Raw genomic sequence first — 115343 nt, 5'->3', positions numbered from 1 at the left:
GGGCGGCACAGGACGCAGCCAGGTGGGGTCGTCGGGGTCGGGATGGAGCAGCGCGAACTCCATCAGGCAGGGGGTGTTCTCGACGTCCTCGCGGGCGATGCGGCCCGTTCTCAGTGCGTCCGCGTAGAGTCGGCCACCTTCGTCACACAGTTCGGTCACAGCATGGGGATGTGTGGCCTTAGTCCGATTCATGCTGAAATCTCCACCCCCCAGGCTCCTGAACATGCAGGAACATGATGCACCGATTGTGTGGCCATGACGTGCCTGAATGAGCCATCGTCTTATCCGACGGGGGAAGAGGGGACCTTCAAGTGAGGACGAAGCCGACTATGCGTAAGAGAATGCTTCGCTCGGTGCTTGTCGCCGCCTTCTCCGCCGTTGTGGCCTTCGGAACGCTGGGGGCCCTCACGGGGGCGGAGAGCGACGTTCGGGCGGACAGCGTCTGGGCCAATGTGCGAGCGTCCGCCGATCCTGTTTCTGCCGGCGATGCCACCGCTTCGCCTCAAGACAGCGTGTGGGCGTGACATGACGACACCACCAGACGACCGCTCGTTCCGCCGGGAGATGGCCACCGCCTACCGCTCCGGCTGGCACTTCATCGATCTGGTCACCGCCCTCCCCCACAGCGGGGACTCGTTGATGGTGACCGTGTTCGGAGAGCCTGTCGTGGTCACCCGCGACGAGGACGACGACGTACGGGCGTACCGGTGCCTGCGCCGGCCACGCGGGGCGCCGCAGCCGGTGCGGTGCGCCATCCGGTACGGAATGATCTTTGTGAACCTCGACCAGCGGGACCACCGGCAGACGGACCCCCAGTCCGCTCCGGTCCCGCGAACCATCTCGGCCACCCCCCGCAGTGCCTGACGCGATTCCCCCGTCGTAACAGATCGCCTCAGGTGCTTCCCCCCGCAGCGGCGTCACCGTGACCTGAACACGGTGACGCCGCTGCAGTTTCCGGGGATTTCTCCCGCCATCATCCGACATGCGCCCGCGGCGCGGTGTGGCTCGATTCAGCCTCTGCCGAGCGCCCGGGTCAGGTCGATCTCGATCACGACCCGAGCGGGGTTCGGCGCGGGGGTCCGCCGGTAGCGCTCGGCGTAGCGCCGCACGGCCTCGGCCACCCGCTCCGGGTCGTCGGAAACCCGCGCACGGCCCTCCAGGGTCGCCCAGCGGCGCCCGTCCACCTGGCACACCGCCACCGGCGCGCCCTGCGCCCCCGCCGCCCGGACGTGCTGCACCTTGTTGCTGGCGCCGCTCGTGATCACCCGGGCGAGCCGCTCCCCCGGGTCGTACGTCACGCCGACCGGCACCACGTGCGGGGTGCCGTCCGGGCGCAGGGTCGTCAAGGTGCACAGGTGCCGTTCCCGCCAGAAGGCGAGGTAGTCCGGGTCGGGGGCGCCCGGATCCCGGGCGTACCGCCCGCCCGCCCGCTCGGCGGGCCCGCCCGCGCTCATGTTCCTGAACCTGTCGTCATGTTCCTGCTCTTCCCGGTCTTCCTGCTCTGCCCGGTCTTCCCGGTCGCCGGGGACCCCTGGTCTCCGGGGCCTTCAGGCCCTCGGGGTCCTCGGGGTCCTCGGGGTCCTCGGGGTCCTCGGGGCCCTCGGGGTCTCCGGGAGCGCCGCCCCTTCTGCGCCTGCCGCGTCTCCCGGATCCCGCGTCCTCCGCGTCCCCGCGTCCTCCGCGTCCTCCGCGTCCTCCAGGCTTCCACGGCTTCCGTGTCTTCCCGGACGGGCGGTTTTCCTGGGCGGACGGCCTTCCCGGATGCGGCGGCCTTCCTGGGTGGACGGCCCTCCCCGATGCGGCGGCCCTCCTGGACGGACGGTCCCGAACCGGTGGTCCTCCTGGACGGACGGTCCTGAACGGGCGGTCGCGGTCCCGAACCTACGGGGCCGGCGGACGGGTGCGGGACGGCCGTGGCGTCCCGCACCCGGACACCGGGTGCCCGTCTGCCCGGAAAGGCTCCCCGCACTGCCTTGAGTGGAATAGACTCAACTTTGTGTACGTTAGCTGAGTCAGCACTGGGAGACGTGGCACTGACGGCTGACGCAAGGAGGAGAACGCGAACGTGGACGCCGAGCTGACCAACCGGAGCCGGGACGCGATCAACGCGGCCGGAAACCGCGCCGTGACCGAGGGGAACCCGGACCTCACCCCTGTCCACCTGCTTCTGGCACTGCTCCAGGGGCAGGGGACGCGGCAGACCAACGAGAACATCACCGACCTGCTCGCGGCCGTCGACGCCGACCAGGCCGCCGTACGCGCGGGAGCCGAGCAGGCCCTCGCCCAGCTGCCCAGCGTGACCGGGTCCACGGTCGCGCCGCCGCAGCCCAACCGCGAGATGCTGGCCGTGATCGCCGACGCGCAGGCGCGCGCCGCCGACCTCGGCGACGAGTACCTGTCCACCGAGCACCTCCTGATCGGCATCGCCGCCAAGGGCGGTGCCGCCGGCGACGTGCTGACCCGGCAGGGCGCCACCGCGAAGAAGCTGCTGGAGGCGTTCCGGAAGGCGCGCGGCGGGCGGCGCGTCACCACCCCCGACCCCGAGGGCTCGTACAAGGCGCTGGAGAAGTTCGGCACCGACTTCACCGCCGCCGCCCGCGAGGGCAAGCTCGACCCCGTCATCGGCCGGGACCAGGAGATCCGCCGGGTCGTGCAGGTGCTGTCCCGCCGCACCAAGAACAACCCCGTGCTCATCGGGGAGCCGGGCGTCGGCAAGACCGCCGTCGTCGAGGGGCTCGCCCAGCGCATCGTCAAGGGCGACGTGCCCGAGTCGCTCAAGGACAAGCGGCTCGTCGCACTCGACCTGGGCGCGATGGTGGCGGGCGCGAAGTACCGCGGCGAGTTCGAGGAACGGCTGAAGACGGTCCTCGCCGAGATCAAGGACTCCGACGGGCAGATCATCACGTTCATCGACGAGCTGCACACCGTGGTCGGCGCGGGCGCCGGCGGCGACTCCGCGATGGACGCCGGCAACATGCTCAAGCCGATGCTCGCCCGCGGCGAACTGCGCATGGTCGGCGCGACCACCCTCGACGAGTACCGCGAGCGCATCGAGAAGGACCCGGCGCTGGAGCGGCGCTTCCAGCAGGTGCTCGTCGCCGAGCCCAGCGTGGAGGACACCATCGCGATCCTGCGCGGGCTCAAGGGCCGCTACGAGGCCCACCACAAGGTGCAGATCGCGGACGCCGCCCTGGTCGCCGCCGCCGGCCTCTCCGACCGGTACATCACCTCCCGGTTCCTGCCCGACAAGGCCATCGACCTCGTCGACGAGGCGGCCTCCCGGCTCCGTATGGAGATCGACTCCTCGCCCGTGGAGATCGACGAACTCCAGCGGGCCGTCGACCGGCTGCGGATGGAGGAACTCGCCCTCGGCAAGGAGACCGACCCCGCCTCCCGCGAGCGCCTGGAGAAGCTGCGCCGCGACCTCGCCGACAAGGAGGAGGAACTGCGCGGCCTCAACGCCCGATGGGAGAAGGAGAAGCAGTCCCTCAACCGGGTGGGCGAGCTGAAGGAGAGGCTCGACGACCTGCGCGGCCAGGCGGAACGCGCCCAGCGCGACGGCGACTTCGACACCGCCTCCAAGCTGCTGTACGGCGAGATCCCCACGCTGGAGCGGGACCTGGAGGCCGCCTCCGAGGCAGAGGAGGAGGCCGTCTCGCTCCGGGGGAAGCCCACCATGGTCAAGGAGGAGGTCGGCTCCGACGACATCGCCGACGTGGTCGCCTCCTGGACCGGCATCCCGGCAGGCCGCCTGCTGGAGGGCGAGACGCAGAAGCTGCTGCGCATGGAGGACGAGCTGGGCCGCCGCCTGATCGGCCAGGGCGAGGCGGTGCGCGCGGTCTCCGACGCCGTACGACGCTCCCGTGCGGGCATCGCCGACCCGGACCGGCCCACCGGCTCCTTCCTCTTCCTCGGCCCGACCGGCGTGGGCAAGACGGAGCTGGCCAAGGCCCTCGCGGACTTCCTCTTCGACGACGAGCGGGCCATGGTCCGCATCGACATGTCGGAGTACGGCGAGAAGCACAGCGTCGCCCGTCTCGTCGGCGCGCCCCCCGGCTACGTCGGCTACGAGGAGGGCGGCCAGCTCACCGAGTCCGTGCGCCGCCGCCCCTACAGCGTCGTCCTGCTGGACGAGGTGGAGAAGGCCCACCCCGAGGTCTTCGACGTGCTGCTGCAGGTCCTCGACGACGGCCGGCTCACCGACGGGCAGGGCCGCACCGTCGACTTCCGCAACACCATCCTGATCCTCACCTCGAACCTGGGCAGCCAGTTCCTGGTCGAGCCGGACACCCCCGAGGAGCAGAAGAAGCAGCAGGTCCTGGACGTGGTGCGGGTGTCCTTCAAGCCCGAGTTCCTCAACCGGCTGGACGACCTGGTGGTGTTCTCCGCGCTGTCGAAGGACGAGCTGGGCCGCATCGCCCGGCTCCAGATCGACCGCCTGGCCCGCCGCCTCGCCGAGCGCCGCCTCACCCTCGACGTCACGCCCGAGGCCCTGGCCTGGCTCGCCGAGGAGGGCAACGACCCGGCCTACGGTGCCCGCCCGCTGCGCCGCCTGGTGCAGACCGCGATCGGCGACCGCCTCGCCAAGGAGATCCTCGCGGGCGAGATCAAGGACGGCGACACGGTCCGGGTCGACACCTCCGGCGAGGGCCTCCGGGTGGGACCCGCCACGGGGAAGACCCTCTAGAGGGCCCCGGGGGAACCGGCGCGGACCCGGCGCGCCCCGCCCCCCTTCCCCCGGGGGCGGGGCGCTCTGTGCTGCGATCGGCCTGATCGTGTCCGCCGAGGGCTGACAGGGGTAGTCGGGGGTTGCCACGCCCCTCCCCGCATGGGGGAGGATGACGGAATCCGTACGAAGGGAAATTCACGGTGAGCATCGACCCGTCCTCGATTCCGAACTTCGGGGGCAAGCCCCAGCCCCAGTCCCAAGGACCGGCGGGCCCCGTCGTCCCGGATCAGGACCTTGTGAAGCAGCTCCTGGACCAGATGGAGCTGAAGTACGTCGTCGACGAAGAGGGTGACCTCGCGGCGCCGTGGGAGCAGTTCCGCACGTATTTCATGTTCCGCGGTGAGGGGGAGCAGCAGGTCTTCTCGGTGCGGACCTTCTACGACCGGCCGCACCCCATCGAGGAGAAGCCGCAGCTTCTGGAGGCGATCGACGACTGGAACCGGCGCACCCTGTGGCCGAAGCTCTACACGCACACGCACGACGACGGCACGGTCCGCCTGATCGGTGAGGCGCAGATGCTGGTCGGCACGGGCGTGAGCCTGGAGCACTTCGTGTCGTCGACGGTGAGCTGGGTGCGCGCGGCCATCGAGTTCGAGCGCTGGCTGGTCGAGCAGCTCGGGCTGGAGAAGGACGTCGAGGACATCGGCGGCGTCGACGGCACCGAGCGGCCGCAGGACGGCGACTCGGACGAGCCGGGCGCCTGACCCGTCCCACCCCGGCGGCAGCGGTCCGCCCGGGCGTCCCGCAGGGGACGTCCGCCACGGAAGAGCCCGGCCCGGAATCCCACCCGGCCGGGCTCTCGCCGTACGACGGCCCGACGACCGGGAGGCGCGCGCGTCGGCCGGCCCGACGGGCTCGGCGACGCGGCACCGTCCGTCGTGTCCTCACCCCTCGGGAAGGAGCCGTTGATGAGCGTCGACGCGATCGTGCACACCGAGTTCCCCAAGGGATACACGGTCCTGTTCGGGGCCGACGGAAAGGTGATCATGACCCCGCGGAGTGCCGAGCACTCCAGCACGATCAAGTCGATGCAGTTCGACACCATCGTGTCCCTCGGGCGCCGTGCGAAGACCGTCTCCGCCGCGTCCGCCAGGACCTCGACGCGTTTGCAGAACGCGAACCGGACGTACGGTGCGCCGGCCTCTTTGTGGTCGTAGAAGACGGCGTTGGGGATGGCGACGACCCCCGCCCGTTCGGGGAGGGAACGGCAGAAGGCGAAGCCGTCGCTCTCGCCGAGGTGCCGGATGTCGGTGGTGATGAAGTACGTGCCGGCCGGGCGGAAGACCGTGAAGCCCGCCCGTTCCAGGCCGCCCGCGAGCAGGTCCCGTTGGGCCAGCATGTCCGCGCGGAAGTCCGCGAAGTACGAGTCGGGCAGGCGCAGGGCCTCGGCCACGGCGTACTGGAAGGGCCCGGAGGCGACATACGTCAGGAACTGCTTGGCCGAGCGCACCGCGGCCACCAGGTCCGGTGCGGCCGTGACCCAGGCGACACCTCGTTCGTGCACCTGTGCGCAGGATGCGCGGCACGCCCTCGGGGAGGCCGGCGAGGTCGGTCGGCCCGGTGCCATGAGTCCGTGTGACGGAGAACCCGGTTCGTCGCACGGAGACTCAATGCCGCAGTCGCTGGGGGTGACACCCCCATGTACGGCCCTTGCGGTAGCCGACCGCTCGCCCTCAGCCGAGTTGTCTTGTCGGCCCCGGACGGGCGATAGCGTGAGGCGGCAAGGACTGTTCCTGACAGGGTGGACGATTGTCATGCGGATGCGGTTCGAACCCGGGGCCGAGGAAGAGTTCGAGGCGGCGTGCGGGCTGCTGGTCGACCGCCTCGTCCGGTGGGCCGGGGAGCAGGCGCTGCCGGTGGACGGGTTCACGGCCGAGAGGGCACTGGACTACCGGCACCGGGCGACCGCCGACGGCCGACTGGGACTGTGGGAGTCGCGCCATGTGGAGGAACTACTCCTCTCCTGGCTTCCCGAGCAGGTCACCGAGCTGCCCGGGGAGGAACACGCCGACGCTCCGGGCACACTGCGCACGTTGCTGCGCTATCTGCACGCCACGCGGTTGGCGGACCCGCGCGGCCCCACCCTTGAGGACTCCCTCGCGGCGGTCGACGCCACGGCGGGGCGGTATCCGGCGGCGATGGCGGACCGCACCCGCTGGGGGATGGCGAAGTTCTGGGCCATGACAGCGGCCGAGCAGGGCGTGGACGTCCTGGACGGGGCGGCGTTGCGGCGCTTCACGGAGCGGGCGCAGCGTGGGGAGGTCGTCTACGACCAGCAGGCCCTCGACGCGATCATGGAACGGCGGGTGACCGGCCACACACTGTCCGGTGTGCCGCGGGCCGAGCCGCAGCTGCCCGTGGTGCTGCCACCGGACGGCGAACTGCGTCGACGGGCCGAGGCATCGGCGGTTCCTGCGCAGTTGCGCGGACTCGCCGAGTGGGCGGGGCGCGACGGCCGCGCGGTGACGGCGGCGGGGCGGCTGCGGATGGCAGATGCCCGCGAGCTGGTGGACGTACTGGACACCGGGGACAAGGTCGACGGGGTGCGCTCTTCGGCCGACCTGCCGCGGCTGGGACTGCTCTTGGAGTGGGCGAAGAAGGCGCGGCTGGTCCGGGTGGTCAAGGGGCGTCTGCACGCGGTGGCCAAGGCCCGGCCGGTGCTGGCCGACCCGCTCCGGCTGTGGCTGCGCGCCTTTGACACGTGCTTCGAGTTGCGGCAGGCCCTGATCGGCGCGCGGAGCGGCTGGCACGTCGAGTCGATGCTCTTCGACGTCTATGAGGACATCCTGGAAGATGTGCTGAACACGCTCTACAGCCTGCCGTACCCGATGCCCTGGCCGCGGCTGCGTGACTCCGTACACCTGGCCTATCGGACCCGCTTCCAGCTGGACGGCGGGTCGGATCTCCGGCACCGGATGTGGTTCGAGCACGCCGACCGGGACCTGCGCACGGTACTCGCCCTGCTGGACGACCTGGGCGCGATCGAGCGTGACCGTGGGATGGCCGACCGGGTGTTCCTGGACGTCGACCTCTCCGACACCGGACCCGAGCTGCCCACGGGCATGCCGCCGGAGCTCGCGGAGCTGCTGGGCGTCGCGGGGGCGGCAACGGACCCGGCGGCGCGGGAGCGTGCCGATGCCCGGCGAGAGGAGCTGACCGCTGGGCCGGTCGAGCTCATCCGTCTCACCGAGCTCGGTACCTGGGCCGTACGACAGCGGTTGCTGGCGGCCGGCCGGGACGCACCACTGGTCGGTGAACTGACCCAGGCCCCGGCGGCCGGCCTGCTGGGGGTGCTGGCCGAGGACTACGACCCGGACACGGCTCGCACGGAGCTGGCCGGCTGGATCACGGCCCGCGGCGAGCGGGACGGCGCCCTGCGGCAACTGACCGACGCCGTAAGAGCCATGACCTTCCGCACGCGTGCGCAGGCGATGCTCGACGTGCTGGCGGCGTCGTTGCCGGAGGGTGAGGGCGAGCGGCTGCTGCGCACACTGCGGCAAGACGCACAGCTGGCGCCGCTGGCGCTGAACGCGCTGGCACACCGTGAGCTGCTGTCCCCACAGGACATGACCGATGCCGAGCATCTGCTGGTGCTCGCCGAGAGCCTGCTGCAGCTCGTGGAGTTGGCGGGCGGCGGGGACGGCGTCGAGGAGATGCTGCGCGCTCAGGGCCCCCAGGCCAGGGACGCGGTGGCCGCCGCGTTGGACTCCGCGCACCCGGACCGGGCAGGACTCGACGAGCTCAGGCAGCCGGCGGCCCGGGCACTGGGTACCCACGGCGCCCGCATCGGCCGCGCCCGCAAGGCCCGGCGCTCCTCAGGCGGGAGCGGCCGCAAGCGGCGCCGCTGACCGGGCGACTCCGCCTGGCCCCCAGACGCCGGGTGCGCCGGCACTGGCATGGAGCCGGGCGGAGCGAAACCGATGGTCCTGGCGTCGTACGCTCTCGGTGGCGCGCTACCGTCGGGGTCGTGGCTGTGGGATGGGGCGAGGACGGACTGCGGGCCGTGCGTGGCGCGCTCCACGCGCAGGACGGCGTGGCACTGCTGGCGGCGTTGCGTAGTGGAGCAGTGGGAGTACGAAATCACCAGCGGCGGCAGGGTCCGCTATCTGGTCAGCCCGGACACCACGACTGTGATCCTTGTGTACGCCTCCCCGCGACACCCTGAGGACACCGGATAGCCTCCGGTGTTCTCGCCCGTGCGGAAGGCAAGGCGAACCGGGGCGCGGGCTGCGACGGGCTCCTGCGGTGCAGGCGTCGGGCCGACCGGAGTCGGAGGACGGCCGCGCCAAGGACGACCGGCCCCATGGAGCGGCGGTCAGTGCGCGAACGCCTTGCGGAGTCGTTCCGCCGCGTCCGCCAGGACTTCGACGCGTTTGCAGAACGCGAACCGGACGTACGGTGCGCCGGCCTCTTTGTGGTCGTAGAAGACGGCGTTGGGGATGGCGACGACCCCCGCCCGTTCGGGGAGGGAGCGGCAGAAGGCGAAGCCGTCGCTCTCGCCGAGGGGCCGGATGTCGGTGGTGATGAAGTACGTGCCGGCCGGGCGGAAGACCGTGAAGCCCGCCCGTTCCAGGCCGCCCGCGAGCAGGTCCCGTTTGGCCAGCATGTCCGCGCGGAAGTCCGCGAAGTACGAGTCGGGCAGGCGCAGGGCCTCGGCCACGGCGTACTGGAAGGGCCCGGAGGCGACATACGTCAGGAACTGCTTGGCCGAGCGCACCGCGGCCACCAGGTCCGGTGCGGCCGTGACCCAGCCGACTCCGCGTTCACGCACTCATTCTCATGCGGGTCCGAAGGCTACACCCCCGAGCGACAGTGAGCCGTTGTGTACACATGGGACACTCGGTACTCTTGGGTGCATGACACAGCCCATGCCGATAGAGTCCATCCGCGATGTCCGGGCACATCTGGCCGAGGTCGTGGAGCGGGCCGACCGGGACGACGTACCTACCGTCATCACCCGGCGCGGCAAGCAGGTCGCCGCCGTGGTGTCCATCGAGGTGCTGCGCAAGTACCAGGAGTGGGAAGAGCGCGAGATCAACCGGATCATCGACGAGCGCATGACCAACCCGGCACCCGGCATCCCGATCGAGGACATCATGAGGGAGACGCTGGCGCGCAGTGAGTGAGTACCGCACCGTCTTCCGAGCCGAGGCTCAGGCCGAACTCCGCAAGGTCCCGCGAGACATGGCCCTCCGCATTCTGGCCAAGCTGACTGAGCTGGAGAGCGACCCGACGGGGTTCAACACCACGGCCCTCGTCTCCCAGCCCGACCGTCGCCGCCTCCGGGTGGGCGACTACCGCGTGATCTACACGATCGACAACGGCGAACTGGTGGTGTGGGTCGTACACGTCGGGCATCGCTCCACCGTCTATGACACCTGAGCGCTCCTGACATCGGTCAGCAGGCGAACGCCTTGCGGAGCCGTTCCGTCGCGTCTGCCAGCATCTCGGTGCGTTTGCAGAAGGCGAACCGTACGAACGGGGCGCCGGCCTCGCGGTGGTCGTAGAAGACGGCGTTCGGGATGGCGACCACGCCCGCGCGTTCGGGCAGGGCGCGGCAGAAGGCGAAGCCGTCGGTCTCGCCGAGGGGGCGGATGTCGGTGGTGATGAAGTACGTGCCCGCCGTCCGGAACACGTCGAACCCGGCGTCCGCCAGGCCCGTGGCCAGGACGTTCCGCTTGGCGAGCATGTCCGCGCGGAAGCCCTCGAAGTAACTGTCCGGCAGCGCGAGGGCCTCGGCGACGGCGTACTGGAACGGTCCGGACGCTACATAGGTGAGGTACTGCTTCGCCGAGCGCACGGCCGAGACGAGCGCGGGCGCGCCGGTAGCCCAGGCGACTCCTTGTTCGTACACTCATTCATATGCCGCGCAACAGGCCCACCAGGGGCAACACCAGCACCAACGCCGCCGCCGGTGAGCCCGCGGCCATTTACTGCCGCATATCCCAGGCGGACGACGACGACCAGACCGGCGTCGACCGTCAGGAGCGCATCTGCCGCGAGATCGCCGACCGGCGCGGCTTCGTCATCGACCCCGCCCACGTCTTCGTGGACAACAGCCGCTCGGCCTGGAGCCGCAAGCGGAAGCGGCCCGGCTGGGACCGTCTGCTAGAGGACGCCCGGAATCGTGGGTTCCGGCACATCATCGCCTATCACCCCGACCGGCTTATGCGGCAGCCTCGTGACCTGGAGGAACTGCTCCAAGTCTCCGACGATCACGCCATCACGCTTCACGGTGAGGCGAACCGGCGCGACCTCTCCGACCCCGACGACCGTTTCATCCTCCGTATCGAGGTCGCGCACGCCTGCCGGTCGTCGGATGACACCTCACGGCGGTTGAAGTCCGCGATGCAGGACCGGGCGCGGGAGGGGAAGCCGCAGGGCGGGGTGAGGCGGTTCGGCTACACCAAGGACGGGATGACGGTCGTCGAGGAGGAGGCCGAGATCGTCCGGGAGGTGTTCGACCGCTACCTGAAGGGGGAGGGGGCGGCACCCATCGCGAAGGACCTGCACGGCCGGGGCATCCGTACGGCCGGCGGCAAGGCGTGGACCAGCGGCACTGTCCGTGCGCTGCTCGACTCTCGACACGTCGCCGGAATTCGGATGCATCAGGGCGAGGAGGTCGGCCCTGGATCCTGGCCCGCGATCATCGACGCGGGTGTGTGGGCGGAGGCGCGGACGCGGCGTGAGTACCGGTCGGCGGTGTATCGGGAGGCGCTCAGCAAGCCGGCGCAGCGTTACTACCTGCTGCGGGGGCTGGTGATGTGCGGGCGGTGCGGGACGTTGATGTCCGGGACGGCCAAGGGCACCGGACCGGTCTACCAGTGCAACCGCAGGGGCCGGAACGACGACAAGAAGTGCACCCGGTCGATCACGGCCCTGACGCTGGAGGACTTCGTCGTAGACGCCGCGGTCGAACTGCTTGGCAAGCTGCGCGTGGACGGTCGCCTCGCCAGCAGCAATCTCTCCGAGAGCGTGACCGAGGAGCTGGAGGACGACCAACGGCTACTCGGCGAGCTGAACCAGATGTGGACCGCGAAGGAGATCTCCACGGCGGAGTACCGCAAGATGCGCAAGGAGATCACCGACCGGATCGCCAAGGCGCAGCGCAAGGTCGTCGTCCGGCCGATGGTGCTCCTCGACGGTCTGACGGGCGCGGGCGCGCGGGCGGCTTGGAACGCTGAGGACATGACGGACGAGCGGCGCAACGCAGTGCTGCGGTTCCTGTTCTCCGGGGTGGTCATCGATGAGACGAAGAAGTTCGGCCGATACATGGACTGGGACCGGATCGGCATCGAGCAGAACCCGCTGTAACGGGTCGGCAGCCCGGTCCTCGCGAAGTCCCGCCGGGGGTGCGGGGAGGTAGGGGCGTGGGTCGTACGACGTCCTCAGGCGCAGCGTCGCCGCCTTGGGTCCGTGTCCGCCCGCTTCTCTGTCCTGCCCAAGTGCGAGTGGGCGAGCCGTAGTTGGTGCCAGGGATCGAGGCCGGCTCAGGGTGTCGAGCGTGCGCGCGGCCAGGCAACATAGTCGATGATCGCCGGTTAGCAAAACCGGGGATTCTCCGGATCATTGACGTCGCTCACCGCTTGCCCGCTCGCTCCGCGTCGTGGCAGGTGGATCGCCGACCGATATGCCCCAAGGACGTCTATGCCCCAACGACAGCCACAGCTCACCGAGATCCAGCCTGACCGCGACATCGCCCCCGAGTACGAATCCGACCGCCGCCAGAAGCCGAATGAGGCCAGGGATGCCGCTCTCCGGCGCGTGTGCGACGGGTTCACCGCGACGATCAGCCCGCGGAGCGCGGCTCGGCTCGCGGACCTGCTCTCCGCCGAGAGCTATGCCCAGGCGGCATGACCACGCCCGCTTCGGCAGCTTGGGATTCGGTTCTTCCGCTTCGGAAATGCGGCACAGGACGCGTGCGCCCTGAGCTGTTCGCTTTCTCGGCGTAGTGCTGGACTTGTGCCTGGTGGGTGTGGCTGTGTTGGTCGTGCGCCCCGGACACTGGTTCCGGAGTCGCGAATCCCCGACACGCCATCGCGGGGGCCAAGGTGCCCCTTGTGTACGCCTGCGCGCAGCGGTGCCGACCGCCGCAGACGCGCCAGGAAACTCCAAGCCGCGCCCCCTTCCTGCACGCCGCCTGAAGCGGACCCGCGCGCAGCCTTCAGCCTCGACGTAGGAGCCGCCTCCAGATGAGCCTTGACGCCCGCGAATGGGTGTGGGACTACAGCCGCAGCAAGGGCACTGCCCGCATGATCCTCGCCTTGATCGCCGACCGGTGCCCCGACCGGCGCTGCATCGCGTACGCGTCCGTGCCCACCCTCATGAAACGCGCCAACGCCTCCCGTACGGCAGTGCGTGACGCCCTGGCCAAGCTGATCGCCGACGGGGAGCTGGTCCCGCTCGCCGGCCGCAAAGGGCCGCGCGGAGAGACGTACTACCACCTGCCGGACGCGGCCCGGTTCCTCGCCGAACAGGCCGCCGAGGGGGATCAGGATCTGACCCTCCTGGGGGATCGGGTTCCGACCCCGGGGGGACCGGAATTCGACCCTGTCGACGCCTTCGAAGGGGGTTCGGAATCTGATCCCCCGGTTCGGATTCCGACCCCTGGGGGGTTCGGATTCAGACCCTCTGCGGGTGCGGATTCCGACCCCCAGAACAGAAGAGAACCGAAGGTGAACGGTAGTAACAGCAGCAGCTCTGCCCCGCTCATCTCCGCCGCCGACTGGCAGATCGACGACGACGCCGGGGCCTGGCTGCAACACCACGGCCACCTCGACCGACTCGGCGAGCACGCCTTCCACGCCGCCGACGAGAAGTGGCGCACCTACCGGGCTGCATCGGCGCCCCGCACCGCCTCCGCATGGGCTGCCGACTGGCGTGCATGGATTACCCGCGAGCACACCCCGACCCCCGAACGCCCGCATCTGCGCGCCCTGCCCGGTGGCAACGCCCCTGCCCCAGCCACCGGCATGAGCCGCTCCGAGGCACACATGGCCGCCCTGCTCGCCGCCCTCGACGAACCGAACGAAACGGAGTAACCACCCTGCAACGACGCGAAGTCGCCGCCGTCCTCGCCTATATCGGCCGCCTCGACCCCCGAGCCATCCGAACCGGCACGAACGAGGTTCGTGACCAACTCGTCCAATGGCACGAGCTGCTCGGCGACGTGCCGCTCGTGACGGAACACGGCTGGGATGTCCGCGAGGCGATACGAGCACACGTCCTGGACTCCCCGTACCCGATCCTGCCCGTGGACGTCGCCCGCAAGTGGCGCGCGTACCGGCGCGACCGCCTCGACCGACACACCGACCCCACCCCGTCCGCCGATCCGGACGACTCGGCCTCCTGGCGTGCCGAGTTGCTCCGCACGCGGCACGCTGTCGCCGCCGGAAGGGCCGAGCCCTCGACGCACCGGCAGATCACCAGCGGTGCCCCGCACCCGGACATCGAGTCCCGCCTCGCCGCCATCGGAACGTGCATCCCGCCGACAGTCCGTGCCGAGCTGGCCCCCTACCGGCCGGCCCGCGCCGCACGCGAGGCGGCCGTCGCCGCGGGACAGCCCGACGCCCTCAGCGTTCCGTGCCAGTGGTGCCACGCCCCCCAAGGCGAACCCTGCCGTAACCGGCGCGTCGGTCTCGACGGCCGTGCCCGGGGTAACGCGCCCCGGGCGACGCCCCACCCGACCCGCGTGGACTTCGCCGTGGCGGAGCGCGCTCGGCAAGAAGCAGCGTGACCCGCACTGACTCCCTGCCGTGGACGCGCTGATCACACGCGGCAGCTATCACGCGTGGGGCTCCTCACAGGAGGGGTCCGCGTGTACGCCCCTTCGTGTACGTCCTCACTCCCCTCGCCTTCCTCCCCGTGGAGACCGTCTGCATGACCCTCGGCAACACCGCACAGACAAGCGCCGACGGTGGCTTCGCGCCGCTCCTGCCTCACTGGGCCACTCCGTCGGTGGTCGGCGCCGTCCTGGTTCTCGTCGGCATTCTGCTCATTGGATGGCTCCTGCGTCGACGCGCCCAGAAGCCCGGTGCCGCGCAGCGACGTGGCAGCGCCGCCATCCCGGTCGCGGCTGTCGCAGCGATCGGCTGTACCGCCTACAGCGCGGACACCAGCTGGCGCTTCGCCGCCGACTACCTCGACATGGGCGGCACCGCCGAGCGCGCCGCGATGTTCGCCGTCGCCGAGCTCGCCCTGTTCGCCGCCGCGCTGATGGCCCGGATGAACCTCAACGGCCCGAAGCAGGCGCCCGGGGTGCCCGGCACGCTCACCTGGGTGATCACCGGCGTGCAGATCGTGCCCGCCTTCGCCGAGTCCGGGCTGGTCGGCGGAACCGTGCGGGCCTTCGTCGGCCCGGTCCTGGCGGCGGTGCTGTGGCACCTGGCCATGGGCATCGAACTACGCAACCGCAGCCCGCACGCCGACTCCCGCAGCCTGACCGCCGTCCTCACCCGGCAGGCGCGCGAACGGCTGCTGGCCCGCCTGGGAGTCGCCGACCGGGACGCGGACGCCGCCCGGATCATCCGCGAGCGCGCCCTCGACCGGGCCGTCACCCTGATCCTCCGTGCAGAGGCCATGACGCCGGAGAAGCGCGCCAACCGGCGCGGCCGGCGCCTCACCCGCCGCCTGCACCAGGCCCTGGAGCAGGCCGACGTCGACCGCGACGAGCGCCAGGACCAGCTGCTGTTGCGCAAGCTCGCCGCCCGCCAACAGGCGCTCGCCCTGGCCTCCGTTCCGCTGCCCCGGCGTTGGCCCGCCCTCACCACGGACACGACGGGCACCTCCACGACCACCCGCCCGCGGGCCACAGCGACAAAGCGGGCAGAGTATCCGGGCTGCCCGCCCGAGACCGGTACGGGCGATGACGCCGCCCACCGGGCTGCCCGCCCGGAGCCCGTAGCCCGCCCGTACCGGCCCGCCCGCACATCCACGAGCCCGGACCCGAAACCGAGCGAGGAACCGCCGGACGCCAATCCGGGCGAGGCCGCGCGGGCGAAGCCGAATCGCCCGGGCCGCAAGCCGCGGGCGACACCCGGTCTCCTCACCGAGTACGCCCATCGCATCTTCCGTGAAACCGGACGCCTCTCCCGCGACCTGCTGGAGGAAGCCGTGCGCGAGGACGGCTACAGGGTCGCCAGCGACACCGCCGGAGAAGTCGTCCGCACCGTCAAGGCCGAGCTGAAGCCTGCTCGCGCCAGCCAGCCCCACTGACCTGCTCCACCCAGCACCGGAGGAGAACCGCTCAATGCACGACCCGCACCACGAACTCCCCACTCCCCAGGAGGAGATGGTCACCACTCCCGTCACACGCGCAGCAAGTTGTCGGATAAGGAGTCCTTATCCGGCCCCCGCCCTGGAGGGGGTGGAGGCGTCCGGCGCCGGGGCGGCACCGGAGTCGGCCGGCCCGGGGGGACCAACCGGGACAGGGGGAGCCGAGTCGTCGTCGAGCATGCCGCAGCAACAGTCTGCGCCGCGTCGCCGTCTGCGTGACAAGCAGCTGCGCGAGCGCCGCGTCCACCCTCGCTACAACGACGACGAGTTCGCCCTGATCGTGAATGCCGCTGCCCTGAGCGGCATGGCCCTTGGCGGCTACGTGGCTGAGTGCTCGCTCGCCGCCGCCCGCACCGACGACCCCACCGCGGCGGTCGCCGACTACCGCGCCATGGTCAAGGCGCTGATGGCCGCCAACGGACGGCTCGGCATGATCGGCAACAACCTCAACCAGCTCACATGGCACCTCAACAAGGACGGTGCCTGGCCCCACCCCGACGTCGTCCAGCGGCTCCTGGCGCACGTCGAGGCATCTATCGCCGAGCTGGACACCGCCGTAGCCCAGGTCACTGAGGGGCGGTGAGCGGGTGATCCCCAAGATCATCCTAGGCGTCGGCCCGCATGCAACGCGCCGCACGATCGGCTACCTCTTCGGCAAGGGACGGGCCAACGAACACACCGACCCCCACCTGGTGGCCTCCTGGAACGGCTTCGCCCCCGACCCCGGCCGCAGCCCCCACCGCGATCCGAAGGACGCGATGGCCCAGCTCGTCGCACAACTCGACCAGCCCGTGAAGATGCTGGGGGACAAGGCGCCCAAGGACACCGTGTGGCACTGCCCCGTCCGCGCCGCCCCCGAGGACCCGATCCTCACCGACGCCCAGTGGGCCGACATCGCCCGTCGGATCGTGGCTGCCGCCGGTATCGCCCCCGACGGGGACGAGCACGCCTGCCGCTGGGTGGCCGTCCGCCACGCCGACGACCACATCCACATCGCCGCCACCCTCGTACGCCAGGACGGACGGCGCCCCGAGCGCGGCTACGACCAGCGCGCCGTCCAGAGCGAGGCCCGCAAGATCGAAATCGACTACGGGCTCCGGCAGTTGAAGCAGGGAGACGGCACCGGAGCCAAGCGCCCCACCAGCAAGGAACACTTCAAGGCCAAGCGCCTGGGCCAGGACGCCGCCACCCGCGACGTGCTGCGTCTGCGGGTCCGCCGCGCGGTTGCCGCCGCAGCCGACGAGGCCGAGTTCTTCGCCCTGCTGCAGGCGACGGACGTGATCGTGCGCCTCAAGCTCGGCCCCTCCGGCGACGCGCTGGGCTGCAACTTCGCCCTGCCCGCAGACACCAACGACAAAGGCGAGCCGGTGTTCTACGCGGGCTCCACCCTCTCCCCCGACCTGTCCCTGCCCAAGATCCGCAAGAGCCTCGCCACCACCGGCTCCGCACCGGCCACCGCCCGGCCGGGCAACCCGTGGCACCAGGCCACCGCCGCCGCCGAACGCATCCCCCACCACCTGGCCCACGACGACGCCTCCGCCGCCCAGGGCCAGCTCGTCGCGCTCGGTGCGACGCTGGACCTGCTCCCGGTCACCGCCCCGGCCGCGCTGAGGGCCGAACTCGAACGGGCCGCAGCCGCCTTCGAGCGCGCCACCCGTTCCCGTATCACCGCCGATCTCGCCAGCACCCGCGCCCTGCGCCGCAGCATCCAGGCGATCTGGCGCGACCGCCCACAGGAGCGTGACGGCACGGGGCTGGCGATGCTCCTCGACGCCGCCCTCACCGCCGTGGCGTTCGCCGTGCACTGGCACCGCACCCACCAGCACGCCCAGCAGGAAGCCGCCGCCGCACAGGCACTCGTCCATCTGCAGATCGCGTACGGGCAGGTTGCCGAGCCGGTCCTGGCGGGCCTCGCACAACGCACCCCCAGTGACCAGATCAAGCGCCGCTTCGCCCATCACCTCCAGGAGGCGGTGCCGGAGCACGCCGAGCGCATCCTCAACGACGCCTCCTGGGACGCGCTCGCCACCGTGCTCGCCGAGGCGGAAGCCGCCGGGCACAACGCGGTCACCGTCCTGGACCAGGCCCTCGGACAGCGCACGCTCGACGACGCCCACAGCCCGGCCCGCGCGCTGACCTGGCGCATACGGCGCCTCGGCGAGCGTCATGCCCCCGGCCCCCGCGCCCAGGCAGCAGCCCGCCCCACAGTCGGCGTGCCGCTTCAGCAGCGGCCTCCTGCGCGGCGGCGCTGACCCTCAGGCGCGCGGACTGTAGCCGACGATCCCCGGTTACCGAAACCGGGGATCGTCCGGAGCATTTGTGCCCCACCCCCGACCTCCGGAAGGAACCCCCTGCATGTCCCAGACCGACATCCGCCCCCGCGTCGTCATCCTCCTCGCCGACGTAGACCCCTCCCGCCGCGACGAACCCGGTCGCCTGTACCGCCGCGACGGCCGCCCCCTCACCGGCGCCGAGCACGATCTGTTCGCCACCAGCACCTCGGACGAGATAGCTATGGCCGTTGCGCACGGGCTGCCTGACGAGGCCGACTGGATGAGCGAAGCCGACCTGGTGGCGAAGGCCCTCGTCAGCCTGTACATGAAGTACGCGTACCAGCTGCCCGACGACTGCCTGGACAGCGTCTACGACCTCATGACCGACGAGGACTACGCGGAGTTCGAGCGTCTGACCGACCTCCAAAGCGCCCTGTATGCACGCGAAGAACACGCCGAACTCGAAGAAGACTGACCGACCACACACCAACGGGCGGCAATTCAGGACTCCTCCCACCGGCCTGCGGCGTCAGCACCACGCACCCAGGCCCCACACACGCTGCAGGCCCGACCGGAAACACCGGCCGGGCCTGCGCCATCCACGCGAACTCACGAGGTCACACGGGCTTTCGCCACCGCCTCCGCCACATGGGCATCAACCAGCGCGGGCGAACCCGAGACCACCGCAACCACCATCCCCACACGAACAGCCGTCTGCTTAACAACCTGGCTACGTCCTCCTGCCGTGAAGGTAAGCAGTTGGCCCCACTGCTCGTCACCCAACCTCGGGGCGGGCACCTCCTGGACGGTGACCGTGACGGCCGTGCCGCCGGCGAGGACCCGGTAGCTGGAGCAGGAGGTCATCGCCTCAAAGATCCGGCCCACGCCACTGGAGAGCTCGGCTGCGGTGCCGCTGTACAAATCCTCGGAGACCTCCGAGCCGGTGCCGCTTGCGTAGGTGAAGGAGACCTTCGCCCGGTGCGGGAAGTCGAGGCTGCCGCCGGCCGCAGCGTCGCCGCCGAGTTCACCCAGCGCGGGACAGCCGGTCACGGTGACGTCATCGTGCCGGCTGGGCTGCTCCGCCTTGCGGGCGTAGCCCTCGCCCAGGTCACCCTCGTCCAGAAGCCTCTTTGCCAGCGCGGCCGAGGACAACGGCCCCGCAGCCGGGGCGTTCCTGCCCTCCTGGCGTCCGGAAACGGAGGCGGAGGCGGAAGACGTCGGGTCTGTGGCCCGGGTGCTGCTGTTGGAGCAGGCCGTCAGGACCAGGACGGACACGGTACCGAGGCAGAGCGCGGTCGTGGTGGGAAAACGCATGTGGAACCCCCATGTTGGTGCGGAGCGAACGGTCTGACCAAGCCGGCTCTCCGGGGCCGGCGATGTGGAGGGGAAGGGGACAGGGGGTTTCGTGGGAGTCAGTGGCCGAGGTGGCGCAGCCCGTCCTCAAGGGTGGGGTGCCAATGGTCGGCCGGACCGGAGTGGCGGTTGTACCAGGCCGCGTCCAGCCCCGGCTCCCTCGCCGTATGACCGGCACGGCAGCGCAGCCACACCGAGTCGTCGCGCAGGCAGAGGACAACCCAGTTCCGGTACGCGCCGCATGCGGGACACTCGCGTACCTCGCCGTCGAGGACGAGCGGCTGGTCCCAGCGCATCATGAACCCGGCGACGTCCTGTCGGGACGGCGCCCGAAACTCCGGCGGCAGGAAGTCGGAGTCCGGCCCAGCCTCCCCGGTGTCCTGGACGGCAGCGGCGACAGGGCCGGGCGCATCGGGCCAGGGCATTTCGGTGTGCATCTGCAGCAGCACCTGGCCCGCAAGCTGAGCATCACGGAACTCACGGTCGGCGCGAACACGGCGCCGGAATATTCGGAACATCCGGGTCTCCTTCATTGTCATCCGGCGAGTCCGGGGAACAGCCCTCTCAAGGACATCGGCGCTCGGCGAGGAGCCGCACGCCAGCCACCCGCGGGGCGTGGGTCTTCAGCTGCGGCGGACGACCATGAGCCGGCCCTCGGCGTCCTTGGGCAAGGTGCGGCGGGACACCACGGCCGGCGAGGCCAGCGAGGAGGCGAAGGCGGCGACCAGGTCATGGGGGACGCCGGCGCTGAAACTGGCGCACCACAGATACGGGGCGCCGAGGACGGGTTCCGTCCACGCCTGCCAGCCCATCAAGCCGGGGCGCGGATCGGCGTCCTGGACGAGCGGCGGCTGCAGCTCCAGGGAGACGGTGGCGGAGAACCCGGGGTCCATGGCGGTGGTGTGGGGACTGTCCAGGTCACGGACCCAGCCCTGGGCGCCAAGCGCGTTCAGGACCGTCTCGGGCCCCTCGTAGCCGATGTCGGGCGCCTCGCGCGTGTCGACCGCAACGAGGAGGTCGGCGAGTGCCTCATACGGGATACCGGCGGTGAAGTACGCGTTCCACGATGTCATCACGGAGTCGGCGTCCGGGCGGGCACTCAGTTGCCAGGCCACGGGCAGCCCGCCCAGTTCGAACGGGTAGGCCGCGAGGACCCACTCGGCACCGCACAGCCCGTCCGGGCTCACGTACAACAGGGTGTCGCGGGAGGTGGGCCACATGCGCCAGCCGAGACCGGTCAGGGCGGACCCGATCTGCTCGGCGAGTACGCCGTCGTCACCAGCCAGGTGCCGAGGGGTGACCCAGTACAACGGCTCCTGCGAGTCAGGGCGGAGGGGGTCGTTGGGGTGGTGCGGATACAGGGGCGCCTCCGTGGGTTCGGGGGTGGGTGTTCTGGCGGGGTGTGTACGTTGACATGGCTTGCGGCCGGGCACCAGTCACTTCCGGGGATTTCCTGTCTGCCGATGGCGAACTGGAAAGAAGGCGGACAAATTTGCCCTCGCACGTAGGGGCCAGCCCCCTCGTCCGGCCTGAGTACGGAAGGGGCAGACGGCATGACGACGAGCGAGTAAACCGCGTTCCTTCATGCGTCTCTGGCTGCGCGCCCGTCTTTTTGATTGCTGCTGTCACTGCCCGCTCCGTATCCTGCTGGGCAACGCGTTGACGGAGGCGAGTACCCACAGATCACGCGAGCAGAGAGAGCCGCCGGAAGCTGGGAAGGCGGTCTCGCGTCCTGTGGTGAAGACCCTCCTGAGCGCGGGGAGGAACGACCCCGTTTGGTGGTTCAATGCCCCGCCGGCCGGCCCCCGTCACTGGGCCTGAACGAGGCCGCCACCTGGTGGCGGCGAAAGTGCGGTGGTACCGCGAGTTGCCCTTCTCGCCCGCACTCCCAAGGGATCATGACGACGTCCTTCGGAGGACCGAATGATCCACAGCCGCGTACCCGTCTCCGACCTGCGAGAACGCGTTGGCCGTACCGTTTCCGTCTGCGGATGGGTGAAGACGCTCCGCCTGCAGCGCCAAATGCAGTTCGTCATCGTGCGCGACCACACCGGCATGGTGCAGGTGACCCACAAGCGCGACAACGGGCCGTTGGAGGCCCAACTCGAAGCTCTCACCCCCGAGTCAGCAGTCAAGATCACAGGACGCGTCGTCGACGCAGCCCAGGTCAAGCTCGGTGGCCTCGAAATCGTCCCCGAGGCTGTCGAGGTTCTGAACCCAGCCGTGACACCGCTGCCCGTCGACGAGCACACAGGGCTGGAGCAGAGGATGGACTGGCGCTTCCTGGACGTGCGCCGCCGTCCTGCCACTCAGCTGCTGTTCGCCGTGCAGACCACCCTGGAACAGGGCATGCGCGAGTACGCCTACGCGCAGGGCGCCACCGAGATGCACACCCCCAAGCTCATGGGCACCGCCTCGGAGTCCGGCGCTGAGGTCTTCGAGGTGGGCTACTTCGGCCGCAGCGCCTACCTGGCGCAGTCGCCGCAGTTCTACAAACAGATGGCGATCGCGGCCGGCATCGACAAGGTCTTCGAGATCGGGCCGGTCTTCCGCGCGGAGCCGTCGTTCACCTCCCGGCACGCCACCGAGTTCACCGGCGTCGACGTGGAGTTGGCGTGGATCGACGGCGTCGAGGACGTGATGGCGTTCGAGGAGCAGATGCTCGCCCATGCGATTGCCAAGGTCGCCGACGCGCACGGCGAGGCGATCGCCGAGCACTTCGGGGTCGAGGTCACTGTGCCCACGACGCCCTTCCCCCGCATCGCCATGGCCGACGCACAGGAGATCCTGCGTAAGGGTGGCTGGGACCCGGCAGGGGAGAAGGAAGACCTGGACCCGGAAGGCGAGCGGAGCATCTCGGCCTACATCAAGGAGGCCACCGGGCACGAGTTCGTGTTCATTACGCACTACCCGGTCGGCATCCGGCCCTTCTACCACATGCGGGCTGCCGACGACCCGAGTGTGACCCTGAGCTTCGACCTGCTGTGGAAGGGCCTTGAGGTCACCACCGGCGCGCAGCGCGAACACCGGTACGACGTGCTGCTGAAGCAAGCCGCCGAGAAGGGCATGAGCCCCGAGCCGATGCAGGACTATTTGAACGCGTTCCGGTACGGATGCCCACCCCACGGCGGCCTCGGCATGGGACTCGGGCGAGTGCTGATGGTGATGCTCGGGCTGGACTCCATCCGCCAAGCCAGCTTCCTCTTTCGCGGGCCGAACCGGCTCACCCCATAGCTGGCCGCACGGACAATCTGGGCTTGAGCAGTTTCCAGCGCCTCCTCTCAGCAGGGCCAGTCCGCCCCGCCCCCGGCCTTCGGGCGGTGGGGCTCGGACGAACCGATCAGGACGCCCATCTCGTGCAGCCGCTCCAAACTCAGGCCGTAACGGGGTAGGCAGCCTGATCAGAGTTCAGAAACGGCAGGACGGCGGTGGGGACCCTGCAGTCGGATTATGAAGTGGCTGGTGGCTACCGCCCGTACTTCGGCAAACGGGCGCCTCTCACCGCGCCACTGCTACGGTCGCGTCCATGACGCTCTCGGTCTCCACGGGTCAGGCTGTCGACCTACGTGTACAGCCGGTTGACGAGGTTCTTGATCGCGTCGAGCGGTCTCTCCAAGTGGGGCTGCTCCCGGAGACGATGGTGCGTAAGCGCCGATCCGTGGGGGCCAGAACAGACCGCGACACCTGGGTTCGGATCGAGCGGCGCCTGCTCGACAAGATCTCCGACCAGGGGTGGAACGGGACTGAGAGTGCCGCCCGTCTGAAGGGCATCGCCCAGCCCGAATGGCACGGATGTGTGGTCTGGCGGGCCCCGGACGGGCCGGTGATGTGGCGAGCCGACGAAACCGATCTCCTGCCAGGGGCTCCTGTCGGAAACGCCATCCTGAGTGAAGGCCCGGAGCTGCCGGACGACTGGTGGGGCGCACTGAACGCGTCGCTCGACGCGCTGGCGGCCCAGAGCACGAGGCGGGTCGCCACGCCGGACACCGAGACTGTCACCCAGGCCCTCGTCACCGAGTCTGTCCGCGGTGTTTTCTCCGGCGATTTCGATACGACCATCGAGCAGTGGGTGCCAGCCCACGCGGACTTGAACTGGGCCAACATGACGGCTCCGGCGTTCAGTCTCTTCGACTGGGAGGACTGGGGTAACGCGCCGCTGGGGCTGGACTCGGCCTCGCTGTGGGTGAGTTCGCTTGCTGTCCCGGCTCTGGCCGATCGCGTATGGCACGAGCGCCGGTCGGACTTTGAGAGCCGGGACGGCAAGCTGATGGCGCTGTTCGCCTGCTCGAAGATCCTCGGGCCGTACGCGCACCCGGAAGACCCTCGGCTGGAACCCGCCCGGCGCATCGCCGAGCAGGTCATCAAGGAGCTTCAGGCCGGCTGATCGCGTCAACGGTCTCGCAGGAGACTCCGGTACTCCTGGACCGTTCGTTCCTCAACCTTGCCGACCAGGGCGCCGACGAGTTCGCCCAGATGGGCAGGCTCATCAGTGCCCACAGCCACAGCGCCGACCCTCGGCAGGTGATAGGCGGCCATGAACGCCGCCTGCACACGCGAGAGTTGATGGATGCCACCGAGGAAGACACGGGGGTCAACCTTGGCCCACACCGAGTCGCTGGTGCTGCCGCCGAAGGGGCTCATGCCCCATACCTCGCTGGGGTCCAGGTCCCACGCCTTGATGAAGGCATCCGCGGCGTCCAGCGTTCTGACTCCGACGAGTAGGCCGGCGCGGACCATGAGGGTCGCCGGCCTCGGTACGGTCGGGCCGATCAGTCCTACCAGGGGTGATGGATCCCAGGAGGCGATGCCCCAGGCGGCGCACAGGCCCTTGCTCGTGGCGTCATCGAGGGCAGCGCACGCTTCTGTCAGCATCTCCTGGCCATGCGGGCCGGCCTCGCGGAGCGAGTGTTCCGGGTTGTGCAGGAACACTAGATCCGGCTCCTGCCCCAGGTCCCCAGCCGCCTGTTCCACGGCCGCGTGCAGGCGTACGGGGTTCAAGGAGTGCTCCGCCCCGCCCGGTCCTGGAAAGTAGCCCACCTTCGTGGAGACGGTGAACTTCGGCAGCAGGTCTCCGGCCGTCTGCGCCAGGATCTGATGCGAACGGAAGCCGAGGTAGTTGGTGCTGGTGTCGAGTGCTGTGACGCCGAGGTCGAGCGCCCCGGTCAGGAGCCGGCGTTCGTGACGAGACCGGTGTAGCCCGAGAACAACTCGGGGGTCAGCACCGCGCACAGCTCCTCCTCCACCAGGATCTCAGCGACCTCCGCCACCTCGGCTCCGACGACGGCCGCGGCTTGTTCCAGCGCGACCGGCTTGCCGCTGAGCAGCAGACGTAGGGCGGGCAGGGCCTTGGCTGCGAGGGTGAGCTTCTTCCCCGAGGCCACGACGTCGACGGTCTCTCCGCGCTCGTGAATCTGGGGCGGGAAATGGGTGGTGCACACCACGGCGTCGAGCGGCCCGAGTACGTCGAGGAACGGCACGTGCCGAGGCAGGGTCGTCGCCTGCTCGTACGCGTCGAAGAAGTCGGCCGGCGGACGCTCGCTGACCAGTTGGGCGGCGGCCTCGGTCAGCGCGGTGGTGCTGGTTCCGTGCCAGCGGTCGAGGTCGTGGCGGAAGATCTCGTGTTCGCGGCACCAGTCGGCCAGCCACGCGAGCCAGCTCGCCCCGGTGCGCTTGGTGATGCCGAACGTGACGTGAAGGCTCTTGCCGGAGCCGCTGCCGGTCCGTGTCGCTTGGTGCCAGTGGCCCCGCGGGATGTGCATGACGTCGCCGGTCCGCATCAGGCCGGACCAGATGATCTCGTCGCTCGGAGTGCTGTTGGGGTCGGCGTCCCGGTACATCGGGACCGCGCGGGAGGTCGCGCGCACCTCCCACTCCTTCTCACCCGCCAGCTGGACGATGACGACATCGTGGTCATCCCAGTGCAGAGGGAAGCCGGAGGCGTCGTTCGTCGTCAGGTACGCGTTGACCTGGACCCGCTCATGGGACCACCACTGCAGGGCCCGGCAGGCGACCTCCATGGTCGGATCGAAGACGTTGGCCTGGTCCATGATCACCGTCGCGCCTTCGCCCAGGAGCCTGCCCAGGCTGCGCATGTTGACCATGGAGATGCTCTGGCCGCGGGGGCTGACGCTGTCGGTGTAGTAGATGGCCGGATGGACCTCTTCACCCTTCTGGAAGCACCGGAACTGCGGGCGGTTCAGGCTCCTGCGCATCGCGACGTCGAGCAGGCGGTTCGGGGTCATGATGCGGGAGACGAGTGCGGGGTCGTCCATGCTCCCGCGTACGAAGTCCTTGCCCAGCTCCTCGGCTCCACGCCAGCCGAGCGCTGCCTCGATGGCGCTGATCAACCGGTGTTCCATCGTGTGTCCTCCATGGGTTCGACCACTGATGCGGACACGGTGAGGGCCGGCGCGGCCGACCACGTCGGCCCTCACCGCTTGGTGCCTACTCGCTGTCGTGCAGGTTGCCGTCGCCACCCGGCCACGGCGCGTCGCCGGAACTACCCTGGTTGTCCGACCGGAGGCTGTCGTACCGGTCGTGGACGGCGGTCAGCTCTTGCACCGCCACCAGGAGGCCGCTCCGGGCCGGAGGCGGTGTCGTGGGCTCTGCCACCTCGTACTCCTTCCTCTTCGGTTCTCCCTCAGGGCTCCGACGGGAGGTCTATGGCCGCCCCACGGCCGTGGGAGATGTGGGTTGCGGTGGGGCGGCGGTCATTGGCAGCTCGATGAGTGGCAGTCCGGCGCCAGGGACAGGGCGCAGGTCAGCGGTGGTTCGGCAGGCCGCCGACGTCCTCGCGCATGTTGATCTCTAGAACTCGCTGGTCCAGCTCGTACAGACAGGCACGGCAGGCGTAGAGGGCCGCGTGCATGCCGCTCGACCGGACGGGCCCGATCCACGTCACCTCGACGTCGTCGCGTCCGCACCACAGCCAGCACTCGCCGCTTGCCTGCCACTCGTGGCGATCCCATAGCGCGTAGTCAGTGGGCTCTCTTGTGACGGGGTCGATGTCTCGGCGGGTGGGCCGGAAGACCACGTTGGGATCAGGTAGCGGATTCGCTCGTAAGGTGTGTCGTCCCATCACGCGACCGCCAGGGTGAGTGACTCGGGCTCAGCTACTGCGCCGCGCTTCGGCCGTAGCGCGAATAGCCTGCGCAGAACGGCAGCTCGGATGGCGGGCGCCGCTTTGGGAAGCGCGATCTCCGCCCATACGCGTTTGCCCTGGCCGACGGGTTCCCAGGCACACCGCGAAGCGAGAAGCTCGACCAGCGCCAGGCCGCGCCCGCTCTCGTCGTCGGCCTGTGCACAACTCGTCTGCGGAGCAGCAGGATTGTCGTCGAGTACGTCGATCACCAGGCGGCCGGGCCGGTGGTACAGCGTGACGGTGACGGGCCCTTCCCCATGGACCACGGCGTTGCTGATGAGCTCGGAGGCGACGAGACGGATGGCGTCAGCCGCGTCATCGTTCAACGGCACACCCCACGCATGCACCTTGTCGACGACCGTGCGCCGGGCGAGGGAAACTTCCCTCTCCTCACCCGCGAGGACGAACCGATGGGCAAGCGTGGGCATGGCTGACGCCTCCGAGGAGTTGGGAAGCGGCTCCGTCCCCGACGGGGAAACAGGGGCGGAGCCGCCGATCTGAGAACCGTTCCGGAAGCTGCACCCTGCGCGGGCTCCGTGGACGGCTGATATTCAGTCAACGGCCCCTGACAGCAAGGCGGAACGTTTCTAGGGGGTTCCTCATGGGGACGCCCTCCCCGTATGCGGCCACGCGAAGTAGCCTCCCCACTACTCCTTGAGGGGATGACGGGAGTGATGACATGCCTGGTGAGCCGTTGGCAGTCCACCCGCTGAGCTTCCTCCGCCAGACGCGTGGATGGGGGAAGGCCGAGTTCGCCCGGCTCATGCAGGCGCACGGGCGGTCGCTCGGAATCCCGCTCGCGACCAACCGGACGACCGTGTGGAAGTGGGAGCAGGGGCAGGAGCCGGATGCGGACGCTCAGTGCGTCCTCGCCGACTTGCTGCGCGTCCCGTACGAGCAGGCGCGGAAGGAAGGTTGGCCCCGGTGGCTGCCGGTCTGGGAGGTCACGGGGCTCACCGCCCCGTGGACCGAGGCCGGTACCGTTGAGGCGTTGTCCGAACTCGTGGGGAGTGGCCGCATGGACCGCCGGGGCTTTCTCACCATCACCGGCGCCGCCCTGACGGGTCTCGCGGCGAGCTGGGTGGACGCGCCGTCCGCCTTCGCCTCGGCCCTGGGCGGGGATCAAGTCACGGACACGATGGTCTCGACGATCGAGCAGCGCATCAGCACGCTGCGCACCCTCGACGACCAACTCGGCGGCGCCACGCTCCTGGAGCAGGCGCGCGGCGATCTCGCCCTCGTCACTGGTCTCCTGAGTACCGGCAGGTACACGGAGGGCATCCGAATCCGTCTCTACGCCCTGGCAGCCCGGGTGTCGCACCTGACCGGCTGGATGGCCTACGACGCGGGGCTGCGCTCCGTCGGCCAGCGCTACTACGTCGGGGCCCTGCGCAGCGCCCGTACCGCTGGCGACGACGCGTTCGGTGCCTTCATCCTCGCGGAGATGGGCGTTCACGTCTCCGAGGCCGGACGGACCGCCGAGCGCGTCGACCTCATCTCGACCGCCATCGACAACGCCCCTCGCACGCTGTCGCCGTACACCCAGTCCTTCCTCTACCTGCACAAGGCCGAGGCGCTTTCCCGCGACGGCGACCACGCGAAGGCCGGAGCAGCGCTCAACCGCGCCGTGTCCCACTGGGAGCACCACGCGACAGAGGAAAACCCGGACTGGCTCAACTGGTTCGGCGAGGCACAGCTGAAGTCCACAGAAGGCAAGGTCCTGCTGCGGTCCGGACAGGTGGAGCGCGCGACCGGCTCCCTGGAGACCTCCGTGAAGAGCGCGGCTCCTCGGGACAAGGCCGTACGCTCCAGCCGCCTGGCCGAGGCCCGGCTCGCCGGCGGTGACCTGGACGGGGCGCTCGACGCCGCGAACTACGGCACGGAACTCCTGGAGAGCAGTGTCAGTTCCGTACGGGCGCTGGACCGCTTGAAGGAGTTCTCCGCACACCTCGAACCGCGCAAGTCCGTCCCCGCTGTCCGTGAGTTCCGTGAGCGCCTTCAGGCCGTGCCCGTCGCGGCGTGACCGCCGCCGTCCCGGACTCCGAAGGTGATCCCGCCCCCGCGGAGCGGGCGGTCGCAATGCCAGGATGGACGGTATGACGACGATCGACGGTGAGGTCGCGGCTGGGTTCGAACTGGTACGTGAGGCATTCGCGGCGAACTTCTCCGAGTACGGGGACATCGGCGCAGCAGTGTGCGTGTACCAGCATGGCCGACCGGTGGTGGACCTGTGGGGAGGCGTCGCCGACCCCGAAACCGGTCGGCCGTGGACACCGGACACCCTGCAACTCGTCTACTCGGCGACCAAGGGGGCGACCGCGACCGCGGCACACATGCTGGCCGAGCGCGGGGCGCTGGACCTGGACGCGCCGGTGGCGAAGTACTGGCCGGAGTTCGCCGCGAACGGCAAGGCGGACATCCCGGTGTGCTGGCTGCTGTCCCACCAGGCCGGTTTGATCACGCTGGACCAACCGGTGCCGCTGAACGAGGCGTTGGCCTGGCACCCGATGGCGGCCGCACTGGCCGCTCAGCGTCCCCAGTGGACTCCAGGCACGGCTCACGGATACCACGGTCGGACCTGGGGCTGGCTCGTCGGCGAGGTGATCCGCCGGGTATCCGGCCGGACACCGGGCCGCTTCTTCGCCGACGAGATTGCCGCCCCCCTCGGACTGGACTTCTTCATCGGACTGCCGGCGGATCAACGCGACCGGGTCAGCCGCATGGTGTATCAGCGACCGGCCGTCGACCTCACCACTGTGCCCGCCGAGTCGGTTCCCGAGGAACTCCGCGAGCAGGTTGCCGCGTGGCGGGACCCAAACTCGTTCAGCAACAGGGCGTACGCGGTCACCGACCCCGCCGCAATCGACTTCGACTCGCCCGGGGTGCAGGCTGCGGAACTCCCGGCCTCCAACGGCATCGGCACCGCACACGGGCTGGCGCGCATGTACGCCGCGCTGATCGGCAAGGTGGATGGCGTGCGCCTGCTGACCTCGGAGACCCTTGCTTCGGCGACCAAGGAGCAGGCTAGCGGGAAGGACCAGGTGATGCTGATCACGAGCCGGTTCAGCTCCGGGTACATGCTGCCTACCGAGACCAACCCCATGATCGGGCCGAACTCCTTCGGTCACACAGGCAGAGGCGGCTCACTCGGTTTCGCCGACCCCGAGCACGGCATCGCCTTCGGCTATGCGATGAACAACATCATTGGAGGACCCACCGACCTGCGTGCGACGTCACTGGTCGATGCAGTGCGAAAGTCGCTGGTGTAACAGCTGGCGCTGCTGTGGCCCTTGTCCAGTATCACAGTCACCCCGAGATCCGGAACGGCACGCCAGCAACCTCGGTGTACGTCGTTACGGTGCGAGGCGGCTACGCCGCCAACCGCCGGATCCCGGTCGAGGTGACGGTCGACGGAGTGGAGGCGATGCCGACGACCTCGACCTGAACACCCCACGCTTCGAGCGTCCTAGCCGTCTGTACCAGGGTGACCTGCGAGAACGGGAACAGGGTGTCGGCCGTGAGGTCGGTGCCGTCCTTCAGCAGGATCGCGAAGACGACCTTCGAGGGCCGGAAGCCTTCCGGCAGGCCGCGCCCCTTGCGGGCCTCGGCCACCTTCTCGGCGAACCGCTCCCTCCCCTCCGGGGAGTTCCGCAGCGTCTGTACGGCGACGAGCGCCTGGCTGAAGAGATGGCTCAGCGTGTCGGAGCCCTTGGCGCGCTTCACCATGACCAGGGCGTTGTCGGGGCTCAGCAGGTCGCAGATCTCCACGCCGTTCCCGCGGTGCAGCGCGGTCTGGACGTTGTCGCGGTCGAAGCAGACGTACCCGGGCCGCTGGTCCGGCACGGACTCGTTGTAGGTGCGCTCCTTCTCTCCGAGGACCCACGGGGGCAGGTCGACGGACGGGGAGTCGGTGATCAGCCGTTCGGCGTGTGAGCGGATCGTCTTCAGATACTCCTGGTCGATCTCGTACCAGTGCTCGTCCATCAGGAAGAACCGGTGGGAGTCGAGGGATGCTTCCGCCTCGATCCACCGGAGCGCGCTAGACGTCCAGATCTCGTCGACTCGGTCGGCGCGGCTGTGCCGGTAGAGGGTGACGATTCCTTCCCGGAGTGCAGCCACGCGTCTGCCGGCACGCTGGATGCGGGCCCGGCAGAGGACGTAGTCGAGGTCGAAGTCGTCGGTCGACCGACCGGCCGCGTCGCTGTTGATCCTGGCCCTGAACGCCAAGGCCGCCGTGTAGTCGTCCCAGTGATCGGCGGGGACGGCGGCGCTGATGCTCCCGTCGGGCTCCCGCCCCAGGAGGTCGTCGAGGACGGCCTCCAGGCGGGTAAGAAGACCGGGATCATCGACGGGCACGACGTGCTCGACGAACTCCAGCTCCGGGCTCGGCTTCTCCTCGCGCAGCACACGGGCGATCGCACGGATGTCGGCAATCAGGTCGGCGCCCTCCACACCGAGCCGCAAGCGCAGACCGGCACCGCCCTCGGCGCTGGAGATCTTCGCCGGGTTGTCCCGGGAGATGGTGAGTGGGATGTCGTCCAGGTGGCCGCCGAGGCGGCGCACGATCTGGGCGTGCTCGACGATGCCCAGGCTCCACACCGAGGCCCCGCTCGGGATCAGGGTGATGTCGGTGCGCCCTCCGCCCGGGGTGTGCGACACCAGGTCCCGGATCTTCCCGGGGTCCACCCGGCGGGACGCGAAGCTCAGCCCGAAGCGGTGGTCTTTCAGCTTGTCGGGCACCAGGCGGAAGCCCTGGTCGTAGCCGATGGCGTACACCTCGCCGTCGACGGCGAGCATCAGCAGTCCGGCCGAGCGGTTGACCGGCCGCGACACCTCGATGCCCGTCGTACGGAAGATCTCGTCGCACCAGCTCGCGACGGGCTGCTCGAAGCTGCCGGTGACCAGGACCGTCGGCACACCGAGGTTCTCGGGGAAGTCGAAATCCGCGTGGACCCTCTCCAACTGGTTGAGGTCCAGGGCGTCGAACATCGCGTCAACGGTCGGAGCGACACTCCTGAGCCTGTAGAGGGTCCGCTTGGAAGTACTGGATGTGCTGGCTGCCATGGCGCCACTCCCTGGGTGGGCGGTGATGAAGACGTATGGGTATGGAGAGCCCTGCCGGTCCGGGGCGGCGCCTTGCGCAGTGCAACGCGATTGCTGCGATGGCTCAAGGCAGGGTCGAGCTCTTCGGGAATGCGAGGGCGGAGCGCTGGATCAGTGACTGCGAGTGACCTTCGGCGCTGCGGAGTGATCACGGCGCGGCGGGGCGGAGGTCAGGTGCCAGCCATGGCAGCGCGAGCAGTGGTACGACCGCACCGGCTCCTTGGCGCGGGCCTCGCCACGCGACCGGATGACGGCGAGAACCAGATCCGCCGCGATCCGGTCGGCGAACCAGACCTTGCCGCAGGAAATCTGCCGCTGAGGGCGAGGCGGATGGGCTCGGTGCATGACGCGGGCTATGCGCTGGTGGTGCACGAGGGCCTCCTGTGTCTTCGAGTGGTCCCTGCGGGTCCGCACTCTCAGGATGTGTACACAGGTGCCAGTTGTCAACAGTGTTCACACATGCTTGCCGTCGCGAAGGTGTGCCGCTATGGTTGCCCCATGAGCCCGGACGAGCGCGATGAGATGACAGCGGCCGCGATCGCACGCCTGGCCGGCGTCAGCCGTGCCGCCGTGTCGAACTGGCGGCGCCGTTATCCGGAATTTCCGAAGCCTGTCGGCGGTAGCCCGGGCAGCCCGAAATTCTCTCGGGCCGCGATCGAGGCATGGCTGAAGTCGACAGGTAAGGCAGACCAGTTGACTACGGCGGGCCAAACCGAGACCGGCACCCAACGCATCGACGGTGCCGCGCAGTCGCCGGAAGGTGAGGGCGACGAACTGGCGGGACATGTTCAGCAAGTGCCCCAGGAGCGAGCCATCGCCGACCTAACCTCGGGACAGTTGCTGGCCAGGGTGATGGTGTCGCTCCTACCGCGTTCGACGGCCAGCGAAGAACCCGTGGACGTCAACAACGCCGACGCGCACATCGTGCTCGATCCCGCGTGCTCCGACGCGACAGCGCTAACAGCCGTTGCCGACCGCTTCGGAGACCACGTCAAGCTTGTCGGTCAGGAGATTGAGGAATCGGCGGCCTCAGCTGCGGCATTGAGCTTGCGTCACAGCGCTCGGGGTGTGCCATACGAGATCCAAACCGGAGACTCCCTGCTGGACAACCGCCTCGGTGCCTATCTGGGCGTAGCCAGAGCCGTTATCTGCGAGCCCCCTTTCGACATCCCGCAGTGGCCGTCGGAGGAGCTCGCTACGGATCCACGCTGGAAGTTCGGTACCCCAGCACCACGCGACGGCGAACTGGCCTGGTTGCAGCACTGCTACGCGCACCTGCGCCCGCTCGGTGTGGCCGTCGTTGCTGTCTCGCCACGTACCTGCATCCAGCCGTCCGGACGTGACATCCGGGCAGGACTGGTGCGCTCCGGCGTCCTGCGGGACGTGATCGCACTGCCCAAGGCAATGGGGTCGTTGCCCAGCACCGACGTATACCTCTGGGTTCTGCAACGCCCCTACGACTCAGCGGCCCCTGCGGTTGTGCGCATGATCGACCTATCTAGGTTGGGCGATGCAGCCGATGTTCCCTACGAACACGCAGCCTGGGAGGAGCTCTTCACCGATGCTGACCCGAGCGTCTCCCGTGCCGTTCCCCGGCTGGAGCTACTCGACGGTGACGTCGATCTGCGGCCTTCCCGCTACGTTGCCGCGCGGGTTGAAGCTGGGGCCGACGACCTCGTTCGTATGACCGATCGGTTGCGGACTCTCTACTCCGAGGTAGGCCGACGTGGCATGCCATCCTTTGCCGCCACCGCGTCGCCACCCGTCCACGCCCATGTCACCATTGGCGAACTGGAACGTGTGGGAGCACTGACGATTCACTCTCGTGACACCTCTCCCCGAACCGGAGACCTGCTCGTGAGGACCCTTGGTCGGCCACCAGTTGTCGCGACTGGTACGGAGCAAGACGGACTCGGTATCGCACAGGTTGTGGAATTGGATGCGGACCGCCTGGACGCACACTTCGTCGCTACCTTCCTGCAGACCGACGCCAACTCAGTGCCGTTGACCAACACACTCGGCGTACTCAGCCGCGACGACCTGCGTCGGTGCCGCATCCCCCGTATACCTCTGGCTGAACAGCGACGCTACGGCGACGCGTTCCGCCGCTTGCAGGAGCTACAGGAGGCGCTGTCGGCGCTGTCAAGGGTCAGCGCGAACGTGATCGACCAAACCATTCATGGTCTGACTGTCGGCGTTCTGGCCCCGGACCGGTCCTCGCTGAAGAACACTGATGCCCTCCACACAACCGAAGGTGAGACGAGCAAGCTGTGACATCCGGACCCACGCACTCCAAGATGGCAAGCGACATCTGGTCGGTCGCCGATCTCCTGCGCGGCGACTACAAGCGCCATGAGTACGGACAGGTGATCCTGCCGTTCACACTTCTGCGCCGCCTCGACGCCGTGATGGCACCAACGCGGGAAGTCGTCCGCAAGCGAGACGCCTCGCTCGACGTCCAGAACAAGGAGCGCTTGCTGGAGATCGCAGCCAAGCTGCCGTTCTACAACACCTCCGACCAGGACTTCACAACAATCGCCGCAGACGCACCGAGCACCGCTAAGAACCTGCGCGACTACATCAACGGCTTCTCGCCGAACGTGCGCAGGATCCTGGCCCGCTTCGATCTGGACAACGAGATCACCAGACTGGCAAGCGCGAAGATCCTTTATAAGGTCGTCGGCAGGTTCGCCGAGATGCGCGACCTCGACAAGCTGTCCAACCACGACATGGGCTACGTCTTCGAGCATCTGATCCGCAGGTTCGCCGAAGACTCCAACGAGACCGCCGGTGAGCACTTCACCCCGCGCGAAGTCATCAAGCTGATGGTGAACCTGTTGATCGCCCCGGACGCCGACACAGTCGCCGGCGAGGGCCAGGTCATCAACATCCTGGACCCGGCCTGCGGAACCGGCGGCATGCTGACCGCGGCCGAGGACCACATCAAGTCGATCAACCCCAAGGCCGAGGTGTACCTGTTCGGCCAGGAGGTCAACGCCGAGTCATGGGCGGTCTGCCAGTCAGACATGCTCATGCGCAACCAGCGCGGTCGCATCCACTACGGCAACTCTTTCAGCGACGACGGCCACCCGGACCAGAAGTTCGACTACATGTTGGCCAACCCGCCCTTCGGCGTGGAGTGGAAGAAGGTCAAGGATGAGGTAGAGGCTGAGGCGGAACTCGGTCACGCTGGCCGTTTCGGCGTCGGCACACCTCGCATCAACGACGGCTCTTTCCTGTTCCTCCAGCACATGATCTCGAAGATGGAGCCGATCGAGGGCAAGGGCGCCCGGCTGGCGATTGTCTTCAATGGTTCTCCGCTGTTCACGGGTGGTGCCGAGTCCGGCGAGTCACGCATTCGCCAGTGGATCCTGGAGAACGACTGGCTTGAGGGCATTGTCGCCCTGCCGGACCAACTGTTCTACAACACCGGTATCTCGACGTACTTCTGGATCCTGTCCAACCGGAAACCCAAGGAGCTTGCCGGCAAGGTGATTCTGCTCGATGCCCGCGACCAGTGGGAGAAGATGCGCAGGTCCCTCGGAGACAAGCGCAAGCAGATCACCGACGCGCAAATCAACCACATCACCGAGCTGTACGTGGATGCGGTCAAGGTGGCCGCTGACGCCCAGCACCCGGATCACGGCAAGGTGAAGATCTTCGGCACTCGCGACTTCGGCTACCGCCGCATCACCGTCGAGCGCCCACTCAAGCTGCGCTTCGAGATCACCGAGGACACCCTGGACACGCTGGAGAACTCGAAGGCGCTCGCCAAGTGGGAGGGACGCGATGCACTGGTGGAAGCCCTGCGCCCGTCCGTTGGCTCGGTGTGGTGGACGAAGCAGGACGCGACGGATGCCCTGTATGCGGCCGTTGCGGAGACCGGCGCGGCCTGGCCGAGCAAGGCACCTCTATTGAAGGGCCTTTGGAGTGCGGTCTCGGTGTCCGACCCCGAAGGCGAAGTACAAAAGGCGAAGGATGGGTCCGTGCTGCCAGATCCGGACCTGCGTGACTACGAGAACGTCCCGCTCGATGAGGACATCGACGCCTACTTGGCCCGCGAGGTCACCCCGCACGTCCCGGATGCGTGGATCGACTACGACAAGACGAAGGTCGGCTACGAGATTCCGTTCACGCGTCACTTCTACGTATACGCGCCGCCGCGGCCGTTGGCGGGCATTGATGCCGAACTGCGTGACCTTGAGGTCCAGATTCAGAAGCTGCTTGGTGAGGTGACAGGGTGAGTACAGGGCTTGATATGACGTTGCCGGAATCGTGGTCCTGGTCACCGCTCAAGTTCGCAACGACGTTCCTTAATCGAGGCACGGCACCTGACTATGTCGATGACGGTCCGGTTCGAGCCGTTAGCCAGGCCGCCAATCAGGCAACCGGTATCGACTGGGAACGAACACGCTTCCACAACCATGAGGGAAACCCCCAGAAACTGAGGGGGTATCTCGTTCCAGACGACGTGCTGATCAATTCAACAGGAACCGGCACGTTGGGACGTGTGGGCTATTTTTTCGATGAGCCGAACAACCTTGCATGCGTCGCTGATGGGCACGTGACTGTTGCGCGCGCCGATCGGAATATCATCGATCCCCGGTACCTGTATTACTGGCTTAGTTCAACAGCCTTCCAAGGCTACATGTACTCGGCCTTGATTGTCGGCGCTACCAACCAGATTGAGTTGAATCGCGAACGTCTTGCAGGGGCGCCAATCGCGGTTCCACCTCTAGACGAACAGCGCCGCATCGCTCATTTTCTCGACGTCGAGACGGCCCGGATCGATCGATTGTCGTGCGATCAACTTCGGATGATCGAAGTTATCGGAGAGCGGCGAGTCGCCGTGACCTCGCACCTTGTTTATGGCCGAGATCGCGAAGGAGATAAGCGCGATTCTTCCATCGGCCCGATCGGTCTGATCCCGTCGGCCTGGCGCCTGGCGCGCAACAAGACATTCATGCGCGAGGTTATGGACCTGTCGGATACGGGAGGGGAGGAGCTTCTCTCCGTCTCCCATCTGACCGGTGTTACACCTCGGTCCGAGAAGGACGTCAACATGTTCTTGGCGGAAAGCATGGTTGGATACAAGCGCTGTCAGCCCGGGGACCTCGTCATCAACACACTTTGGGCATGGATGGGCGCTCTTGGCGTATCCCGATATCCGGGAATCCTCAGCCCCGCTTATGGCATCTACCGAATTACCTCGGACGTAATGGATGCCCAGTACCTTGATTTCTTGGTCCGAACCCCGGAGTACGTGACCGAGATGACGAGGTTCTCCAAGGGGGTCTGGACTTCCAGGTTGCGCCTATACCCAGAGTCCTTTTTGGCGTTGAGCGCTCCCGTACCGCCTCGAGACGAACAGGCCCAGATCGTCAAACAGATCGTCAGCGAAACAGCTGGCCAAGAAAGACTCAAGTCGAAGTTGGAGTCGTTCGCCGCAACCCTGACTGAACGTCGCCAAGCCCTGATCACCGCCGCCGTAACCGGCCAATTCGACATCACGACCGCGAGCGGACGGTCTCTGCATGGGAGTGCCGTATGACGCCTGGGGCCCATACCGAGTCCATCTTCGAGTCCCGTGTCGAGGCCGAGCTACTCACGCGCGGCTGGTCGTCGGCGCAGGGTACATTCAACGCCGAGCTTGGCATCGACACCGGCGAGTTGTACCGATTCATCGGCGCCACACAGCAGAAGAGCTGGGACCGACTCATCGAGCTGTACGGTGGTGACCAGTCCACTACGCAGCGGCAGTTCGCACAGCGCCTCGCCACCGAGATTGACGCGCGCGGCGTTCTCGACGTGTTGCGCCAAGGCGTACGCGACCGAGGGGTACAGATTGACCTGGCCTACTTCCGGCCCGGCCACACCCTGGCTGCCGACGCACTCGCCGAGTACAACGCGAACGTGCTGACAGTCGCGCGGCAGTTGCACTACAGCGCGCGAGACCCCCTTCTATCGCTCGACATGGCTTTCTTCGTCAACGGCCTTCCCGTAGCCACCGTTGAGCTGAAGAACCCGAACACTCGCCAGAACACCGACCACGCCATCGCTCAGTACCGCCGCCGCGACCCGAATGAGGTGTTCTTCGCCAAGCGGGCTCTCGTCCACTTCGCAGTGGATCCGGATCGCGCCTTCATCGCCACCCGTCTGCGCGGCCGTGATACGGAGTTTCTGCCGTTCAACATCGGCTCCAATGGTCCAGGGGTGTCCGGGGGCGCCGGAAACCCCCCAGCCGCCCCAGGCTCCTACAGCGTCGCCTATCTCTGGGAACAGATCTGGCAGCGCGACAACTGGCTGGAGATCCTGCATCGTTTCGTCCACGTCAAGGCGCCAGACAAGAAAGGTGCGAAGGCGAACCCGCACACCTCTTCCCGTATTTTTCCGCGCTACCACCAGTGGGACGCGGTGCAGAAGATGGTGGCGCACGCACAGGCGAACGGCGCAGGGCACAACTATCTGGTCCAGCACTCAGCCGGCTCGGGTAAGTCGAACACCATCGCCTGGCTGTCGCACCGCCTCTCCAACCTCTTCGACGCCAGCAACCAGCCGGTCTTCCACAAGACGATCGTGATCACGGACCGCATTGTTCTCGACAGGCAGCTACAGAAGACAATCTTCCAGTTCGATCACACGCCCGGCGTCGTCAAGAAGATCGACGAGGACTCGACCCAGCTGGCCAAGGCGCTCGATGACTCCACGTCGAAGATTGTCATCAGTACGCTACAGATGTACCCGTTCGTGCTGAAGAAGATCGCCGAAATGGGACTGGCTGGCAAGCGCTACGCGGTCATCATCGACGAGGCTCACTCGTCGCAGGGCGGAGAGTCGGCGATCCTGCTCAAGCAGGCGCTCGGAGCCAATGCACAACCGCGGGAGGCAGACGAGGACGACGCGGAGTACATGACGCGCGTTCGTGGCAAGCAGCCGAACCTGTCGTACTTCGCCTTCACCGCCACCCCCAAGTCGCCGACACTGAAGCTGTTCGGCACCTTCGACTCGGAGCGGGTGAACCCGCGCACCGGTGAGCAGGGCATGCACGTGCCCTTTCACATCTACTCCATGCGGCAAGCTATCGACGAGGGCTACATCCTCGACGTGCTGGCCAACTACATCACGTACGACACCAAATGGCGGCTGCGTAACGCGGCCGTTGAACAGGTGGAATCGCGCATCTCCAACCCTGACGTCGACGAAGCAAAGGCAAAGGCGAAGCTGGTCCGCTTCGCCGAGCAGCACCCGAAATCGCTGGAGCAGAAAGCGAAGCTGATCGTCGACGACTTCCGCGAGAACATCGCCGGACGGCTTGGGGGCCGCGCCAAGGCGATGGTCGTCACCGGCAGCCGGCAGCATGCACTCGACCTGTACCAGGCGATCCGCAACTACGTCGCCCTGTGCGGCTTCACCGACTGCGGGACGCTTGTCGCCTTCTCGGGTCAGCTCAAGGACGAGGTGGCAGGTCTGGAGTTCACCGAAGCGCAGCTCAACGGCTTCCCGGAGAGCCAGCTGCCGGACCGGTTCGGCTACACCAAGGCGGATGACCCACAGGTAGTCGCACGTGACCAGGATGAGTACCAACTGCTAGTCGTCGCGGAGAAGTACCAGACCGGCTTCGACCAACCGTTGCTGTGCGGGATGTACGTAGACAAGCCGCTGACCGGGGTTGCCGCCGTGCAGACGCTCTCCCGGCTCAACCGGATCCATGCGATGAAGTCGCAGGACGACGTACACATCCTGGACTTCGTCAATGAGGCTGCCGACATCCAGGCTGCATTCGAGGACTGGTTCGAGACGACGATCACAGAACCGAGCGATCCGAACCTGCTCTACACTAAGCAGCGGGAAGTGATGGAATACGCGCTGCTGGTCGCCTCCGAAATGGAGGCATTCATCAGGGTCCTGGCCCAGGCCGGGCCCGGTCGGATGCCGGAGGCCGCTGAGCGCAAGCTGCATGCCGAACTGCACGAGTACCTCAAGCCAGCGATTGACCGCTTCGTCGCCCTCGACTCCGAGGACGAAAGGGAAGGGTTCCGGTCCGCTCTGCAGAACTACGTCCGTGCCTACAGCCTCATCGCCCAGATCGTCGACTGGGGCGATAAGGACCTGGAGCGGCTCTACCAGTACGGGAGGGTCCTGCTCATCCGGCTGCCTGGGAGGCCATCGACGTCGGTCGACATAGGCGATGCGGACCTGAGTCACTTCCGGCTGGAGTTCACAGGGCGGCACAACGTCTCGCTGACGGCCGTAGGCGACCGAGACGTGCGCGGGCATGCCGCTGATGGCGGCGGCTTCCGGGAGCCGGAGACGAAGCCCTTGTCGGAAATCATTGAAGAGCTGAACGACCGGTTCGGGCTGGACCTCGGCACTTCCGACCAGATCCTCGTCTACCAACAGGTCGTCGGCCTGGTCGAGGACACGGGCATGCAACAGATCGCCCTCATGAACGACGAAGCCCGTTTCGGGCAGGTGGCCGATGACCGACTCGACGACATCGTCGCCGAGAACGCCGAACGCAATACCGATTTCGTGAAGCTGTACTTCGACAACAACGAGTTTCGCAAGGCGATCAAGGAAGCAGCTCGGAAGCGCGCCTACCGCATCATCACGGAACCCGTTCGCGACGAGGCCCTAGCACGACTGCGCGCCGAGATGAACCGGGAGACCGGCGGACAGGCGCGCGACCAATGATCACCCCAGCAAGTAGACCCCCAGGCGAATTAACGGGGCAAATCCCACTCCTTGGGAGGGGCGGAGCGTGACGGAAGAGACGGCGCGACCGGCCGCAAGACGGCTGTTTGCCGGGCGATACCGAGTGGACGGGTCGCTTGGCCGTGGCGGTATGAGCGAGGTCTTTCACGGCTACGACGAACGTCTGGACCGGCGGGTGGCGATCAAGCTCTTGCGTCCCCCCTCTCCAGGCTCCGTTCCCGCCGCGCCGGACAGTCCGGAGGCAGTCGAAATCCTCGATGCGCTGGAGCGAGATCGCAAACGGTTCCTGCGCGAGATTCGTACCACCGCCCAGTTGGAGCATCCCGGTACCCCAGCTGTTTATGACACAGGCGTCGAAGCAGCGTCGGACGGCACCACGCAACTGTGGCTTGTCATGCAGCTGCTACGTGGCTCCACATTGGAGGCAACACTCGATCACACGGACTACGGGGAGTCGCCTCCGAGCCTGAATTGGGCCGCTGCGATCGCGGCACAGATCGCAGCTGTGCTGGCCGACGTCCATCGGGTCGACATCGTCCACCGTGACATCAAGCCGGCCAACGTGATGCTCGTCGACGGCGGCTTGGTGAAGGTACTCGACTTCGGTATCGCCATCCTCCGCGGAGCAGGAGCGCTGCCGCGGCTGACGCAGGTTGACAGGACCGTTGGGACACCGGCGTACATGTCACCGGAGCAGTGTCTCGGCCAAGCGGTGACGTCCGCATCCGACATTTATTCGCTCGGTTGCCTCTTGTGTGAGCTACTCACAGGCGATGTGCCTTTCCACGCCTCGAGCGATGTTCCGCTCCGTGCTCACCACCTACAGTCGATTCCGCCGTCGGTGAGGGCACGCCGCTCCGAGATCTCGGAATCCGTGGACGCTCTGGTGGCGTCGATGCTGGCCAAAGACCCGAGCATACGACCGTCCGCCGAGGTGGTTTACGAAGCGCTTGTTCCCCTTACCTCGACGGCGAGCGGGCTCGCCGGAAGCGATGAGAGCCGCGACCCGACCCGACCGTTTCGTCGACCGTTGCTGGCGCCGGCGAAGCGCCGCGTCCAAGAGTCTTCCCGCACCAGACTCACCGAAGCCGAGTTCGAACGGCTCAGGGACAACGTTCGTGTGCTGCTGGACGATGACCGGCCGTCCGAGGCGATCAACCTCCTCGAGGACGGCCTTGAACGCGCCGGGCACGATCAGTTTCTGGCGCTGCAACTGCGTCACTTCTTGGCTGCCGCGCTGTTCTACGCTGGGGAATACACGCGGGCCGCCTCCCTCTTCGACACAGTTGGACGCGACTACCGCAGACATCTGCCACCAAATGACGCATATGTCCTCGACTGCGCCTACCACGCAGGACATGCCTACGCTGAGATCGGCAAGCCCGATAAAGCCCTTCCCCAGCTGAGGTTCTACGTTCTGAACGCCCTGAGCTCAGTGCCACAAAAAGAGCCAGAGGAAGTGCTCGAAACCCGCTTCGTCATCGCCCAGATGCTGGCAGCCGCTGCTCGTACTGACGAGGCATTGACCGAACTCGAGGCCATCCGCCCCCTCCTGGCTGATGCCTTCGGTCCCGAGTCGACCCAGGTCCGCAACCTCAATAGGCAGATCGAAAGGATGAGGAGCAATTGTCAAGAGTTGTGGTTCGGGTGACGCGTGATCAGGCAGCGGCGGTCTCTGCGCGCTCGACCAGGACGCCGTTTTCGAACGTGGCGCCCGCGCGGACCAGGGCGACGAGGTGGGCTCCGGTGACCGCGCGCCAGCGGGCCTGGGCGGACTCGACGAGCTTGAACACCATCGCGAGGGCCGCGGCCGGGCTGCCTGCCCCGCGGGTGACCTTGGTGCGGAGCTTGACGGTGGAGAAGGTCGACTCGATCGGGTTGGTGGTCCGCAGGTGGATCCAGTGCTCGGCCGGGAAGTCGTAGAACGCCAGCAGTTCCTCCCGGTCGTCGGTGATCTTCGCGACGGCCTTGGGGAACTTGGCGCCGTAGGTGCGCGCGAACGCCTCGATCGCCTTCTCGGCGTGCGTTCGGTCCTCGGCGTTGTAGATCTCCTGCATCGCCTTCGTCGCGCCCGGCTGTGCGGACTTCGGCAGGGCGTTAGTGACATTGCGGGCCTTGTGGACCCAGCACCTCTGGTGGCGGGCAGCCGGGAACACCTCGGCCAGCGCCTTCCACAGACCCATCGCGCCGTCGCCGACGACCAGTTCGGGATCGCGCATGCCCCGGCGGCGGCAGTCGCGCAGCAGGTCGGCCCACGACTCGGTGGACTCGCGCAGCCCCTCGGCCAGCGCGATCAGTTCCTTGGTGCCGTCCAGGCGCACACCCATCAGCACCAGGACGCAGGAGTGCGCCTGCCCGAGCCGGACCTTGGGGTGCACCCCGTCCGCCCACACGTACACGTAGTCGGACTCGGCGAGGTCGCGCTGCTGGAAGGCGGCGTGGTCGTCGCTCCACTGCTTCGTCAGCCGGGTCACGGTCGCCGGCGACAGCCCGGCCGAGCTGCCGAGGAACTGCTCCAGCGCGGGCACGAAGTCCCCCGAGGACAGTCCATGCAGGTAGAGCAGCGGCAGCACCTCGCTGACCTTGGGCGACTTGCGGCACCACGGCGGCAGGATCTTCGAGGAGAACCGCATCCGCTCGCCGGTGGCCGCATCCACCCGCTTGTCGTTCACGCGCGGGGCCGTGACCTCGACGGGACCGGCCGCGGTGGTGACAGTGCGGGGCCGGTGGCGGCCGTTGCGCACCACCAGGCGACGCCCGGCCTCATCCGTCTCGGCGGCCAACTCGGCTATGTACTGGTTGACTTCGGCTTCCAGCGCGGCGGCGAGCATCCGCCGGGCGCCCTCACGGACGATCTCGTCGATCAGGGAGCCGGACTCGGTCGAACCATCGGCATTGACTACGCTGAGCACGGGCGTGCCTTCCCGACCCGCGCTGCGAACGCGGGCCTACTCGGTGACCATCAAAGGATCATTCGGGAAGGTACGCCCTCCGCGTTCCTCCCGGGGTCGATCCACAGGTCTTGAGCATTGCTCAAGGATGAGGGAGGGCGGGTAGCACGGCAGACAAGCATGCCGGAAAGAGAGAACGGCGGTATCTGCTGAGCGGAGGCTGACTGCGCATACGAAGCCTGCTCTCTCCCCCGTGTACTGCCGCACACGCTACGGCGCGGCACTTGCGGCATCGAGCGACAGTCCGGCTGCTTGATTCGTAGCGGATGTCCACCAGCCCACCCAACGGCGGCTGAGGATGCGTCAGACTTACTGATCAGTCGCCCGCTGGGGCGGCACTGGGGATGGGCAGCAGGGCATGAAGAAGCGCGATACGGGTGTGCCAGATGCGAAGGAATGGCGCACGACGATGGTGGTGCCGCCCGCACCGGCTGGAAGTCGGCTCGCGTGCGCAGTAAGAGTCACCAACCGGTTCCCGGTTGGCTCCTTCCGGTCCGATGGCTGAGCAGGTAGGCACCCCAGGAGGGCGCGGGACCGCCTTGGGGCGTGTAGAGGGGCCAGGGTGGAGTCGTCCGGGGCTTGACGTCGCCGCGGGCCGTTATCCGCTCTCGGTGGAGCGGCATGTGGGGCGCATGGTCGATCACCTGGTGCCAGGGGTGACCACGTTGACCCCGCATGCGCGTTACTACGCTCTGCACGGGCTGGTCGCGGCGCAAGCCGATGCGGAAAACCTGACGGCCTCGGCCGCCCAGACTCTGCTGCGCCGCGCGGAAGTGGCGTTGGCTGCCGTGTCGTTCGCGCATCATCCGCAGGCTCTGGAGTGGCTGCCGCGTGCTCATGGGGTCGATGCCCTTGCCCGGCGGCTGCACTCCGGGACGGTCACCATGTCCGAGGCCGAGGTCCCCGGCAAGGACGGGTACGTACGCAACTCGTGGGGGTTCTGGGGACCGTACGCCGGATCCGAGGTCGCGCTCGGCATCCTCGGTGCGGGGCCTATGCCGGTTCCCGGACTGCGGCTGGAGGCGGCGGCACTACGAGCCGGACTGGACGGGCTGCTGGAACTCGCCGCCGAGGACACGCTGAACGTGGATGATCTCACCTCTTTCGGCGACCGGCTGTGCGTGTGCATGGGCGGCGAGCATCCTGACGGGGCGTGGCTGGCGAATCTGATGTGCGCCCCCGGTGCGCCAGCCGAAGCAGGCTCCCGCTCGGCGACACGGCGCCAGACGATTCAACTTCTCGCTCGTGTGGTCGCCACACATCCCGTCCGATACTTCACTCGCGACATCGGCCATGTGCTCGCTTTCGGCGGCTTCCTGACCACCGATCCCGTGACCAGGGGCATCGACGCGGCCGGCGCCTGGCGCGGAGTGGTGCTGCGGAACTACTCCGTCGGAGCCTGGCGCCGCCTGTGGTCCTGGCTCGTGGAACAGGTCGACGGGCTGGTGCCGATCGAGGAAGTGGCCGACTGCTTCGCCGCGGAGTTGCCCGACGTGACGGTGGACGCGTTCCTGTCCTCCCTTCCCGCGACGCAGAGCACGGCCGGAACGCCGATGCCCGCAGAGCACGACCTGCGGTGGGCGGGTGAGCCCTTGCCTGTCGCCGAGTTGCGAGTGCTCGCCGCTAGATGAATGAGTCCGATGTCCGTGCTGGTCGCGACCATGGCGAAGGGCGCCCGTTGGTCAGTGTGTGAAGACAAACCTGGACGCCCTTCTTGCGGCACTGTACGTGTTCATCGACGACCACGTGGCGCCTTGTCGCCGGATCGGGCGACCTCCGAAACTGACGGACGCCGAACTGCTGTGCCTGGCCGTCGCCCAGGTCCTGCTCGGTTTCCCCTCGGCCCGGCACTGGATCCGCTTCGCCCACGCCCGGCTGGGGCACCTGTTCCGCTATCTGCCCCAGCAGTCCGCCTACAACAAGCGCCTGAACGCCGCAGGTCCGCTGATCAGCCAGGTGATCGAGGCACTGGCCCGGCAGGTCCCGACCTGGCACGACGACCTGCGGCTGATCGACTCCACCCCGCTGCCCTGCGCGGCCTCCCGCGAGACCGTCAAACGCTCCGCCCTGGCCGGGCACGGCAGCTACGGATACTGCCGCAGCCACTCCCGTTTCTTCTGGGGCCTGCGCCTCTACCTGGTCACCACCGCCGAGGGCATGCCCGTCACCTGGTGCCTGGCCAACCCGAAGATCGGCGAACGCGAGGTGATGGCGGCGCTGCTGGAACGCGACCACCACCTCGTCCGCCAGGGCCAGGTGATCCTCGCCGACAAGGGCTTCGCCGGGAAGGAGTTCGAAACCTTCGTCAGCGAGCGCCTCGGAGCCCACCTCGTGCGGCCCGACCGGAAGGACGAGCCGGTCCGGCACGGCAAGATCGCCCGGGTCCGGCAGTGGATCGAAGCCGTCATCGACACCCTCAAGGGCCAGCTCAGCCTCGAACACCACGGTGGCAGAACCCCGGCCGGAGTCTTCGCCCGCACCGGACAACGACTCCTCGCCCTCGCCGCCGGCATCTGGCACAACTGGACCACCGGCGCCCCAGTCAAACGATCACTGATCGCCTACGACCACTGAAGACATCGGACTCATTCATCTAGTGCCCGTCGGGTGGACGAACTCACCGGCCGGGTCAAGGACGCGTTCCTCGGCCAACGCGGTGTCGAGCTCGGCCCGGAATGGGTCCAACGGCGGCTTGACGAGGCGCGGCCCATGAAACTGCGCGATGTCGCCCGCCGACTCACCTACGACCTGGTGGCGCGGTCGCAGCGGATCGCGCTGGCCAAGGCCCGCCGACGTCCTGACGGCACGTTGTGGTTACCGACCCGGCTGCACGAGCGGGGTGGGCTGCTGTACCGGACGAGCCAGGAGGGGCGCGGTGACGTCGGGCTACGGCTGGACCAGCTCGGGACCGTCCTGGCCACCTGCGGCGTGCTGCACTACGACGACCAGCACTGGTCGGTGACCAGGAGCGGGAGGGCTCTCGTTGACTGAGACCGCGCCGGCACCGGGAGTGGTGGAGCCACCAACCGTGTTCGCCTCGCCTCTGACTCTCATCCTCGACGAGGAGCGCACGGGCGGGCGGAACCTGGAAGAAGCGCTCTTCCTCAGCTTCACCGCCGATCTCGGCTTCTTCGAGGAGGTCGCCCTCGGCGTCACCCAGGCCACCGGCGCACGCGTCACCGTGGCGGGAGACGTCTCCATGGCCCGGAACGACCCCCGCTCCGTCCGGCGGGCCGGTCGGAGCTACCTCGCCGGTCTGGCATACGCCCACGGTGCCGCGTTCCATCCCAAGCTGATCGTCCTCGCCGGACCCGAACACGCCATCGTCGCCCTCGGCTCCGGCAACACCACGCTGGCCGGGTGGCAGGCCAACGCCGAACTGCGGACGGTTCTGCGGGTGGACGGCGAGCAGAGTCCCACCGCGGTTCCGGAGCTCTCGGCATGGCTGCGCGACCTCCCGGAAAAGGTGAGGTTCTCCGCCGGAGTTCCACAGGCGCTGGGTCGGGTCGCAGCGCTACTGGACCGGCTCCACCGCGACAGGACACCTGCGGCGTCACGGGTCCGCGTCGTCAGCAGTCTGCGTTCGCCAATCATCGATCAGCTGCCGCAGGGGCCCGTCGACGAACTGGCCGTGTTCGCGCCCTTCTACGACCGGCGCTCCATGGCACTGCGGCGACTGCTCGAACGCTTCCGGCCGAGCCGGTTCACCCTCGCCTACCAGCCCGGACTCAGTGACCTCGACGGTCCGTCGGTCGCCGCCCTGGTGAAGGAGTACGACGGACGCGTCATCAGCGACAACGACTAGCGGTACCGCCATGGGAAACTCGTCGAGTGGGTCTCCGAGGGGCAGCGGTGGGCCCTGACCGGCAGCCCGAACCTCTCCGCCGCGGCGCTGCTGCTTTCCCAGGGCGACGGCGGCAACTGCGAACTCGGCATCATCACCCCCATCACCGCCACCCTCCTTCCGGACGGCACCGACGAGCCCGCTGCCCGGCTGAACACGGCCCCGCCCCTTCCCCGCCCCATCGCCAGCAGTGGGCCGCTGCTGCTCGGTGCCCTACGCGTACCGGACGGCCTGGAGATCAGCGTGGCCCGGCCCCTCTCCGACACCGCTCACCTGGAGTTGTCTCAGGCGGCAGCACCGCCGGAGGCATGGGAGCGCATCGCAGACATCCCGCCCGGACAGGCCACGCTGACGGTGACGGCTCCGGCGGATGCGGGCAGCCGTGTGCGCCTGGTCGTAGTCGACGGCGACGGCGTACCAAGCTTCGGCAACATCGTGTTCGTCGTCGACCCTGACCGCGCCCTGCGCCGAATGACCCCGACCCAGTCCCAGGCCCCCACGACACGGCCACCCGACCTGTTCGCGGATCCCCGGCTCGCCGAACGATTCCTGGGCGACCTGGAAACCCTCCGTACGGGACTGACCCCCACCCCAGCGGGCGTATCCGCGAGCAACAGCACTGGCGGTGCGGTCGCGACGGCCCCGCTGGACGGCGACGAGGACGGCTGGGAGCGCTATCTGGACGAATGCGCCGGACGCGTCGGACATCCGCTCACGCGCTTCGCGCTGGGGCTCCCCCTGCCCACCGACATCAGCACGCCCTTTCAGGACCTGCTGCCCGTCTCCTGGGACGAGCGATTCACCGACGACATCGAAGCCGCCCTCGACGATGATGACGCGGAGGCCGTGGCAGCAGAGCCCGACCGCGAGGCAGCCGGTGCCGAAGCGAGCAGCACCGCCACCCTGCCCGACCTTCGGCAGGCCGACCAAGAAGTCCGCCGTAGATACCGGCGCTGGGTGGAGCGCCTTGTCGCCCTCGCTCCCCACCTGGGCCCTCCCGAGCGCATGCTCGTCGTCCGGCTGACCCTGTGGACCGTTGCGGCCGGCGCCTGGCCTCCGGCACAAACCGACTGGCTGCCGCTGCTTTCCCGGGCCGTCCGCGCACTGAACCGAAATGATCTCCCCGAGCGGATCGAGCCCCAGGTCGGCAGCCTCGCAGCAGTCGCCCTCGCCGTACTCCGAAGCCACGCCCCACGCTACGAGATCACGCCCGAGACCATCGCTTTCAACGAAGCCTCCCAAGCGGTCGGCCACCTGCTTCCAGCAGTCGATTCCGAGTACGTCATGGAATACACGACGCTTCTCGATACAGCCTTCGGCCCGGCCGTCGACCAGGCCGCCGTGCTCGATGTCGCGTCGGACGTAGTCCAAGACGATCCTCTCGCCGACGCCGTGTGGTCCCTCACTGAAAAGGGGCGCGACGTACACCGCCACGGACAGCTCCTGCTCCACGTCACCGGCCGCTTCAGCAACCCCGCGCTGGTGGCGCTCGAAGCAGTCGGCGCCGCCGAGGATGCGCCCCTGGTCGGAGCCTGGGCCGACTCGGGCTCGGACTCTGGCGGGGGAGCCTGGGCGCTGGTCGTCTGGCGTCGCCCCGACCTCATCGTGGTCGATGCCCGCCCGTCGATTCCTCTCTGGCGGCATTACCGGCTCACCGGACTGGTAGGCCCCAGAGCCCTCGCCGCACAGCGTGGCTTCGAATCCGCCACCTCCGTACCCCACGGCCCCCGCAACCAGCCCTTCGAACTGGCTCACCAAGTCCTGTCAGACCTGCGTCTGGCCGGGCCACGGCCACCACGGTGCGAGCCATAGTCCGTGGACTACCCCGGGTGCTCGCCCTGGACGACACCGTGCCACCGGCCACGGGGGACCACGGTCCTCAGGATCTGTCTACGGCAAGGTGCGAGCGGAGAGTGCTGTACGCCTACGCGGCCATGGACCGTCAATCCGCTGCTTCCTCGTCCGGGTCGGTAACGGCCAACCACCCGAACATCCCTTCCTCGGCCTGGTGTTCGTCAGCAGCGCTTTGTTCCTTGTCCTCTTCCCAGGCCACGCTCTTAAAGATCTCCTCCGATTCCCACTCATCAAGCAGCTCGTGAGGTCTGTGGTCCCAGTCGCCGAGTTCCCCGTAGTACTCCTCGGCGCTGTACAGCAGTCGGAGATCCGCTTCGATGAGCCGATAGCGGGGGCTTACCCCGTAGAAACGCTGGTGCGTCGGGCGCCGAAGATCCACCTCGACCGCCCCGAGGTAGCTCTCCGACCCGGCCAGGAGCGCCTGGTGCAGGTCATCGAGTTGGCCTCTACGCACGCCACGGACGAGGGCGAAGGCTACTTCCACGTCCGCCAGCAGAGTGCCCAGGCCGTTGATGGAGTGCGTCGACCACACCTTGGGCTCTCCTGCCAAGTGGTCCGCTGCGATGTCAAGTGGCTTTGGCAGACCGGTCAGCCCCGAGTGGGTGAAGAGAGTGCCCACGGCGACCGTTAGATCGCGCCGGAACTCCGGCACCACCCGCATCAGCTGCCGGAACGTCTCACGCTGGATCTGTCCGGGGTCGACCTCAAGTTCGTTGAAGTGCAGTGCCACAGTGACGTCATCGTTGCTCGGGTCACGAGTAGCGCCCATCAGCCGCGATCCCGACCCGCGCGACGACGACCTTGTCTCGAAGTCATCGACAGAAACTGTCCTTGCGATCTTGCCCTCGCCCTGAATGACGTACTTCATGAACGCCCCTTCTGCGGTTTGCGGCTTTCCGAAGAACAGCGCGGAGATCCGAATCGCATCGGCGGATTCACCCACGACAAGGCCGATCCCCGCGTAGGTGGCCTGCTCTGCTGCTGCGCTGACCAAGTCCGTGCCGGCGGTAGCGGTGGTGAGCCATTGCGGGTCAAACCGGATCATGACCGTACGTCCGTCCAGTCGAAAGGACAGGTAGGGGTCGTCTTGCCATGTTCCGGTGAGCGGCCGAGGAAACGGCCGGTTGGACACGTTGCGGCTACGCATCGGCGCGTTGAACGCCACGTACATCCCCTGCCGGATCGTGTCCATACGAGCTTCGCCGAGAGGAACAGCCTGCCCTCGCCACGACTCGAAGACGGGACGCACGGTCCCGACGAACATTCCTGGGGCGAAGCCCTGCCCAGAGAACGGCCGCGTCGGGTCTAGGCCGGCACGTTGAGCCGCCTGTTGCACGACATCTCCGCCCGGAAGCATCGCAACTCTCGGCACGTTGAGGTAGTCGATGCTGCTGTAGTTCATCCTCCACGCCTGTCCGGCTTTCCTCAGGGCGGCGGTCCAGGTCTCGTGCTCGGCCTTGAGTCTGGACAACTCCTCAACGGTGTACGCCGCCCCGTTGTTCTTGTCGACGATGTCGTGGCAGGTCGAGCACAACAACAGGAGGTTCGATGCAGCGTTCCTGGCCTCGATCGGCAGGGTGGGGTCTGCTCGGGGCCCATGATCGCTGAGTGCCACATTGTGTGCCGTCTGAGCCGTTGGGGTGCGTCCGGCAGTCCCCGGGTCCAGCTCCCGCCGACAAAGCTGGCACATGCCATTTGCCAGCCTCCAGAGCTCCCGGCGAACGCGCTCACTGACCTCGGGCCCTCTGGCCATACCGCCCCCACCCCCATTGCCACTTCGATTCGCACACGTGTGCACGCTACTCAGAGGCACCGATCCTTCCAGCGATCAAGCCTCCAAGTGGCAACTCCACGCCATCTCTTCAGGCACCTCACGAGACATTGGCCGATACCGTGTGGTTTCAGCCGTCGTAAGAGGGCCCTCGTGTCCGTTCCGGGTTGAGCAGCTTCCGATCCGGATGACCGCGAGCTCCAGAGGAGTCTCGAGAAGACGGTGAAGGGAGTGTTGGCGAGTGACCGGTCGCCGAAGAAGCAACGGATCCTGAGGGGCTCGGCTGGCTGCGCCTGCGAAGCACGGACCGCAAGCTGCCGCGTGAGACCGGGACGATACCCACCACCGGGATCGTCGATCGGACCAGCCAGGAATTGGCGCAGCCGCCACCTCAGCTGAGCCATCCGGCAATGGCGTGAGCGAGTGCGTCACCCCCCTGCTGCACCACTGTCCCTGCCACCAAGGCCGGCAACGCTTGCACAGCCCCGCGCAGTGCCCCAATCGCCGGTGTATCGGCGGCTGTCAGCGAGGTGTCGATGGAGTCCGCCATGGCACGGAGCACCTGCGCGTTAGGCAGGACCGATCCGTTCTGATCCACCTCGGTGCGGAATGCGGCAAGGAGATCGCGCACGGTTTCCATGCTGACGATCGGGCTCTCGACCGACGCGGACTGGTGGACGTTCGAGATGTTCTGCCCGACCACGTTCTGGAGCGGGGCGATGTTGTTGCCGCCGATGCTGATACCCGAGCCGTGTCCCTGTTCCGGTTCGGGGCGGCGACGTCCTACAGCCATCAACTTCCTCCTCCTTGAGCCTTGTTGTCCTGGCCGACATTGCTGATGCCGCTGCCGGCGACGTTCTGGATGGGCGCGTTGTTGTCGCCGTAGACCTGGATGTTGGTGATGACCGCGGCCACCTGGCGCTCGTACGCAACGGTGTCGACGCCCAGCTCTTCGAGGTACGCGGAGACAGCGCGGAAGACGCAGGTCTGCATGAGGACGACGTGCCGCTTCGCGTCGTCGGCCTGGTGCATGTCGGTAACTTCTTCGGTGGAGTGCCGATCACGGAGGCTGACCGGATCCTTTTCCTCGGCCCGGCCGCCGTCCGACTGGACACCGAGGGCGAGTCGGGTCAGCAACCGCCATAGTGCGAGCGGCCCGTGAACGGAGTCGAGCAGGGCCTGCATCACCACCCAGCCGTACAGTCTCGCTCCGCGTTTGCCTACGGGGGAGTCCGTCACCCTCAGCTCGTTGTAGAGGGGCGTCATCACGTGGGGGCGCAGGGTAAGCCGTAGTTCGCCTGCCTCCAGTGCGGCATGCGCGAACAGGGTGACCACGACCTGGCCGTCCCAACTGACGCACTGCGCCCGCAAATACAGCCGGTCCGGCACGCTGGACGGTGACCGGCGGCCCCGGCCGCGCAGGTCCGGCAGCTCCAATTTCGCGGCACGGGTCCGTCGCAGCCACAGCTCGGACGGCAGCCCGAGAATCTCCGTGACGGAGAAACCGGGCAGGGGGTCGGTGATCTCCCGTGCGCCGCGGCCCAGTTCTCTGAGTGCGTCGCCCATGCGCCGCAGCAGTTCCCGCTCGCCGAAGTGCTTGATCGATACCTCTGGGTCCTTGGGTTTGAGCGGGATACCGATGTCGGCCACGCCCCATACATAGCGTCCGGCTCCGACGAAAGTTTCCGGATGGTCGTAGGGCAATTCGAGCCGCGTCTGCTCGTTGCTGATGATTGCCATCCGGCGCCTGGCCTTCGCCGATGCCCAGGGCAGGCGGTCAGACGCGATGCCGTCCCGGACGATCCTGGACAACCCCGCCCGCGCCGTGAGGCGATCTCCCGCACAGACGAGCACGGCTCCGGTCAGCAGGACGAACGGCAGCAGGAGCAACCCGGTTCGCAGGGTGACCGCCTCGCCGCGTATCGGCTCGTAGGGCACTACGGCAAGTATCCAGGGCACACACAGAACGAGGTATGCCATACGGGGCGAGGGCGCCAGCCTCGACTTCTTGCCCTTGCGGGCCGCCCGAAGCCCGGCCCACCACATGAGGCAAGCCAGCAAAACGGCGCCGCCCCAGACGACGGCGGCACGGGGAGCCTCGTACGCGACGGCTATGGCGAGGAGTACTCAGGTTGAACTCGTGGAGTCCGTGGGTCGTGACGGTTCTTGATCGTTGCGGTACGACGTCGTCATGCGGTACGCGCATGGGGGCGGGCTGACGCCCAAGGAGCAGGAAAAGCGGGAGCGGGTGCGCCTTGAGGCGGCCCAGCGGTTTGCTCGTGGTGAGAAGACCGAGGTCGTCGCGAGGGAGCTTCGGGTGACGTCGCGGTCGGTACGACGCTGGAAGCGGGAGTGGGAGCAGGGCGGTGCGGACGCCCTGCGCTCGAAGGGGCCGGCCTCGGTGGAACGGCTCAGTTCCCGGCAATGGGAGCGGCTGGAGCGGGAGTTGAAGCGGGGCCCGCTCGCGCACGGCTGGGACGACGAGTTCCAGGGGTGGACGCTGAAGCGGGTCAAGCTGCTGATCGGGCGGATGTTCCGCGTCGGGTACACGGTTCAGGGTGTGTGGAAGCTGCTGCGGCGGCACGGCTGGTCCGCGCAGGTGCCCTTGCGGAGGGCGATCGAACGCGACGACGAGGCGATCGAGGTGTGGAAGGCCGAGGTGTGGCCGCAGGTAAAAGGACCGCGGCGGACCTGGGCGCCCACATCTGCTTCGAGGACGAGGCAGGCCAGGGGCTGAGGCCGCCGAAGGGACGCACCTGGGCACCGCGCGGAGCCCGGCCGGTGGTGCGGGTGCGTGGCCGCAACCGGGGACGGGTCAACATCGCCGGAGTGGTCTGCTACCACGCCGGACACCGCTCCCGGTTCTTCTTCAGGCTGCACATCTGGCACGGGCGACGGGGCGAGCCGAAGGCGTTCTCCTGGCGCCAGTACCGCGATCTGATCGTCATGACCCACATCCAGCTCGGCACCCCGGTGGTGTGGTGCTGGGACAACCTGAACGTGCACCTGGTCAAGGAGCTGGCCGACTTTGCCGAGGAGCACCAGGACTGGTTACGCATCTTCCAGCTGCCCTCCTACGCACCGGAGCTGAACCCGGCAGAGGGGATCTGGTCGCTCCTCAAGCGGCACCTGGCCGACTTCGCCGCCGCCGACCTTGCGCACCTCACCCGCGTGATCAAGCGGAAGCTGAAGAAGATCCAGTACCGGCCCCACCTGGTCGACGGCTGTCTGCCACCCACTGGTCTGACCATGGACGACGGCGCAATCAGACCACCGGACTCCACGAGTTCAACCTGAGTAAGACGAGTGTTCGCCGCAGCCATCGGCGTCTCCGCGCGCGCAGACTGTGCGCGACGACGGGCACAAGGTCGAATCCGTACGACGGAACAGGCAGCGGCGGCCCGTGCAGGACGTGATCTCGTACCCACTGGGCCATGGGCTCACCCAGGGGCGGGCAGTCATCGCTGCCCTCCAAGTAGATGCGTCTGCGAGTGCTGCGCCGCAGCTTGTTCGGTTTCTGATCTTTGCCCCGGATCTTGCTCCACCACGCCTTAACGGCCTTCACCCGGTCGGGACGGGTGTAGACGGCTTGGCACAGCAGCCTTGTGACCTCCGACGTGGTCGGGTCAACCTCGCCGTGGCCGCCGCCGGCAGAGGCGGCAAGGTCGACTTGAACCGGCACTGCGGGCCCGTCGACCATTCCTGCCGGGGCACGCCCCTGTCGTACACGCAGTCCCCGACCGAACCCCATTCCCGCCCCCCGTTCACTGACACGGCGGGCATCATCATGGTGAAGTCCCGGAACCACCAGACCGCAAACGCGACAATGCACTCAACCGGCCTGGATCGGTGAAGGTTTGACTGAATACCGCTCTAAACCGAGAGTGCGTTGCGCGGAGCATCAACGAGCGGTCGCACTCCGCTACTCAGAGAGCGGGTCAGTGATCAACCGTCGTCGGCATGTGGTTCGAATGCCACGATCACCGAAGGCTCGAGGACGCACTCGGTACAGCGTGCGTGGTCAGTGGCTCCTCCGTCGGGCCGTTCCTGCTTCTGCAAGCGCGAGACCTCGCGGATGTGACCGCAGTACAGGCGCACGCGCCAGCGCACGAACTCCGAGGGGTGAGGAGGCGGACCCAGCAGTTCCTTAATCGCCTCGAACTTTTCGTCGGACCATGGCGGTGCCTTGGCCAGCTGGCACTGCACCCAGTCCGCCATGGCTACCGCCTCTGCCTGCCGACGGCGATCCGCACGCGTCAGCTGGTACTCCTCAAGCGGCACGCCTTGGGCTACGTGTCTGGACTCCACTCCGGTGACGCTACGGGGTTCTGGATACTGCCGAGTTCGATCGGCCGGTCTGCACTCGAACGAGTGCAGACCGGCCTGGAAGCCGGGACCTGCTCACACCGGTGACGGTCTTGCTCCAGTCTCACTCCCGGCGAAGGGGCATGACCTCAGGACGCCAAGCGTTGCAGGCGGTCGGCGGCCTCCTGGAGAACGTCGTCCTTCTTGCAGAAGGTGAAGCGCACCTGGCTGCGGCCGGCGTCGGGGTCGTCGTAGAAGACGGAGTTGGGGATGGCGACGACGCCGCAGCGTTCGGGGAGCGCGCGGCAGAAGGCGTAGGCGCCCTTCTCGCCGAAGGGGGTGATGTCGGTGGTGATGAAGTACGTGCCCTGGGGCTGGTAGACCTCGAACCCGGCCGCGCGCAGGCCGTCGCCGAGCAGGTCGCGCTTGCGGCGGAGGTCGGCGCGGAAGCCGTCGAAGTACGCGTTCGGCAGGCGCAGTGCTTCGGCGATCGCGTACTGGAAGGGGCCCGCACTGACGTAGGTCAGGTACTGCTTGGCCGTCCGGACGGCGGAGACGAGCGGGCCGTCAGCCATGACCCAGCCAACCTTCCAACCGGTGAAGGAGAAGGTCTTGCCAGCGGAGGAGATGGAGACGGTGCGCTCACGCATGCCCGGCAGGGTCGCGATGGGGCGGTGCGTGCCTTCGTAGACCAAGTGCTCGTACACCTCGTCGGTGACCACGAGCAGGTCGTGTTCGACGGCGAGTGCGGCGATGGCGCTCTGCTCTTCGGCGGTCAGGACCATTCCGGTCGGGTTGTGAGGCGTGTTGAGGAGAAGGAGGCGGGTCTGCGGGGTGATCTTGGAACGCAGTTCGTCCAGGTCGGGGCGGAAGGACGGGGCACGCAGGGTGAGCGGTACGCGCTTCGCGCCGGCCATGGCGATGCAGGCCGCGTAGGAGTCGTAGAAGGGCTCGAAGGCGACCACCTCGTCTCCGGGTTCGAGGAGGGCAAGCATGGCTGCGGCGATTGCCTCGGTTGCCCCTGCGGTGACCAGGACTTCCGTGTCGGGGTCGAAGCGCAGGTCGTAGAAACGTCGCTGGTGGTCGGCGATCGCCTGGCGCAGCTCCGGGATGCCCGGTCCTGGCGGGTACTGGTTGCCGCGCCCGTCCCGCAGCGCTCGTACGGCCGCTTCCCGTACTGACTCCGGCCCGTCCGTGTCCGGGAAGCCCTGGCCCAAGTTGATCGCGCCCGTCGCTGTCGCCAGTGCCGACATCTCCGCGAAGATCGTCGTCCCGAGCCCGTCCAGCCTGCGGTTCAGCAGCGGCCTGCCGCCCATGTCTCCACCGTCCTCACCTCGGGTACCCGTCGATCCTTCGGGACCATCCTTGCCGATGCCCGACCAGACGTTCACGCGGCCAGCATCCAATAGGTAGGTGAAGAAGCCTTGACCCAGCCGACCTTCCAGCCGGTGAAGGAGAACGTCTTGCCCGCCGAGCCGATGGTGACCGTGCGCTCCCGCATGCCGGGCAGCGTCGCCAGCGGCACGTGCCCGGCCCCGTCGAAGACCAGGTGCTCGTACACCTCGTCCGTCACCACCAGCAGGTCCCGCTCCACCGCGAGTGCGGCGATCGCGGTCAGCTCCTCCCGGGTGAGGACCGTGCCGGTCGGGTTGTGCGGGGTGTTGACCAGCAGCAGCCGGGTGCGGTCGGTGACCGCGGCGCGCAGCTCGTCCAGGTCCAGCCCGAAGGTGCGGCCGCCGGCCGCCTCGCCGGGGGCGTGCCGCGGGCGCAGGGTGACCGGCACGCACCGGCCGCCGGCCATCGCGACACACGCCGCGTACGAGTCGTAGTACGGCTCCAGTGCGACGACCTCGTCCCCGGGCTCCAGCAGCGCCAGCAGGGACGCGGCGATCGCCTCCGTCGCCCCCGCCGTGACCAGCACCTCGGTGTCCGGGTCGTAGGACAGGCCGTACCACCGCTGCTGGTGCGCGGCCACCGCGGCGCGCAACTCGGGCACGCCGGGGCCCGGCGGGTACTGGTTGCCGCGCCCCTCGCGCAGCGCCCGCACGGCCGCCTCCCTGATCTCCTCGGGCCCGTCCGTGTCGGGGAACCCCTGTCCCAGGTTGATGGAACCGGTACGCAGGGCCAGCGCCGACATCTCGGCGAAGATCGTCGTCCCGAACCCGTCGAGCCGGCGGTTCAGCACAGGGCGCACGAAGGAGGTCATGCCCGCCATCCTCCGCCCAACCTCCGGAGTTGCTCAACCGGCCCACGCCGATCCGCACCGGCGGCCCTGCCCGGGGTGCCGCCCGGCACGGGGCCGGCCCGTCCGCCCGAGGCCGAGCCGGCGGCGGCCCGGTGAGGTGCGACGGTCCGCGAACTGCCTGTCCGTGCAGGTCAGGCGTTGTCGACGCGGGTGGACCCTCAGATGTTGCTCAACTCTGCTTTGGTGCTCCGGTGGGGTGGGCATGTCCGAGACACGCAAGGAGCGAGGCACCCACGGGGGGTCGCTTCGGGGGAGTGGGAAGGAGGGTGGCGCCGTGTCGGTCGGCTTCATCCTGGTGGCGCTGATCGCCGTCGTGGTCCTGGTGACGGTCTTCGCCTCGCTGAACCAGAACAGGAACCGTCGCTCCCGCGGGTACACGCCCGCGCGTGCCCGTCGGCGCTCCGGCGGCGGCTCCGGGAGCGGCTCGGGCAGCGGCTCGGGCAGTTGGTGGGCCGGCGGCGCCGTCGCCGGCTCCTGTTCGAGCGGTGCCTCCCACGGCGGTGGCTCCCACGGGGGCGGCTCCCACGGCGGCGGCTCCGACGGGGGCGGCGGCTCGTCCTGCGGGAGCAGTGGCTCCTCGTGCGGCGGTGGGTCGTCGTGCGGTGGTGGGGGCGGATGCGGCGGAGGCAGCTGACACGGGGCAGCTGAGCTTCGAACGAGGGACCGCATCCGCACCGGGCGTCCGCCGGGGTACCGACCCCGGCGGACGCCGTCGTCCGTTCCGTGTCCCCGCCGCGCCCCCGCCGTGTCTCCGCCGTGTCCCCGCCACGCCCCCGCCGTGTCTCTGCCGCGCCCCCGCCGTGTCTCCGTCGCGCCCCCGCCGGTGGACGCGCATCCCGGTTTCGTCCCGGTTTCGTCCCGCTTTCGCCCTGCTTCGGCCGCCGCCGTGGCCGTTCAGACGTACGGCGTAGTTGAACAGTTGAGCTGTGCAGCCCTCTGAGGGATGGAAACCGCACGAAGTTGGGTAAAAACGCTGTGGCGGGGCCACGGTTCATGATTCCCTCTAAACCACCTGACCAGCCCCTCGGACGTTCCACGGACACCCGCTCCGACTGGGCTGACGGGCCCGAACTCCGGTGCGGCCGGGGTGCACCGGACCCACACCGCCTTTCTTCTGCGTGCTAGCGGAGCCGATCCATGCTCACGACCCTGAAGACCTCCTACACCGACACGCGCGCGGCCGACCTCGCCTGGGCCCTCGGGCGCGAGCCGCTCCCGGCCCTTGCCACCCTCGATCTGGAACTGGAGCGTGCGAAGCTCCAGTTGAGACTCCTCGGCGCGTCCCACCAGGTGCTCCTGGAGGAGGGCGAGGTCACCTGCTCCGAGACGGTGGCGTGCATCCCCGGCAGCAGCACCCCCCTGCCGCTCGGCGTCGCCAAACGCGTCGGCGACTGGGAGTACGAGTTCGCCGCGCGCGTCGAAGTGCTCTCACCGGGCTCCTTCGCCGGACGCGCCTCCGAACTGCTGGCCCTGGTCTCCGACCACCCCAACGGCCTCGCGGGCGTCTTCCCCGGCAGCCCGCACGCCTTCACCGCGCTGCTGGCCCAGCGGTGCGAGGGCCAGGTGCACTGGCGCACCTGGCACGCCTACCCGCAGGACGGGCAGTTGGTGGCGACGCGCACCCGCGTCGGGGTGCGCGTACCGGCCGCGGCGGCCTGACCGGAGCCGTGCCGGCGGGGGCGGGCCCGGCCGGGCACCCGCGCCGGGCGTCGGCGCGCGGCGGCCGGGCGAAACGTCCCGGACCGGCCAACTCCCAGTTCCACACGTGTGGGTGACGAAGCGTGCCCGAGCCGTGACGTAACGTCGCAGTCGTGATCGATCCGCACGCACCGGCGCCACCCGGCACCCCGCCTCCCTGGCGCGGGCCCGCGCCGCTGCCCGTACGGCAGGGCACGGGGCGTTTCCTCGTCCTCGCGTGCGTCTTCGTCTGCGCGGCCTGCGGACTCGTCTACGAACTCGAACTCGTCGCGTTCGCCTCCTACTTGATCGGCGACTCCGTCACCCAGGCCTCCGTGGTGCTGTCCGTGATGGTCTTCGCCATGGGTGTCGGCTCCCTCGCCGCGAAACGGCTCAGGCCCTGCGCGGCCGCCGGGTTCGGCGCGATCGAGGCCGTCCTCGCCCTCGTCGGCGGATGCAGCGCGATGGCCCTGTACGCCGTGTTCGCCTGGACCGGCTCCTGGGGAGGGCTCTGGGCGGCCGGCCCGCGCACCCTGCTCGTCGCCTTCTCCCTCGCCACCGGCCTGCTCATCGGCGCCGAAGTGCCGCTGCTGATGGAGCTCATACAGCGCATCCGGCGGCAGGACGCGGGCGGCGCCGTCGCCGACCTCTTCGCCGCCGACTACGTCGGCGCCCTCGTCGGCGGCCTCGCCTTCCCCTTCCTCCTGCTGCCCTTCCTCGGCCAGCTGACCAGCGCCATGCTCACCGGCGCGGTGAACGTCGTCGTCGGCGGCGCCCTGGTCCTCGGCCTGTTCCGCCGCGACCTCTCCCGCCGCGCGCGCTGGCTGCTGCTCCTCGTCAACCTCATGGTGCTCGGCGTCCTCGCCGCCGCGGCCGCCCTCGTCGACGACTTCGAGCGGGCCGCGCGCGAGGCGGTCTACGGCCGGGACGTGCGCGTCGCCCTCCAGACCGACGTGCAGGAGGTCGTGCTCACCGGCGGCACCCGCGGCCACCCCCTCGACCTGTTCCTCGACGGCCGCCTCCGGGTCAGCGGCGCCGACGAACGCCGCTACCACGAGGCCCTCGTCCACCCCGCCATGAACGGCCCGCACGCCCGCGTGCTGATCCTCGGCGGCGGCGACGGCCTCGCCGCCCGCGAGGTGCTGCGCCACCCCGGCGTCACCCGCGTGGACATCGTCGAACTCGACCCCGCCGTCGTCCGGCTCGCCCGCCGGGACCCCGCCCTGTCCGCCCTCAACGGGCACGCCCACGACGACCCGCGCGTCCACGTCCACATCGGCGACGCCTTCCGTCACCTGCGCACCGCACCGGCCGCGGCGTACGACGTGATCGTCTCGGACCTGCCCGACCCGGGCATCACCGCCAGCACCAAGCTGTACTCGCAGGAGTTCTACGGGCTGGCCCGGCGCGTTCTCGCCGACGACGGCCGCATCGTCGTCCACGCCGGACCGGTCGCCACCCGGCCGCACGTCTTCTGGACCGTCGAGGCGACCCTGCGCGGCGCGGGCCTCGCCACCGCCGTCTACCGCGTCGACGGCCGGGCCACCGGCTTCGCCGCCGGACCCGACCGCACCTCCACCGCCGCCCGCACCCCGCGCGAGCACGACTGGGGCTTCGTCCTCGCCGCGGTGCGCCGCCCGCCCGCCCTCGGCCCCGTGGGTCCCGCCCGCGCCCTCACCCGCACCGACCTCACCGACGGCGCGCGGGCCGCCGCCCGCACCCGTGTCCCCGGCGCGCCCGCCTCCACCCTCGTCCATCCGCGGTACTGAGCGCTCCGCCGAAGTGCCGCGGCACGGCGGGCGCCGGCCGGCCGCGGAGCCGTCGTGGCCGGCCGCCTGGTTCCCCGCGCCCCTTCGGGGCGCGCGCGGACCGGTAGCGGGCGCCTGCGCACCGGCCGGCACCGGCCGGTGCGCAGGCGGCGGGTGCGGACCCCGGTGCCCGGGGCGGCGAGTGAGTGATACGGCCCTGCGGGGCGGTTGTTTTCGGTCCCTTGCTGGGTAGGCTCCGACGACATGGAGCAAGAGGTGCAGGTGCCGGTCTCCGGCGAGCGGGTGCGGGCGGCCCTGGCCGACCCCGCACGGGTCGCCCGGGCGGTACCCGGGCTCCACCAGGAGGCGGGCGCCGAGCCCGTCGCCGGCCGGCTGAAGGTCAGGATCGGCGGCACCACCATCACCTACCGCGGCACGGCCACGCTCACCGCGCGTCCGGACGGGACGTACGCCGTCGAGTGCGAGGCCGTCGAGTCGCGCGGCACCGGAAGCGTCACGTTCACCCTCGTCGTCGCCGTGCGCGACGGCGGTGAGGACGGTGGCGAGGACGGCGCGACGGTCGTGTTCAGCGGGACCGGCGCCGTCGACGGCCGGGCCGCCGACCTGCCGGACGACGCCGTGGCCACCGCGGTCGCGCGCCTGCTCAAGCGGTTCGCCGGGCATCTCGGTGCCGCCGAGGCCGACACCGCCACCCCCTCTCCCGACGCTGCTGCTCCCGCCACCCCCGCTCCCGCCACCCCCGCTCCCGCCACCCCCGCTCCCGCCACCCCTGCTCCCGACGCTGCTGCTCCCGGGGCCGGCGCCGGGGACTCCGCCGCCGAAGAGGCCTCCGCCGAGCCCGCGGGAGGGGAGTCGCCCGGCCGAGAGGCCGAGGGCGGGGACTCCGGCGGCGGGGACTCCGGCGGCGAGGAGTCCGGGGGTGCGGGGTCCGGCGGTGCGGGGTCCGGCGGTGCGGACTCCGGCCGTGCGGAGTCCGGTGACGGGGAGGCCGCTGCCGGGAAGCCGGCCGGTGACGAGCCCGCTGCCGGCCGGAGTGCCGCGTCGCTCCACGACGCCGAAGCCCCGCCACTCGCGCCGGAGCCCCTCCCCGACGACCTCGGCGCTCCCGCCCAACCCCCCGCCGAGGCCGCCCATGCCCGCCGCACCATGATCGGCCGCAGCGCGGAGGAGGTCGACCACGCCCCGCCCAGGGGCCGCTACGCCCCCGTCCCCGCGCCGCAGTCGGCCGGTACCGCGACCACGCTGCGCTGGGCCGCCCCGGCGGCCGCGCTGGTCGTCGCCTCCGTGATCGTCGCGGGCAGGGTGCTGCGCAGACGCCGCCTCTGAGCGGGCGCGGCCCGTCCCGGCGCCCCCGTCCGGCGGCGCGCCGTTCCCGGCGTCCGGTTCCCGTCGTCCCGTTCCCGTCGTCCCGGCGGCCCCGTCCGGCGGCGCGCCGTTCCCGCCGTCCCGGCTCCCGTCGTCCGGTTCCCGTCGTCCGGTTCCCGTCGTCCGGTTCCCGTCGTCCCGGCGGCCCCGTCCGGCGGCGCGCCGTTCCCGGCGTCCGGTTCCCGGCGTCCGGTTCCCGTCGTCCGGCTCCCGGGCGGTTCCCGGCGGTTTCCCGCCGGTCCGCTGCCGCCGGTCCGTGACCCGGGCTCTCGGGCCTCGGCCGGGGTCCGCTCCGGCCGTCCGCAGCCCGGCCGTCGCCTCCCGCGTGACCGGACCACCCGCGCCGCCCCGGCACGGCGATCACCCGAGTAGGGTCGCCCCCGTGAGTAACGACGAGATCACGCTGACCGCAGGCGACGTGCACCTGACGGTGGCCCCGGGCAACGGCGGCCGGATCCGCGGCCTCCGGGTCGCCGGTACGGAACTCCTCCGGCAGGGCGACCGCTACGGCTGCTTCCCCATGGTCCCCTGGTGCGGCCGTGTCCGCGACGGCCGCTTCCGCGACGGCGCCGTCACCCACCAGATGCCTCTCAACGCCCCGCCCCACGCGATCCACGGCACCGCCCGCGACGGTGCCTGGAGCGTCGCCCGCACCTCCGCGGACGAGGCCGTCCTCACCTACGACCTGACCGAACCCTGGCCCTACCCCGGCCGCGTCACCCAGGCCGTCACCCTCACGCCCGAGTCCGCGACCCTCACCATGGCCGTGGAGACGTACGACTCCTCGTTCCCGGCCCAGATCGGCTGGCATCCCTGGTTCAACCGCACCCTCGACGGCATCGGTGCGACCCTCACCTTCGACCCGGCCTGGCAGGAGGAACGCGGCGCCGACCACCTGCCCACCGGCCGCCGCACCGACCCGGTGCCCGGCCCCTGGGACGACTGCTTCGGCATGCCCGGCGGCGTCGACGCGACCCTCACCTGGCCGGGCCTGCTGGAGCTGAGGGTCACCAGCCCCGAACAGTGGGTCGTGGTCTACGACGAGCAGGACGCCGCCGTGTGCGTCGAACCCCAGACCGGCCCGCCGAACGGGCTCAACACCCTCCCCCGCCTGGTCACCCCCCTGGAGCCGCTGGAGGCCACCACGACCTGGAGCTGGCGGCGGCTCTAAGCTGGTCCGCATGACGGACGTCGACGAAGCACAGCCCGGCACGCGCGGTGCGCTGCTGCAGCAGATCAAGGACAAGGCCGTGGTGCACGGCAGAGTGACCCTCTCCTCGGGCCTGGAGGCCGACTACTACGTCGACCTGCGCCGCGTCACCCTCGACGGGGAGGCCGCCCCGCTGGTCGGCCAGGTGCTGCTCGACCTCACCGACGGCCTCGACTTCGACGCCGTCGGCGGGCTCACCATGGGGGCCGACCCCGTCGCCGCCGCGATGCTGCACGCGGCCGCCGCCCGCGGCCGGCGCCTCGACGCCTTCGTCGTCCGCAAGGCCGCCAAGGCGCACGGCCTCCAGCGCCGCGTCGAGGGCCCGGACATCAGCGGCCGCCGTGTGCTCGTCGTCGAGGACACCTCCACCACCGGCGGCTCCCCGCTGACCGCCGTGGAGGCCGTGCGGGAGGCGGGAGCGGAGGTCGTCGCGGTGGCCACCATCGTCGACCGGGCCACCGGCGCCGCGGAGAAGATCCAGGACGGGGCGGGCGTGCCGTACCTGTACGCGTACTCCAAGGACGAACTCGGCCTGGACTGACCGCGCCCGCCGGCCCGCCCCGCCCGACCGGACGCCGCACGGGCACGACCGCTCCGCGGACCACGCCTGGACCTCGCGGTCCGGTCTGGAAAGATGGGGCCGACGATGACGTCGCCCCCACCCCATGGTCTAGGTCAGGGCCGTAAGCACCAGTAACGCCCACCCGCACATACAAGGAGCGGACAGATGCCCATCGCAACCCCCGAGGTCTACAACGAGATGCTCGACCGGGCGAAGGCAGGCAAGTTCGCCTACCCGGCCATCAACGTCACCTCCAGCCAGACCCTGAACGCGGCTCTGCGCGGCTTCGCCGAGGCGGAGAGCGACGGCATCATCCAGATCTCCACGGGCGGCGCGGAGTTCCTCGGCGGCCAGTACAGCAAGGACATGGTCACCGGCGCGGTCGCGCTCGCCGAGTACGCGCACATCCTCGCCGAGAAGTACCCGGTGACCGTCGCGCTGCACACCGACCACTGCCCGAAGGACAAGCTCGACGGGTACGTCCGTCCGCTCCTCGCGATCTCCGAGGAGCGCGTGGCCCGCGGCGAGAACCCGCTGTTCCAGTCCCACATGTGGGACGGCTCCGCGGAGACCCTCGCCGACAACCTCTCCATCGCCCAGGAGCTCCTGGAGCGCGCCCGCGCCGCCAGGATCATCCTGGAGGTGGAGATCACCCCGACCGGCGGTGAGGAGGACGGCGTCACCCACGAGATCAACGACGAGCTGTACACCACCGTCGACGACGCCATCCGCACCGCCGAGGCCCTCGGTCTCGGCGACAAGGGCCGCTACCTGCTCGCCGCGTCCTTCGGCAACGTGCACGGCGTCTACAAGCCGGGCAACGTCGTCCTCCGCCCCGAGCTGCTCAAGGAGCTCAACGACGGCGTCGCCGCCAAGTTCGGCCGGCCGGCCGGCTCGCAGCCGTTCGACTTCGTCTTCCACGGCGGCTCCGGCTCGACCGAGCAGGAGATCGCGACCGCGCTGGAGAACGGCGTGGTGAAGATGAACATCGACACCGACACCCAGTACGCCTTCACCCGTCCGGTCGCCGGCCACATGTTCCAGAACTACGACGGCGTCCTCAAGGTCGACGGCGAGGTCGGCAACAAGAAGGCCTACGACCCGCGCACCTGGGGCAAGCTCGCCGAGGCCTCCATGGCCGAGCGCGTCGTCCAGGCCTGCGGGAACCTCCGCTCCAGCGGTACGAAGATCAAGTAAGGCCGTTGCCGCCGCGCTCCGCGGCAGGCCCGGCGGCCGACAACCACGGCAGGCCCCCGGCAGGGCCTGCCGCGCAGGGCCCGCCACCCGCGAACCCGGTGCCCCGGCACCGGGTTCGCTGTTTACTTGGGGCATGCCCGATGTCCGGCTGGCCTCACCGCAGGGCCGATGGATCCTGCTCACCACCGTGCTCGGCTCCAGCATGGCCCTGCTGGACTCCACCGTCGTCAACGTCGCGCTGCCCACCATCGGCCGCGACCTCGGCGCCGACCTCGCCGACCTCCAGTGGACCGTCAACGCCTACATGATCACCCTGGCCGGGCTGATCCTCCTCGGCGGCTCCCTCGGCGACCTCTACGGACGCCGCAGGATCTTCGTCCTCGGCGTGATCTGGTTCGCCGCGGCCTCCCTGCTCTGCGGGATCGCGCCGGACGCCGGCGTGCTCATCGCCGCGCGCGCCCTGCAGGGCATCGGCGGAGCCCTCCTCACCCCCGGCTCCCTCGCCCTCATCCAGGCGTCCTTCCACCCCGACGACCGCGGTCGCGCCGTCGGCCTCTGGTCGGGCTTCGGCGGCATCGGCGCGGCCGTCGGGCCGTTCCTCGGCGGCTGGCTCGTCGACGGACCCGGCTGGCGGTGGGTGTTCCTGCTCAACGTCCCGCTCGCCCTGCTCTGCGTGCCCGTCGCCCTGCGGCACGTCCCCGAGTCCGGCGACGGCCGCAGCCGCGGCAGCCGCTTCGACGCGCTCGGCGCGCTGCTCGGCGCGGCCGCGCTCGCCCTCGTCACGTACGCCCTGATCGAGGCGCGCGACGGAGGGCTCGCGGTCGTCGTCACCGCGGCCGCGGGGCTCGTCTGCGGTGTCGCCTTCGTCTACGTCGAGAAGCGCCGGCCCGACCCGATGATGCCGCTCGACATCTTCGCCTCCCGCCAGTTCACCTCCGTCAACCTCGTCACCCTGTGCGTGTACGCGGCCTTCGGCGGCTTCTTCTTCCTCTCCGTGCTCCAGCTCCAGGTCGTCGCCGGGTACAGCGCGCTCGCCGCGGGCACGGCCCTGCTGCCGACGACCGTGCTCATGCTGCTGTTCTCCGCCCGCTCCGGCGAACTGGGCGAACGCATCGGGCCGCGCATCCCGCTGACCGTCGGGCCGCTGCTGTGCGCGGCGGGCATGCTGCTGATGCTGCGGGTCGGCGCGGACGCCCGCTACCTCACCGACGTCCTGCCCGCGCTGCTCGTGCTCGGGCTGGGCATGGTCACGCTGGTGGCCCCGCTCACCGCCACGGTGCTGGCCTCCGTGGACGTCGCCCGGGCGGGGCTGGCCAGCGGCATCAACAACGCGGCCGCGCGGGCGGCGGGCCTGGTCGCGGTGGCGGGGCTGCCGCTGCTGGCGGGGATGGGGCCGGAGGTCTACCTCTCCGCGGACGCCTTCGACTCCGCGTTCGACCGGGCCATGCCGTGGTGTGCGGGGGTCCTCGTGGTGGGTGCGGGGATCGCCTTCGCGAGCGTACGGAGGCCGGGGCCCGACTGCCGGCGGCCCGAGTGCCACACGTTTGCGGCGGTGACGGCGCCGCCGCTGGAGGGGCAGCGGGCCCGGCGGCGCCTGAGGTGGCCTTCGCGGCCTGCGGGGTCCGGGTGAGGTGGCCTTCGCGGCCTGCGGGGTGCGGGTGGGGTGGCCTTCGCGGCCTGCGGGGTGCGGGTGAGGTGGGGTGGGGTGCCCTGAAGTGGGTGAGCGGGTGCGGGCGGGGTTGGGTTTTGCGCAGTTCCCCGCGCCCCTTCATTTGAGGGTGCGGGCGGGGTTGGGTTTTGCGCAGTTCCCCGCGCCCCTTCATTTGAGGGTGCTGCCGGTGGGTGGGTGCGGGTGTGTGGTTCCCTGCGTCCCTTCGTTTGGGGGTGCTGCCGGTGGGTGGGTGTGGGTGTGTGGTTCCCTGCGTCCCTTCGTTTGGGGGTGCTGCCGGTGGGTGGGTGTGGGTGTGTGGTTCCCTGCGTCCCTTCGTTTGGGGGTGCTGCCGGTGGGTGGGTGCGGGTGGGGTGGGGTTTGCGTGGCTTCTCGCGCCGCTTGGGGGCGGGGACGGGCCGGGGGGTGTCCGTCCTCGGGCCGGCGGTGGGGTGGGCCGGGTGGTGGGAGGGGTTCGTCGCCGGCCGCTGCGGGCGGGCACCCCCCGGCCCGTCCCCTCGCCGCCGTGCGCGGCTTTCCGTTCGTCCCGGGACCGCGGTGCGGGCGGGAGGGCCACCGTCGGATGTACGAGACTGGGGGCATGACGATTCACGAGAACCTTCTCGGGGGCCCGCCTCCGACCCGTCTGCCCGATGACCCCGAGCCCCGCGAGCTGCTCGCGGGCGGCACGCCGGCGGCGGATGTCGCCGCCCGGTACCCCACGTCGTCGCTGGCCTGGGCCCGGCTGGCCGACGAGGCCTTCGAGCGCGGCAGCGTCGTGGAGTCGTACGCGTACGCCCGTACCGGCTACCACCGCGGGCTCGACGCCCTGCGCCGCAACGGCTGGAAGGGACACGGGCCGGTGCCGTGGGAGCACGAGCCGAACCGTGGCTTCCTGAGGGCCCTGCACGCGCTGGCGCGCGCGGCCGGGGTGATCGGTGAGCAGGAGGAGCACGAGCGCTGCTCGCAGTTCCTGAAGGACTGCTCCGCGACCGCCGCCGAGGCCCTCGGCTGAGGTCCGGCCCGGGACGGTGCCTCCGCCGCAGGGTCCGGCCGCAGGGGCGGGCGGGGCTTGCGGTGGGGGTGGGGATTGCGCAGGATGCGGGTGGGGACCGGGGCCCCCGTGCCGGAATCGGCAGGGGCGGACCGCTACCCGGAGCACACAACAGGAGACAGCGATGTCCCATGAGGCTCAGCAGGCCCACGAGCCCGAGACTCCGCATCTCGATTTCGAAGGCACGACGCCGTACGAGGACTACGTCAGGGCGGACGTGCTCACCCACCTCCAGCACACCCTCTCCGACGACCCCGGCGAGATGGTGTTCCTGGTCACCACCCAGGTGATGGAGCTGTGGTTCACGGTCGTCGTCCACGAGTGGGAGACCGCGGCCGGTGCGCTGCGCGGCGACGACATACCGAAGGCGGTCGCCGCCCTGAAGCGCTCGGCCCGTGAGCTGGAGGCCCTCAACGCCTCCTGGAGGCCGCTCGGGCAGCTCACCCCGACCCAGTTCAACGCGTATCGCGGCGCCCTCGGCGAGGGCTCCGGCTTCCAGTCGGCGATGTACCGGCGGATGGAGTTCCTGCTCGGCGAGAAGTCGGCGTCCATGCTCGTTCCGCACCGCGGCGCGCCCCGCGCCCACGCCGAGCTGGAGAAGGCCCTGCACGAGCCGAGCCTGTACGACGAGGTGCTGCGCCTGCTCGCCCGGCGCGGCCACGCGATCCCCGCGTCCGTGCTGACCCGCGACGTCTCCCTGCGCTACGAGCCGTCCGACGAGGTCGAGGCCGCCTGGGCCGCCGTCTACGCCGGGGACCCCGACGACGAGGCCGCCCGCCTCGGCGAGGCCCTCACCGACGTCGCCGAGCTCGTGTGGCGCTGGCGCAACGACCACCTCGTCGCCACTCGCCGCGCCATGGGCGCCAAGCCCGGCACCGGTGGTTCCGCCGGCGTCGCCTGGCTGGAGAAGCGGGCCCGCAAGAACGTCTTCCCCGAGCTGTGGACGGCGCGGTCCCATGTCTGAGCTCGCGAAGAAGGCGCGGAAGGCCGACCTCGTCGACGAACTCGCCGCCAAGCGCGACGAGTTCCACCTGGACGACGTCGTCTACCTCGACGGCAACTCACTGGGCGCGCTGCCCTCCGCCGTCCCCGGCCACGTCGACGACGTGGTGCGGCGGCAGTGGGGCGAGCTGCGCATCCGCTCCTGGCAGGAGAGCGGCTGGTGGACGGCCCCGGAGCGGATCGGGGACCGGATCGCCCCGCTCGTCGGTGCCGCGGCCGGGCAGGTCGTCGTGGGGGACTCCACCAGCGTCAACATCTTCAAGGCCCTGGTGGGGGCCGTGCGGATGGCGGGCGAGGGGAGGGACGAGCTGCTCGTCGACGCCACGGCGTTCCCCACCGACGGCTACGTCGCCGAGTCCGTCGCCCGGCTCACCGGCCGCACCCTGCGGCCCGTGACCCCGGAGCAGGTGCCGACGGCGCTGAGCGGCCGGACCGCGGCGGTGCTCCTCAACCACGTCGACTACCGCACGGGCCGCCTGCACGACCTGCCCGGCCTCACCGCCGCCGTCCGCGACGCGGGTGCCGTGTCGGTCTGGGACCTGTGCCACAGCGCGGGCGTGCTCCCGGTCGGCCTCGACGAGCACGGCGTCGACCTGGCCGTCGGCTGCACCTACAAGTACCTCAACGGCGGCCCCGGTTCGCCCGCGTACCTGTATGTGCGCTCCGGCCTCCAGGACCGGTTCGACTCCCCGCTGCCCGGCTGGAACTCCCATGCGGAGCCCTTCGGCATGCGGCCGTCGTACGAGCCCGTGCGGGGCGCCCGGCGCGGCCGCGTCGGCACCCCGGACATCCTCTCGATGCTGGCCCTGGAGGCGGCCCTGGAGGTCTGGGACGGGGTCTCGATGGACGCGGTGCGTGCCAAGTCCCTCGCCCTGACGGACTTCTTCCTGGAGTGCGTCGCGGCGTACGTGCCCGAGGGGCGCGTCGAGGCGCTGACCCCGCTCGTCCACGCCGAGCGCGGCAGCCAGGTCGCGCTCCGGGCGGACGACGCCGGTCCGGTCATGGAACGCCTGATCGGGCGGGGCGTCGTCGGCGACTTCCGTGCCCCCGACGTGCTGCGCTTCGGCTTCACCCCGCTCTACGTCGGCTTCGCGGACGTGGAGCGGGCCGCCCGGACCCTGGCCGAGATCCTCGCGGACACCCCCTGACGCGGCTCCCCGGGCACGGCCGGACGGGTTCCTTGCGGAGGATTCCGGCCGTGCCCGGGGCGGTGAGGTGGGGTGCCGGCCGCGTCCGCGGGACGCGCTGCCCGTGGTCGGTCCGCCCTGCTCACCAGGCCAGTTGGGCGATCTCCTCCGCCACGACCGCGCACGCGTCGGCCACCGGGTCGATCAGCGGGAAGTGGCCCACATCCTCCAGCAGCGTCACCCCCACCACCTCGCCCGCCCGCGACGCCGCCTCCGCGTAGGCGTCCACCACCGGCTGCGGTACGACGTCGTCGGTGCGGCCCTGGACGAGGGTGGTGGCGATACCGGTGGGGAGGAGGAGGGAGGGGTCCGCGTAGGGGCGGCGGGAGCCGGCATGCTCCTCGCCGCCCAGGAGCTGGGCGGCGGCCCCGCCGCACACGTCGAGCTTCTGTGCCGTGGTGAAGTCGGCGATCGGGGCCAGTGCGACGACCCCGCGCAGCGGTGCGGGGCGGTCCGTGCGCCAGGGCGCGTCGGCCGGGAGCACGTGCCGGGCCGCCCCCCACAGGGCGAGGTGGCCGCCGGCCGAGTGTCCGGTGAGGACGGTCCGGCGCGGGTCGGCCTGCGGCAGCGCCTCCCGGGCCAGGGCCTCCAGGCCGTCCAGCGCGGCGGCGACGTCGTCGAAGGTGTCCGGCCAGCGGCCCGCGACGGGCTCGTCCCCGGTCTGCGGGCCGGTCGCGCCGCGCCGGTACTCGATGCTGGCCACGGCGAACCCCCGCCGGGCCAGGAAGCCGGCGAACGGGCTGATGTGCGCCCTGTCGTACGGTGCCCGCCAGGCACCGCCGTGCAGGACGGCCACCAGCGGCACGAGCCCGCCGCCCGGCACGCCCGCGCCGCGCGGGGCGTAGAAGTCGATCACCTGGTCGGGGTGGTCGCCGTACGCGGCGGTGACGTCGGGGGCGACGGGCGGATGCGAGAAGGCCGACTCCTCCTCGGCGGCGGCCCGTGCTGCTGCGGCGTCGTCCGGCATGCTCCAACCTCTCAGCGGCGATAGGGATGTTGCGGACCAGGAGCGTGGGGCCGGGCGTGACCCGGCCATTGGCGGGGACGGTATCAGGCCGGTGACGTGCGGGGACACGGGGATGTCACGCACGGTGAGGAGAAAACGGTTCTGCCGCCGTCTCCGCCTCGCGCCCGTGCCGTCTTGTGCTCGCTCGCGTCGTGTTCGCTTGCGTCGCTCCCGTCCCGTCTTGTGCTTGCGGTGGTCGCGCCCGTGCCGTCTGGTGCTTGCCCGTGTCGCTCTCCGCTTGCCTGGTGCTTGCTCGCCTCCTGCTCGCTCGCCTCGCGCCCGTGCCGTCTTGTGCTCGCTCGCGTCGTGTTCGCTCGCGTCGTGTTCGCTTGCGTCGCTCCCGTCCCGTCTTGTGCTTGCCCGTGTCGCTCCCGTCCCGTCTTGTGCTTGCCCGCGTCGCGCCCGTGCCGTCTGGCGCCTGCCCGTGTCGCTCTCCGCTTGCCTGGTGCTTGCTCGCCTCCTGCTTGCTCGCCTCGCGCCCGTCCCGCCTCGTGCCCTGCCCGCGTCCTGCCCCGTCCCGCCTCGTGCCCCGTCCGCGTAGTACCTGAGACGGACCGTGCGGGACCCCTCTCCCTGCTGACGACGGCGGCCCCGGCCGGGCCTACGGTTTCGTACGTGACCCAGACGACGTACACGGGCGGTGGCGGCCCGCGGCCGACCGCGCCGGAGAACCCGTACAAGCCCTTCACGCCGCGCAGCCCCGAACTCCGGGCGGTGCTGGTGGCGCTGCGCGGGATGCGACAGGACCTGCTGCGCGACGTCCTCGCCTACCGTCCGCTGCCCGCCCTGCCGGCGGACGGCGGGTGGGTCGGCCGGCTGCCGCCGGGGGCGCGTCGGTACGCGGTGTGGACACCGCACGCGGTGGTGGCGGCGCTCGCCTGGATCGCGCTGTTCTGCGGGATCACCACGGGCCGGGACGTGGGGGCGCCGCTCACGGCCGTGACCCTGGTGGTCCCGCCGGCGGCGGTGCTGCTGACGCTGGTGCGGCCGGTCGCCGCGTTCTGGGTGTCGCTCGCGTCGACGCCCGCGCTCGCGGTGCTCGGCGGGTCGGCCTGGCAGGAGTGGCCCTGGCAGCCGGGCGGCTTCGCGGCGCACCTGTTCGTGCTGACCGTGGTCGCGCTGCGCACCCGGCCGCGCACCGCCGCCTGGATGTGGCTGCTGACCGCGGCGTACGCGGCGGTCGCCGATCTCGGCCGGAACGTCTACTACGGCTCGAACACCACGCCCATGCTGTTCCTGTCCGCGCTCTCGCTGCTGGTGGTGACCCTGCGGCAGGTGCGCCGCGCGGCCGCCCACGAGGTGACGGCGCAGCAGTCGGTGACCGAGCGGGAGCGGTCGCGGCGCACGCAGCTGGAGGAGCGCACCACCATCGCGCGCGAGCTGCACGACGTGGTGGCCCACCACATGTCGGTCGTCGCGATCCAGGCCGAGGCCGCCCCCTACCGGGTGCAGGACCCGCCGCCCGAGCTGGAGCGCGCCTTCGCCACCATCCGGGAGAACGCCGTCGCGGCCCTCGCCGAACTGCGCCGTGTCCTCGGCGTGGTGCGCGCCGAGGACGCCTGCCGGGCGCCCGACGCCCCGCAGCCCACCCTCGCCGACCTGGACGCGTTGCTCGCCAACGTCCGCGACGCGGGCCTCGCGGCGGACAAGGCGGTCACCGGGGCGGTTCGCCCGCTGCCCCAGGGGGTGGAGCTGTCGGCGTACCGGATCGTGCAGGAGGCGCTGAGCAACGTGCTGCGGCATGCGCCGGGGGCGGCCGCCCGGGTGGAGGTCGGCTACGTGATCGGCGGTCTGGGCCTGCGCGTGGTCAACGACCCGCCGCCCACGCCGAACCCGGTCGAGCCCTCCCCGGGGGCCGGACACGGCATCACCGGAATGCGGGAGCGGGTGTCGATGCTGGGCGGCGAGATGACCGCGGGCCCCACCGGCCGGGGCGGTTACGAGGTGACGGTGTTCCTGCCGTTCGCCGCGGCGGGCGTGGACGGGGCCGGGGCATGACCGTCCGGGTGCTGATCGCCGACGACCAGGTGATGGTGCGGGAGGGCTTCTCCGTCCTGCTCAACGCGATGCCCGGGATCGAGGTCGTCGGTGAGGCCGTCAACGGCCGCGAGGCGGTGGCCCTGGCCCGCGAACTCGCCCCCGACGTCGTCCTGATGGACATCCGCATGCCCGAGCTGAACGGCATCGAGGCCACCCGCGAGATCGTGGCGGCCGGCGACGGCGTGCGGGTACTGGTGCTGACCACCTTCGACCTGGACGAGTACGTGTACCAGGCGCTGCGCGCGGGCGCGTCGGGCTTCCTCCTCAAGGACGCCTCCGCCCGCCGGTTGGCCGACGGGGTGCGGGTGGTGGCGGCGGGAGAGGCGCTGCTGGCGCCGTCGGTGACGAAGCGGCTGATCACCGAGTTCGCGAAGCTGTCGCCGCCTCCGCGGCACCCGGTGCGGGGACCGGGGGACGCCTACGGCGACCTGACCGAGCGCGAGACCGAGGTGCTGGTGCTGATAGCCCAGGGGCTGTCCAACGCGGAGATGGCCGGGCGGCTCGTCGTCGCCGAGTCCACGATCAAGACGCATGTGAGCCGCATCCTGGTGAAACTGGGCCTGCGGGACCGCACCCAGGCCGCCGTCTTCGCCTACGAGGCCCGCCTGGTCGTCCCGCGCTGAGCGCCCGGGCGAGTGCGAGGTGCGCCGCCCTGGTCAGGGGGCGTGGGGGCGGGTTACCGTCCCGGCATGTCAGCCCGTACTGAACTCGCGTTCGACCCCTGGGACCCGGCGTTCCTCGCGGACCCGTACCCCGCCTACGCCGAGCTGCGGGGCGCGGGGCGCGTCCTGTACTTCGAGCCCACGCGGCAGTGGCTGGTGCCGCACCACGCCGACGTGTCGGCGCTGCTGCGGGACCGGCGGCTGGGGCGGACCTACCAGCACCGGTTCAGCCACGAGGACTTCGGGCGGAGCGCGCCGCCGCCCGAGCACGAGCCGTTCCACACGCTCAACGACCACGGGATGCTCGACCTGGAACCCCCGGACCACACCCGCATCCGGCGGCTGGTGTCGAAGGCGTTCACGCCCCGGACGGTGGAGCGGCTGAAGCCGTACGTGGAACGGCTGGCGGGCGAGCTGGTGGACCGGCTCGTCGCGGCCGGCGGCGGCGACCTCCTCGCCGACGTCGCCGAACCGCTGCCGGTCGCGGTGATCGCTCAGATGCTGGGTGTGCCGGAGGCGGACCGGGCGCCGCTGCGGCCCTGGTCGGCGGACATCTGCGGGATGTACGAGCTGAACCCGTCGAAGGACGCGGCGGAGCGCGCCGTACGGGCCTCCGTCGAGTTCTCCGGATACCTGCGGGAGCTGATCGCGGAGCGCCGCAGGGAACCCGGCGACGACCTGGTCTCCGGGCTGATCGCCGCCCACGACGAGGGGGACCGGCTCACCGAGCAGGAGATGATCTCGACCTGTGTGCTGCTGCTGAACGCCGGCCACGAGGCGACCGTGAACGCCACCGTGAACGGCTGGTACGCCCTCTTCCGCAACCCCGGCCAGCTGAGCGCGCTGCGCGCCGACCACTCCCTGGTGCCCGGCGCGATCGAGGAGCTGATGCGCTACGACACCCCGCTCCAGCTCTTCGAACGCTGGGTGCTCGACGACATCGAGATCGGCGGGACCGTGATCCCCCGAGGCGCGGAACTCGCCCTGCTCTTCGGGTCCGCCAACCACGACCCCGCGGTCTTCTCCGCCCCCGGGCGCCTCGACCTGGCCCGCGCCGAGAACCCGCACATCTCGTTCAGCGCCGGCATCCACTACTGCATCGGCGCCCCGCTCGCCCGTCTCGAACTCGCCGCCTCCATGACGGCCCTGCTGGAGCGCGCCCCGGCCCTGAGACTGGCCGCCGAGCCGCACCGCAAGCCGAACTTCGTGATCCGCGGACTGGACGGGCTGCGCGTCGAGGTGGGGTGACCGGCCGCGGAGGCCCCGGCGGGCCGGGGGACGGCCGGCCGGGGCGGGCGCCGCGGGGTCAGGCCCGCATGTCCCGGCGGCGCAGCGCGGCCAGACCCGCTGCCGTGAGCGCCGCGGCGAGCAGCGTCAGGACCGCCGGCGGCGCCCACCGCATCGTGCCGCCCGGCAGCTTGGGCAGGTGGCTGAAGGGGGAGAGGTCCAGGACGGCCTGCGGGAGGTCGAGGGCCGGGCCCAGCCAGCCCAGCAGCAGGACCGCGCCCGCCACCGCCCAGGCCGCCGCGGCGGCCCGCGGCAGGGCCCCGTGGAGGAGGACCGCGGCGCCGCCCACGGCCCACACCGCCGGGACCTGCACCAGGCAGGCGCCGAGCACCGGACCCGCCTCGTGGCCGTAGCCGGCGGCCAGGCCCAGGCCCGCCAGCAGCAGGATCAGGGCGCTGCCCGCGAACGCGATCAGCAGGTGGCCGGCCGCCCACCGGACGCGGCTCAGCGGCGCCGCGAGCAGCGGTTCGGCGCGGCCCGAGGTCTCCTCGCCGTGCAGACGCAGCACGGATCCCACCACGAACAGCGTGGCGACCAGCCCGAAGAAGGTGGCCATCGCCGCCAGGAACGCGTCCGTCAGGACCGCCTGGCCGCCCATCCGCCGGAAGATCTCGCGGGCCTGCTCGTTGTCGCCGACCAGGTCGGTCGCGCCCTCGGTCAGGGCGCCGTAGACGGTCCCGGCGACGAGGAACCCCGCGCTCCAGCCCAGCACCCCGCCCCGCTGGAGGCGCCAGGCGAGTGCGCCCGGGCCGGACAGACGTCCCCGGGCGGGGCCGGGCCGGGTCGGGACGAAGCTCATGCCCACGTCCCGGCGGCCGGCCAGGACGAAGGCGAGGGCGCCCTGGACCAGGACGGCCGCCGCGAGCAGCAGCAGAACCCACCAGCGCTCACCCGCGTACGGGCGCACGTTCTCCAGCCAGCCCAGCGGGGACAGCCAGGTCAGCGGCGAGGACCCGCCGTCCGTCGCGGCGTCGCCCGCCGCGCGCAGCACGAACGCCGCGCCCAGCACCGCCGACGTCAGCCCCCGCGCCAGCCGGGCGCTCTCGGTGAGCTGTGCGGCGATCGCCGCCGCCGTCGCGAAGAGCAGGCCCACGCCGGCGACCGCGAGCCCGAAGGCCAGCGCCCCGGTGGTGCCCTGCGGCGACAGGCCGACGGCGATCAGCAGGCCCAGGGCCAGATCGGCGGCGGCCGCCGTCAGCAGGGCCGCCGTCAGCGGGGCGCGGCGGCCGACCACGGCGGAGGAGATCAGCTCCTGGCGGCCGCTCTCCTCCTCGTCCCGGGTGTGCCGTACGACGATCAGCAGGCTCATCACGGCTGTCAGGGCACCGGCGTACACGCCGACCCGCCAGACCGTGAGCCCGCCGTAGGAGTCGGCGAACACGGGGCCGGTCATCGCCCGGAGGGAGGGGTTCGCCGCCAGCTGGGCGGCGAGGTCGGCGCGCTCGGCCGGGGTGCCGTACAGGCTTCTCAGCGTGTTCGGCATGGTCAGCACCATCAGCGCGGTCACGCCGGTCCAGAGCGGGATCATCAGCCGGTCGCGGCGCAGGGCGAAGCGCAGCAGGGTGCCCGTCCCGGCCAGCGGACGGGAACCGGAACCGGCCCGGCGGGGGCCGCCCCGGTCCGCGGCGAGGGCCCCGGCGGTCATCGGGCCACCCCGTCCGTGTCGCCGGTGGCCGTGTCGCCGGTGGCGGCGGTGTCGCCGGTGGTGGCTGTGCCGGTGGTGGCCGTGCCGGTGGTGGCCGTGCCGGGGGTGGCCGTGCCGGGGGTGGCTGTTTCGCGTGCGGTGGGCGTGTGGTCCCCGCCGTCCCCGGTATCCCGGTCGTCCCGGCTGTCCCGGCTGTCCCGATCATTCTGACTATCCCGGACGTCCCGGTCGTCCCGGCTGTCCCCGTCGGCCCCGTCGGCACGGTCGGCCCCGTCGGCACGGTCGGCCCCGTCGGCCGTGTCGTTCCGGTAGTGGCGCAGGAACAGCTCCTCCAGCGTCGGGGGCGTCGCCGTCAGGGAGCGGACGCCCGAGGCGCTGAGCGAGCGCAGGACGGCGTCCAGCTTGTCCGTGTCGACCTGGAGGCGGACGCGACGGCCCTGGACGTCGAGGTCGTGCACGCCGGGCAGTCCGGACAGGCCGTTCGGCTCGGCGGCGAGTTCGGCCGCGACGCTGGTGCGGGTCAGATGGCGCAGGTCGGCGAGGGAGCCGGTCTCCACGGTGCGGCCCCGGCGGATGATGCTGACCCGGTCGCACAGGTCCTCCACCTCGCTGAGGATGTGCGAGGAGAGCAGGATGGTGCGGCCACGGGCGCGCTCCTCGGCCACGCAGCGCTGGAACACCGCCTCCATCAGCGGGTCCAGGCCCGCGGTCGGCTCGTCCAGGACCAGCAGGTCCGCGGCCGAGGCGAGCGCGGCGACCAGGGCGACCTTCTGCCGGTTGCCCTTGGAGTAGGTGCGGCCCTTCTTCGTCGGGTCCAGCTCGAAACGCTCGACCAGGTCGTCCCGGCGGGCCCGGTCGAGTCCGCCGCGCAGCCGGCCGTAGAGGTCGATGACCTCGCCGCCGGAGAGGTTGCGCCACAGGGTGACGTCGCCGGGAACGTAGGCCAGCCGCCGGTGCAGCTCCACGGCGTCCGCCCAGGGGTCCCGGTCCAGCACCCGGGCCGTGCCCGCGTCGGCGCGCAGCAGCCCCAGCAGGACGCGGATCGTCGTGGACTTCCCGGAGCCGTTCGGGCCGAGGAAGCCGTGCACCTCTCCGGCCTCCACCTCCAGATCGAGGCCGTCCAGGGCGTGCGTGCGGCCGAAGGACTTGTGCAGTCCGGAGACGGTGATTGCCTTCGTCATGGCGCCGAACGTACGCTTTCTTCAGAAGTTTGTGAAGATAAGGAAGTGTGTGAAACACGGGTAGGGTGAATCCATGACGGAGTCAGCGGAGGCGCGGCGGGACGCCGAGGCCGTGTCGAGGTTCGTGGAGTCCTTCGCGGCGCAGCTGGTCGAGGCGGGCATGCCCCGGATGCCGTCCCGGGTCTTCGGGGCGCTGCTCGCCTCCGACGACGGTGTGCTGACCTCCGCCGAGCTGGGAGAGCGGCTGCGGATCAGTCCCGCCGCCGTCTCCGGAGCCGTGCGCTACCTCGCCCAGGTGCACATGGTGTCCCGTGAGCGGGAGCCCGGGTCGCGCCGGGAGCGGTACCGGGTGCACGCCGACCAGTGGTACGAGGCGCTCACCAACCGCGAGGCCGTCCTCAAGCGGTGGGAGGAGGCCCTCCGGGAAGGGGTGACCAGCCTCGGCGCGGACACGCCCGCCGGACGGCGGCTCGCCGAGACGCTCGCCTTCTTCGAGTTCGTCGACGGAGAGCTGGCCGGGATGATGCGGCGCTGGCGCGCCCACCGCGAGCGGACCTTCGGGGCGTAGGCGCCTACCGGTCGGTCCGGGGCCTCGGGCGGCTTGAGGCGACGTCGTCCGGGCCCTGCCGGGCGGCCCGGCAAGGCGTCCGGCAGGGACCTGCGGTCAGAGGTGCGCCGGATCGTGGCGGGCCGCGTGACCCGGCAGGGTCAGGCCGAGGGCGCCCTCCCGCACGGTCCACGTCCGGCGCCGGACCGGCCCGGACACCGCCGCGTCCGACCGGTAGCGGAAGTCCGCCCCCGACACGGTCACCTGCCGTCCCGAGGCCCGCAGCGGGACCGCCTCGGCGCCCACCGCGACCGGCCGCACCTCCACGGCCGCGGTCCCCGCCGGTCCCGGCGTCACGGACACCTCGCGCACCGGCTGGTCCAGATCCACCAGCGTCACCCCGTCGACCTCGACCCGCAGCCTGGCCGGCCCGGCGGCCCCGCCGGACGCCTCGGGGCCGGACACCGGCTCCCGGGCCGGCCGCGCGGACCCCAGCGCCCGCACCAGCGACCGGGCCTGCCGCAGCCAGGGCACGCCCGGCGGCGCGGCGGCCTCGGCCGGTGCCGCCGGCGCCCCGGACGGCGGGATCCGCAGCCCGCCCAGCACCACCCCGTCGCTCTCGTCGACCAGCAGGTCCAGCCGCCGCTCCACCCCGTCCAGCACGGCCCGCGCCGCGGCCACCGCGCCCGTGGGCACTCCGAGCGAACCCGCCAGCGACAGCGCCGCCCCCACCGGGACCACCGACAGCACGCACTCGGCCAGCGCCCGCTGCCGGTGCAGCAGGGACACCGCGTGCACCAGGGCGCGGTCGTCGCCCACCACCACCGGCCGGCGCGCACCGCGGCGCGCCAGCGCGCGGGCGAACTCGTCCGGACCGTCGGGGAGACACACCTTGGTCGCGGCACCCGCGCTGAGCACGTCCTTCGCGATCCGTACGGACTCTCCGTCCGTCCTCCGAGCGGCCGGATCGATCACCACGAGCAGCTGATCGGATGTCGCGAAAGTCGCCACCTCGGCCATGCCTCGCTTCCTCGGGTAGCATCTTTGTGCAAGAGCCCCTTGCGCTATTGCGCCAGGGGCTTCGTCTATTCCGGGGCATCCGGTCCGACGGGTTGCGGCCGACGAGGGTCGCCGGTGTACACCGCCGCACACGTGCGGCGTACGCCCCCGACCTTGGACATGCCCCGCCCGGAAGGGGTGTACGCGCGTGCCCGCACTTGTGCTGCTCGGTGCTCAGTGGGGTGACGAGGGTAAAGGGAAGGCCACCGACCTGCTCGGTGGCTCCGTCGACTACGTGGTCCGTTACCAGGGCGGCAACAATGCCGGCCACACGGTCGTCGTGGGTGACCAGAAGTACGCCCTCCACCTTCTCCCCTCCGGAATCCTCTCACCGGGGTGCACCCCGGTGATCGGCAACGGCGTCGTCGTCGACCCCTCGGTCCTGCTCTCCGAGCTGAGCGGGCTGAACGACCGCGGTGTCGACACCTCCAAGCTCCTCATCAGCGGCAACGCGCACATCATCACGCCGTACCACGTGACTGTCGACAAGGTGACGGAACGCTTCCTCGGCAAGCGCAAGATCGGCACCACCGGGCGCGGGATCGGCCCGACCTACGCCGACAAGATCAACCGCGTCGGCATCCGGGTCCAGGACCTCTACGACGAGTCGATCCTCCACCAGAAGGTGGAGGCGGCGCTCGACGTCAAGAACCAGGTCCTCACCAAGCTCTACAACCGCCGCGCCATCGCCGCCGACCAGGTGGTCGAGGAACTGCTGGGCTACGCCGAGCGGATCAGGCCGTACGTCGCCGACACGGTCCTGGTCCTCAACCAGGCCCTGGAGGACGACAAGGTCGTCCTGTTCGAGGGCGGCCAGGGCACGCTCCTCGACATCGACCACGGCACGTACCCCTTCGTCACCTCCAGCAACCCGACCGCCGGCGGCGCCTGCACCGGTGCCGGCGTCGGTCCGACGAAGATCAGCCGGGTCATCGGCATCCTGAAGGCGTACACCACCCGGGTCGGCGCCGGTCCGTTCCCGACCGAGCTGTTCGACGAGGACGGCGAGGCGCTGCGCCGCATCGGCGGCGAGCGCGGTGTCACCACCGGCCGCGACCGCCGCTGCGGCTGGTTCGACGCGGTGATCGCCCGCTACGCCACCCGCGTCAACGGCCTCACCGACTTCTTCCTCACCAAGCTCGACGTCCTCACCGGCTGGGAGCAGATCCCGGTCTGCGTGGCCTACGAGATCGACGGCCGGCGTGTCGAGGAACTGCCCTACTCGCAGAGCGACTTCCACCACGCGAAGCCCGTCTACGAGAACCTGCCGGGCTGGTCCGAGGACATCACCCAGGCCAAGTCGTTCTCCGACCTTCCGAAGAACGCCCAGAACTACGTCAAGGCGCTGGAGGAGATGTCCGGCGCTCCGATCTCCGCGATCGGCGTGGGTCCGGGCCGCGACGAGACGATCGAGATCAACTCGTTCCTGTAGGCCGTATAGGCCGTATAGGCCGTATAGGCCGTGCAGGCCGTGTCGCGGCCCGCACGGCGGCACGTCCGGGCGCCCCTGAGCGGTGGGGGCGCCCGCCGTGCGTTCCGGCCGCCCCGGGGCCAGGCTTGGCCAGGCTTTCCGGGGTGCCCGGCGGCCGGTACCCCGGCCTTCCGGGGCCTCGGCCGCCCGGTCCCGGGGCCCGGTCCCGGGCCCCGGGGCAAGCGTAGGGTGGAACGTGAGGGGGGCGCCTACCGGAAGAGGTGGCTGCCATGCGTGTGCTGCTCACAGCCGCGATGGACACCGAGAAGTCCAACGAGTTCATCCGCGACGGGAGGATGCCGGACCTGCTCAAGGCCCACCTGGAGAAGGTCCGGCCGGAGGCGGCCTACTTCGGCGTGCGTGACGGGAAGCGGACCTGGTACATCGTCCTCGACCTGGAGGACAGCTCCGACATGCCGAAGCTGGCGGAGCCGCTCTTCATGGAACTGGACGCCGAGGTGGACTTCACCCCCGTGATGAACGCCGAAGACCTGCAGAAGGGCCTGGCCCAGCTGAGCGGCGGGTCCCGCCCGGCCGACGGGGCCCCGCTCAGCTGAAGACGATCATCGAGCCCTGGGCGAGGCTCCTGGTGGCCGCCGCGTACAGCCCCAGCCAGACGTGCCGCTCGCGGGCGAACGGGCTCGGGTCGAACGGCGCGGGCACGGCCGGTTCCTCCAGACCCGTGGGCGCGTGCGGCGGCTGCGGCGCGGCCGGCGGGTTCGCCGGGTCTATGCCGATCGCCGGTGCGACCAGCTCCAGTTCGCGCAGCAGCGCCTGCGAGGAGCCGAGCGGGCCGCCCCCGGCCAGCATGTCCTCGTCGGAGAGCGGATGCGGGAAGTCGACCGGGATGTACGCTCCCGCGTGGTCGTAGTGCCACACCAGGTGCGACTGCTGTGCCGTCGCCTCGAACATCTCCAGCAACTGCTCGTAGTCCCCGCCGAGTTCGTCCACCGGCGTCACCGGCAGCCCGCACATCTGGAGCAGGTACACCCGCCGCAGGAAGTGCAGCGCGTCGTAGTCGAAGCCGGCCACCGGAGCCACGTCGCCCGACAGTCCCGGCATGTACTGGTACACCGGCACCGGTGGATGCCCGGCCGCGGTCAGCACCCGGTCGTATTGCGCGAGTTCCTCGGCGAACGGGTTGTCCGGCGTGTGGCACAACACGTCGACGAGAGGGACCAGCCACAGGTCACAGGCCAAAGAAGGCTCCTCGCTGAGAACGGCGTACGCGATGTAGCAGGGCGTCAGGGAAGCGTAGTCGGTGCGGTGCACGGATGGTGCCCCGCCTGCGCGGGCTCAGTCCCCCGCAGCGCCCTCGATCAGCGCGAGGGCGTGCGCGTTGTAGGCGGCCACGAGTGCGCGGGCCCGCTCGATGTCGCGCCGGGTGAGCGCGTCGACCAGCTCGGTGTACCCCGCCCACAGGCGTCCGCGCAGGTCGGGCAGCAGCCGCAGCCGCTGCACCGCGCACACCCAGGCCTGCACGCGCAGCCGGTGCAGGAAGTCCGCGAGGTAGTCGTTGCCGTACAGGGCGCTCAACTCGCGCCAGTACCGCAGGTCGTAGCCGATCAGCACGTTCAGGTCGCCCGCGGTCGCGGCCCGCCGGGCCTCCTCGCCGCGCCGCCGTACCCCGGCCAGGGCCGCCGCCGTCCGCGGATCCGACGGGTCCGCCGGGCCGCGGAAGCCGCCGTGCTCCCTGCCGAGCGTGTGGAACATGCCGTCCGTGACCAGGCTGCGGGCCTCCACCAGCCCGCGGAAGTCGGCGAACGTGTACTCGCGCACCCGGAAGCCCCGGTGCTGGTCCGCCTCCAGCAGCCCCTGCGCGGACAGGTCCACCAGCGCCTCGCGCACCGGCGTCGCGGAGACGCCGTACTGGTCGGCGATCTCCTTCACCGTGAAGGCCTGCCCCGGACGCAGCCGGCCCGCCAGCACCTCGTCCCGCAGTGCGTCCGCGATCTGCTGCCGCAGGGTGCTGCGTGTCACGGCCCCGTTGCCACTGCTGCCGGGCATGGTCGGCCTGTCTCCCTCATCGCGTGCCGGTGGCGTTCGGGTACGTCCGTACCGCACCGCCGCCGGGTGGGGCGGCGTGCCGGGGTGCGTCCGTACCGCGCACGCGTCCGTCCCGCCTGCGCGGACGCCCGCGTACGCCTGTGAGCACGCCACCTTACGCGTTCGGGCCGGGCCCGGCCCCTGTCCGGGCGCGGTTCGCGCGGGAGGGGGCCGGGCGGGGCCGGTGCGGGACCGTGGACCGAGCCGACGCCGGACCGTGGACCGAGCCTGACGCCGGGCCGTGGACCGGGTCGACGCCGGGCCTCGGGCCGGGTCGACGCCGGGCCTCGGGCCGGGGGAGGAGCCGGGGAGCGCCGAGCCGGGGTCAGGGCCGGGTGTGCTCGTCCGCGACGCTCAGCGCCGTGTCCAGCACGGCCAGGCCCTCCTTCAGCTCGGCCTCGGAGACGTTGCAGGGGGGCACCACGTGCGTGCGGTTCATGTGGACGAAGGGCCACACCCCGCCCGCCTTCATCGCGGCCGCGAACGCGGCCATCGGCGCGTTCGCCTCCCCGGCCGCGTTGTACGGCACCAGCGGCTCCCGGGTCTCCCGGTTCCGCACCAGCTCCACCGCCCAGAACATGCCCGTGCCGCGGACCTCGCCGACACTCCTGTGCCGCTCCGCCAGCTCCCGCAGGGCCGGCTCCAGCACCGTCCTGCCCAGGTGCGCGGCCTGCTCCACGATCTTCTCCTCGGCCATCACCCGCAGGGTGGCCACCGCCGCCGCGCAGGCCAGCGGGTGCCCCGAGTAGGTCAGGCCGCCCGGGTAGGGGCGCTTGCCGAAGGTGTCCGCGATCTTCCCGGAGATGGCCACGCCGCCCAGCGGGACATAGCCGGAGTTCACGCCCTTGGCGAACGTCATCAGGTCCGGTACGACGTCGTGGTGGTCGGCCGCGAACCACTCCCCGGTCCGGCCGAACCCGGCCATCACCTCGTCCAGCACGAAGACGATGCCGTACTTGTCGCAGAGCTGCCGCACCCCGGCCAGGTAGCCCGGCGGCGGCACCATGATGCCCGCCGTGCCCGGCACCGTCTCCAGGACGAGCGCGGCGATCGTCGCCGGGCCCTCGAAGGCGATCGTCGTCTCCAGGTGCTCCAGCGCCCGCTCGCACTCCTGCTCCTCGGTCTCCGCGTAGAACCGGGAGCGGTAGAGGAACGGCGCCCAGAAGCGCACCACGCCGGACGCGCCGCTGTCGTTCGGCCAGCGGCGGGGGTCGCCGGTGATGTTCACGGCCTGCTGGGTGCCGCCGTGGTACGACCGGTACGCCGAGAGCACCTTCGGGCGGCCCGTGTGCAGCCGGGCCATCCGCACCGCGTGCTCCACGGCGTCCGCGCCGCCGTTGGTGAAGAAGATCTTGTCCAGGTCGCCCGGGGTCCGCTCGGCGATCAGCCGGGCCGCCTCCGAACGGGCCTCGACCGCGAAGGCCGGCGCGAAGGTGGTCATGCTCGCCGCCTGCTCCTGGATCGCGGCGACCACCTTCGGGTGCTGGTAGCCGATGTTGGTGTAGACGAGCCCGCTGGTGAAGTCGAGGTACCGCCTGCCGTCGTAGTCCCAGAAGTACGACCCCTCGGCGCCGGCGACGGCGAGCGGGTCGATGAGGTCCTGGGCGGACCAGGAGTGGAAGACGTGCGCGCGGTCCGCGGCCTTCACTGCGGCGCCGGCTTCGGGGCTGGGCTGAGGGGTCATGCGGGCGAGCGTAAATGTCCGGGATGCGGACGCGACATCGGCGTCCTGTCTGCGGTCCGGGGCATTCCGCGACACGTTGTCGAGGAGGGCGGGGGCGGGGCCTCCGGCGGCCGGGCCGGGCCGGGTGCGTGGCTGCGGGTGCCTCCGGCGGTCGGGCCGAGTCGGGCTGGGCCTGGGTGGTGTGCCTGCGGGTGCCTGCGGGCGCCCGGGGTGCCTGCGGGCGCCCGGGGTGCCTGGGGGTGCCAGGGGTGCCTGGGGGTGCCTGGGGTGTCGGTGGGTGGTGCCGGTGCCGGTGCCGGTGCCGGTGTCGGTGTCGGTGCCGGTGCCGGTGGGTGGGGTCGGTTGTGTCGGTGGGTGCTGGTGGGTGGGTGGTGTGTGCCTGCGGCGGCCTGTTGTGGTGGTGGGGTGGCTGGGGTTGCGCCGGTTGTCGGTGGGTGGGTCGGGGCCGTGCCGGGGGGTGTCCGTCCTCGGTCCGGCGGTGGGCTGGGTGGGGTGGTGGGGGGTGTGGGTGCCGGACGCTGCGGGCGGGCACCCCCCGGCGCGTCCCCTTCCCGCCGTGGGCGGCCGACCCGCCGTGGGCGACCCGCCGTGGGTGGTCGACCCGCCGTGGGCGACCCGTCGTGGGCGGCCGACCCGTCGTGGGTGGTCGACCCGCCGTGGGCGACCCGTCGTGGGCGGCCGACCCGTCGTGGGCGGCCGACCCGTCGTGGGCGGCCGACCCGTCGTGGGTGGTCGACCCGCCGTGGGCGACCCGTCGTGGGTGGTCGACCCGTCGTGGGTGGTCGACCCGTCGGGGGTGGTCGATCCCCGTGGGTGGTCGACCCGACCCGCCGTGGGCTCACTACCAGGGGATGCTGGGGACGTGCGGCCGCTGAACCCGAACCACATCTGAGGCGGGCCCGGGAACACACCCCCGGCCCGCTCGCTACTCGGGCGGCCTGTTGTAGGCGTCGAGAGTCGCCTTCGCTGTCGACGCGTCCATGAGCCGCAGCTCCCATGGGCCCGTGTTCACGTCGAACTCCTTCCCGAACCCCACCCACTTCCCTGCCATGCGCCGCCCTGTCGGCTCCACCAGCATCTGCAGGGCCCCGAAGTAGCGGGCGCCCCGGTAGTAGCCCTCGGCGGCCGTCTGCTCAGTCCACGTGCCCGTCACGGTCGCCCCGTCCAGTTGCAGATCCAGGGTCAGGGGGCTGTCCGGGTTGAGGGAGCCTGCGGGCAGGCTGCGGCCCGTGATCCGGTTGCCGTGCTGGAGGAGCACCACGTAGTGCTTGCCCGTGAACACCTCGCCGCCGCGGCCGCTGGACACGTACTCGTACGTCGACAGCCACACGCCGGAGTGGTTGCCGCGGGGGCCGGTCTGCCCGGCCGGCACCGGCCCGGCTACGGGCACGCCGACGGGGGAGTCCTGGAGGTCGTGGCCGCCGTGCCCGTCGTCGGAGACGCGGGCCAGGACGGGCGAGGGGAAGCCGAGAGACTCGATGGGCAGGCCCGTCACGGACTCCAGTGCGCGGGCGTACAGGGGGCGGGGGGCGCCGGTCTCGCCGCTCTCCCAGCGCTGCACCAGCCGCTTGGAGGCGTCGTTGGGCGAGCCCGCCCGGTCGCCTGCGTCACGGAGCGCGCGGGCGAACTCGTCCTGAGACAGGAGCAGCCCCATGCGGACTGCCCTCAGGGTGCTGTTCGGTGTCGTCATGTGATCAACCGTAGACGCTCCGTCTGCGGAATGACACCGGAATGTCGCCCCGAGGGTCGCCGCTGTGACGCCGCAACCGTCGTCGCGCTACGTACAGCAACCAGGCGACTGTGGTCAGTGACAAAGCCCCGCGGCCGTGTGAACGGCCCCGGGGCACGGCCGACTTGCTGGAGTCGACATGCCCGAGAGTGCGCAGAGCGAACACGCCACCGGCATCCCCTCGGCGTACGGCTGGTGCGCCTGGCACCACGACTACGCCCGGGGCGTCCGCCTGATCACCTGGATCGAGCAGGGCTCAGGCCCCGGTGGGAACCTGTTCGCCTGCCGCACCTGCCGCGAGGTGTACGACCTCGTCCCGCTCGCCGACCGGCCGTGACCCGGGCGCCGAGACCGCCGTCCGCGGCCGGCCTGAGCCCGGCCCAGTACTCCGGGTGGGCGTGCTGCCGGTGCGGTGCCTCCCTCATGCGGGGCGGCCGTCCCGCCGGCCGCGCCCGGGGCCGGGCGGGTGCGCACGTCCTCGACGCCGACGTGTACGAGTGCGGGCCGCGATGCCCCGCCCGGCCCCGTGGGCCTCGGTCGCGCCGAGCGTCCCGGGCGTAGGCGCGGCCGGTCTGTCCGGCGCCCGTCCGTGCGCGGCGCCGGAGTGCACAGCGGCCCCCGGCAGCCGATGCCGGGGGCCGCTGTCGCGTGCGGGGTCGGTCGATCAAGGCCCCGAACCGGAGTCTGCGTCTCCGGTGCGGGGCCGCCCGTCCCGCGGCCGCCTCACGGACGGGACGACATGGGTGAGCGGGGGCGCGGCCTGCACGTGAGGGGACGTACAAGCGCCCTCATGGACCCCGCAGACGGTCTGTAACACTGTGGGGATGTTGCACTGGCTCGGCCGGGGGAGGGCCTGCGGTGGAGAAGCTCGGTGCGGGGGACCCGCGAAGGATCGGGGCGTACCGGCTGCTGGCGCGCCTCGGCGCGGGCGGTATGGGGCAGGTGTACCTCGCCCGGTCCGACCGCGGCCGCACCACCGCCGTGAAGCTCGTCCGGCGTGAGCTGGCCGCGCGGGAGGAGTTCCGCGAGCGGTTCCGGCAGGAGGTACGGGCCGCGCAGCGGGTCGGCGGGCACTGGACCGCCCCCGTGCTGGACGCCGACACCGAGGCCGAGGTTCCCTGGGTGGCCACCGGCTACGTCGCCGGGCCCAGCCTGGACCGGGTCGTCGCCCGGGACCACGGCGCGCTGCCCGAGCGGACCGTGCGCGTCCTCGCGGCCGGGCTCGCCCACGCGCTGCAGGACATCCACGCGGCGGGGATCGTCCACCGCGACCTCAAACCGTCCAACGTCCTCGTCACCATCGACGGGCCCCGCGTCATCGACTTCGGCATCGCCCGCGCCCTGGAGACGGTCACCGACGGCGGTCTCACCCGGACCGGCGTGTTCGTCGGCTCGCCCGGGTTCATGACCCCCGAGCAGGTGCGCGGCGACCGCGTCACCCCCGCCAGCGACGTCTTCTGCCTCGGGTCCGTCCTCGCCTTCGCCGCCACCGGCTCCCTGCCGTTCGGCGGCCCCGACAGCGGGATGCCCGCGCTGATGTACCGCATCGCGCAGGGTGACCCCGACCTCTCCGGCGTCCCCGAGGGCATCGCCGACCTCGTCCGTGACTGCCTCCGCAAGGACCCCGCCGCCCGGCCCGCCCTCGACCAGCTCCTCCGGCGCACCGGCGCCGAGGAGACCGTGTCCGACGGCAGGTCCCGCGACCCCTGGCTGCCGGGCGCCCTCGTCGCCCAGCTCGGGCGGCACGCCGTGCGGCTGCTCGACGCGGAGGATCCGGAGCCCTCCGGCCACTCCGGGGGCGGAGGGGCGGGTCCAGGGGGCGGGGAGCCTTCCGGTGCCGTCCGGCCCGACCCGTCCGCCGAGCATGCCCAGGTCGCCGACGGATCCGGCGCCGTCGCCTTCGGTCCGCCTCCGTCCGGTCATCAGCCGGCCGACCGCCGCGGCCCCCTTGCGCCGCATCCCGCCTACGAACCGCCCGCCGCGTACGGGTGTCCGCCGCAGGGGCACAGCGGGCACGGCTACGGGCCCGCGGACCACGCCACGGACGGCCGTGGCGGGGACTTCGGCCGGGGTGGTGCCCACGGCGGGGAGGAGTACGGGCACGGGCACGGCGGAGGTGACTCCGCCGGCGGCGCCGGGGATGCCGGAAGTGCCCGGGGTGCCGGGGGTGCCGGGTACGGCGGTCCCGGGGAGACCCTGTACGCGCCGCCGCCCGAGCCTCCGCGCCGCAACGGGCGGGCCACCGCCGCCCTCGTCGTGATCGCCGCCGTCGTCGCGCTCGCCGCAGGCGGGTCGGTGTACGCCCTGATGAGCGGCCACGCCGCCGACGACGTCCACGGCCGTGCGACCGCCTCCGCGAGCACGCCCGCCGGCCCCGGCCCCGCCGCCCGGCAGTCCACCCCCGGGAACTCCGGCACGGGTCCGGCCTCCTCCGCCCCCGCGGACGGCGCGGTCCCGTCGGACTACGTCGGCACCTGGACCGCCGCCATCGACACCGGCAGCGGCCGCAACACCCGCGTCCTCACCATCCGGCAGGGCCGCGTCGGTGACACCGTGCTGTCCCTCGCCGCCGACGGGCCCACCCCAGCAGGCTCCTACCACTGCGTCTTCGAGGCGGCGCTCAGCGATGCGCCCTCCGACGGAGGACCGCTCGCCATCGGCCCGTCCACCGTCGCCGCCGGCGAGCCCGCCTCCGCCTGCACGCCCGGCGGCGCCACCGAGGTCGCCCTCCAGGCCGACGGCACCCTCCGGCGCGTCAACACCGCCACCGGGGAGGAGCTGACCTACCGCCGGGGATGACGCTTCGGCGGGACGACGACGCCGCACCGGCCGTGGCAACGGGTGCCGGAGTGGCCGGAGACCGTGACACCCCCGAGCGGGTGCCGGAACCTCGTGGCGGCGGGGGCTATCTCGGTTCCGGGGGGCGTTGTCTGGGCATGTTGGGGCGGGTGGTGCCGTTGGGGGGGAGGGGGAAGCGGCCGGTCAGGGTGGGGGTGTCCTGGGGGCGGGCGACGGTGGGGGCGGCGGACTGGATGGTGAGGGGGGTGGAGCCGGTGCGGAACTCGATCATCCAGTCGGCGGTCTCGGCGTGGACGAGGTCCGTGACGTCGTCGGAGAAGCGGCGCAGCACGGCCAGGCAGCGTTCGGCGGCCTCCCCGGCCGTTCCCTCGGTGGGGCCGAGGACCTCGCGGACGCTCTCCGAGGCCCAGTCGAACTGGAGCACCTGAAGGCGGCGCTGTACGGCCTGGGCGGTGGCGACGTCCCGCATCCATCCGGAGGTCACCCCGAAGCAGCGGTCGACGCCGACGCAGGCCACGGCGGCCAGCAGGGCCAGGTAGCCCCAGAGGGCGACGCCCTCGGCCAGTCCGGTCAGGTCGAGGAAGGGGAGAGTGGCGCCGGTGACCGTGGCGACGGCCGCGCCGGTGCGCAGGGCGCGGGCCCAGCGCCGCTTCCACACGCGGTCGGCGAGGTACCACGCGGCGGTCTGCAGGGCGCCCTGCTCCACCCACCGGTAGAGCTCGTCGAGCCGCTCCGCGGGTTCGGCCCAGTCGCCGTGCGGAAACGCGCGCCCGGCCAGATCGCCCGGCCGCAGTGCCGCGGCACCGTCACCGCGTCCGTCCTGCGGCGGCTTCTCGGGCTGCATCTCCGGCTGACCCACCCGGCACTCCCTACTGATCACGGCGCGTGACGCGAACGACGGCGCTCACGTGACACCTGATGCTGATGCGCCGGATCCTTCCTACCTCCCAATGGGTGGCGAAAGGGAGGGTTTCGCTTCTTTTTCGTCCGGAAGCAGGCCTTGATCAGGTATAGGACCGACAGCCGACTCACTCGAAAGAGTGGCGGGGCGACGGGCCCGCCGAGCACGTAGGCTCGTGCCGAACGGGAAGAACCCGGCGACAGAGGAGAACAGATCGTGATCCCCGGTGGCGGCCAGCCCAACATGCAGCAGTTGCTCCAGCAGGCCCAGAAGATGCAGCAGGACCTGGCGCAGGCCCAGGAGGAACTGGCGCGGACCGAGGTGGAGGGGCAGGCGGGCGGTGGCCTGGTGAAGGCCACGGTCACCGGCTCCGGTGAGCTGCGTGCGCTCGCCATCGACCCGAAGGCGGTGGACCCGGAGGACACCGAGACCCTCGCCGACCTGGTCGTCGCGGCCGTCCAGGCGGCCAACGAGAACGCGCAGGCCCTCCAGCAGCAGAAGCTCGGCCCCCTGGCCCAGGGCCTCGGCGGTGGTATCCCCGGCCTGCCTTTCTAAGACGGGCGGGCGGCATCTACCGTACGTAGTGAAGGCACACCAGGAAGGACGGCAGTCCGTTGTACGAAGGCGTGGTCCAGGACCTGATCGACGAGCTGGGGCGGCTGCCCGGCGTCGGCCCCAAGAGCGCGCAGCGGATCGCCTTCCATGTGCTTCAGGCCGAGCCGGCCGACGTGCGGCGTCTGGCCCACGCCCTGACGGAGGTCAAGGCCAGGGTCCGTTTCTGTGCGACCTGCGGGAACGTCGCACAGGAGGAGCTGTGCACCATCTGCCGCGACACGCGCCGCGACCCCTCGGTGATCTGCGTGGTCGAGGAGCCGAAGGACGTCGTGGCGATCGAGCGCACGCGTGAGTTCCGCGGCCGGTACCACGTGCTCGGCGGCGCGATCAGTCCGATCGAGGGTGTGGGCCCGGACGACCTGCGTATACGAGAACTTCTCGCGCGGTTGGCCGACGGGACGGTCACGGAGCTGATCCTGGCCACGGACCCGAATCTGGAAGGCGAGGCCACGGCCACGTATCTCGCCCGCATGATCAAGCCCATGGGCCTCAAGGTCACCCGCCTGGCCAGCGGCCTCCCGGTGGGTGGCGACCTGGAATACGCGGACGAGGTCACCCTCGGCCGCGCCTTCGAGGGGAGACGACTGCTAGATGTCTGACGCCACGCTGCACGCGACCGGCCAGAACCCGGACGACTTCGCGGTCCAGATCGCGGACCAGGTGGAGAGCTTCCTGGTGGCCGTCACCGAGGTGGCCCGGGGCGACGAGCCGGGCTCGACGGTGCCGTTCCTGCTGCTGGAGGTCTCCCAGCTGCTGCTGGCCGGCGGCCGTCTCGGCGCCCACGAGGACATCGTTCCCGACGAGCGCTACGAGCCCGACCTGGGCCCCGAGCCGGACGTCGACGAGCTGCGCGAGAACCTCGCCCGGCTGCTCGACCCCGTCGACGTCTACTCCGAGGTCTTCGACCCCTACGAGCCCCGCAAGTCACCGGTCGCGGCCCGCATCTCCGACGACCTCGCCGACGTCATCACCGATCTGCGGCACGGCATGGCCCACTACCGCGCGGGCCGCACCACCGAGGCCCTGTGGTGGTGGCAGTTCTCGTACTTCTCCAACTGGGGCGCCACGGCCTCGGCCACCCTGCGCGCACTCCACTCGGTCCTGGCCCACGTGCGCCTCGACCAGCCCCTGGCGGAACTCGACGGCCTCGACACCGACCAGACCCTCGGCGACGAGACCCTGGAGTTCGAGGCGGGCCGGGTGATGACCCAGGAGATCGCGGGCCCGCTGGGCATCCGCCCCGCGCCGTAGGGCGACCGGTCGTCGGGACCCTTCCGGCCGGCCCTCCCCCGGAACGCCGGCGGCTTGGCCGCGTCTCCCCCCCGGCGGAGTCCGCCCGCGCCCGTGGCGGCCGTACGTCCCGGCCCATCCGGCCCAGGCCGATCCGTCCCGAGCCGGCCCGAGCCGGCCCGAATGCCCGGACCGCCCCGACCGGTCCGTTCCGCTGCCGGAGGTGTGATGCGGGGCACTTTTCCGAGTGGAGCGTCGTGGGGTGGGCATGAGCCTGCTCGGACGGGCGCCGGTCTCACCATGCGATACCGCGAAGGTGAATTTCGGGCGCTCGATAGACTGAGCCGACCCGCAGTACACCGGCGTATATGCGGGAAAAGAGACGGACTGAGCGAGGAGCGCACGTGGGCCTTGTCGTGCAGAAGTACGGAGGCTCCTCCGTAGCCGATGCCGAGGGCATCAAGCGCGTCGCCAAGCGGATCGTGGAAGCGAAGAAGAACGGGCACCAGGTGGTGGCCGTGGTTTCCGCGATGGGCGACACGACGGACGAGCTGATCGATCTCGCCGAGCGGGTATCCCCGATCCCTGCCGGGCGCGAACTCGACATGCTGCTGACCGCGGGGGAGCGGATCTCCATGGCCCTGCTGGCCATGGCGATCAAGAACCTGGGCCACAGCGCCCAGAGCTTCACCGGCAGCCAGGCGGGTGTCATCACCGACTCGGTCCACAACAAAGCCCGGATCATCGATGTCACTCCGGGCCGCATCCGGGACTCGCTGAACGAGGGCAACATCGCCATCGTCGCCGGTTTCCAGGGCGTCAGCCAGGACACCAAGGACATCACCACCCTGGGCCGGGGCGGCAGTGACACCACCGCGGTGGCGCTGGCCGCCGCCCTCGACGCCGAGGTCTGCGAGATCTACACCGACGTCGACGGCGTGTTCACCGCCGACCCGCGGGTGGTGAAGAAGGCCCGGAAGATCGACTGGATCTCGTTCGAGGACATGCTCGAACTGGCCGCGTCCGGGTCCAAGGTGCTGCTCCACCGCTGTGTGGAGTACGCCCGGCGGTACAACATCCCGATCCACGTGCGGTCCAGCTTCAGCGGGCTGCAGGGCACGTGGGTCAGCAGCGAGCCGATTCAGCAAGGGGTCAAGAAGGTGGAGCAGGCCATCATCTCCGGTGTCGCACACGACACCTCCGAGGCCAAGGTCACGGTCGTCGGCGTTCCCGACAAGCCGGGCGAGGCGGCCGCGATCTTCCGCACGATCTCCGACGCCGAGATCAACATCGACATGATCGTGCAGAACGTGTCCGCGGCCTCCACCGGCCTCACGGACATCTCCTTCACGCTGCCGAAGACCGAGGGCCGCAAGGCCATCGACGCCCTGGAGAAGTCCCGGGCGGGCATCGGCTTCGAGTCGCTGCGCTACGACGACCAGATCGGCAAGATCTCCCTCGTCGGCGCGGGCATGAAGACCAACCCCGGTGTCACCGCCGACTTCTTCACCGCGCTGTCCGACGCCGGCGTGAACATCGAGCTGATCTCGACCTCCGAGATCCGCATCTCGGTCGTCACGCGCGCCGACGACGTCAACGAGGCCGTGCGCGCCGTGCACACCGCCTTCGGCCTGGACTCCGACAGCGACGAGGCCGTGGTCTATGGAGGCACCGGACGATGACCGGACGACCGACGCTCGCGGTCGTGGGAGCGACCGGAGCCGTCGGCACGGTCATGCTCCAGATCCTGTCCCACCACGCGGACGTCTGGGGCGAGATCCGACTCGTCGCCTCCCCGCGCTCGGCCGGCCGCAAGCTGACCGTGCGCGGGGAGGAGACCGAGGTGGTCGCCCTGTCGGAGGAGGCCTTCGACGGGGTCGACGTGGCGATGTTCGACGTGCCCGACGAGGTGGCGGCGCAGTGGGCGCCGCTCGCCGTCGCGCGCGGCGCCGTCGTCGTGGACAACTCCGCCGCCTTCCGGATGGACCCGGACGTGCCGCTCGTGGTGCCCGAGGTCAACCCGCACGCCGTGCGGATGCGGCCGCGCGGCATCGTCGCCAACCCCAACTGCACCACCCTGTCGATGATCGTCGCCCTGGGTGCGCTGCACGCCGAGTTCGGGCTGCGTGAGCTGGTCGTCTCCTCGTACCAGGCGGTCAGCGGGGCGGGCCGCGCCGGGGTGGAGACCCTGCGCCGGCAGCTGTCCCTCGTCGCCGGTACGGAGCTCGGCACCAGCCCCGGAGACGTCCGGCGGGCCGTCGGTGACGACACCGGGCCGTTCCCGGAGCCGGTCGCGCTGAACGTGGTGCCCTGGGCCGGAACGCCGCGCGAGGACGGCTGGTCCTCCGAGGAGATGAAGGTGCGGGACGAGTCCCGCAAGATCCTCGGTCTGCCCGGCCTGCCCGTCGCGGTGACCTGCGTACGGGTTCCCGTGGTCACCACCCACTCGGCGACCGTCCACGCCCGCTTCCAGCGTGAGGTCACCGTCCCCGCGGCGCAGGAGATCCTCGCCACCGCACCCGGCGTGGTGCTGTTCGACGACCCGGGCGCCGGGGAGTTCCCGACCCCCGCCGACGTGGTCGGCACCGACCCGACCTGGGTCGGGCGGGTGCGGCGCGCCCTGGACGACCCCACCGCGCTGGAACTGTTCGTGTGCGGGGACAACCTCCGCAAGGGCGCCGCCCTGAACACCACGCAGATCGCCGAGCTGATCGCGGCCGAGTTCCCGGCGTAGCGCCGCCGCAGGACATGCGCCCGGCGGGCCCCTGTGTCCGGAAAACCCGTGGCTCCCCGCCGTCCGGTTCGTAGGATCTGTGTGTCGCATGTGACCGGGGCAATGGTCCGGACCACTTGATCCCCGCGCGGGGGCGTTCGAAGATTTTCTTCCGCCCTCCGCAACCGCGCCGAGGGCGGGGAGCGTCTGTGCCGTCGCCCGTGCGGGCGCGCCGGACGGGGACGTTCAGGCAGGGCAGACACGGGGACGCCGTGTGCCCGGGCGTGGGGACGCCCCGGCATGACGGACATAGGGGAAGAGCGGGACGCATGTGGGCATCTGAGGCTCCGTCGGTCGAGCCGGACGGAGAGCGGGCGCCGTCCGGCGCACCCCGGCCGGGACGGGCCGGACAGGCCGGAGGAAACGCGGCGCCCGGCGCGTACAACCCCCGCGGGGGGAAGCGTGTCCAACTGGCGTGGCAGAGGTACTCGACTTCACTGCGGCCCGGCGGGGCGCGACCCTGCGGCCGCCCGTCCGCCGGCCCCAGCGGCCCCGCACGCCCGGCGCGCCCGGCAGCATGCCGGTGATCGCGCCCATGCCCGCAGCGCGGCCCGCCCGCATACCCAGCCAGCGCGACGGTGCCGAGGAGACCGCGGCGGCCGGCACCACCGTCGACCACCTCACCGAGACCTACCGGGCGCACTACCGCTCGCTGCTGGGCCTCGCCGCGCTCCTCCTCGACGACACCGCGTCCTGCGAGGACGTCGTCCAGGAGGCGTTCATCCGGGTCCACTCCGCCCGCAAGCGGGTCCGCGACCCGGAGAAGACGCTGGCCTACCTCCGGCAGACCGTCGTCAACCTCTCCCGCTCCGCGCTCCGCCGCCGCATCCTCGGCCTGAAGCTGCTCTCCAAGCCGATGCCGGACATGGCCAGCGCCGAGGAGGGCGCCTACGACCGGCTGGAGCGCCGCGACCTCGTCAACGCCCTGAAGGGCCTGCAGCGCCGCCAGCGGGAGGTGCTGGTGCTGCGCTACTTCGCCGACATGACCGAGGCCCAGGTGGCCGACACGCTCGGGATATCCCTCGGCTCCGTGAAGGCCTACGGGTCCCGCGGGATGGCCGCCCTGCGCCGTGCGATGGAGGCCTCGGCGACATGAGCGACCACCACGGGCCCGAGGGCGCACAGGACCCTCGGGGCGGGGGAGACCGGGAGGGCCGTCGGGGCGGCGGGCGTCCGGGAGGCCGCGCGGGCGGCGGGAGCGCCGGGTCACGTCACGGCGCGGGGGAGAACGGACCGGGCCCTGAGCCGCGGCGGGCCCCGCAGCCGCCGTACGAGTCGAACCAACCGCACGCTGGGAACCGAACTGTGAACGACAGCCCCGACGAACAGGGTCCCCGAGGGCTCGGATCGGACGAGCTGACCCTGCGCCGGATGCTGCAGGACGTCGTCCAGGACGTCGCGCCGCGCGAGGGGGCGCTGGAACAGCTGCGCCGGGCCGTGCCCGCCCGGCGCGCCCGCAAGCGGCAGGCCGCCGTCGGCGTGGCGGCCGCCGCGCTCTTCCTCGGCACGGCCGTTCCCGCACTCGTCCACGTCTCCGGGACCTCCGGCCCCGACGCCAACCCCTCCATCGCCGGACACGGCTCCGCCGCCCAGGGCGGCTCCGGTGAGGGCGCCCTCCAGGGCGGCGACGCCACCCCCGGAGGGTCCGCCTCGGGGCCCGCCGACGGCGCGCCGGGCGGCGGTACCGGCGGCGGCCACGCCCCGGGCGGCATCACAGGACCCGGCACCGGCCCCACCGCCGCCCCCTCGGCAGGACTGCCCGCCGCGCCGCCCTGTACCGCCGGGCAGCTCTCCGCGGCCGCCGAGAGCGGCGGCCCGGACTCCACGGGCACCGTGTACGGCAGCTTCCGCGTCACCAACATCTCCGCCGACCGCTGTACCGTCGGCGGGCCCGGCACCGTGACGGCTCTCGCCCAGGGCGCCGCCGACCCCACCAGGATCACGCTGGCCCGGCACGTCGCCGGGGACGCCGCGGCCGGCCTGCCCGACCCGTCGCTGGAGGTCGGCCGGCTCGTCCTGCTGCCCGGCGCCGCCTACGAGGTGAGGTTCGCCTGGGTGCCCGCCGAGACCTGCCCCGCCGACAGCGGCACGGGCGGTGGCGGAACCGGCGGCACCGACAGCGGCGGCACCGGCACCGGCACCGGTGGCACGGACACCGGCGGCAGCGGCTCCGGCGGCGCGACACCCACCCCCACCTCGACGTCCGCCACCGGCACCACGGGCTCCGCCGCCTCCGCCGGGACCGGCGGCACCGACCGGACCGCCACCGCCGGGGAGAGCGGGACCTCCGCCCAGCTGCTCACCGCGGACGGTGTCGCCGAGGGCGGTGTGAGCGTGTCCTACACCAGCGAGGCCGGCGGGCCCGGCGCGACCGCCACGGTGACCGGCGCGTGCGCCGGGACGGTCTACCGGACCGGCGTGCTGTCGGCGTCGTAGGCCGCAGCGGCCGGTCCGGCGGCGGGTCCGGCGGCGGGTCCGGCGGCGGGTCCGGCGGCGGGTCCGGCGGCGGGGCCGCCCTCCTCGGGGAGCAGCCCCAGCTCGGCGTCCTTGGCCAGCTCCGCCTCGCGGCGCAGCAGCCGGAACCACATGAACACCACGAAGCCCGCGAACACGAACCACTCGCCGGTGTAGCCGAGGTTCTGGAACGCCTTCAGGTCCAGTCCGGTCTGCGCCGCCGCCCTCGCCGGCACGGCGCGCAGGCCGGCGTCGCCCTCGTTCAGCGTGACGAACGCGTCCTGGACGCCGTACGGCACCAGGTTGACCAGTGACGCCGAGCTGATCGCGGCGGTCTGCCCGGCCGGCAGCCCGCCCCGGGCGCTCACCCCGTTGTCGCCGGGCGTCTCCGAGGCCTGGAGCGCTCCGGTGACCGTGACCCGCCCGGCCGGCGGCTCCGGAGCCCGCGCGGGGTCCGCCGTGCCCGGCAGCCAGCCCCGCACCACCGGCAGGGCCTTGCCGCCGTCGTCGGGGCGCAGCAGCGTCAGTACGTAGAAGCCGCTCCTGCCGTCGAGGGCGCGGTCCGGCACCAGCAGCTGGTCGGCGTAGCGGCCGGTTGCGGTGGCCTGGGCGCCGGAGGTCTCCTTGTCCACGGGCAGCAGCTCGGCCAGCGGCCGTGCCGCCTGGTCCCGGTGCGCTGCGGCCCAGGCACCGGCCTCCCGGTGGCTGTCCATCCGCTCCTCGAACCGGCCCAGCTGCCAGGAGCCCATGAACACGCAGAACGGGATGGCGAGCAGCACGAAGACGTTGATCCCCCACCAGCGGGGCGTCAGCAGGAACCGGTACACACCCCCACGGTACGGGGCGGGGAGACCGGCGACGGGCCCGGGGAGGCCTCCCGTCACCCTCGCCGGTCCGGACCCGGCGGGGCGGCCCGGGCGCCGGGCGTGGGGCCGCCGGTTGCGGTGGCCCCCGGGGCCCGGTGGTTCCCCGGGCGCCGGCCGGCGCCCGGGATCTCCCGGACGACGGCGCCGGGGGCGGCGCCGGGGACGCCTTCGGATTCCCGTCAGCGAACCGGCGGTGTCCACGGCGCGCGGGGTGGCGCAGGGCGTGGACTCGCAAGGCGGGCAGGGGAGTTCGGCGGGGCGGTGGCGGGGGCCGGGGCGCTGGGCGGCCGGCCGCGTTGCCCGGGTGTGAACGAGTGGTTCCGCTTGTCCGCCGGGCGCGCCGGGCGGCCCTGTGACGCCGCGGTTGCACCGCGTTATCCCCCTATGCCGGAGCTGGGGAGAAGCGGGGCGCGGAACCATCCCGGGATGCGCTGAACGACCCGCTCCCGATCGGGTTACATAGGGGCATGAGCAGCGACGCAGAAGCCATGCCCGACTGGGAGAAGCGGTTCCGTGCACCACGGGTCTCCCTGCCCGACTGGGCCGAGGACGCCCCCGACCGCTCCCTGTTCGTGTCGAACGCGACGGGGACGTACGAGTTGTACGCCTGGGACCGGTCCACCGGCCGGCAGCGCCAGGTGACCGACCGGCCCAACGGCACCACGGACGGTGTGCTGACCCCGGACGGCGCCTGGATCTGGTGGTTCGACGACAAGGACGGCGACGAGTTCGGCGTCTGGCGGCGGCAGCCGTTCGGCGGCGGGGCGGACGAGCCCGCCGTGCCGGGTCTGGCGGCGTCCTACCCGGCGGGTCTGGCGCTCGGCCGGGACGGCGGCACCGCGGTGGTCGGGCGGTCCACGGACGACGAGGGCACCACCATCCACCTCGCGCGGGCCGGCCGGGCCCCGGTGGAGATCTACCGGCACCGGGAGTCCGCCGGGGTCGGCGACCTCTCCCACGACGGCACGCTGCTGGCCATCGAGCACACCGAGCACGGCGACGCCATGCACTCCGCGCTGCGGGTGACGCGCCTGGACGGCACGACCGTCGCCGAGCTCGACGACACCAAGAACGGCACCGTCGAGCTGGGCCTGGAGGTGCTGGGTTTCGCGCCGGTCGACGGCGACACCCGGCTGCTCGTCGGGCACCAGCGCCGCGGCCGCTGGGAGCCGCTCGTGTGGGACGTGGTCTCCGGCGAGGAGACCGACCTCGCGCTGGACCTGCCGGGCGACGTCAGCGCCGAGTGGTACCCGGACGGCGGCGGGCTGCTCATCGCGCACAGCTTCGAGGCCCGCAGCGAGCTGCTCCGCTACGACCTGGCCGGCCGCGAGCTGGTGCGGGTGGACACGCCGCCCGGCACCGTCTCCGGGGCCACCGCCCGGCCGGACGGCAGCGTCGAGTACCTGTGGTCGTCGGCGGCCGTGCCCTCCGTCGTCCGCTCCACCTCCGGCGGCGTCGTGCTCGACCCGCCCGGCCTGAAGTCACCCGGCTCGGTACCGGTGGAGGACGTGTGGGTGGACGGGCCCGGCGGCCGTATCCACGCCCTCGTGCAGAAGCCCGCCGGTGCGAGCGGACCGCTGCCCACCGTCTTCGACATCCACGGCGGGCCCACCTGGCACGACAGCGACTCCTTCGCCGCGGGCCCGGCGGCCTGGGTGGACCACGGCTACGCCGTCGTACGCGTCAACTACCGCGGGTCCACCGGCTACGGCCGCGCCTGGACCGACGCCCTCAAGCACCGGGTCGGGCTGATCGAGCTGGAGGACATCGCCGCGGTGCGGGAGTGGGCCGTCGCGTCCGGCCTCGCCGACCCCGCCCGTCTCGTGCTGACCGGCGGATCCTGGGGCGGGTACCTCACCCTGCTCGGCCTCGGCACCCAGCCCGACGCGTGGGCGCTCGGGATCGCCGTGGTGCCCGTCGCCGACTACGTGACGGCCTACCACGACGAGATGGAGGCGCTGAAGGCGATGGACCGGACCCTGCTCGGGGGCACCCCCGAGGAGGTGCCCGAGCGGTTCGAGGCGTCCTCTCCGCTGACGTACGTCGAGCAGGTCAAGGCGCCGGTGTACATCTCGGCGGGGGTCAACGATCCGCGTTGTCCCCTTCGGCAGATCGACAACTACGTCAAGCGGCTGGAGGCTCGTGGCGCGGTCCACGAGGTGTACCGGTACGACGCGGGTCACGGATCGCTGGTCGTCGACGAGCGGATCAAGCAGGTGCGGCTGGAGCTGGAGTTCGCGGGGCGGCACCTCGGGTAGGCGCTCCGCCGGAGGGGGCGGGGTTCCGCCGTCGGGGCGCGTGGGGTGGGTGCGGGGCCCGTGGTTCTCGCGGGGTTCCCCGCGCTCCTGTCGGGGGTGCTGGCGGCCGGCGGCGGGTGCCGCGCCCGGGGCGGCCGGGTCGCGCGGTTCCTCGCGCTCCTTCCGGGGTGGTGCGCGCGGCCCTTGCCGGGGTGGTGGCGGTCGTCGGGACCGTGCGGGAGTGTGGTGGTTCCCCGCGCGGCTTCCCGCGCCCCGCCGCGGGGACGGACGGTGTCCGGGAGGGCCGGGGGGAGGGCGTGGGGGGTGTCGCCCGGGTGGCCGGGAGTGCGGGCGGTGCCGGGGGGTGGACGGCGGGCGTGGCCGGGGTGGCCGGAAGGTGACGTGTCGGGGTGGCGGCCGACGGGGTAGATGTCAGTAGCGTTCCGACTTCAAGCCCCTGACCTGCGGAAATAAGTGTCCCGTGAACGGATGTAGGTGTCCGGATAACGGTCGTGTCACGCGCCCTGGCATTTCGTGAGATCACCGTGAGTTGTGTGGGATGCATCACACGCAGGTGGGGGGCGCGTGTGTTAGGAATGCGCAACTCCGCAGGTGGCACCAGCCCTTGTTCAGCCTGCGGGGGCCGGTGTCCCGCCGGCAGCACGACCGAGGTGATCACGCTCCGAGTCCGGGGGCGTGAACTCCTCACCGCCGACCGGACAACGGCGTTCGCTCAAAGACCGCACCCTCACCGGCGCACCTCCCGCGCGTCGCTTCTGCGTTACTGAGGTCCCCACGTGTCACTCGATTCCTTCACCCAGTCCGTCGACGACGCCGTCAGCGGCTTCTTCGAGCCGATAGCCGCCAAGCTCGGCGAGATCGTCTTCTATTCCGTGCACGTCGGAGGTACCGACCTGCCCCTGATCGTGGCCTGGCTCGTCGTCGCCGGCCTCGTCTTCACGGGCTGGTTCGGCTTCGTCCAGATCCGCAAGTTCCGGCTCGCCCTGAACGTCGTGCGCGGCAAGTACGACGAGAAGGGGTCGACCGGCGAGGTCAACCACTTCCAGGCGCTGACCGCGGCCGTCTCCGGCACGGTCGGACTCGGCAACATCGCCGGTGTGGCCGTCGCCGTCTCGATCGGTGGCCCCGGCGCCACGTTCTGGATGGTCCTCTGCGGCCTGCTCGGCATGGCCACCAAGTTCGTCGAGGTCACCCTCGGCGTGAAGTACCGCGAGGTGCACCCCGACGGCAGCGTCTCCGGCGGCCCGATGCACTACCTGCCCAAGGGCCTGACCGAGCGCTTCGGCAAGAACGGCAAGACCCTCGGCAAGGTCCTGGCCGTCCTCGCCTCCTTCATGGTGCTGTTCTTCGGTCTCTTCGGCGGCAACCTCTTCCAGGTCAACCAGTCCTACGCCCAGCTCGTCTCCGTCACCGGCGGCGAGGACGGCGTCATCGGCTCCTCGGCCGGCGCACTGTTCTTCGGCCTGCTGATCGCCGCGCTCGTCGGCATCGTGCTGCTCGGCGGCATCCGCTCCATCGCCTCCGTCACCAGCCGGCTCGTGCCGTCCATGGCGGGCATCTACATCGCCGCCTGTCTGATCGTCATCCTGGTCAACGTGACCGCCGTCCCGTCCGCGATCTCCACGATCATCGAGGGCGCCTTCAACCCGCAGGGCGTCGCGGGCGGTGTGCTCGGCGCACTGATCATCGGCTTCAAGCGGGCCGCGTTCTCCAACGAGGCCGGTCTGGGCTCGGCGCCCATCGCGCACTCCGCGGTGAAGACCAAGCACCCCGCGAGCGAGGGCCTGGTCGCCCTGCTGGAGCCGTTCATCGACACGGTCGTCATCTGCACCATGACCGCGCTGACCATCGTCATCGCCAACCCGGCCAGCTGGGCCGAGGCCCGCGCGGGCGAGTCCATCGGCGGTGTCACCATCACCTCGGACGCCTTCGAGACGGTCCTGCCCTGGTTCCCGTACATCCTGACCGTCGCGGTCATGCTGTTCGCCGTCTCCACGGTGCTGACCTGGGGCTACTACTGCATGAAGGCGTGGACGCACCTGTTCGGCCGCAGCCGCGCCAGCGAGCTGAGCTTCAAGGTCTTCTACACCCTGTTCGCGGTCGCGGGCGCCCTGCTCACGCTGCAGACGCTGATCGACATGGCCGACGCGGTGCTGTTCATGCTCGCCGTCATCAACATCATCGGCCTGTACCTGCTCGCGCCGATCGTCAAGCGGGAGCTGAACTCCTTCCTCGCCTGGGCCAAGAAGCGCGACGCCGGTCTGGACCCGGACGAGGACGCCGACGAGGAGTCGGTGGAGGCCACCGTCTGACCTCCCGCCGGCCGTCCCCCGCCGCCCCGCGGCGGTCCGGCACCCGGTAGAGGGTCTGCCCCACCGAGCTCCACGGTGGGGCAGACCCTCTCGCCCGTTCCAGCAGGTGAGAGACGCCCTGGTGAGACCCCCGGCCACCCGTTAGGGTGTGAGCACGCATCGCGGCTGAGCGATGCCGGTGTGCCGGGAAGTCTGGTCGGCGTCCGTGGGGCCTGTGCGCCCGCCGCCGAAACGCCCCGGAGGATTCCTTCCCATGAGCCAGGCACGCCCCCGCAAGACCGTACTCGGCCTGGTCCCCTGGCCCGAGCGGCAGGCGGTCGCCGAGGCCCTGCGCACCGAGACCATCGGCGGGCTCGTCCTGCTCGCCGCCGCCGTCGCCGCACTCTTCTGGGCGAACAGCCCGTGGAGCGCCTCCTACGAGTCCCTGCGCTCCCTCCACTTCGGCATTCCCGCCCTCGGGCTCGACCTGTCCGTGGAGCACTGGGCGGCCGACGGCCTCCTCGCGGTGTTCTTCCTCGTCACGGGCATCGAGCTCAAGCGCGAGTTCGTCGTCGGCGAACTGCGCACCCCCGCCACCGCCGCCCTGCCGGTGGTGGCCGCCCTGTGCGGCATGGCCGTCCCGGCCCTGCTCTACACCCTCACGGCCAGCATCGGCGGCGGCAGCCTGCACGGCTGGGCCGTCCCCATGGCCACGGACATCGCCTTCGCGCTCGCCGTCCTCGCGGTCATCAGCACCCATCTGCCCGCCTCCCTGCGGGCGTTCCTGCTCACCCTCGCCGTCGTCGACGACCTCGGCGCGATCCTCATCATCGCGGTCTTCTTCACCTCGGGCCTCAACTTCTGGGCCCTCGGCGCGGCCGTGGCCGGCCTGGCCCTCTTCTACCTCCTGCAGCGGCTGCGGGTGCGCGGCTGGTGGTTCTACGTGCCGCTCGGCGTCGCCATCTGGGCGCTGATGTACAACTCCGGCATCCACGCCACCATCGCCGGCGTCGCCATGGGCCTCATCCTGCGCACCACCCGCGACCCCGGCGAGGACGCCTCGCCCGGCGCCCGCGTCTCCCATCTCGTGCACCCCTTCTCGGCGGGCGTCGCCGTCCCCCTCTTCGCGCTGTTCGCCGCCGGCGTCGCCGTGACCGGGGACGCCCTGGCCCGCGTCTTCAGCGACCCCGAGCCGCTCGCCGTGTTCGTCGGCCTGGTCGCCGGCAAGGTCCTCGGCATCTTCCTCGGCACCTACGCCGCCGTCCGCTTCACCCGCGCCCGGCTCAACCCCGAACTCGCCTGGGCCGACATCCTCGGCATCGCCGTGCTGGCCGGGATCGGCTTCACCGTGGCCCTGCTGCTGGGCGAGCTCTCCTTCGAGGACCACACCCAGGTCGAACACGTCAAGGCGGCCGTCCTCATCGGCTCCCTGACCGCGGCCGCCCTCGCCTCCGTGCTCCTGCGCCGCCGCAACCGCGTCTACCGGCGGATCTGCGAGGAGGAGGACCGCGACGTGGACGGCGACGGCATCCCGGACATCTACCAGACCGGCGCCCGCTGACCGGCGGGGCATCCCGCCCCGACCGCGAGGGGACCCGCCCGCCGCGGGGCCGCCGGTGGCTGCCCCGCCCGGCGGCGGCCGTCCCCGCGGCCAGGTCCGGCCGATCGTCACAGAACGCCCCTTTCCCGCAGAAGCCGACCATCAGGCGCATCACCTGACAGAACATCACCGCGCCGGCCGTCCGTGACGCGGCCGCCGGTGATCCAGGTCACTTCAACTCCGCACGGTGTAACGTTCGTTGGCTGCTCCACGCTGGAACAGCCGGGCCACCCGTGTGTCTGGTGAGGCCCGAGTGACTTCTTTCTGCGGCCCCAGGGGCCCTTCTGTGGGGGTAACACGTCGTGAGTCGTCGTGCGTCGCATGCGTACCGACCTCTGAGCATCAAGCGACGGGCGTGGCTGACGCTCGGCGCGGTGGTCCTGGGCGGCGGGGGCATCGTGTCGTATGCCGCCGCCAGCCCGTTCGCCGGTCATGGCGGACACGGACCCGATGTCCGGTCCAAGCGGCCGGCCAAGGTCTACGACCTGGCACTGAAGAGCACCGGACGCGGCAAGCGCGAGCTGCCGCGGACCGAGACCAAGCAGTTCTCCCTGCTGGGCGTCTCCTGGAAGGACGCCGACAAGGAGCTCGACGGCCGCGTCCAGGTGCGCACCCGCGACGCCGGGACCGGTGACTGGACCGGCTGGCGGGACCTGGAGACCGGCGTCGACCCGGTGGAGGTGCCCGAGGGCGAGTCGGAGGCGCGCGGTGCCTCCGAACCGCTGTGGGTCGGCCCGTCCGACGGTGTCGAGGTCCAGGTCGTCCACGCCGACGGCTCCACCGCCGCCGGCCTGCCCACCGGGTTCGAGGTCAACCTGATCGACCCGGGTGTGACCGCGGCCGAGGCGAGGACCGAGCCCGCGGCGTACGAGCTGTCCCCCGCGGCCCTCTCCGCGGGCGCCGCCGCCGGCCTGCCCGCCGCCGCGGCGGACGCCGCACCGCAGCCCCCGGTGGTCGCCCGCGCCGACTGGGGCGCCGACGAGTCCATCAGCCCCGAGGCGCCGGACTACAACGCCGACGTCAAGGCGGTGTTCGTGCACCACACGGCCGGCAGCAACGACTACACGTGCGCCGACTCCGCCGCCATCGTGCGCGGCGTCTACGCGTACCACGTGAAGACCAACGGCTGGAAGGACATCGGCTACAACTTCCTGGTCGACAAGTGCGGCACCGTCTTCGAGGGCCGCAAGGGCGGCATCGACCAGCCGGTGCTCGGCGCGCACACCTACGGCTGGAACCGCGAGTCCGCGGGCATCGCCGTGCTCGGCGACTACTCCACCACCGGCGCCCCCGAGGCCACGCTGGACGCGGTCGCGAGGGTGGCCGCCTGGAAGCTCGGCCTGTACGGGCTCGACCCCGCCTCCACCGTGCAGCTCACCGCGGGCGCGACCCAGACGAACTACATGAAGCGCAGCTTCACCACGGGCAGCCTCTACACGTTCGACCGGATCTCCGGGCACCGCGACGGCTTCAACTCCGAGTGCCCCGGCACCTCCCTCTACGGCCAGCTGCCGGCCGTCCGGGCTCTCGCGGGCGGCCCGGTGGAGGGCCTGAAGGTCACCTCGATGAGCGGCGCCGGACTGTCGGGCCAGACCTACTACACCAAGGGCAAGGTCACCGTCCGCTGGTCGGCCGAGACGCCGGCCTCCCTCATAGGCGGCTTCGACGTGCTGGTCGACGGCGAGGTCGCGGCGAGCACCGACGGCTCCGCGACCTCCGCGGCCGTCACCCTCGCCGCGGGCAGCCACACCGTCGCCGTGCGGGCCACACACCTCTCCGGCCGCAGCGCGACCACCGCCCCGCTGACCGTCGTGGCGGAGACCACCGCACCCACCTTCACGACCACGCCGAAGCTGTCCCTGCGCGGCGGCACCGTCAACACCGGCGCGGTCCCGGTCACGCTCAACTGGAAGGCCGCCGACAACGCCGCCCTGCGGTACGTCAAGCTGCTGTCCCCCTACTCCAGCACCTACGGCCCGGCCAGCACGGTCTCCTACCGCACCGCCAAGTCCGGCACCGCCACCGCCTGGTCCATGCGGGCCTACGACTACGCCGGCAACTCCCGCACCTCCTCGCCGTCGTACACGCCGGTGATCCTGCAGGAGACCTCCGCGGCGAAGACCGGCAAGTGGACCAGCCGCTCCTCCGGCAGCTACCTGGGCGGCAAGTCGTACTCCAGCTCCGCCAAGGGCGCGAGCCTCACCTGGAGCTTCACCGGCCGCTCCGCCGCCTGGGTGGTGTCCCGGGCCTCCGGCTCCGGCCAGGCGTACGTCTACGTCGACGGCAAGAAGACCGCGACCGTCGACCTGAAGTCCTCCGCCGTGAAGTACCGCCAGGCGATCTGGACGAAGACCTGGCCGAGCAGCGCCCGGCACAGCGTCAAGATCGTCGTCGTCGGCACCAAGGGCCGGCCCACCGTCACCACCGACGGTCTCGTCCACCTGAAGTGAGCCTCCGGCACCCGCGGTGATCCGCCGCCCGTACCCGGAGTGATCCGCCTGCGGGACGGGACGGGGCGGAGCCCGCCCCGTCCCGCAGGGGCCCGAGACCCGTCGGGCCCCTGCGCCGTGTGCGGGCCGCACGCCGTCCGCAGGCCGGTTCTCCGGCGCGTCCGCCCGACCCGGGGCGCACCCGCCGGGCGGGGCCGCGTAATCTGTGCGGCCGGGTCTTGACGGAGCACCGACGACAGCGGCCGTCACCGGTGGAGAGGGAGACGGCGGGTGGCGGGACCGGTGACACGGACACGGGCGGGGACGTCGCTGCTGGCGGCCCATCCCGCCCGCGCGGTGGTCCTGTCCTTCGCCTGCGTGACCCTGGCCGGCACCCTGCTGCTGTCGCTGCCCGTCGCCGCCGCCGACCACACCTCCACCGGCCTGGTGACCGCGCTGTTCACGGCCACCTCCGCGGTGTGCGTCACCGGCCTCGCGGTGGTGGACACCGGCACCCACTGGAGCGGCTTCGGCCAGGGCGTCATCCTCGCGCTGGTCCAGATCGGCGGCTTCGGCATCATGACGATGGCGTCGCTGCTGGCCCTGCTGGTCTCCGGGCGGCTGCGGCTGCGGATGCAGCTGACCGCCCAGGCCGAGACCCGCAGCCTCGGCATCGGCGACGTACGCCGGGTGCTGCTCGGCGTCGCCGCCATCACCCTCGGCACCGAACTCGTGGCCGGCACGGCCCTGGCCCTGCGGTTCCGCCTCGGCTACGGCGAGAGCACCGGCGACGCCCTCTACACCGGCCTGTTCCACGCCGTGTCGGCCTTCAACAACGCCGGGTTCGGGCTACGCCCCGACAGCCTCGTCCGCTACGCCCAGGACCCGTGGGTCCTGCTGCCGATCGCCGCCGCGGTGATCCTCGGCGGCATCGGCTTCCCCGTGCTGCTGGAACTGCTGCGCCACCGCCGCCGCCGTCTCGCCACCGGCCGCCGCAACTGGACGCTGCACACCCGCCTCACCCTCGTCACCACCGCCGCCCTGCTCGCCGTGGGCACCGCGCTGACCTGCCTGCTGGAGTGGAGCAACCCCGGCACCCTCGGCCCGCACGGCGTGGCCGGGAAGGTCCTCGACGGCTTCTTCCACTCCGTGATGAGCCGCACGGCCGGCTTCAACTCCCTCGACGTGCACGCCATGCACGCGTCGACGCTGCTGACGACCTGCATGCTGATGTTCGTCGGCGGCGGCAGCGCCGGCACCGCGGGCGGCATCAAGGTCACCACCTTCGCGGTGCTGGCCGCCGCCATGGTCGCCGAGGTGCGCGGCGAGCCCACCTCCTCGGTGCTGGGCCGCCGGCTCGGCCCGCACGTCCTGCGCCAGGCGCTGACCGTGGCGCTGCTGGGCGTCGGACTCGTCATCGGCGCCACCCTCGCCCTGCTCACCCTCACCGAGGACGCGCTGGAACCGGTCCTGTTCGAGGTCGTCTCGGCGTTCGCCACCGTCGGCCTGTCCACCGGCATCACCGCGGACCTGCCGGACTCCGGCCGGCTGCTGCTGGTCGGCCTGATGTTCGTCGGCCGCCTCGGCCCGATCACGCTCGTCTCGGCCCTCGCGCTGCGCGAGCGCACCCGACGCTACGAACTGCCCGAGGAGCGACCCGTCATTGGCTGACTTCCTGCACTCCCTGCGCCGGCGCGGCCGCAGGCGCCTCGTCGACGCCTCCCGCCGCGACGGCGGCGACCAGCGCGTCGCCGTCATCGGGCTGGGCCGCTTCGGCCACTCCCTGGCCGGTGAGCTGATGCGGCGCGGCTGGGACGTCCTCGGCCTGGACACCGACCCGCGCCTGGTCCAGAAGTACAGCGACGGCCTCACCCACACCGCCGTCGCCGACTGCACGGACCCCGAGGTGCTCCGCCAGCTCGGCGTCCACGAGTTCACCAGCGCCGTCGTCGGCATCGGCACCGACATAGAGGCCAGCATCCTGGTCAGCTCCAACCTGCTGGAGGCGCAGGTGCCCAACATCTGGGCCAAGGCCGTCAGCCGCCAGCACGGCCAGATCCTCGAACGCCTCGGCGTGCACCATGTGGTGCTGCCCGAGCACGAGATGGGCGAACGCGTCGCCCACCTGGTCACCGGCCGGATGCTCGACTTCATCGAGTTCGACGACGACTACGCCCTGGCCAAGACCGTCGCCCCGGACGCCGCCACCGGAGTGCCCCTCGGCGAGAGCCATGTGCGCGGCCGCTACGGCATCACGGTCGTCGGGATCAAGCGCCCCGGCGAGGACTTCACGTACGCCACCGCCGAGACGGTGGTGCAGAAGGGCGACGTGATCGTCGTCACCGGCAAGACGCGCGCCGTGGAGGCCTTCGCGGAACTGGGCTGAGGCGGCCGGCCACCGGGTCAGCGAGGTGCGCCCGCGGCGGTCCCGCCGCGGCCGGCCGGCGCCGCCGGCACCGGGCCCGCCGCCCCGCCCCGGTCCGGGGAGGGGCGCCGTTCCAGGCGGGCGCGCAGCGTCGCGGCGAAGTCCTCCGCGCGGGCGAGCTGCAACCGCAGCCGGCCGACCTGCTCCGCGGTGGCCCGCTCGTACGCGCGCACCCGCTCCAGCAGGTCCTCCCGCTCGCCCGCGGCCGGGTCGCCGGACGCGGCGGCGGGGCCGTCGTCCGGAAGGAGGGCGCCGCCCGGGGAAGGCGCGTCGAGCGCGTCCAGACGGTCGGTGGCGTCGAGCAGGTCGCGCATCTGGTCCAGGGTGAAGCCCAGCGGCTTCATCCGGCGCACCACCATCAGCCGCTGCACGTCGTGCTCGGTGTAGAGGCGGAAGCCGCCCTGCGAGCGGGCGGAGGGGGTGACGAGACCGGTCTCCTCGTAGTGGCGGATCGTCCGCAGGGACAGCTCGGTCCGTGCGGCGACCTCGCCGATCCGCATGTGCTTGCCGTCCATGCCCCTGGTCCCTGGTCCTCTCGTGCTGCGGCACCGGCGTGGCCCGGCGGCGAACGCGGTCGTGGTGAGCGTGCCGGGGCGCCGGAGCCCCTCGCGCCGCCGGCGGTCGCGGTCCTCGTGCCGGCGACGGTCGCGCTCCTCACTCCCGCGGGCGGTCGCGGCCCGGAGGGCGCCGCCGATCCCTACCCTAACGTTAGGGTAGAGTTGCGACGGCGCGGGCCGCGCGGTGCTGCCCCGCCGCTGCCGTACCGGGGCCGGTGCCGCCCCCGGTGAAGTTCCGATTCCGCCGGAGACCAGTGTGGGCGAGCCGACGACGGCCGGTGCCGCCTGCCCGCCGTGACGCTCCGCCCCCGGACACAGACCGCCCCCTCACCCCCGCAGGGCTGCGCCTGAGTCCCTTCCCGACCTCCGGCTCCGTGCCCATGGAGCCGCCCGCGGGGCGCCGGCCCGGCCCCTCCGCGTCCCTCCCGCACGCCCCGGCCCGCCGCACGGGGAGTGCCCGAGCCCGACAGGTTCCGCTTCGTTGTCTGCTGCTGCTTCCGCTGTGTCCCCGGCCGCGCGCCTGCGCGGTCTGAAGCCCGACTGGCTGTCCGATCCCAAGGTCTGGCGCACCGAGGTGCTGGCGGGCCTGGTGGTCGCGCTGGCGCTGATACCCGAGGCCATCTCGTTCTCGATCATCGCCGGGGTGGACCCCGCGCTCGGCCTGTTCGCCTCCTTCACCATGGCCGTGACGATCGCCGTCGTCGGCGGCCGGCGGGCGATGATCTCCGCCGCGACCGGCGCCGTCGCACTCGTCATCGCGCCGCTCAACCGCGAGCACGGCCTCGGCTACCTGATCGCTGCCGTCATCCTGGCCGGTGTCTTCCAGGTCGTCCTGGGCGCGCTCGGGGTGGCGAAGCTCATGCGGTTCATCCCGCGCTCGGTGATGGTCGGCTTCGTCAACTCGCTCGCCGTCCTGATCTTCATGGCCCAGGTGCCGGAGATGACCGGTGTCCCCTGGCCGGTCTATCCGCTGATCGCCGCCGGCCTGCTGATGATGGTGTTCTTCCCGAAGCTCACCAGCGTGGTCCCGGCCCCCCTGGTGTCCATCCTCGTGCTGACCGTGATCACGGTCGCGGCGGGCATCGCGGTCCCCACCGTCGGCGACAAGGGGGCCCTGCCCTCCTCGCTGCCCGTGCCGGGCCTGCCGGACGTGCCGTTCACCCTGGACACGCTGACCACGATCGCCCCGTACGCGTTCGCGATGGCGCTCGTCGGGCTGATGGAGTCGCTGATGACCGCGAAGCTGGTCGACGACATCACCGACAGCCACTCCGACAAGACGCGCGAGTCGGTCGGCCAGGGCGTCGCCAACATCGTCACCGGCTTCTTCGGCGGCATGGGCGGCTGCGCCATGATCGGCCAGACCATGATCAACGTGAAGGTGTCGGGTGCCCGCACCCGGCTGTCCACGTTCCTGGCGGGCGCCTTCCTGATGGTGCTGTGCATCGTGTTCGGCCCGGTGGTCTCCGACATCCCGATGGCCGCGCTCGTCGCCGTCATGGTCATGGTGTCGTTCGCCACGTTCGACTGGCACTCCGTGGCCCCGAAGACCCTGCGGCGGATGCCGGCCGGCGAGATCGTCGTCATGGCCGTCACCGTCGCCTGCGTGGTCGCCACCCACAACCTCGCCATCGGCGTGGTCGTCGGCTCCGTCACCGCCATGGTGGTCTTCGCCCGGCGCGTCGCCCGTCTCGCCGACGTCACCGCCGTCACCGACCCCGACGGCAGCACGGTCGTCTACCGGGTGACCGGCGAGCTGTTCTTCGCCTCCTCCAACGACCTGGTCGGCCGCTTCTCGTACGCCACCGACCCCGGCAAGGTCATCGTCGACCTGTCCGACGCGCACATCTGGGACGCCTCGTCCGTGGCCGCCCTGGACGCGATCGAGACCAAGTACGCCCAGCGCGGCAAGAGCGTCGAGATCATCGGGCTGAACGACAGCAGCGCCCACCTGCACGACCGGCTCAGCGGGGAACTCGCCGTCGGACACTGAGCGACCGGCCCGGGCGACCGGCTCGGGCGACCGGCCCGGGCGGTCGCCCGGGCTCGGAAGGGGCCGCAACGGGCTCCGGGGCGGGGCCGGTTCGCCTCCGGCCGCCCGGTTCCCGCGCCCGCCCGGCCGTGTTCCTTGCGCCCGCCCCGGCCGTGTTCCCCCCACCCGCCCGCCCGTGTTCCCCCCACCCGCCCGCTCGTGTTCCCCCACCCGCCCGCTCGTGTTCCCCCACCCGCCCGCCCGGTTCCTCCCCGCCCCGGCCGGCCGTCGTTGCCGGGGCACGGCAACCTCCGCCGCCCCCCCGATGCCCGTCAGGGATCTGTCAAAGACGTGTCAAGGGCAGGTAAGGTTCCCCCTGGTGTGCCGGGAAGTCGGGTCGGCGATGTGAGGACAAGTCTCTCTTCGATCGGGGCCCGTGATGGTACTGGTGGTGGTGTTCGGCGTCGCGCTGCTCGTGGCGGTGATGTTGTCGGGTCTGGCGGCCCGGACCGTGCTGTCCACGTCCTTCCTCTTCCTGGTCGGCGGCGCCCTCGTCAGTGACGGCTTCCTCGGTCTGATCCACATCACCCCCGACAGCGAGATCGTGTCCGTCACGGCCGACCTGGCGCTGTTCGCGGTGCTGTTCACCGACGGCATGCACGTGGCACTGCCCAAGCTGCGCGCCAACTGGCGCAACCCGGCCCGCGCCCTGGGCCTGGGCATGCCGCTGGCGTTCGTCTTCATGGCGCTGATCACCCACTACCTGGTGGGCCTGGACTGGACGACGTCCTTCCTCGTCGGCGCGGTGCTGGCGCCGACCGACCCGGTGTTCGCCTCCGCGATCGTGGGCCGCGCCGAGGTCCCGGCCAAACTGCGGCAGCTGCTGAACGTGGAGAGCGGCATCAACGACGGGCTCGCCCTGCCCGTGGTGCTGATGCTGATCGCCGCGGCCGGCCCCGCCGCGGGCAGCGCGGAGGCCACCTCCGGCGAGATCGCCCTGGAACTCCTGCTCGGCCTGGTCTTCGGTGTCGTACTGCCGCTGCTGGTGAACGCCCTCGCCCGGTTCCCGCTGCTGGGCGCGGAGCCCAAGCTCCAGCCGCTGCTGCCGCTGGCCACCGGGATCATCCTGTACGCGGCCTGCCACCTCACCCACGCCAACCCCTACCTGGCCGCGTTCTCGGCCGGCGCGGTGCTGGTGCACGTCTCGCCCGAGGCGAAGGCGTCCTTCGAACCGCTCGGGGAGGCGCTGGCGGAGCTGGCGAAGTTCGCGGCGCTGCTGGTGTTCGGCGCGCTGCTCACCCCGCAGCTGTTCGGGGACCTGTCCTTCGGCGGCTACGTCGCCGTGGTCCTGGCCATCGTCCTGATCCGCCCGGCCTCGCTGCTCATCTCGCTGCTCGGCACCCGCATCTCCCGCAAGGAGAAGCTGGTCGCGGCGTGGTTCGGCCCGAAGGGCTTCGCCTCGGTGGTGTACGGGCTGCTCGTGCTGCAGTCCGGCATCCCGCAGGCGGAGGAGGCGTTCACGCTCATCGCGGTGTGCATCGCCTTCTCGATCATCGCGCACAGCTCCACGGACGTACCGATCGCGCGCGCCTTCGACGTCGAGGACCTGGCGGGCATCCCGGACGACGACGAGCCCGCCCCGCCGCGCCCCAAGGCCCCGGCCGACGCCTGAGCCGGTCTGCCCGCCTCCGGCCCCGGACACCGAGCCGGCCGTCCCCGTCGGCCCCCTCGGTGTCCGGGCGTCCCGCCGGACGGGTACGACCGGGGCGGGCTCCCGGGGCCGGGGCGCGTCGAAAATGCGTTGACGTCCCCGGCAGGCCCCTTGTTAGCCTCATCGGGCCGTTCTGCTTCGTACCGGGCCCGTGCGCCCTGGAAAAGGGGTGCTTCATGACCTGGTCCGCGCCGAGTGCGCCTCGCCGTACCGCGTAACCGTCCGCAGTCTTCCGCCGCCCGCTCGTCCGGGCGGCTGCCGGACGGCTTCTCCGGTGCTCCGACCTGCCCGTCCGCCGCTCCGTGGCGCTGCCGGGCCCTCCGACGAGGCCACTCGGCCTGCTCTTGCTGTCATGACAACGTCCCAGCAAGGAGCGTCCGGGTGTCCAGCCACACCACCCACACCACCCACACCCTCAGCCTCGGTACCTTCACCTGCCTCCGGTGCGGGCTGACCGTGTCCGCGTACGCCGCCGACGGCGCGCCGCGCAACCACTGCCCGTCCTGCCTGCACTCCCGGCACGTCCTCGACCACGTCGAGGGCGGTCCGAGCGACTGCGAGGGCCGGATGTCCCCGATCGCCGTCGCCGTGCTCCGCACCGGGGACTGGAGGGTGATCCACCGCTGCGTGCGGTGCGACGAGCTCACCTCGAACCCGGTCTGCACCGACGACAACCAGCTCGTCCTGATGCGCATGGCCGTCCGCCCGCTGGCGCAACCGCCTTTCCCGCTCGAAGCGTTCGGAACGCTCTGACCGCCCGACGGGGAAGGAGCACCGCCATGTCGCGCAACAACCGCAGCAGTCGCGGGCGGCGCCGTCCGCAGCGGCACAAGGACGTCCTGCACACCCGGGGAGGGCACCGGGCGAACGACTTCCGGTGCGTCTCCTGCCGGCTGGACGTCTCCCCGGCCGCACCCGGCACCGCGCACCGCAACCACTGCCCCCACTGCCTCGCCAGCCTGCACGTCGACCGGAAGACGCCCGGCGACCGCGACGCGGACTGCCGCGGCCGGATGGAGGCGCTGGGCATGTCCGTCCGGCCGGACGGCGAGTGGATGATCATCCACCAGTGCGCCTCCTGCGGCGAACTCAGCGCCAACCGCATCGCCGGGGACGACAACCCGCTCGCCCTGGTCCGCCTCGCCCTCAGACCCCTCACCGACCCCGGGGCCGCCGGCCGTGTCCTGCTGACCCTGTGACCCGGCCGCGGCATTGCCCTCACCGCGCAGCCCCGGGCCGCCGGCCCGGGGCTGCGTCAGGTCCGGCAGCCGCGTGACCACGCGGCGCCGCCGTGCCGCCGCAGCCACGTGTCCGGGCGGTCGCCCGGCACCGCAGCCCGGGTGCTCCCGGCCGCGGCGTCCGGGCAGGTCCCGGTGCGGCGGCGGCGTTCCGCGCGGAGACCGCTCACGGCGTTCGCAGGCCGTCAGACGTCGTCGTCGGGCCATCCCAGCAGCCGGGCGCCGATCACCGCGGTCTGCAGGGTGTAGCGGTGGACGGAGTCGGAGGGGTCGGCGCCGGTCAGCTTGTGGATGCGTTCCAGGCGGTAGGTGAAGGCCCGCACGCTCAGGCTCAGCCGCCGGGCCGCCTCGGCGGCGACACAGCCGGCGTCGAAGTACGCCGTCAGCGTGTCGATGAGCGGACGGGCACCTCCGCGGGCCAGTTTCAGCGGGCCGAGCGTGTTCTGCACGAGGTCGGCCATGGCCTGCCGGTCGCGGCTGAGGACCGGATAGACCAGCAGGTCCGCCGCACGCAGCACCGGCTCCTGGATGTGCAGCCGCCCGGCGAGATCGAGGGCGTTGAGGGCCTCCTCGTAGGAGTGGACGACGCCGCCCGCGCCGGGATGGGGGCGGCCGACGGCGACCTGGCCGCCGTCGGT

General features: G+C 71.0%; 95 protein-coding genes and 6 pseudogenes (2 of these 101 cut by a window edge). 66 read left to right on the top strand and 35 right to left on the bottom strand.

Annotation, left to right across the window (positions count from 1 at the left end):
- On the bottom strand, positions 1–192 hold the 5' end (the start) of the coding sequence (locus tag AC5K6T_RS21920; RefSeq protein ID WP_493211470.1) for a helix-turn-helix transcriptional regulator. Its footprint begins 786 nt before the window's first position; only the first 192 of its 978 coding nucleotides appear in the window; its start codon is at positions 190–192; its stop codon lies beyond the left edge, outside the window.
- A gap of 333 nt (positions 193–525) precedes the next feature.
- Here AC5K6T_RS21920 and AC5K6T_RS21915 point away from each other — a divergent pair, with 333 nt between their 5' ends.
- Positions 526–864 carry a hypothetical protein gene (locus AC5K6T_RS21915; RefSeq protein WP_493211468.1) on the top strand — a complete coding sequence of 113 codons (339 nt, stop codon included), beginning with the start codon at positions 526–528 and terminating at the stop codon, positions 862–864.
- 146 nt (positions 865–1010) lie between these two features.
- Here the strand turns inward: AC5K6T_RS21915 and AC5K6T_RS21910 are convergent, their stop codons facing one another.
- Positions 1011–1454, bottom strand: coding sequence for a pyridoxamine 5'-phosphate oxidase family protein (locus AC5K6T_RS21910; RefSeq protein WP_493211466.1), 444 nt, complete (start codon positions 1452–1454; stop codon positions 1011–1013).
- A 611-nt stretch (positions 1455–2065) separates the two neighbouring features.
- On the opposite strand from AC5K6T_RS21910, the gene clpB reads away from it, so the two are divergent.
- The 3 genes from clpB to AC5K6T_RS21895 all read left to right on the top strand — a co-directional run bounded on the left by clpB (position 2066) and on the right by AC5K6T_RS21895 (position 5886).
- Positions 2066–4687 (top strand): ATP-dependent chaperone ClpB, encoded by a 2622-nt coding sequence (gene clpB, locus AC5K6T_RS21905; RefSeq protein ID WP_493211464.1) that lies wholly within the window; start codon positions 2066–2068, stop codon positions 4685–4687.
- Between the two features lie 182 nt (positions 4688–4869).
- Positions 4870–5433: a type III secretion system chaperone family protein gene (locus AC5K6T_RS21900; RefSeq protein ID WP_493211462.1), complete on the top strand. Its 564-nt coding sequence runs from the start codon at positions 4870–4872 to the stop codon at positions 5431–5433.
- Between the two features lie 204 nt (positions 5434–5637).
- Positions 5638–5886: a hypothetical protein gene (locus AC5K6T_RS21895; RefSeq protein ID WP_493212225.1), complete on the top strand. Its 249-nt coding sequence runs from the start codon at positions 5638–5640 to the stop codon at positions 5884–5886.
- Here the strand turns inward: AC5K6T_RS21895 and AC5K6T_RS21890 are convergent.
- A pseudogene (locus tag AC5K6T_RS21890) lies at positions 5805–6218 on the bottom strand (aminotransferase class I/II-fold pyridoxal phosphate-dependent enzyme); the annotation flags it as partial. The gene AC5K6T_RS21895 and the pseudogene AC5K6T_RS21890 sit on opposite strands and share 82 nt — an antisense overlap.
- A gap of 271 nt (positions 6219–6489) precedes the next feature.
- On the opposite strand from AC5K6T_RS21890, the gene AC5K6T_RS21885 reads away from it, so the two are divergent.
- Positions 6490–8577, top strand: a complete 2088-nt coding sequence (locus AC5K6T_RS21885; RefSeq protein ID WP_493211460.1) for a hypothetical protein — start codon at positions 6490–6492, stop codon at positions 8575–8577.
- 467 nt (positions 8578–9044) lie between these two features.
- Here AC5K6T_RS21885 and AC5K6T_RS21880 read toward each other — a convergent pair.
- A pseudogene (locus AC5K6T_RS21880) lies at positions 9045–9485 on the bottom strand (aminotransferase class I/II-fold pyridoxal phosphate-dependent enzyme); the annotation flags it as partial.
- Between the two features lie 100 nt (positions 9486–9585).
- Here AC5K6T_RS21880 and AC5K6T_RS21875 point away from each other — a divergent pair.
- On the top strand, positions 9586–9855 hold the full coding sequence (locus AC5K6T_RS21875; RefSeq protein WP_005483715.1) for a type II toxin-antitoxin system Phd/YefM family antitoxin: 270 nt from the start codon (positions 9586–9588) through the stop codon (positions 9853–9855).
- Positions 9848–10111 (top strand): type II toxin-antitoxin system RelE family toxin, encoded by a 264-nt coding sequence (locus tag AC5K6T_RS21870; protein ID WP_005483716.1) that lies wholly within the window; start codon positions 9848–9850, stop codon positions 10109–10111. Before AC5K6T_RS21875 ends, AC5K6T_RS21870 begins: the two co-directional genes overlap by 8 nt.
- A 16-nt stretch (positions 10112–10127) precedes the next feature.
- Here the strand turns inward: AC5K6T_RS21870 and AC5K6T_RS21865 are convergent.
- A pseudogene (locus AC5K6T_RS21865) lies at positions 10128–10568 on the bottom strand (aminotransferase class I/II-fold pyridoxal phosphate-dependent enzyme); the annotation flags it as partial.
- 23 nt (positions 10569–10591) lie between these two features.
- Between AC5K6T_RS21865 and AC5K6T_RS21860 the strand changes: the two are divergent.
- The 8 genes from AC5K6T_RS21860 to AC5K6T_RS21825 all read left to right on the top strand — a co-directional run bounded on the left by AC5K6T_RS21860 (position 10592) and on the right by AC5K6T_RS21825 (position 18751).
- Positions 10592–12043: a recombinase family protein gene (locus AC5K6T_RS21860; RefSeq protein ID WP_493211458.1), complete on the top strand. Its 1452-nt coding sequence runs from the start codon at positions 10592–10594 to the stop codon at positions 12041–12043.
- A 333-nt stretch (positions 12044–12376) separates the two neighbouring features.
- A complete protein-coding gene (locus tag AC5K6T_RS21855; protein WP_493211456.1) occupies positions 12377–12586 on the top strand; it encodes a hypothetical protein in 210 nt (69 codons plus the stop codon).
- 335 nt (positions 12587–12921) lie between these two features.
- Positions 12922–13770, top strand: a complete 849-nt coding sequence (locus AC5K6T_RS21850) for a helix-turn-helix domain-containing protein (protein WP_493211455.1) — start codon at positions 12922–12924, stop codon at positions 13768–13770.
- 5 nt (positions 13771–13775) lie between these two features.
- Positions 13776–14465 (top strand): zinc finger domain-containing protein, encoded by a 690-nt coding sequence (locus tag AC5K6T_RS21845; RefSeq protein WP_493212170.1) that lies wholly within the window; start codon positions 13776–13778, stop codon positions 14463–14465.
- Between the two features lie 143 nt (positions 14466–14608).
- Positions 14609–15943, top strand: coding sequence for a hypothetical protein (locus tag AC5K6T_RS21840; RefSeq protein WP_493212168.1), 1335 nt, complete (start codon positions 14609–14611; stop codon positions 15941–15943).
- Between the two features lie 238 nt (positions 15944–16181).
- A complete protein-coding gene (locus tag AC5K6T_RS21835) occupies positions 16182–16586 on the top strand; it encodes a plasmid mobilization protein (protein ID WP_493211453.1) in 405 nt (134 codons plus the stop codon).
- A 4-nt stretch (positions 16587–16590) separates the two neighbouring features.
- Positions 16591–18255, top strand: a complete 1665-nt coding sequence (locus AC5K6T_RS21830; RefSeq protein ID WP_493211452.1) for a relaxase family protein — start codon at positions 16591–16593, stop codon at positions 18253–18255.
- A 103-nt stretch (positions 18256–18358) separates the two neighbouring features.
- Positions 18359–18751 (top strand): hypothetical protein, encoded by a 393-nt coding sequence (locus tag AC5K6T_RS21825; RefSeq protein WP_493211451.1) that lies wholly within the window; start codon positions 18359–18361, stop codon positions 18749–18751.
- A 134-nt stretch (positions 18752–18885) separates the two neighbouring features.
- Here AC5K6T_RS21825 and AC5K6T_RS21820 read toward each other — a convergent pair whose 3' ends face one another.
- From AC5K6T_RS21820 to AC5K6T_RS21810, 3 genes are all read right to left on the bottom strand, one after another.
- A complete protein-coding gene (locus AC5K6T_RS21820; protein ID WP_493211450.1) occupies positions 18886–19590 on the bottom strand; it encodes a hypothetical protein in 705 nt (234 codons plus the stop codon).
- A gap of 98 nt (positions 19591–19688) precedes the next feature.
- Positions 19689–20147: a hypothetical protein gene (locus AC5K6T_RS21815; RefSeq protein ID WP_493211448.1), complete on the bottom strand. Its 459-nt coding sequence runs from the start codon at positions 20145–20147 to the stop codon at positions 19689–19691.
- A gap of 105 nt (positions 20148–20252) precedes the next feature.
- Entirely contained in the window at positions 20253–20939 is a 687-nt protein-coding gene (locus AC5K6T_RS21810; RefSeq protein WP_493211446.1) for an SPDY domain-containing protein, read from the bottom strand.
- A gap of 613 nt (positions 20940–21552) precedes the next feature.
- Between AC5K6T_RS21810 and aspS the strand changes: the two genes are divergently transcribed.
- Positions 21553–22863, top strand: a complete 1311-nt coding sequence (gene aspS, locus AC5K6T_RS21805; RefSeq protein ID WP_493211445.1) for an aspartate--tRNA(Asn) ligase — start codon at positions 21553–21555, stop codon at positions 22861–22863.
- Between the two features lie 47 nt (positions 22864–22910).
- On the opposite strand, the pseudogene AC5K6T_RS21800 reads toward aspS, so the two are convergent.
- A pseudogene (locus AC5K6T_RS21800) lies at positions 22911–23065 on the bottom strand (flavoprotein); the annotation flags it as partial.
- Between the two features lie 90 nt (positions 23066–23155).
- Between AC5K6T_RS21800 and AC5K6T_RS21795 the strand changes: the two are divergent.
- The gene (locus AC5K6T_RS21795; protein ID WP_493211443.1) at positions 23156–24013 is read left to right on the top strand and encodes a hypothetical protein; all 858 of its coding nucleotides are present in this window, start codon (positions 23156–23158) and stop codon (positions 24011–24013) included.
- A 5-nt stretch (positions 24014–24018) separates the two neighbouring features.
- On the opposite strand, the gene AC5K6T_RS21790 is transcribed toward AC5K6T_RS21795, so the two are convergent.
- The 5 genes from AC5K6T_RS21790 to AC5K6T_RS21770 all read right to left on the bottom strand — a co-directional run bounded on the left by AC5K6T_RS21790 (position 24019) and on the right by AC5K6T_RS21770 (position 27198).
- Positions 24019–24858 carry an aldo/keto reductase gene (locus AC5K6T_RS21790; protein WP_493211441.1) on the bottom strand — a complete coding sequence of 280 codons (840 nt, stop codon included), beginning with the start codon at positions 24856–24858 and terminating at the stop codon, positions 24019–24021.
- Positions 24792–25988, bottom strand: a complete 1197-nt coding sequence (locus AC5K6T_RS21785; protein WP_493211439.1) for a JmjC domain-containing protein — start codon at positions 25986–25988, stop codon at positions 24792–24794. The genes AC5K6T_RS21790 and AC5K6T_RS21785 overlap by 67 nt, the downstream gene beginning before the upstream one ends.
- An 85-nt stretch (positions 25989–26073) precedes the next feature.
- The gene (locus AC5K6T_RS21780) at positions 26074–26241 is read right to left on the bottom strand and encodes a hypothetical protein (RefSeq protein WP_167307964.1); all 168 of its coding nucleotides are present in this window, start codon (positions 26239–26241) and stop codon (positions 26074–26076) included.
- Positions 26242–26389: 148 nt separating this feature from the next.
- Positions 26390–26662 carry a hypothetical protein gene (locus tag AC5K6T_RS21775; RefSeq protein WP_493211438.1) on the bottom strand — a complete coding sequence of 91 codons (273 nt, stop codon included), beginning with the start codon at positions 26660–26662 and terminating at the stop codon, positions 26390–26392.
- A gap of 44 nt (positions 26663–26706) precedes the next feature.
- Entirely contained in the window at positions 26707–27198 is a 492-nt protein-coding gene (locus AC5K6T_RS21770) for an ATP-binding protein (RefSeq protein ID WP_493211436.1), read from the bottom strand.
- A 251-nt stretch (positions 27199–27449) separates the two neighbouring features.
- Between AC5K6T_RS21770 and AC5K6T_RS21765 the strand changes: the two genes are divergently transcribed.
- On the top strand, positions 27450–28793 hold the full coding sequence (locus AC5K6T_RS21765) for an NsdA family TPR-like regulatory protein (RefSeq protein WP_493211435.1): 1344 nt from the start codon (positions 27450–27452) through the stop codon (positions 28791–28793).
- Between the two features lie 73 nt (positions 28794–28866).
- A complete protein-coding gene (locus AC5K6T_RS21760; RefSeq protein ID WP_493211433.1) occupies positions 28867–30039 on the top strand; it encodes a serine hydrolase domain-containing protein in 1173 nt (390 codons plus the stop codon).
- A gap of 100 nt (positions 30040–30139) precedes the next feature.
- On the opposite strand, the gene AC5K6T_RS21755 is transcribed toward AC5K6T_RS21760, so the two are convergent.
- Entirely contained in the window at positions 30140–31834 is a 1695-nt protein-coding gene (locus AC5K6T_RS21755) for a TIGR04141 family sporadically distributed protein (RefSeq protein ID WP_493211431.1), read from the bottom strand.
- Positions 31835–31984: 150 nt separating this feature from the next.
- Positions 31985–32287: a hypothetical protein gene (locus tag AC5K6T_RS21750; protein WP_334645373.1), complete on the bottom strand. Its 303-nt coding sequence runs from the start codon at positions 32285–32287 to the stop codon at positions 31985–31987.
- Positions 32288–32371: 84 nt separating this feature from the next.
- On the opposite strand from AC5K6T_RS21750, the gene AC5K6T_RS21745 reads away from it, so the two are divergent.
- From AC5K6T_RS21745 to AC5K6T_RS21725, 5 genes are all read left to right on the top strand, one after another.
- Positions 32372–34147 carry an N-6 DNA methylase gene (locus tag AC5K6T_RS21745; protein ID WP_493211429.1) on the top strand — a complete coding sequence of 592 codons (1776 nt, stop codon included), beginning with the start codon at positions 32372–32374 and terminating at the stop codon, positions 34145–34147.
- Positions 34148–34170: 23 nt separating this feature from the next.
- Positions 34171–36117: a type I restriction-modification system subunit M gene (locus AC5K6T_RS21740; protein ID WP_493211427.1), complete on the top strand. Its 1947-nt coding sequence runs from the start codon at positions 34171–34173 to the stop codon at positions 36115–36117.
- Complete coding sequence (locus tag AC5K6T_RS21735; RefSeq protein WP_493211425.1) at positions 36114–37424, top strand: restriction endonuclease subunit S; 1311 nt, start codon at positions 36114–36116, stop codon at positions 37422–37424. Before AC5K6T_RS21740 ends, AC5K6T_RS21735 begins: the two co-directional genes overlap by 4 nt.
- Positions 37421–40567, top strand: a complete 3147-nt coding sequence (locus AC5K6T_RS21730; RefSeq protein WP_493211423.1) for a type I restriction endonuclease subunit R — start codon at positions 37421–37423, stop codon at positions 40565–40567. The genes AC5K6T_RS21735 and AC5K6T_RS21730 overlap by 4 nt, the downstream gene beginning before the upstream one ends.
- A gap of 151 nt (positions 40568–40718) precedes the next feature.
- Positions 40719–42239 (top strand): protein kinase domain-containing protein, encoded by a 1521-nt coding sequence (locus tag AC5K6T_RS21725; RefSeq protein WP_493212167.1) that lies wholly within the window; start codon positions 40719–40721, stop codon positions 42237–42239.
- Positions 42240–42246: 7 nt separating this feature from the next.
- On the opposite strand, the gene AC5K6T_RS21720 is transcribed toward AC5K6T_RS21725, so the two are convergent.
- Positions 42247–43500: an IS256 family transposase gene (locus AC5K6T_RS21720; protein ID WP_493208984.1), complete on the bottom strand. Its 1254-nt coding sequence runs from the start codon at positions 43498–43500 to the stop codon at positions 42247–42249.
- Positions 43501–44171: 671 nt separating this feature from the next.
- On the opposite strand from AC5K6T_RS21720, the gene AC5K6T_RS21715 reads away from it, so the two are divergent.
- From AC5K6T_RS21715 to AC5K6T_RS21695, 5 genes are all read left to right on the top strand, one after another.
- Complete coding sequence (locus AC5K6T_RS21715) at positions 44172–45170, top strand: hypothetical protein (protein ID WP_493211421.1); 999 nt, start codon at positions 44172–44174, stop codon at positions 45168–45170.
- A 58-nt stretch (positions 45171–45228) separates the two neighbouring features.
- A complete protein-coding gene (locus AC5K6T_RS21710) occupies positions 45229–46113 on the top strand; it encodes an IS982 family transposase (protein ID WP_493204867.1) in 885 nt (294 codons plus the stop codon).
- Between the two features lie 33 nt (positions 46114–46146).
- Positions 46147–46530 (top strand): hypothetical protein, encoded by a 384-nt coding sequence (locus tag AC5K6T_RS21705; RefSeq protein WP_493211419.1) that lies wholly within the window; start codon positions 46147–46149, stop codon positions 46528–46530.
- A 37-nt stretch (positions 46531–46567) separates the two neighbouring features.
- Entirely contained in the window at positions 46568–47344 is a 777-nt protein-coding gene (locus AC5K6T_RS21700) for a hypothetical protein (RefSeq protein ID WP_493211417.1), read from the top strand.
- A 282-nt stretch (positions 47345–47626) separates the two neighbouring features.
- A complete protein-coding gene (locus AC5K6T_RS21695) occupies positions 47627–49195 on the top strand; it encodes a hypothetical protein (RefSeq protein ID WP_493211416.1) in 1569 nt (522 codons plus the stop codon).
- A gap of 130 nt (positions 49196–49325) precedes the next feature.
- On the opposite strand, the gene AC5K6T_RS21690 is transcribed toward AC5K6T_RS21695, so the two are convergent.
- From AC5K6T_RS21690 to AC5K6T_RS21680, 3 genes are all read right to left on the bottom strand, one after another.
- A complete protein-coding gene (locus tag AC5K6T_RS21690; RefSeq protein ID WP_493211414.1) occupies positions 49326–50852 on the bottom strand; it encodes a hypothetical protein in 1527 nt (508 codons plus the stop codon).
- Positions 50853–51399: 547 nt separating this feature from the next.
- Entirely contained in the window at positions 51400–51801 is a 402-nt protein-coding gene (locus AC5K6T_RS21685) for a hypothetical protein (protein WP_493212165.1), read from the bottom strand.
- The gene (locus AC5K6T_RS21680) at positions 51801–52946 is read right to left on the bottom strand and encodes an AbeC-like domain-containing protein (RefSeq protein WP_493211413.1); all 1146 of its coding nucleotides are present in this window, start codon (positions 52944–52946) and stop codon (positions 51801–51803) included. The genes AC5K6T_RS21685 and AC5K6T_RS21680 overlap by 1 nt, the downstream gene beginning before the upstream one ends.
- A 253-nt stretch (positions 52947–53199) precedes the next feature.
- Between AC5K6T_RS21680 and AC5K6T_RS21675 the strand changes: the two genes are divergently transcribed.
- Positions 53200–54305 (top strand): IS630 family transposase gene (locus tag AC5K6T_RS21675; RefSeq protein WP_493211411.1). Its coding sequence is split into 2 segments (ribosomal slippage): positions 53200–53704 and positions 53704–54305, totalling 1107 coding nucleotides; the frame shifts between segments, so codons are not numbered across the junction.
- Between the two features lie 648 nt (positions 54306–54953).
- On the opposite strand, the gene AC5K6T_RS21670 is transcribed toward AC5K6T_RS21675, so the two are convergent.
- From AC5K6T_RS21670 to AC5K6T_RS21660, 3 genes and pseudogenes are all read right to left on the bottom strand, one after another.
- Positions 54954–55316: a hypothetical protein gene (locus AC5K6T_RS21670; protein WP_493211409.1), complete on the bottom strand. Its 363-nt coding sequence runs from the start codon at positions 55314–55316 to the stop codon at positions 54954–54956.
- Positions 55317–55462: 146 nt separating this feature from the next.
- Complete coding sequence (locus AC5K6T_RS21665; protein ID WP_493211407.1) at positions 55463–56629, bottom strand: pyridoxal phosphate-dependent aminotransferase; 1167 nt, start codon at positions 56627–56629, stop codon at positions 55463–55465.
- 101 nt (positions 56630–56730) lie between these two features.
- Positions 56731–57528, bottom strand: a pseudogene (locus tag AC5K6T_RS21660) (aminotransferase class I/II-fold pyridoxal phosphate-dependent enzyme); the annotation flags it as partial.
- Positions 57529–57832: 304 nt separating this feature from the next.
- On the opposite strand from AC5K6T_RS21660, the gene AC5K6T_RS21655 reads away from it, so the two are divergent.
- From AC5K6T_RS21655 to kynU, 11 genes are all read left to right on the top strand, one after another.
- On the top strand, positions 57833–58192 hold the full coding sequence (locus tag AC5K6T_RS21655; protein ID WP_493211405.1) for a hypothetical protein: 360 nt from the start codon (positions 57833–57835) through the stop codon (positions 58190–58192).
- 503 nt (positions 58193–58695) lie between these two features.
- The gene (locus AC5K6T_RS21650; RefSeq protein WP_493211404.1) at positions 58696–59217 is read left to right on the top strand and encodes a DUF2617 family protein; all 522 of its coding nucleotides are present in this window, start codon (positions 58696–58698) and stop codon (positions 59215–59217) included.
- A gap of 152 nt (positions 59218–59369) precedes the next feature.
- Complete coding sequence (locus AC5K6T_RS21645; protein WP_493211402.1) at positions 59370–61004, top strand: polyamine aminopropyltransferase; 1635 nt, start codon at positions 59370–59372, stop codon at positions 61002–61004.
- 243 nt (positions 61005–61247) lie between these two features.
- Positions 61248–62330 (top strand): SRPBCC family protein, encoded by a 1083-nt coding sequence (locus AC5K6T_RS21640; protein ID WP_493211401.1) that lies wholly within the window; start codon positions 61248–61250, stop codon positions 62328–62330.
- Positions 62331–62751: 421 nt separating this feature from the next.
- Entirely contained in the window at positions 62752–63540 is a 789-nt protein-coding gene (locus AC5K6T_RS21635; RefSeq protein ID WP_493211399.1) for an aldose epimerase family protein, read from the top strand.
- A gap of 10 nt (positions 63541–63550) precedes the next feature.
- On the top strand, positions 63551–64120 hold the full coding sequence (gene pyrE / locus AC5K6T_RS21630; protein WP_493211398.1) for an orotate phosphoribosyltransferase: 570 nt from the start codon (positions 63551–63553) through the stop codon (positions 64118–64120).
- A 186-nt stretch (positions 64121–64306) separates the two neighbouring features.
- Complete coding sequence (gene fbaA / locus AC5K6T_RS21625; protein WP_493211396.1) at positions 64307–65338, top strand: class II fructose-bisphosphate aldolase; 1032 nt, start codon at positions 64307–64309, stop codon at positions 65336–65338.
- Positions 65339–65471: 133 nt separating this feature from the next.
- Positions 65472–66968, top strand: coding sequence for an MFS transporter (locus tag AC5K6T_RS21620; protein ID WP_493211394.1), 1497 nt, complete (start codon positions 65472–65474; stop codon positions 66966–66968).
- A 619-nt stretch (positions 66969–67587) separates the two neighbouring features.
- Positions 67588–68001 carry a DUF3151 domain-containing protein gene (locus tag AC5K6T_RS21615; RefSeq protein ID WP_493211392.1) on the top strand — a complete coding sequence of 138 codons (414 nt, stop codon included), beginning with the start codon at positions 67588–67590 and terminating at the stop codon, positions 67999–68001.
- 163 nt (positions 68002–68164) lie between these two features.
- Positions 68165–69004, top strand: a complete 840-nt coding sequence (locus AC5K6T_RS21610; RefSeq protein ID WP_493211390.1) for a tryptophan 2,3-dioxygenase family protein — start codon at positions 68165–68167, stop codon at positions 69002–69004.
- Entirely contained in the window at positions 68997–70190 is a 1194-nt protein-coding gene (gene kynU, locus AC5K6T_RS21605; RefSeq protein ID WP_493211388.1) for a kynureninase, read from the top strand. Before AC5K6T_RS21610 ends, kynU begins: the two co-directional genes overlap by 8 nt.
- A 121-nt stretch (positions 70191–70311) precedes the next feature.
- Here the strand turns inward: kynU and AC5K6T_RS21600 are convergent, their stop codons facing one another.
- Positions 70312–71196 (bottom strand): alpha/beta hydrolase family protein, encoded by an 885-nt coding sequence (locus tag AC5K6T_RS21600; protein WP_493211386.1) that lies wholly within the window; start codon positions 71194–71196, stop codon positions 70312–70314.
- A gap of 654 nt (positions 71197–71850) precedes the next feature.
- Between AC5K6T_RS21600 and AC5K6T_RS21595 the strand changes: the two genes are divergently transcribed.
- The 3 genes from AC5K6T_RS21595 (at position 71851) to AC5K6T_RS21585 (ending at position 75185) form a co-directional block, all read left to right on the top strand.
- Positions 71851–73233, top strand: a complete 1383-nt coding sequence (locus AC5K6T_RS21595; RefSeq protein WP_493211385.1) for a sensor histidine kinase — start codon at positions 71851–71853, stop codon at positions 73231–73233.
- Entirely contained in the window at positions 73230–73898 is a 669-nt protein-coding gene (locus AC5K6T_RS21590) for a response regulator (RefSeq protein WP_493211384.1), read from the top strand. The genes AC5K6T_RS21595 and AC5K6T_RS21590 overlap by 4 nt, the downstream gene beginning before the upstream one ends.
- A 66-nt stretch (positions 73899–73964) precedes the next feature.
- Positions 73965–75185, top strand: coding sequence for a cytochrome P450 (locus AC5K6T_RS21585; protein WP_493211383.1), 1221 nt, complete (start codon positions 73965–73967; stop codon positions 75183–75185).
- Positions 75186–75243: 58 nt separating this feature from the next.
- Here the strand turns inward: AC5K6T_RS21585 and AC5K6T_RS21580 are convergent, their stop codons facing one another.
- Positions 75244–76869 (bottom strand): ABC transporter permease, encoded by a 1626-nt coding sequence (locus AC5K6T_RS21580; protein WP_493211382.1) that lies wholly within the window; start codon positions 76867–76869, stop codon positions 75244–75246.
- 278 nt (positions 76870–77147) lie between these two features.
- A pseudogene (locus AC5K6T_RS21575) lies at positions 77148–78050 on the bottom strand (ABC transporter ATP-binding protein); the annotation flags it as partial.
- Positions 78051–78123: 73 nt separating this feature from the next.
- Between AC5K6T_RS21575 and AC5K6T_RS21570 the strand changes: the two are divergent.
- Entirely contained in the window at positions 78124–78618 is a 495-nt protein-coding gene (locus AC5K6T_RS21570; RefSeq protein WP_493211380.1) for a GbsR/MarR family transcriptional regulator, read from the top strand.
- Positions 78619–78714: 96 nt separating this feature from the next.
- Here the strand turns inward: AC5K6T_RS21570 and AC5K6T_RS21565 are convergent, their stop codons facing one another.
- Positions 78715–79617 carry a diacylglycerol kinase family protein gene (locus AC5K6T_RS21565; RefSeq protein ID WP_493211379.1) on the bottom strand — a complete coding sequence of 301 codons (903 nt, stop codon included), beginning with the start codon at positions 79615–79617 and terminating at the stop codon, positions 78715–78717.
- 187 nt (positions 79618–79804) lie between these two features.
- Between AC5K6T_RS21565 and AC5K6T_RS21560 the strand changes: the two genes are divergently transcribed.
- Together AC5K6T_RS21560 and AC5K6T_RS21555 are read left to right on the top strand one after the other, a co-directional pair.
- Positions 79805–81088 carry an adenylosuccinate synthase gene (locus tag AC5K6T_RS21560; protein ID WP_493211378.1) on the top strand — a complete coding sequence of 428 codons (1284 nt, stop codon included), beginning with the start codon at positions 79805–79807 and terminating at the stop codon, positions 81086–81088.
- Positions 81089–81357: 269 nt separating this feature from the next.
- The gene (locus AC5K6T_RS21555) at positions 81358–81684 is read left to right on the top strand and encodes a hypothetical protein (protein ID WP_493211377.1); all 327 of its coding nucleotides are present in this window, start codon (positions 81358–81360) and stop codon (positions 81682–81684) included.
- On the opposite strand, the gene AC5K6T_RS21550 is transcribed toward AC5K6T_RS21555, so the two are convergent.
- From AC5K6T_RS21550 to AC5K6T_RS21535, 4 genes are all read right to left on the bottom strand, one after another.
- Positions 81677–82327 (bottom strand): putative DNA-mimic protein, encoded by a 651-nt coding sequence (locus AC5K6T_RS21550; RefSeq protein ID WP_493211375.1) that lies wholly within the window; start codon positions 82325–82327, stop codon positions 81677–81679. The genes AC5K6T_RS21555 and AC5K6T_RS21550 overlap by 8 nt on opposite strands.
- A gap of 96 nt (positions 82328–82423) precedes the next feature.
- Entirely contained in the window at positions 82424–83134 is a 711-nt protein-coding gene (locus AC5K6T_RS21545) for a GntR family transcriptional regulator (protein ID WP_493211373.1), read from the bottom strand.
- A gap of 364 nt (positions 83135–83498) precedes the next feature.
- The gene (locus AC5K6T_RS21540) at positions 83499–84857 is read right to left on the bottom strand and encodes an aspartate aminotransferase family protein (protein ID WP_493211371.1); all 1359 of its coding nucleotides are present in this window, start codon (positions 84855–84857) and stop codon (positions 83499–83501) included.
- Between the two features lie 925 nt (positions 84858–85782).
- A complete protein-coding gene (locus tag AC5K6T_RS21535) occupies positions 85783–86547 on the bottom strand; it encodes a helix-turn-helix domain-containing protein (protein ID WP_493211370.1) in 765 nt (254 codons plus the stop codon).
- 178 nt (positions 86548–86725) lie between these two features.
- On the opposite strand from AC5K6T_RS21535, the gene AC5K6T_RS21530 reads away from it, so the two are divergent.
- Both AC5K6T_RS21530 and AC5K6T_RS21525 read left to right on the top strand, forming a co-directional pair.
- Positions 86726–86923: a hypothetical protein gene (locus AC5K6T_RS21530; RefSeq protein ID WP_493211368.1), complete on the top strand. Its 198-nt coding sequence runs from the start codon at positions 86726–86728 to the stop codon at positions 86921–86923.
- 521 nt (positions 86924–87444) lie between these two features.
- On the top strand, positions 87445–89385 hold the full coding sequence (locus tag AC5K6T_RS21525; RefSeq protein WP_493211367.1) for a serine/threonine-protein kinase: 1941 nt from the start codon (positions 87445–87447) through the stop codon (positions 89383–89385).
- Positions 89386–89491: 106 nt separating this feature from the next.
- Here the strand turns inward: AC5K6T_RS21525 and AC5K6T_RS21520 are convergent, their stop codons facing one another.
- Positions 89492–90244, bottom strand: coding sequence for an SLATT domain-containing protein (locus AC5K6T_RS21520; protein ID WP_493211365.1), 753 nt, complete (start codon positions 90242–90244; stop codon positions 89492–89494).
- 258 nt (positions 90245–90502) lie between these two features.
- Here AC5K6T_RS21520 and AC5K6T_RS21515 point away from each other — a divergent pair, with 258 nt between their 5' ends.
- From AC5K6T_RS21515 to AC5K6T_RS21485, 7 genes are all read left to right on the top strand, one after another.
- On the top strand, positions 90503–90841 hold the full coding sequence (locus AC5K6T_RS21515) for a YbaB/EbfC family nucleoid-associated protein (RefSeq protein ID WP_493211364.1): 339 nt from the start codon (positions 90503–90505) through the stop codon (positions 90839–90841).
- Positions 90842–90900: 59 nt separating this feature from the next.
- On the top strand, positions 90901–91500 hold the full coding sequence (recR, locus tag AC5K6T_RS21510; protein WP_493211362.1) for a recombination mediator RecR: 600 nt from the start codon (positions 90901–90903) through the stop codon (positions 91498–91500).
- On the top strand, positions 91493–92152 hold the full coding sequence (locus AC5K6T_RS21505) for a DUF5063 domain-containing protein (RefSeq protein ID WP_493211360.1): 660 nt from the start codon (positions 91493–91495) through the stop codon (positions 92150–92152). Before recR ends, AC5K6T_RS21505 begins: the two co-directional genes overlap by 8 nt.
- Before the next feature lie 383 nt (positions 92153–92535).
- Complete coding sequence (locus AC5K6T_RS21500; protein WP_493211358.1) at positions 92536–93813, top strand: aspartate kinase; 1278 nt, start codon at positions 92536–92538, stop codon at positions 93811–93813.
- Positions 93810–94865 carry an aspartate-semialdehyde dehydrogenase gene (locus AC5K6T_RS21495; RefSeq protein WP_493211356.1) on the top strand — a complete coding sequence of 352 codons (1056 nt, stop codon included), beginning with the start codon at positions 93810–93812 and terminating at the stop codon, positions 94863–94865. The genes AC5K6T_RS21500 and AC5K6T_RS21495 overlap by 4 nt, the downstream gene beginning before the upstream one ends.
- 454 nt (positions 94866–95319) lie before the next feature.
- Positions 95320–96000 (top strand): SigE family RNA polymerase sigma factor, encoded by a 681-nt coding sequence (locus AC5K6T_RS21490; protein WP_493211355.1) that lies wholly within the window; start codon positions 95320–95322, stop codon positions 95998–96000.
- 209 nt (positions 96001–96209) lie between these two features.
- Complete coding sequence (locus tag AC5K6T_RS21485) at positions 96210–97340, top strand: hypothetical protein (RefSeq protein WP_493211353.1); 1131 nt, start codon at positions 96210–96212, stop codon at positions 97338–97340.
- Here AC5K6T_RS21485 and AC5K6T_RS21480 read toward each other — a convergent pair.
- Positions 97310–98185 (bottom strand): SURF1 family protein, encoded by an 876-nt coding sequence (locus AC5K6T_RS21480; RefSeq protein ID WP_493211351.1) that lies wholly within the window; start codon positions 98183–98185, stop codon positions 97310–97312. The genes AC5K6T_RS21485 and AC5K6T_RS21480 overlap by 31 nt on opposite strands.
- Before the next feature lie 506 nt (positions 98186–98691).
- Between AC5K6T_RS21480 and AC5K6T_RS21475 the strand changes: the two genes are divergently transcribed.
- The 6 genes from AC5K6T_RS21475 to AC5K6T_RS21450 all read left to right on the top strand — a co-directional run bounded on the left by AC5K6T_RS21475 (position 98692) and on the right by AC5K6T_RS21450 (position 109188).
- Positions 98692–100482 (top strand): S9 family peptidase, encoded by a 1791-nt coding sequence (locus AC5K6T_RS21475; RefSeq protein WP_493211349.1) that lies wholly within the window; start codon positions 98692–98694, stop codon positions 100480–100482.
- A 776-nt stretch (positions 100483–101258) separates the two neighbouring features.
- Positions 101259–102794, top strand: coding sequence for an alanine/glycine:cation symporter family protein (locus AC5K6T_RS21470; protein ID WP_493211348.1), 1536 nt, complete (start codon positions 101259–101261; stop codon positions 102792–102794).
- A 253-nt stretch (positions 102795–103047) separates the two neighbouring features.
- Complete coding sequence (gene nhaA, locus AC5K6T_RS21465) at positions 103048–104334, top strand: Na+/H+ antiporter NhaA (RefSeq protein ID WP_493211346.1); 1287 nt, start codon at positions 103048–103050, stop codon at positions 104332–104334.
- 380 nt (positions 104335–104714) lie between these two features.
- Positions 104715–106823 carry a peptidoglycan recognition protein family protein gene (locus tag AC5K6T_RS21460; protein ID WP_493212163.1) on the top strand — a complete coding sequence of 703 codons (2109 nt, stop codon included), beginning with the start codon at positions 104715–104717 and terminating at the stop codon, positions 106821–106823.
- A 270-nt stretch (positions 106824–107093) separates the two neighbouring features.
- On the top strand, positions 107094–108473 hold the full coding sequence (locus AC5K6T_RS21455) for a TrkH family potassium uptake protein (protein WP_493211344.1): 1380 nt from the start codon (positions 107094–107096) through the stop codon (positions 108471–108473).
- Positions 108466–109188 (top strand): potassium channel family protein, encoded by a 723-nt coding sequence (locus AC5K6T_RS21450; RefSeq protein WP_493211343.1) that lies wholly within the window; start codon positions 108466–108468, stop codon positions 109186–109188. Before AC5K6T_RS21455 ends, AC5K6T_RS21450 begins: the two co-directional genes overlap by 8 nt.
- Positions 109189–109205: 17 nt before the next feature.
- Here AC5K6T_RS21450 and AC5K6T_RS21445 read toward each other — a convergent pair whose 3' ends face one another.
- Positions 109206–109742, bottom strand: coding sequence for a MerR family transcriptional regulator (locus AC5K6T_RS21445; RefSeq protein ID WP_493211342.1), 537 nt, complete (start codon positions 109740–109742; stop codon positions 109206–109208).
- 544 nt (positions 109743–110286) lie between these two features.
- On the opposite strand from AC5K6T_RS21445, the gene AC5K6T_RS21440 reads away from it, so the two are divergent.
- The 4 genes from AC5K6T_RS21440 to AC5K6T_RS21425 all read left to right on the top strand — a co-directional run bounded on the left by AC5K6T_RS21440 (position 110287) and on the right by AC5K6T_RS21425 (position 114666).
- Positions 110287–111777: a SulP family inorganic anion transporter gene (locus tag AC5K6T_RS21440; protein ID WP_493211341.1), complete on the top strand. Its 1491-nt coding sequence runs from the start codon at positions 110287–110289 to the stop codon at positions 111775–111777.
- Positions 111778–112195: 418 nt separating this feature from the next.
- Entirely contained in the window at positions 112196–113428 is a 1233-nt protein-coding gene (locus AC5K6T_RS21435) for a cation:proton antiporter (protein ID WP_493212162.1), read from the top strand.
- Positions 113429–113848: 420 nt separating this feature from the next.
- Positions 113849–114220, top strand: coding sequence for an RNHCP domain-containing protein (locus AC5K6T_RS21430; protein ID WP_493211340.1), 372 nt, complete (start codon positions 113849–113851; stop codon positions 114218–114220).
- Positions 114221–114246: 26 nt separating this feature from the next.
- On the top strand, positions 114247–114666 hold the full coding sequence (locus tag AC5K6T_RS21425) for an RNHCP domain-containing protein (RefSeq protein ID WP_493211339.1): 420 nt from the start codon (positions 114247–114249) through the stop codon (positions 114664–114666).
- 224 nt (positions 114667–114890) lie between these two features.
- Here the strand turns inward: AC5K6T_RS21425 and AC5K6T_RS21420 are convergent, their stop codons facing one another.
- A protein-coding gene (locus tag AC5K6T_RS21420) for a PucR family transcriptional regulator (RefSeq protein ID WP_493211337.1) crosses the window boundary here: on the bottom strand, positions 114891–115343 show its 3' end. It continues 609 nt past the right edge of the window; the window shows 453 of its 1062 coding nt (coding positions 610–1062); its start codon lies off the right edge, out of view; its stop codon occupies positions 114891–114893.

It is taken from the genome of Streptomyces sp. B8-7 (assembly GCF_058833805.1).
Note: the sequence above shows the minus strand (reverse complement) of the source record. Positions and strands in the feature narration are given on the sequence as shown.

What these genes read in the sequence shown, in the direction of transcription:
- AC5K6T_RS21915 (WP_493211468.1), top strand. Translation starts at nt 526, where the DNA reads ATGACGACACCACCAGACGACCGCTCGTTCCGCCGGGAGATGGCCACC.
- AC5K6T_RS21910 (WP_493211466.1), bottom strand. Translation starts at nt 1,454, where the DNA reads ATGAGCGCGGGCGGGCCCGCCGAGCGGGCGGGCGGGCGGTACGCCCGG.
- AC5K6T_RS21895 (WP_493212225.1), top strand. Translation starts at nt 5,638, where the DNA reads ATGAGCGTCGACGCGATCGTGCACACCGAGTTCCCCAAGGGATACACG.
- AC5K6T_RS21885 (WP_493211460.1), top strand. Translation starts at nt 6,490, where the DNA reads ATGCGGTTCGAACCCGGGGCCGAGGAAGAGTTCGAGGCGGCGTGCGGG.
- AC5K6T_RS21875 (WP_005483715.1), top strand. Translation starts at nt 9,586, where the DNA reads ATGACACAGCCCATGCCGATAGAGTCCATCCGCGATGTCCGGGCACAT.
- AC5K6T_RS21860 (WP_493211458.1), top strand. Translation starts at nt 10,592, where the DNA reads ATGCCGCGCAACAGGCCCACCAGGGGCAACACCAGCACCAACGCCGCC.
- AC5K6T_RS21855 (WP_493211456.1), top strand. Translation starts at nt 12,377, where the DNA reads ATGCCCCAACGACAGCCACAGCTCACCGAGATCCAGCCTGACCGCGAC.
- AC5K6T_RS21850 (WP_493211455.1), top strand. Translation starts at nt 12,922, where the DNA reads ATGAGCCTTGACGCCCGCGAATGGGTGTGGGACTACAGCCGCAGCAAG.
- AC5K6T_RS21840 (WP_493212168.1), top strand. Translation starts at nt 14,609, where the DNA reads ATGACCCTCGGCAACACCGCACAGACAAGCGCCGACGGTGGCTTCGCG.
- AC5K6T_RS21835 (WP_493211453.1), top strand. Translation starts at nt 16,182, where the DNA reads ATGCCGCAGCAACAGTCTGCGCCGCGTCGCCGTCTGCGTGACAAGCAG.
- AC5K6T_RS21825 (WP_493211451.1), top strand. Translation starts at nt 18,359, where the DNA reads ATGTCCCAGACCGACATCCGCCCCCGCGTCGTCATCCTCCTCGCCGAC.
- AC5K6T_RS21820 (WP_493211450.1), bottom strand. Translation starts at nt 19,590, where the DNA reads ATGCGTTTTCCCACCACGACCGCGCTCTGCCTCGGTACCGTGTCCGTC.
- AC5K6T_RS21815 (WP_493211448.1), bottom strand. Translation starts at nt 20,147, where the DNA reads ATGTTCCGAATATTCCGGCGCCGTGTTCGCGCCGACCGTGAGTTCCGT.
- aspS (WP_493211445.1), top strand. Translation starts at nt 21,553, where the DNA reads ATGATCCACAGCCGCGTACCCGTCTCCGACCTGCGAGAACGCGTTGGC.
- AC5K6T_RS21795 (WP_493211443.1), top strand. Translation starts at nt 23,156, where the DNA reads ATGACGCTCTCGGTCTCCACGGGTCAGGCTGTCGACCTACGTGTACAG.
- AC5K6T_RS21785 (WP_493211439.1), bottom strand. Translation starts at nt 25,988, where the DNA reads ATGGAACACCGGTTGATCAGCGCCATCGAGGCAGCGCTCGGCTGGCGT.
- AC5K6T_RS21770 (WP_493211436.1), bottom strand. Translation starts at nt 27,198, where the DNA reads ATGCCCACGCTTGCCCATCGGTTCGTCCTCGCGGGTGAGGAGAGGGAA.
- AC5K6T_RS21765 (WP_493211435.1), top strand. Translation starts at nt 27,450, where the DNA reads ATGCCTGGTGAGCCGTTGGCAGTCCACCCGCTGAGCTTCCTCCGCCAG.
- AC5K6T_RS21760 (WP_493211433.1), top strand. Translation starts at nt 28,867, where the DNA reads ATGACGACGATCGACGGTGAGGTCGCGGCTGGGTTCGAACTGGTACGT.
- AC5K6T_RS21755 (WP_493211431.1), bottom strand. Translation starts at nt 31,834, where the DNA reads ATGGCAGCCAGCACATCCAGTACTTCCAAGCGGACCCTCTACAGGCTC.
- AC5K6T_RS21745 (WP_493211429.1), top strand. Translation starts at nt 32,372, where the DNA reads ATGAGCCCGGACGAGCGCGATGAGATGACAGCGGCCGCGATCGCACGC.
- AC5K6T_RS21740 (WP_493211427.1), top strand. Translation starts at nt 34,171, where the DNA reads ATGGCAAGCGACATCTGGTCGGTCGCCGATCTCCTGCGCGGCGACTAC.
- AC5K6T_RS21730 (WP_493211423.1), top strand. Translation starts at nt 37,421, where the DNA reads ATGACGCCTGGGGCCCATACCGAGTCCATCTTCGAGTCCCGTGTCGAG.
- AC5K6T_RS21725 (WP_493212167.1), top strand. Translation starts at nt 40,719, where the DNA reads ATGAGCGAGGTCTTTCACGGCTACGACGAACGTCTGGACCGGCGGGTG.
- AC5K6T_RS21715 (WP_493211421.1), top strand. Translation starts at nt 44,172, where the DNA reads ATGGTCGATCACCTGGTGCCAGGGGTGACCACGTTGACCCCGCATGCG.
- AC5K6T_RS21685 (WP_493212165.1), bottom strand. Translation starts at nt 51,801, where the DNA reads ATGGCTGTAGGACGTCGCCGCCCCGAACCGGAACAGGGACACGGCTCG.
- AC5K6T_RS21665 (WP_493211407.1), bottom strand. Translation starts at nt 56,629, where the DNA reads ATGGGCGGCAGGCCGCTGCTGAACCGCAGGCTGGACGGGCTCGGGACG.
- AC5K6T_RS21650 (WP_493211404.1), top strand. Translation starts at nt 58,696, where the DNA reads ATGCTCACGACCCTGAAGACCTCCTACACCGACACGCGCGCGGCCGAC.
- AC5K6T_RS21640 (WP_493211401.1), top strand. Translation starts at nt 61,248, where the DNA reads ATGGAGCAAGAGGTGCAGGTGCCGGTCTCCGGCGAGCGGGTGCGGGCG.
- pyrE (WP_493211398.1), top strand. Translation starts at nt 63,551, where the DNA reads ATGACGGACGTCGACGAAGCACAGCCCGGCACGCGCGGTGCGCTGCTG.
- fbaA (WP_493211396.1), top strand. Translation starts at nt 64,307, where the DNA reads ATGCCCATCGCAACCCCCGAGGTCTACAACGAGATGCTCGACCGGGCG.
- AC5K6T_RS21620 (WP_493211394.1), top strand. Translation starts at nt 65,472, where the DNA reads ATGCCCGATGTCCGGCTGGCCTCACCGCAGGGCCGATGGATCCTGCTC.
- AC5K6T_RS21615 (WP_493211392.1), top strand. Translation starts at nt 67,588, where the DNA reads ATGACGATTCACGAGAACCTTCTCGGGGGCCCGCCTCCGACCCGTCTG.
- AC5K6T_RS21610 (WP_493211390.1), top strand. Translation starts at nt 68,165, where the DNA reads ATGTCCCATGAGGCTCAGCAGGCCCACGAGCCCGAGACTCCGCATCTC.
- kynU (WP_493211388.1), top strand. Translation starts at nt 68,997, where the DNA reads ATGTCTGAGCTCGCGAAGAAGGCGCGGAAGGCCGACCTCGTCGACGAA.
- AC5K6T_RS21600 (WP_493211386.1), bottom strand. Translation starts at nt 71,196, where the DNA reads ATGCCGGACGACGCCGCAGCAGCACGGGCCGCCGCCGAGGAGGAGTCG.
- AC5K6T_RS21590 (WP_493211384.1), top strand. Translation starts at nt 73,230, where the DNA reads ATGACCGTCCGGGTGCTGATCGCCGACGACCAGGTGATGGTGCGGGAG.
- AC5K6T_RS21585 (WP_493211383.1), top strand. Translation starts at nt 73,965, where the DNA reads ATGTCAGCCCGTACTGAACTCGCGTTCGACCCCTGGGACCCGGCGTTC.
- AC5K6T_RS21580 (WP_493211382.1), bottom strand. Translation starts at nt 76,869, where the DNA reads ATGACCGCCGGGGCCCTCGCCGCGGACCGGGGCGGCCCCCGCCGGGCC.
- AC5K6T_RS21570 (WP_493211380.1), top strand. Translation starts at nt 78,124, where the DNA reads ATGACGGAGTCAGCGGAGGCGCGGCGGGACGCCGAGGCCGTGTCGAGG.
- AC5K6T_RS21565 (WP_493211379.1), bottom strand. Translation starts at nt 79,617, where the DNA reads ATGGCCGAGGTGGCGACTTTCGCGACATCCGATCAGCTGCTCGTGGTG.
- AC5K6T_RS21555 (WP_493211377.1), top strand. Translation starts at nt 81,358, where the DNA reads ATGCGTGTGCTGCTCACAGCCGCGATGGACACCGAGAAGTCCAACGAG.
- AC5K6T_RS21545 (WP_493211373.1), bottom strand. Translation starts at nt 83,134, where the DNA reads ATGCCCGGCAGCAGTGGCAACGGGGCCGTGACACGCAGCACCCTGCGG.
- AC5K6T_RS21540 (WP_493211371.1), bottom strand. Translation starts at nt 84,857, where the DNA reads ATGACCCCTCAGCCCAGCCCCGAAGCCGGCGCCGCAGTGAAGGCCGCG.
- AC5K6T_RS21535 (WP_493211370.1), bottom strand. Translation starts at nt 86,547, where the DNA reads ATGACGACACCGAACAGCACCCTGAGGGCAGTCCGCATGGGGCTGCTC.
- AC5K6T_RS21530 (WP_493211368.1), top strand. Translation starts at nt 86,726, where the DNA reads ATGCCCGAGAGTGCGCAGAGCGAACACGCCACCGGCATCCCCTCGGCG.
- AC5K6T_RS21505 (WP_493211360.1), top strand. Translation starts at nt 91,493, where the DNA reads ATGTCTGACGCCACGCTGCACGCGACCGGCCAGAACCCGGACGACTTC.
- AC5K6T_RS21495 (WP_493211356.1), top strand. Translation starts at nt 93,810, where the DNA reads ATGACCGGACGACCGACGCTCGCGGTCGTGGGAGCGACCGGAGCCGTC.
- AC5K6T_RS21475 (WP_493211349.1), top strand. Translation starts at nt 98,692, where the DNA reads ATGAGCAGCGACGCAGAAGCCATGCCCGACTGGGAGAAGCGGTTCCGT.
- nhaA (WP_493211346.1), top strand. Translation starts at nt 103,048, where the DNA reads ATGAGCCAGGCACGCCCCCGCAAGACCGTACTCGGCCTGGTCCCCTGG.
- AC5K6T_RS21445 (WP_493211342.1), bottom strand. Translation starts at nt 109,742, where the DNA reads ATGGACGGCAAGCACATGCGGATCGGCGAGGTCGCCGCACGGACCGAG.
- AC5K6T_RS21435 (WP_493212162.1), top strand. Translation starts at nt 112,196, where the DNA reads ATGGTACTGGTGGTGGTGTTCGGCGTCGCGCTGCTCGTGGCGGTGATG.
- AC5K6T_RS21425 (WP_493211339.1), top strand. Translation starts at nt 114,247, where the DNA reads ATGTCGCGCAACAACCGCAGCAGTCGCGGGCGGCGCCGTCCGCAGCGG.